Here is a 115,343-nt window from a genome sequence, read left to right as displayed (position 1 = left end):
GCGGCATTAGCCCGTTCACCGTTATTAAGCGGGAGTGAAAAGATCCCATTATCCTTTAGCGCTGGTTTAGTATTCGTGTGCGGTGAGCAGACAGATACTTCAGTTTTACTTACGCTTGCTGACAACGCGCTGTACGATGCAAAACGTAGCGGACGCAGTAAAACAGTGGTCGCCAGCGCTTTTTATAAATAAATACGCAAAGATGAAGGAATGTCATTCATTAGATGAAAAAATACCCGACAGGCCGCACCATTTTTTATCCTACGGTAAGTTTGGCTTAATCAGTGATACTGTGTTGTATTAAGTGAAAACACCCCATAACGAATGGATAAATATTTTCCTTAATATAAACATTGGGCACACTTTGAGTTTACCTTACGGTCGAATATTCTCGTCATAACCAAATATTAGGTTTTTAATGAGAAAAGTCAGTTGCTAATGTCGTGTGATTCATGCAACGTAATCACCTGTTTATCAAAGCATCCTGCCGTACATTAAAAAGGCACAATAAATGCGTGGATATAGGCGGACATGAATCATAGCGTGCGTCGCAAGATGCTCAGAGTCGTCGGGATCATCATAGGAGTCATCCTGCCGGTGATGCTGTCGCTATGGTTTGCACATATCCGAGCAGTAAATGAAACTGCCTTCCAGCTCCGCTCTTTTGCCCACCTGGCGTTAAATAAAACTGAAGTGGTTATCCAGCAAGTGGATAGCGTTCGCACCGCGGCGGAAAAATTTCACGGTCAGATATGCTCGCAGGAGCATCGCAAAGCGATGCTGGATATTGTGCGCAGCAGTTTGTATGTTGCCGATCTCATTTATGCGCATGGCGACCAATTTTTATGCTCCAGCGTTATTGCCCCCGCGCAATCGTATGCTATTGCGCCCGCAGAGTATAAACGCTCGCCTGACATTGCTATTTATTATTACCGCAATACCCCCTTTTATGCCGGTTATAAAATGGTCTATATGCAGCGCGGTAATTACGTTGCAGTGATCAACCCTCTTTCTTATAGCGATGTCGCCTCGGAAGATGACGCGCTGGCGTACGGCGTCTACGACACCGTAAGCGAATTATTTTTCTCCCTCAGTAAAAGTGCGCATCTGGAGACGCTGAAGAAGCTGATCCACAGCCAGGCATCAACCTTCCAGCAGGACGGGCGTTTTTACACCATCGCGCATTCGGATAAACGTCCAATTGCTATCATCGTGTCGACCTCTAATGCGCACTATTTTCAGGCGCTGTACCATCAGGTGATGCTGCTGCTACCGCTGGGGCTAATTTGCAGTGTGATCCTTTGTTTAGTGTGGTCACGAACACGACAAGAATTTAACTCGCCCCGCCGTATGCTCCACCGCGCGTTAACCAAACGCCAGCTCCGACTCCACTATCAACCGATTATCGATATTAAAAATGGCGCCTGCGTCGGCGCTGAGGCGTTGTTACGTTGGCCGGGTTTTAATGGTCAGGTGATGAGCCCGGCAGAATTTATTCCGCTGGCGGAAAAAGAGGGGATGATCGAACGCATAACGGATTATGTCGTCGATGAAGTGTTTAGCGATCTCGGCGACTTCCTGGCGGTGGTGCCGCATCTTTATATTTCGATTAACTTATCGGCTGCGGATTTTCACTCTTCACGCCTTATTTCGTTGATTTCCAATAAGATAAGAGAACACTCGGTACGCGCGGAGCAGATTAAGATCGAAGTGACGGAGCGCGGGTTTATTGATGTGCCAAAAACCACGCCGGTGATTCAGGCGTTTCGTCAGGCGGGCTATGAAGTGGCCATTGATGATTTTGGTACCGGCTATTCCAACCTGCACAACCTCTATTCGTTGAATGTCGATATCCTGAAAATCGACAAATCCTTTATCGACACGCTGACCACCAACAGCACCAGTCATTTGATTGCTGAACATATTATCGAGATGGCGCAGAGCCTGCGTCTGAAGATCATTGCCGAAGGCGTGGAGACGGCAGAGCAGGTGAGCTGGCTGCTGAAGCGAGGTGTGCAGTTCTGCCAGGGCTGGCACTTTGCCAGAGCGTTGCCGCCTGAGGACTTTAAACTCTGGGTGCGGCATCCGCCCTCATTAAAATGATGGCGGGCCGCGTATTCCATCAGAAGAACAGTTTTGCCTCCAGCATTGCCGACGTTTCCCGGTCGCTTTTATTCCCGGCCTGCACACCTACGCTGCCGCGCAGTGAGAAATTCTGCGTAAACTGACCTTCTACTCCCGTTTTAATTTCGGCCGCATTGCGGCTGTCCGTCAGATCAACCTGCGTGCCATCAAGAGATGCGCCGAACTGCCGGGTGTTATGTAGCCAGTTCACTTCGGCGAAGGGCTGGAAGGTGCGGTGCAGACTATTATCCAGCGTGAGGTGGCCGTACAGTCGCACGCCAGCGCGTGCCTGCACGTTGTTGCTCCCCCTGTTTTCGACAGCGGTGCCGTTGGCCTCGGTAAGCGAATCCGCCTTGACGCCCATCCAGGTCAGTTGCGCCTTTGGCTGAAGATAGAGGCCGTTATTTCGGCTGCCCACCAGTTGCCAGCTATAGCCGGATTCAACCGCCGCCGTGAAGCCGCGGGATTTCCAGGTCTCGGTTTCCAGCGTATCGCCGGAAAGGGTGTTATCGAACCAGTTGTACTGCGCCCAGCTATCTATATATGCACCTTCGCGCGTGTCGTTATTCTGCAGCCACGTTGCATAAATACCTGCGCTGTAACCGCTGATCATGCTGCTTGCGTGGTTACCGTTATAGCGGTTTTGCGCGTGACTCTTCTCCCTCGCGTAGCCTGCCATAATGCCCAGTTGGTAACGTTCTTTATCCGTGTTCCACTGGGCAATGTTACCCCCCAACTGCGCAACATAGCGGTTGCTGCGGATATCCAATTGGTTGCCTGGCGTGAACTGGCCGCTATAACCGCCGGTATTACGTAACCACAGGCTGGAGGCCGTTTCCTCACCGTTCGTCTGACGGTTTTGCAGGTGCGTAGTAAACAGGCTGTTGGCCGCCGCCAGGTTGGCGCCATACAGACCCGCTTCCGGGCGTATCGCGCTATTTCCCTGTGCCGGAAGTGCGCTGGTCAGATACCAGTAGGTTGCTGTCTGGTCTTTAGTGTTTTGCAGGGTGTAATCGTATGCGCCAGCGACTATACGATTGCCCTGACGGAACTCGCCGTCAGCTTTCCCGACCACGGCAATCAGCCCACTACCTTCTATCGCGCTGGCGCGCCTGCCGCCCAGGTGATTTACCTGTACGCGCGTACTTCCGCTGACATCGCCCGCGATAACCATCTGGCCCGTGGCGGCGGGATCGCTGCTCTGTGTGGCATTAAAGACGAGTGTACTGCCGTTGGTTCCTTCGTAATTGCCTTTAATAATCAGTGTGTTGATCTCTTTTTCTTTACCAGTAGATAATGTTCCGGCATTTTTCAGGCTGCCCTCAATAACTGCATCGCCATTTACAATAATATTGGCGTTATTGATGACGGCTTTGGTGGGGGCATTCATCAGTAGCGTGGCGTTATCAAGCACGATTGCGCCTCGATTTATATTAACCTGCTCAAAACCTCCGGAGGTTTGTTTATCTTTCAGCGTCCATATGGCGTCACCCTCTTTTTCCAGATAATTAATACCGGTGATCGCATTGCTATTGCTGGCATTAATATTGCCCGTATTTAAAAAGCGTGATAACGAAATAGAGGAGTCACCGTTACCGCTCAACACTAGTCTGTTATTTCTGACGGTGTTATTTTTACTGTCATAAGCGTCATCAATGTTGACCGTGCCGTCAATCCGCCAGCCTTTCTCAAGCGTCAGCGTAAATGATTGCTGACCATCCACACCGATAGCAAAATAACCGGCATCCGTTGCTGAAATAAGCCCGGAGTTCATGATGTCAACATCACTATTCTCCGTAGAAAAAAAGAGGGTTTTTCTGGCGCCGGAAATTTCACCGGTATTAATGACATTTATTTTATTTGCGCTGATGGGGTAAAAGTGCAGAACGCCATAATTATCTGAATGCATTGTGCCGTTGTTGATGATATTCAGATCGCCGCCCCGCGCAGAGTGCAGCAGGATGAGGTCATTGTCCGTGGTGAGCATCTTCCCTTTGTTGATTAAGCTGAAGGAAGTCGCTTCGCCTAACGAGGCGGAAAACAAAGAATTCATCACTAAAGTGCCGTTGTTTTCAATGTGCAGGGTAGCGTTTTTCTGCGGCGTGAACAGGAATAATCCCCCCTCGCTGTAAAACTCACCGTTATTCACTAACGAGAGTGAACCACTATAATCTGCACTGAAAAGAACATCAGTTAAATGAATTATTGAGTTGTTTTTTATTGAAATATCCGCATCTTCTTTTTCTGCCAGAATAACATCCGGGCCGATGTTGGTTATTTCATCGAGTGTAAAGTCAATGTGTTTATTATCATTAGCCGAATCAGGCGCGTTAATGCTTTTAATTCGGCTTTTTTCCGGTGGTGTGTAGGCCGTTATCGCTATTGTACTGGTGGCCCATAGTGCAGTAATAACGGCAATAAATACTTTATTGAAAGCATGATGGAGAAGCATATTCATTCCATTGAAAAAATGTATCGAACTTACAGACGTACAGCCCTGTGAATATTTAATGAGGTTCGTCGGCAGAGATAACTGACGTGCTTTATAATGGATTTTCTATTTTATAAGGGTGAAAGACAATCTGTGGTCAGTTAATTCGGAATTTTAATTCCGACCCTGCGCGAAAAGCGGCATTATTCCGCTGAAACAACAATCCGGAAAAATAGTCACTGCATTGAACGCGAATCAGAGAGGAGACAATTTTATCGCTGGTGAGGGAGGATACGGCGGTAAAACCTGGGCGGGCAGTGAAGATTTACCACACCTGCTCGCCCTGAAAGCTGCGTTGATGGTTGTCAGGCCTGGTGCCGGTAATCGCTGGGGGTGCGATCGAATTCACGGCGAAACACCCGCGAAAATGTCTGCTGTGAGACGTAACCTAAATCCATCGCAATATCAAAAATAGGGCGTTGCGTGGTGCGCAGCGCTTCGGCTGCCAGCAGTAATCGGCGCTGGCGAATATAGTCGCCCAGCGTTTGATGCATCACGGTACGGAACATTCTCTGTAGATACCACTTTGAATAACCTGACTTTCTGGCGACTACATCAATGTTCATTGGTTGGTCGATATGTTCATCAATCCATTCGATAAGTGCCTGAATAATTTGCTGATGGGACATAAAGCTTCCTCATTTCCCGATTCGTCGTTTTGTCTGGGAGCGAGTATAATTCCTCAAGTTAACTTGAGGTAAAGAGGTTTTATGGAAAAGAGAATGCCACGCATTAAAGCACTGCTCAGCCCCGGAGAAGTGGCGAAACGTAGCGGGGTGGCCGTCTCTGCGCTGCACTTTTATGAGAGCAAAGGGCTTATTAAAAGCCTGCGCAATAGCGGCAATCAGCGGCGGTATACCCGCGATGTGCTGCGCTATGTGGCGATCATCAAGATTGCCCAGCGCATTGGTATTCCGCTGGCGACCATCGGCGAAGCGTTCGGGGTTTTGCCGGAGGGGCACACCCTGAGCAAAAAAGAGTGGAAGCAGTTGTCGTCGCAATGGCGGGAAGAACTGGACCGGCGTATTCATACGCTGGTTGCTCTGCGTGATGAGCTGGATGGCTGCATCGGCTGCGGCTGTTTGTCGCGCAGTGAATGTCCGTTGCGTAACCCAGGCGATCAGTTGGGGCAGCAGGGCACCGGCGCGCGCTTGCTGGAAGATGATTGAAATGCATAAAAAACTAAAGCGCCCGTTGGGGCGCTTTAGTCGTTTTCCGGTCTTTGTCTTTCGCTCTATCCCGTTCTGTACAGGAGGGTTTCCCCCGACATCAGCCCCCCTCAGGTATGTTGGAGGTTCCGGATTGTGCTGATACTTTTAGTGTAGTTTCCTTATGCAAAATTGCTACTTTTTTGCTCAATTTTTTTCAGGAAATTTCATCCGCCGTTCCGCTGATTTTCTATAGTTAATGCGTCAATCCGCACAGGAGTAAACCATGCTTACGGTGCATCACCTGAACCAATCGCGCTCGCAGCGCATTCTCTGGGCTTTGGAAGAGCTGGGCGTGCCGTACCAGATCGTCCGTTATCAGCGTGAAAAAACCATGCTGGCACCCGAATCGTTAAAAAAAATCCATCCGTTGGGCAAATCGCCGGTGGTGGAAGATAACGGGCTTATCATCGCTGAGTCCGGTGCGATTCTTGAATATTTGCAGGAAACCTACGATCCCGAACACCGGTTTGCGCCGCAAACGGGAAAAAGCAAACAGGATTATCGCTTCTGGCTGCATTACGCCGAAGGTTCGCTGATGCCGCTACTATTGGTGAAACTGATAATGACACGCCTTGGCAAACCGCCTGTGCCGTTTGGCGTGCGCAGCGTCGGTAAGCTGCTGGCGAGTGGTGTGGAGAAAACCTTTCTCAACCGACAACTGGAAACCCACGCACGTTTTATTGAAGCGGAACTGGCGCAGCATAGCTGGTTTACCGGCAATCAACTCAGCATGGCGGATATACAGATGAGTTTCCCCGTATTCGCGCTGCTGGCGCGTGGTGGCGTGGATGATTTACCCAATTTACGGGCGTGGAAAAAGCGGGTGGAAATGCGTCCGGCCTGGCAGCGGGCGATTGTCCAGGGCGGGCCGGTTGATTTCCCCGACGGCTAAGAATGTTCGTAATATGTTGCAAAGTTGCGCACCGACGATAACGTTTGCGCATCGTCCGCCTGGATCTTCGCCGCTATAAGCAAAATTTAGCAAAAAGCGGCAAAGTTCAGTTGAAAAGCGCCATATAAACGCTGGATAATCGTTTGCCTTTTTTTGACCACCCGTTGTATGCGCGGAGTTAAACGTTTGCTTTTTTGTGGCCCCTTACCACAACGCAGCACAGGGAGATGATGTTTAACCGGCAGTGGACTGTCCACCACGCAATACAATGCACAATAAAATTCTCAGGGGATGTTTTCTATGTCTACGCCTTCTGCGCGTACCAATGGTTCGCTTGACGCACTGTTTAAAATTTCTGCCCGCGGCAGTACCGTTCGTCAGGAAATCGTTGCCGGTTTAACCACGTTCCTCGCGATGGTCTATTCGGTGATCGTGGTGCCTGGCATGCTGGGTAAAGCAGGTTTCCCGCCTGCCGCAGTTTTCGTCGCCACCTGTCTGGTCGCCGGTGTTGGCTCCATTGTGATGGGGTTGTGGGCGAATCTGCCGCTGGCCATCGGCTGCGCTATCTCTCTGACCGCGTTCACCGCTTTCAGCCTGGTGCTGGGTCAGCACATCAGCGTGCCTGTCGCGCTTGGCGCGGTGTTCCTGATGGGCGTGCTGTTCACCATTATCTCCGCGACCGGCATCCGTAGCTGGATCCTGCGCAACCTGCCACATGGCGTTGCGCACGGCACCGGCATCGGTATCGGCCTGTTCCTGCTGCTGATTGCCGCAAACGGCGTTGGTCTGGTGATCAAAAACCCGCTGGACGGTCTGCCGGTTACGCTGGGCCACTTCGCCAGCTTCCCGGTGATCATGTCGCTGATCGGCCTGGCGGTGATTATCGGTCTGGAAAAATTGAAAGTGCCGGGCGGCATCCTGCTGACCATCATCGGCGTTTCCATCGTTGGCCTGATTTTCGATCCGAGCGTGCACTTCTCCGGTATTTTAGCCATGCCATCGCTGAGCGATGACAAAGGCAACTCGCTGATCGGCAGCCTGGATATCGTGGGTGCGCTGAACCCGGTGGTGTTGCCGAGCGTGCTGGCGCTGGTGATGACGGCGGTGTTTGACGCCACCGGTACTATCCGTGCGGTAGCGGGCCAGGCTAATCTGCTGGATAAAGACGGCCAGATCATCGATGGCGGCAAAGCGCTGACCACCGACTCACTGAGCAGCGTCTTCTCCGGTCTGGTTGGCGCGGCGCCGGCTGCGGTGTATATCGAATCGGCGGCAGGTACGGCGGCTGGCGGTAAAACCGGTCTGACAGCAATTACCGTCGGCGTGCTGTTTCTGTTGATCCTGTTTCTCTCTCCGCTCTCTTATCTGGTTCCGGCGTATGCCACCGCGCCAGCGCTGATGTACGTAGGTTTGCTGATGCTGAGCAACGTGGCGAAAATTGATTTTGCTGACTTCGTGGATGCGATGTCCGGCCTGATCACCGCTGTGTTCATCGTGCTGACCTGTAACATCGTTACCGGCATCATGATCGGTTTCGCCTCGCTGGTGATTGGCCGTGTAGTTTCCGGTGAGTGGCGCAAGCTGAACATCGGGACTATCGTGATTGCGGTTGCACTGGTTGCTTTCTATGCAGGCGGCTGGGCAATCTGAACCATAAACGGTTACATAATGGGCGACTCCGGTCGCCCATTTTTTTTGCCCACAGCCCGGTTTCTTTGCGTTAAGCTGAATGCTCTGGCCTCAAGGTCTGAGACCGCTATAACAAAACATCGCAAACAGGGAACGCATGGAAATATTTTTTACCATTCTTATCATGACGCTCGTGGTATCGCTCTCGGGCGTCGTCACGCGTGTACTACCTTTTCAAATCCCGCTGCCGTTGATGCAAATTGCCATCGGCGCACTGCTGGCCTTTCCCACATTTGGCCTGCATGTCGAGTTCGATCCCGAACTGTTTCTGGTGCTGTTTATCCCGCCGCTGCTGTTCGCTGACGGCTGGAAAACACCGACGCGCGAGTTTCTCGAACATGGCCGCGAAATCTTCGGCCTTGCGCTGGCGCTGGTGGTGGTCACCGTGGTTGGGATCGGCTTCTTAATCTACTGGCTGGTGCCAGGCATTCCGCTGGTGCCCGCTTTCGCGCTGGCGGCGGTGCTGTCGCCAACCGATGCGGTGGCGCTCTCCGGCATTGTCGGTGAAGGGCGCATTCCGAAAAAAATCATGGGTATTTTGCAGGGCGAAGCGTTGATGAACGACGCTTCCGGCCTGGTGTCACTGAAATTCGCCGTCGCCGTGGCGATGGGCACGATGGTTTTTACCGTCGGCGGCGCTACGGTCGAGTTTATGAAAGTGGCGATTGGCGGCCTGCTGGCGGGCTTTGTGGTGAGCTGGCTGTACGGCCGTTCGCTGCGTTTTCTCAGCCGCTGGGGCGGCGATGAACCGGCCACGCAAATCGTGTTGCTGTTCCTGCTGCCGTTTGCTTCTTATCTGATTGCGGAACATATCGGCGTCTCCGGCATCCTGGCCGCCGTTGCGGCGGGGATGACAATTACCCGTTCCGGCGTTATGCGCACCGCACCACTGGCGATGCGTCTGCGCGCTAACAGCACCTGGGCGATGCTGGAATTTGTCTTTAACGGCATGGTGTTCCTGCTGTTAGGCCTGCAATTGCCGGGGATCCTGGAATCCTCGCTGGTGGCGGCGGAAGCCGATCCGAATGTCGAAACCTGGATGCTGTTCACCGATATCGTGCTGATTTATGCCGCGCTGATGCTGGTGCGTTTCGGCTGGCTGTGGACGATGAAGAGGTTCAGCCTGCGTTTCTTACATAAAAAGCCGATGGAATTTGCCTCCTGGAGCGATCGCGAGCTGCTGATCGCCACCTTCGCCGGGGTTCGCGGGGCTATCACGCTGGCCGGTGTACTCTCCATTCCGTTGCTGCTGCCTGGCGGCGATGTCTTCCCGGCGCGTTACGAACTGGTGTTCCTTTCCGCCGGGGTGATCCTCTTCTCGCTGTTCGTTGGCGTCATCGCGCTGCCGTCGCTGTTGCAACATATTGAAGTGCGCGACCACGCTCAGCAGCACAAAGAAGAGCGGATGGCACGGGCGGCGACTGCCGATGTGGCGATTGTCGCGATCCAGAAAATGGAAGAGCGCCTGGCGGCGGATGCCGAAGAGAATATCGATAACCAGTTGCTGACGGAGGTCAGCTCGCGGGTGATTGGTAATCTGCGACGCCGCGCGGATGGGCGCAATAACATCGAAAGCTCATTGCAGGAAGAGAATCTGGAGCGCCGTTTCCGTCTGGCGGCGCTGCGCTCTGAACGCGCCGAGCTTTACCACCTGCGCGCCACCCGGCAGATCAGCAACGAGACGCTGCAAAAACTGCTGCACGACCTCGATTTGCTGGAAGCGTTGCTGCTGGAAAATAAATAATTACCTTCCGGGGCGGGCTTTCCCGCTCCTTTCCCCGCGCCATAAAAATCTAAAATTCTGGTGACATCCGGGCATGCTCTGTGCAGGATGAGGTTTTTCATTTCAGGGAATTACCATGAGTGCAAAAACGGCATCGCTAGAAGGCCGGATCCGACAGCACTGGGATCAACTCTCCAGCCACGAGCAGCGGCTGGCAGATGTACTGCTTGCCGCTCCTGGACAACTGGCGATGAATACCGCCACCGAGCTGGCGCAAAGCGCAGGCGTTTCCAAAGCCACCACCACCCGTTTTTTCCGCCATCTTGGTTATGAGAGTTATGAAGCAGCACGCCGCCAGGCGCGCGAAATGCAAAGCAGCGGATCGCCGCTCTACCTGCAAGCCGCGCCAGGCGCATCGCCGATGGACAGCGTAATGCAGCAGCACCTGGAAAAAGAGATCGCTAACCTGGTGAACAGCTACCGCACGCTGGATAGCGCGCAGTTGCAGGAGGCGATTGCCGCCATTGCCCATGCGCGTCGCGTGGTGGTGATGGGCTGGCGGCACAGCCAGACTATTGCGCAATTGATCTATCGCGACCTGGTGCATGTGCACTCCGATGTGCGATTGTTGCCGCGGCCTGGCGATTCGCTGGCTGAACATCTGGCGGCGCTCGGCCCACAGGATGTGGCGATCTGCGTTGGCCTGCGGCGGCGGATGCCTGCGCTGGATGCCGCCATGAGCGCGCTGGCGGAACGGCAAGTGCCGATGCTTTACCTGGCGGATGTGCTCTCCGGCAAACCGGCGCGCCATGCGCAATGGGTGGTTCGCTGCCACACCGATGGCAGTATGCTATTTGACAGCACCGTCGCCCTCTCCGGCGTGTGCAATCTGCTGTGTTCGCTGGTGGCCCGCCAGATGGGCAAAAGCGGCAACGATCACCTTGCGCAGGTTGAAGCGCTGCATCAATCCCTTGACGAACTCGAATAACGCCCCATTCTGGCGCAGGTTGCGCCAGATTTTTCCCCAAAAGAGTGCCTGTCGCCTTACCCTGGCTGGTGTAGCGCCGTCTTTTAAGAAACAATAGAAATTAAAATAAAAATTAAAGAAACAAATGTTTCTTTATGATTTCATGAAGAAAAGATGTTTCTTGTGGTGACGGTTTAAGCAGTAGTGAAAAAACTGGCACAAAAAGTGCTCATCAGAAAAAGACATTTCACCAACACCAGGGAAACACCACAATGAAAAAAACAGCACTGCTGATCGCCGCTCTTCTTTCCGTGGGCACACTGGCGCAGGCACAGGCCGATACGCTGTCCGACATCAAGAGCAGCGGCAAAATGACGGTCGGCATCGACCCCACCTTTCCACCGTATGAATACACCGACGATAAAGGCGAGATCACCGGGTATAGCGTGGCGATCATGCAGTCGTTCGCCAAAGATCTCGGTGTAAAACTGGAGTTTCAGAAAACCGCATTCAGCGGCATTTTGCCGGGGCTGATTTCCGGGGCGTTCAATGCCGAAGGCTCCACGCTTAATGTGACGGCCGAACGTGCCAAAAAAGTGCTTTTTACCGTGCCTTACAGCAAAACGGTGAACGGCGTTCTGGTGCGTGAGGATGAAGCGAAAGCCCTGAGCGGCAAGCCGCTGAGCCCGGAAAGTCTCTCTGGCCTGCGCGGCGCGGTGAAAACTGCCAGCGTGCCGGAGCAACTGCTTAAAGGCTTTAATAGCGAGCTGAAAAAAGCCGGGAAAAAACCGATCACCATCATCAGCGTCGATTCCCTCGATCAGACTGTCAGCACGCTGATGACCAAACGCGCCGATTTCGTCTATGACGATATTTCAGTGCTGGCACCCGTGGCGAAAAAGTATGCCGGTAAAGTCGCGCAGGTGGGCGAAGTCGGGCCATCGCAATGGATGGCGTGGGCGACGCGCAAAGAGGACAGCAGCCTGAACAAAGCCATCAGCGACCACATTCTGGCGATGCAGAAAAGCGGTCAGTTGGCCCAACTGCAACAGCAGTATCTCGGCACCACCTTTACCGTTCCGGCCAGTGATTTCATTCCTCAGGAGTAATTATGTGCCAATCCCACCTGACGGTTCCGGCGGGCCACGGCAAAACCTTCCGTGTGCGTAAAGGGCAGTTTATTACCGTTATCGACAGTGAAGGGCAGCAGGCCGCCGATTTTGTGGCGGTCAATGCTGACAATCTGAACGAGAAGTTATCGCCGGTGCATACCCGTCAGCAGTTGCGCTCGCTCTTTTTTGCACCGGGCGATGCGCTGTGGTCGAGTGAAAACCGCCCGCTGCTGCGCATCGTTGCCGACACGATTGGCATTCACGACGCCAACGTACCGGCCTGCGATCGGACGCGGTTTAGCGTTGATTTCGGTGTCGAAGGGCACCGCAACTGCGTGGATAACCTGCTTGAAGGGATGAAAGCGCACGGCGTGACGTACTTTACGTTGCCGGAGCCGTTCAACCTGTTTCAGAACGGCCCGGTTACCGCCGACGGGCGTATGGAAGTGACCGATCCGCACAGTAAAGCCGGGGATTACATCACTTTCGAAGCCCTGTGCGATCTGATTTGCGCCGTCTCATCCTGCCCGCAGGACATCATTCCTGGCAACGGGTTACAGGTGACGCCGATTGATATCCGCATCAGCGACCACTTCCCCACAGAGGAGACGCACCATGTTGTTAATGCGTGAGGAATTCGTGGAAAACGCGGTGCGCCCGCTGGCGGCGCCGGTGGATGTAGCCGCCGGAAGCGTCGGATCGATTCGCGTGCTGCGCGGCCAGTTATTGCGCATCACGGCAATGGGCGATGGCGCAGTGGCGTCGCTGTTTGGCTTTAGTGTGGAGGATCCGGCGGTCTGGCTCTCGGTGCACCACACGCGTGTATTCAGCAACAGCTACCTGCTCGGTTCTGGTATGCGTATGGTCACTAACCGCCGTCGCCCGATGATGGTGTTAGGTAAAGATCGCGTGAAACGCCACGACCTGCTGCTACCGGCATCGACCCGCGCGTTTCTGGCGGAAAAGGGCTATGACGGCGAAGGGTGTATCGAAGCCGTCAGCGCAGAACTGGCGCGACGGGGGATGAACGTGCCAAAACTGCCCGATCCCATCAACCTGTTTATGCATGTCCGCTTAACGCGCGACGGCCGCATTGTGCCGGAAACCAATCTCACGCAGGCAGGCGACAGCATTACCTGCCGGGTGGTGATGGATACGCAGTTTATTGTCTCCGCCTGCAATACCGGCATTGAGGGGAATGATAAACCCGCGCCGCTGCGGTTGTCGGTGGCGGAAAACCTGACCGGCTTTGGCCCGGAGTAATTAATGGGGCTGGAGCAACAGGTACTGACCGCGTTGCCGGAGTTAGGGCGCGGGTTGCTGATGACCCTGCTGTTAACGGTGCTGGCGTCGCTGGTGAGCGTGGTGATGGGGCAACTCGGCTGCTTCCTGCAACTGCGCCGGGCCTGGATCTGGCGAACCTTCGGCCGCTTGTATGTCAGCCTGATGCGCGGGACGCCCGCGATTGTGCAACTGTTTGTGGTGTTTTTTACCCTGCCGAAACTGGGGCTTGGCGGGCAGCCGTTGCTGGCGGCGGTGCTGGCGATCGGTTTAAACAGCGGCGCGTATGTTGCTGAAATCCTGCGCGTTAACCGAAGCCTGGTCACGCCCGGGCAACTGGAAGCAGCGCGGACGCTGGGGCTGAGCCGCCTGCTCACCTGGTGGTATGTCATTAACCCGCAGGTGCTGCGCGCCAGTCTGCCGATGCTGGTGAATGAGTTCACCATTCTGCTGAAAACCACGCCGCTGGCCTCGGTGGTGGCGCTGACGGAGCTGACGTTTGCCGGGCAGATCGTCATCGCGCGTACCTATGAAGCCACGCAGGTACTGTTGCTGGTGGCGGCGGGATATCTGTTGATTGCGCTGCCGCTGACCACTCTTGCGCGGCGGCTGGAAGCGAAACGGAGGCCGGCATGATGGACTGGCAGGCCATTATTGATGCGCTTCCCTCGCTGGGTGAAGGGATGGCGGCAACATTGCAACTCTGCGCGATGGCGGCGATCTGTTCGTTGCTGTGGGGAGCGTTAATGGCGGCGGCGTTAATGCGAGCGTCACGCTTCTGGCAGTGGTTATTGTGGGTGTACAGCAACATCACGCTGGCGCTTCCGCTGCTGGTGGTGATTTATCTGCTCTATTTTGTGCTGCCGGAGTATGGCATCACGCTCTCATCGCCGGTTGTCGGCGTGCTGGCGTTAACGCTCTATTACGCGCCCTATATTGCGCAGGTGATCCGCGCGGCCATTGAGGCGTTGCCCAAAGGGCAGTGGGAAGCCTGCCGGGTTCTCGGACTCAGCCGCCGCGAGCAGTTGCGCGATGTGGTGCTGCCGCAAACCCTGCCGCAGATGCTGTCGCCGCTGGTTGGTCTGATGATCGGCCTGATTAAAGACTCGGCCCTGCTGTCGATTGTCTCGGTACAGGAGTTTATGTACGCCGCCAAACAGGCGATATCGGAAACCTATGCGCCGCTGGAGATCTACCTGACGGTCGCGCTCTGTTACTGGCTGCTGAACAGTCTGCTTGACTGGCTGGCGCGCCATTTTGAATCCCGTATGACGCGCTATCGTCGCGGCATGCAACATGAATAAACCAGGAGAGAATCATGTCTGCTGAATTGCAGCACCGTGAGGTGGTTACGGTTCCGGCACGTTATGGCAAAGCCGTGCGCTTAAATAAAGGGGAAGCGGTGCAGGTGATCAATCTGCACGGTACGCAGGTGGTGGATTGCTGGGCCTATAACGCCAGCGATGTCAGCGAATATATGTGTATGGAAGCGACAAGAGTATGGAATCAGCGCCTCAATCCGCGCGTGGGCGACAGCTTTATCACTGACCAGCGCCACCCGATTCTGACGCTGGTGGCGGACACTTCACCGGGCGTACACGACACATTTATGGCCGCCTGCGATGCCCGCCGTTATGAACTGTTAGGCTGCACCGAGCCGCATCGTAACTGCCATGACAATCTGCACGAAGGGATGGCGGAACTGGGCGTGATGCTGCCCCATGGCAATCTCGCATCCTTCAATATTTTCATGAATATCCAGGTGCAGCCGGATGGCATTACCCTGAAGACGCTGCCGGTCGTGACGAAGCCAGGGGATTACATCATTCTGCGCGCGGAGATGGATTGCTATGTGGCATTTTCGGCCTGCCCGCAGGATATCGTCAGCATTCAGGGGCAGGGAGATAACACCCCGCGCGATGTGGAAGTGCGTATTCTGACGGCAGGATTTCCGCAGGTGAATCTGCAAGGGCCGTGGGTGCCGGGCAACGCCGCCTGAGTTACGCTTTCCCCGTGGGCAATGATGGAGCGTCCGACTCAAGCCAGAACCCTTCACAACAGCTTAACCACGCCTGCGCACTGTGGGAAAGATAGACGCCTTCGCGCCAAATCATCCCCAGTTGCCAGCGTAAATCGCTCTGCAAAGGAAGCCAGCGCAGGGTTTGTTTATCCAGCCGCTGGCAGATCGGTTCCGGCAGAATGGCTATGCCGACGCCCGCCTGCACCATCGCTGCCAGAAAATCCCACTGCCCGCTCCGCACAGCGATGCGCGGCTTCACGCCGTGCTGATTAAAGAGCTGCATCAGCTGGCGGCTGAGGGCAAAATCTTCGTTGTAGATAAGCAAAGGGTGCTCGCCTAACTCTTCCGGCGCGACCGCTTCGTGTTTCAGCCAGTTGCCGGAGCGAGGTACCAGCACACACATTGGGTAGCTGAACAGTGGCATTGTCGCTAAGCCGCTGTCATCTTCAACCGGCAGCGCGGTCATCGCCAGATCCAGCTCGCTATTGCTTACCGCATGCTGCACCGTCAGACCGCCAAATTCGGCAATTTTCAGCTCGACGCCGGGATAACGCTGGCGAAACAAGCTGATCGGCCCGGCCATCAGCATGCCCACCATTGGCGGAATGCCGAGGCGCAACAGGCCTTTGTTCAGATGATTGATATCGCCAAGCTCCGTTTCCAGTTGCCGGAATTCGGCGAGGATCGCCATGCCGCGTTCAAACACCACGCGGCCGGTATCGGTCAGCAGTAATTTGCGACCATCGCGAATCAACAACGTGCAGTTGAGTTCATCCTCAAGATTTTTCAGCATCTTGCTGATGGTCGGTTGGGTGACGAACAGGCGCTCCGCCGCGCGGGTGAAACTTTGCTGGCGTACCACCTCGACAAAATAGCGCAGCGTTCTGATGTCCATAATGATTCCCTGGAACTCTGTATGCGATGAGTTTAATTCATTTCGGCAATGGAAGTGCGCTCTCTGTAACGGCGTCTCACTGAATTTATTGGAAAACGAGTATAAGGGCGCTTACCGGTTCTGATGGTACTGTATGTCGGGTTAGTTATACCCCTCCGTTTTCATGACATAACGCGGCCAGATATCAGGATCGTGGCCTGGGATAATCTCTGCATTGTGCATTTCTGTTAACGCCCTGAGTTTGGCGACCGAACGTGCCGCTTCACTGGCGGAAGTCATCAAACCGGGCAGGGCTTTCTCGTAAAAATGGTCGAGTGTGTAAGCGGCGTCTATCGCAAGAGTAAATGCCCTTCCGCTGGGAAGTGAGACGATGAAGGACTGATGCCCTGGCGTATGACCGGGTGTGAAAAAGGACTGTAAAACACCATCGCCGTACAGGTCAAAACCGTCCGTTGCCAGACCTTTCAGGAAGTGCCATTTCAACCCTTCACGATCAAAATCTTTCCGACAATACGCGCCGGCCGCAAACCAGTCCGGCGAAAAGGCATAGTCATACTCCTGACGTTGCACAATATGCGTAGCCGCAGGAAAGCGACCAATCGCCCCTGTATGATCAGAGTGGAGGTGGGAGAGTAAAACATAACGCACGGATTCCGGTGATATGCCCAGATTCGTCAGTTGACTGGCGCAACCCTGATCGGCATCCATGATGGGTTTATAGTGTTCAACGGCATTTCCCCAGTAGCCATGAGGATTGTTCAACCCTTCGACAGCCAGGCCACCGTCAATAACGGTATTGCCCTGCGGATGTGTCAGTAAAAACCAGGGGACGGGAATGACGTAGCTGTCACCCTTGCCCTGATTCATCCTGATGTCATGATATTGGCAACGCTGGTACCCCGACTGCAGCATATAAAGTTTTATTTCTGACATTGATCTCTACCTGTGGAATTCAATGAATTTATGCCTCTGTCACTTCATGAACAGCGACAGGAAATGTATTGTCCGCGACGTCACGAACATCAGGTAGAGATGGCCAGCCACTATCATTTATCGGTTTTACCAATATAATCTCTGCATGGATCTCCTTGCGGCAATGCGCATTTTTATTCGGGTGGTCGAGCGGGGAAATATGTCTGCCGCCGCCCGCGATCTCGGCATCGGACAACCGGCGGTCAGTGAACGGATAGAGCGTCTGGAAGCTCATCTTGGTACGCGCCTGTTGCGACGTCACACGCGTCGAATGTCCCTCACCAGTTCCGGCACTCTGTTTTATGAACGCAGTAAAAATGCTGTCGCTGCGGCAGAACATGCACTGGCAATCGTCAATCCCACAAATTCGCTTAACGGAACGCTGCGTATCGCCGCGCCCTATGGGGCCGGAGAAGCGTTGCTGATGCCAGCCCTGATAAAACTTCAGGCTGAACATCCCGATCTGCAAATAGAGCTGATACTTAATGATCTTGTGACGGATCCGGTTACGGAAGGCGTTGATATTTCATTGCGTCTGGGGGAGATGGGGGAAGGGTATTATATTGCCCGTCAGTTAGGCTGCGTGGGGCGTTTACTGGTCGCCTCTCCCGCTTATCTCCATCGCCATGGCACGCCGGGTTCGCCCGCTGAACTTGTCCGGCATGCCTTTGCACGCGTAGCGGGCTTGTTTATGAACAATCATGTTGCCCTGATAGCTCCTGACAAATCATTACTCAGTGTGCCCGTGAAGATAACATTCAGTGCCAGCCACTGGCGGCCATTGCATACTCTTCTTCTGGCAGGGAGTGCCATCGGCGTATTGCAATCTCCCGTTTGCAGGCAAGATATTGCGCAGGGGAATCTTGTGCCTGTTTTACCCGACTACGTCGTTCCGCCGTTCAATGCCTGTTTGCTTTATCCGCCAGCAAACGTCATTTCGGCTGAAACCCGAATATGTGCAGCTTTCCTTGAAAACGAACTTCGCGCCAGCCTCGCAGATTTAGCCGCTCATGAACAAAAATAAGCGCCTGTGGCTAAAAAGAAACCATTTCATATTCTACTGTCGCCCCGTGCAGGCATACATAAAATCACCATCACGGCTAATTGTTTAGCGGTGAGCTCCTGCGATTGTTTGTTTTGCGCTCTGCTGCATTAACCATGTTCTCACTTTCACTATGGCAGGTCGCATGAGCGCTTCAGGGGGATAAATGAGCCAATATGCCTGTCCGGTATTCAGTGTGTTCATGAAGGGTGAAACCACTTCACCTGATAAAATGTTTTCCTGAACGAACCCCCGTCGCATCAGCGCCATGCCTCTTCCGGCCAGCATGGCAAGCCAGGCCCCGCTGCCATCGGTGTAAAGCGGCCCCTTACGGGGATCCACATGGCTGACGCCCGCTTCAGCGAGCCAGCGGCCCCAGTCCTCACGGTGCATATCATGCAGAAGCGTTACACGACTGAGCGCTGAAAGCGCAGGTGGTTCGCCCAACAGCCTCGCCACAGTCGGTGTGCATACCACGATATAGTCGTCATCAATCAGTTTTTCACTGACGGCGTCCTCACAGCGGCCATCGCCATGTCGGACTGCCATATCAATACCCTCTGTAATGAAGGACTGAATGCGGGAAGTGGCACTGATACGCAGATCAATTTCCGGGCAGTCGCGCTCAAAATCAGGAAGCCGCGGAAGCAACCAGTGCGTGGCAAAGCCTGTCGTGCACGCCAGTGTTATGGTATTTCCCTGCATCTCTTGCACGAGAGATTTGGTGGCTTCGCGCATCAGGCTAAACGCCGAATTTATCGAAGAATAGTAGGACTCACCGGCGGCTGTGAGCACCAGTCCGCGTCCTTTGCGCAGAAAGAGCGCAAGTCCGAGTTGCCGTTCGAGTTCCCTGATGTGCAGGCTGATAGCCCCAGGCGTGACGTGCAATTCCTGGCCGGCACGGGTCATGCTGAGATGCCTGGCAACGGATTCAAACGCCCTCAGGGCGTTAAGGGAAGGGAGATGGTCACGCATCATTGAGTTTTCCTGAAAACCGACCTGAAATTAAATCGTTTTTCCTGCCGCGACGTCAACGTTATTAATATGCGCCACGGGAGTCGTGACTCAGGGTATGTACCTACATTTCCTGTTGCAGAAACCGGACATGCAGAGCTCAGAACCTGACGTCCTGCGCCACTACAAATATTAGTGGTCTTATAGTTTAACTCGCCTGTTGACCCAAAGTTAACTTGAGCTTTTATGATGCCAGCCACGAGCTAATAAGGAGTTATTCTGGGTATGAAAGATATTGATGTGGGATTCACACATGTTGCATTTATGGTCAGGGATTTGGACAAAAGTATTGCTTTCTATCGCCGCTATGCCGGTATGGAAGTTATACATATGCGCGAACCCGGCGTCCCGGATGCCCGCAAGGTTGCGTGGTTAAGCGATCATACGCGCCCATTTGCGCTGGTGCTGGTACAGGCGGATAACATCACTGATACACCGCTGGGTAATTTTGGTCACCTTGGCGTTGCCTGCGCAACTCGCGAAGAAATTGATCGTAAAACCGCTATGGCAATCGCTGACGGTGTATTAAGGAAAGCACCGGAATATCTGGGTGATCCGGTCGGCTATTATGTTTTTTTTGCAGACCCTGACGGGAATACCTTAGAACTTTCATTCGGGCAACGTGTCGGGCTTGAAGCAATACGGGCTTTCCGTTAGCTTGGCGTTTAATTACGGATATGCGTGCGAGGTACATTTTCAATGTATCGACATCATTGTTTAACGTTGCCGAATAAGTTCCAGCCAATAAATAACAGTCGATAAGGGAGAAAATATGGCACTGGCGTTGCCGCTACAAACTCAACAATTATTATTACGCAAGTTGAAACCAACCGATCTACCGCAGCTTGCACGCTACCGCGACAAGCCTGACGTCGCCCGTTTCCAGAGCTGGGAGCATTATACTTTGCAGGATGCTGAGAAATTATACGCACAGCAGCATTCGCTGGCGTTCAACAGCGATGAAACCTGGTATCAGCTTGCTGTTGAACGGCGGGAAGATGGGGTACTAATAGGGGACATCGGTATCCATTTTTTTGATGAGGGAAGACAGGCTGAACTGGGCATGACCTTTGATGTGGGGTATCAGAAGCAGGGATATGCCAGCGAGGCAATGCGTGCCCTCATCGCGGTGCTTTTTAATGCTTTTGCAAAGCACCGGCTTACTGCTGTTGTTGACACCCGTAATACACGTGCCGTGAATTTACTGGAAAAACTTGGTTTCCGCCGCGAAGCACATTATCGGCAGAATATTTTTTTTAAAGGAGAGTGGGGGGATGAGTATCTTTATGCGCTGCTGAATAGCGACTATTGCAGGGATTGTTCTTTTGAAAAGAAATAAAGTTCATTTTAAGTAACGTCCAGACTTCACCGGAAAACAATGAAAAATAATATAGCTGTGATTGCCTCATTAATTTCTATTCTCTGCGCCCAAAATGCATTCTCCAAAGACTTATGTACACTGATCGTTGCGGCCGAATCAGGAAAAGTCATTTTGCAGGAGGGTCAGGAATGCAATAAACAAGTGACCCCCGCTTCAACGTTTAAAATAGCGATAAGCCTGATGGGGTTTGATGCCGGAGTATTAAAAAACGAAAGTGAACCTGCCTGGGACTACAAAGCAGGATACCCGGACTGGGGCGGTGACAACTGGAAGAAAAAAATCGATCCAACCGCGTGGTTAAAATATTCTGTTTTCTGGTATTCACAACAGGTTGTGGGAAAGCTCGGGCAACAGACCTTTGAACGCTATGTGAGGGCTTTTGATTACGGCAATAAAGATGTTTCTGCCGTTGATGTCAGCGCACCGGGTCAAAAGGGCGTATGGGTGATGTCATCATTACAGGTATCGCCTGTTCAGCAAATCGCCTTTTTAAGGAAAGTGGTCAACCGTCAGTTGCCATTGAAGAGTATTGCGTACGAAATGACGGATAACATCACCCGGTATGATGTCAGCCCTGAGGGCTGGATTATTCACGGCAAGACGGGTACAGGTTCGCCGGGACAGGACAATAAATACGATCCAAATAATGCCTATGGCTGGTATGTCGGCTGGGCAACAAAAGGAACCCAAAAAATCGTTTTCGCTAAACTGATTCAGGATGAACAGGCGCTTTCGCCCAATGCTGGCATACGGGCTCGCGATCAACTTATTCACCAAATCTCTGCGGTCATGAAGCCGTAATTGGTAAGGCAGGAGGTAACAGCCACGCGTTCAGTAGCATCCAGGTTGCACGAATACACTGGATGATTCCCTTGGCGAGGTTGATCATGTTAGTAATGCCTCTGTCGGTTATTAGAATACCAGGGTGCTTCCGCTGTTCGCTTATAGCAACTCTGTACTGGCCCACTTCGTGCCGGGAATAGACATTTCTAATATAAGAAATTAATCAATGGGGCTGCCCCCTTTATTCGGGCACCTTTAATGAAAAAGGCCCCGTCAGGGGCCCGGTATTTTTTAAAGATATACGCGTTGCGCTGCTTCAGAAGCGATATTGCAGACCGGCTGTAACGGTATAGTTATTGTTAGAAATGCCGGCAGCATCTCCGCCAATAGATGCTGATTCGCCACTGTTGGTATCAATAATTTGCGTACCGCCTTTGCCTTCTTCAAAACGGCTATAGGCGAATTCAGCAAAAACTTTGGCCTGCGGTGTGACGTAATATCCGGCATCAATTGATGCACCGTAATAGCGTGAACTTGACGTTTTCTCACGGAAAGTCAAGTCGCGCATATAGTGCTCGTCGTTATCATGAGCACGGACCCAATCACTGAATTTAAACAGCGCGTTAAATTCAAAGTCATTAATACGATACTGGCCAGCAAGGCCAATGTATGGCATAGAGAAACGCTGGCTATAACCAATACCACGTTCACCGGCCGGGAAATTCCCGATATTTGTCCCGTTATCGTAATTGTAAGAACCACCGGTAGCGGTCCAGCTGAAACGCGTTTCCTGATAACCTGCCGTTACACCCGCTTTATAGTTCTCGCCCTGGAATATCCAGCCTTTGACATTGAGATCGTATTCATTGGCATAATTAACATGCGTAGCTGGATGGGATGAGTGGTCTGTCCATGCGGATTGCTTGTCGTTCAACCAGTCATAATCATCCATATGACCGGAGCCAGATGCCATAGATGTCCAGCCGCGGGCGTTCAGTGTCAGAAACGAGTATGCATCCCAGGAAATATCGCCTTTCAGAATGGCGACATTTTTGAGTTTCCAGTCGAGTTGGCTGATTTTACGCCCAGTGACTTCGTCGTAAACCATCTCATGGGATTTCCCGCTCAGCATCCCACCCGAGGCTGAAACCGTTAAACTCTCCGGGGAAAAATCCGGCGTAAATTGCGCCGGTCCTGCATAAACTGCTCCTGAAAACGCGGCCATCATCATCACTGCAACACTACTTTTTTTCATTTTTATATCCCTAAGGCAAATTTAATCAATAAGTTGCGAGTGAATATTAAAAGTCATACAAATAACAATCAACTGCCAGTTTTGGTAATTTTTTGCAACCTTATGTCATGAGCAAGGAACCGGCTGGATTCAATCTGCAAGCAGACGAAGTGCCGCACACCGACCGTTTTTTGCCGAAGGAGACGCTGCTGGCACTATTTCTTCTTGTTAAGCATCGACTTCAAATCGGCAAACGGATTATAGGTTGCTGCACCGACATCATTTTGTGCATCTTCCCCCGCCACAACGGTGGCGCCGTACTGATCCGCTTCCGTGTATTTTGAGTGTTCGTGGTCATGGCAATACAGACACAATAGCTCCCAGTTGCTGCCATCTTCCGGGTTATTGGTATGGTCATGATCGATATGGTGAACCGTCAATTCACGCAGGTTTGAATAAACAAACTCCCGCGAACAGCGTCCACACACCCACGGGTAGATTTTTAGTGCTTTCTCACGGTAGCCGCTTTCCAGCCGCGCGTAGTTTTTTGGGATCAAAGCCATTGCCGATGCCGCCTGTTACAAAGAGATAGTTTGATAATATCCCATAATAGAACAGAAAGAGATGGAGCATCATTGTTTTGCCGCACATGCGCTGACGGGAAAAAGAACATGGGCCGACTCAGGCTCGAAGCCTCTGTTCAGGATGTCCCCGGGATAGTATTCGCTGCCCTATACTGGCTCTTTCCGGTAAATTCCCTTAATTACCGCCATGTTATCGCGTTAAACACGATGACCTGTTTACATCCGCGTGCTGTTCATCAGGATAAAAGGTCTACGCCAAAAGCCTGATTTCTTTTCTTATTGATGCTGTTACTTTTAAAACTGTTATTTGCTTGATGAACCGGTTGGTTATACAGCGTAAATCGGCGTGTTCCGCTTATTTCCTCTTAATAAACCGATTTGCTGTGCAAATAAAAAATCACTAACACCCTTGATGTCTAAAACGTTCGTATTACAACCCTAATGACAGAAACGCATTATGTTGCGGGAGTGTCATTGCCATGAGGAGATAAAGATATGTCATCTGTTTATTATCGTGGGGATAAACGGGAGCTTGCCGAAATCCAGAAAACGGGATTCCAGCCACAAATAGTGTCGTGCAGAGGGCGAACGCCAGGCCAGGCGATTGCCTATATTCAAAAGATTATTAAAGACAATAATTATAAGAGTCTTGCGGATATTGGCGGTTATATTATCAGTAATGCAAAAGGCGATTCCGTCTCCGCCTCATGTATTCTCGATGGCGCCTCCTATGGTACTTATAAATATAAAATCACCGTTCCGGCTAATGCGCTGTATTTTGAATTTAAAACCGATGGCAGTGTGGGCGCGCAGCTGGAAAATCAGGGGAGTATGTCCGGGCGCAAACCGTACTATATTTTAACGGATGTTAACCCGGATTTAAGTCAATACGTTATTGTAGGAACAAGAACCGTCACGCAGGAAGCCACATTTTTTACGGATATACCCAGCGACTGGATCTCGTTAATAACAGAATAGATTTTCATCCGATTTATAATTGATACGTACAATGTTTTTTCAGGATTAAAAACCTGAACGTTATCTTCTATTGTTGCATTGCCGCTGGCTGCCTCGACAGCGGCATGCTTTGTTTTTCGGGGGAAGGCCGAATTCCGGCGCTTTTATGGATGTGTCGGCGCAACCTGGATTGCGGGTGGCGTCGGCGGAACCAATATGATCCCCGGCCATGGCTGACCGGGGCAGGGGGATTAATGTGCGCGACCCTGTTCGATACCAATACCGGTCTGCGAGCGAATAAACTGCGCGCGGAACTGCTCGCGTTCCAGCTTGCCCGCTTCGGTGTTATCGGTAGCGGAGAAGATCCAGATGCCGATAAACGCGACAGCAATCGAGAACAGCGCCGGATACTCATACGGGAAGACCGCGGTGGCGTGGCCGAGGATCTGTACCCAAATGGTCGGGCCGAGGATCATCAAAATCACCGCCGTCAGCAGGCCAAGCCATCCGCCGATCATCGCACCGCGCGTGGTCAGTTTCGACCAGTACATCGAGAGCAGAATAATCGGGAAGTTGCAGCTTGCGGCAATGGAGAAGGCCAGACCGACCATAAAGGCGATGTTCTGCTTCTCAAACAGAATGCCCAACAAAATGGCGACCACGCCGAGCACCAGCACGGTGATTTTGGATACCTTCAGTTCCTGGCGCTCGGTCGCGCCTTTACGGAACACGTTGGCGTAGAGATCGTGCGAGACCGCCGACGCGCCCGCCAGCGTCAGCCCGGCGACCACTGCCAGAATGGTGGCGAACGCCACGGCGGAAATAAAGCCGAGGAACAGGTTGCCGCCAACCGCATCGGCAAGGTGAACCGCTGCCATATTGTTACCGCCAATCAGCGTGCCCGCCGCATCTTTAAACGCCGGATTCGCGCCGACCAGCATGATCGCGCCAAAGCCGATGATAAAGGTCAGAATGTAGAAGTAACCCATAAAACCGGTGGCGTAGAACACGCTTTTACGGGCTTCCCGCGCATCGCTGACGGTGAAGAAACGCATCAGGATATGCGGCAAACCGGCGGTGCCGAACATCAGGCCCAGGCCTAACGACAGGGCGGAGATCGGATCTTTCACCAGCCCGCCAGGGCTCATGATTGCCGCGCCTTTCGGATGCACCGCCATCGCTTCGGTGAACAGGTTATTGAAGCTGAAACCGACGTGTTTCATCACCATAAAGGCCATAAAACTTGCGCCAAACAGCAGCAATACCGCTTTGATAATTTGTACCCAGGTGGTGGCGAGCATGCCGCCGAACAGCACATACAGCACCATCAGCACGCCAACCAGTACCACGGCGACGTGATAGTTCAGGCCGAACAGCAGCTCGATAAGCTTCCCGGCACCCACCATCTGCGCAATCAGATACAGCGCGACCACCACCAGCGAACCGCAGGCGGAAAGGGTGCGAATCGGCCCCTGTTTCAGGCGGTACGAGGCCACGTCGGCGAAGGTATAGCGCCCAAGGTTGCGCAGCCGTTCGGCGATCAAAAACAGGATAATCGGCCAGCCGACAAGGAAGCCCAGCGAGTAAATCAGCCCGTCATAGCCGGAGGTGTACACCAGCGCGGAAATCCCGAGGAAGGAGGCCGCCGACATAAAGTCACCGGCAATCGCCAGCCCGTTCTGAAAACCGGTAATATTGCCGCCCGCGGTGTAGTAATCGTTACGCGAACGCACGCGTTTCGACGCCCAGTAAGTGATGTACAGGGTGAGCGCCACGAAAATCACAAACATGATAATCGCCTGCCAGTTGGTTGGCTGGCGTTGTACCTCGCCGGTAATGGCATCGGCGGCGTGCGCCGTGAAAGGAAGTGTGGCGGCCAGCGCCGTCAGGACTCGTTTCATGATGCTTTTACCTCGCTTAGCACGGCTTTGGTCAGACGATCAAACTCACCGTTTGCCCGCCAGACGTAGACGCCGGTCAGCACAAACGAAATCACAATCACGCCAATCCCAATCGGGATGCCGCGCGTCACGCTGGTGCCTTCGTGCAGCGGCGTACCGAGCCAGTGCGGCGCAAAAGCGATAAGCAGAATAAAGCCGACGTAGATAATCAGCATGATGATGGAAAGGGAAAAGGCAAACCGTTGCCGTCTTTCAACTAACTCCCTGAAATGCGCACTGTTTTCTATCTGTTGATAAATGTTATTCATCACAGAATTCTCCAGAGGTCTCCCCGTAGTCTTTCGCGCCGCAGGTTCGTTGGCCGCACATGCCCACCCCAGTCACACAGTTATCTATGCGCCTGGGGATGTGTGCGTTTGCCGCCTTCCTGCAACACGAAATCCATTGGGAACTGTAGGGTGAGGTGATTGTTTCCTCTCCTTATAAGGAGAGCGTTATGGTTTTGTTTGTCAGCCGGATAGTGGCTGACGCCTTATCCGGCAGGGTGTTACGATTCTTAAGACGGCATGGTAATGGCCTGTTTCTCTTCGAGCAGTTTTTCCACGACGCCAGGATCGGCGAGCGTCGAGGTATCGCCGAAGTTACTGGTATCGCCCGCCGCGATTTTGCGCAGGATGCGGCGCATGATTTTGCCGGAGCGTGTTTTCGGCAGCGAATCTGTCCAGTGCAGTACATCCGGCGTTGCCAGCGGGCCAATCTCTTTACGCACCCAGTTACGCACTTCGGTGTAGAGTTCCGGCGATGGTTCTTCACCGTGGTTCAGCGTGACATAGGCATAAATCGCCTGGCCTTTGATGTTGTGCGGAATACCCACTACGGCGGCTTCGGCGATTTTCGGATGCGAAACCAGCGCCGATTCAATCTCAGCGGTACCCAGGCGGTGCCCGGAAACGTTCAGCACATCGTCCACGCGGCCGGTGATCCAGTAATAGCCCTCTTCGTCACGACGCGCGCCGTCGCCGCTGAAGTAGCAGTTTTTGAAGGTGGAGAAGTAGGTCTGTTCAAAACGCTCGTGATCGCCAAACAGCGTACGCGCCTGGCCTGGCCAGGAATCGGTGATCACCAGGTTACCTTCGGTCGCGCCCGCAAGCACATTCCCTTCGTTATCCACCAGCGCCGGTTGCACGCCAAAGAACGGATGGGTTGCCGAACCGGCTTTCAGGCGCGTTGCGCCGGGCAGCGGGGTGATCATAAAACCGCCGGTTTCCGTCTGCCACCAGGTGTCCATAACCGGGCATTTACCGTTGCCGATCTTCGACCAGTACCACTCCCACGCTTCCGGGTTAATGGGCTCGCCTACTGAACCGAGAATACGCAGCGAAGAGCGGTCAGTGCCCTCGATGGCTTTGTCGCCTTCTGCCATCAGTGCGCGGATCGCCGTCGGTGCGGTGTAGAGAATATTGACCTGGTGTTTATCCACCACCTGGCTCATGCGCGCCGGGGTTGGCCAGTTCGGCACGCCTTCAAACATCAGCGTGATGGCACCGCAGGCCAGCGGCCCGTAGAGCAAATAGCTGTGGCCGGTCACCCAGCCGACATCGGCTGTACACCAGTAAACATCGCCCGGATGATAATCAAAGACATATTTAAAGGTCGTCGCGGCATAAACCAGATAACCGCCGGTGGTGTGCAGCACGCCTTTCGGTTTGCCGGTTGAACCGGAGGTATAGAGGATAAAGAGCGGATCTTCCGCGCCAACTTCCACCGGCTGATGCTGGTCGCTGGCTTTTTCGGTCAGCTCGTTCCACCACAGATCGCGGCCGGCGTTCCAGTCGATTTTGCCGCCGGTACGTTTCAGAACCACGACATGCTCAACGCTGTTAACGTTCGGGTTTTTCAGCGCGTCATCAACATTTTTCTTCAGCGGAATATTACGACCGGCGCGAACACCTTCGTCGGCGGTGATCACCAGCCGGGAACTGGAATCAATAATGCGTCCGGCTACCGCTTCCGGCGAGAAGCCGCCGAAAATCACCGAATGCACCGCGCCGATACGGGCGCAGGCGAGCATCGCGACTGCCGCTTCCGGCACCATCGGCATGTAAATCGCGACAACATCACCTTTCTTAATCCCGAGATCGACCAGCACATTGGCAAACTGGCATACGCTGCGGTGCAGCTCGCGATAGGTGATTTTTTTACTCTGGCTGGCGTCATCGCCTTCCCAGATAATGGCCGTCTGGTCGCCGCGTTCGGCAAGGTGGCGGTCAAGGCAGTTGGCGGCCAGGTTTAATGTGCCGTCTTCATACCATTTAATCGAAATATTGCCGGGTGCGAAGGAGGTGTTTTTCACCGTTTTATACGGCGTGATCCAGTCGAGGATCTTTCCCTGCTCGCCCCAGAATGTGTCAGGGTCGGTGATGGATTGCTGATATTTGGCTTCATACTGCTCCGGATTGATCAGGCAACGTTCCGCAATATTGGCGGGAATATCGTGTTTATGTATTTGGCTCATGGCAATTGCTCTCCTTGTAAGATGTTAATAATATGTCACAAGAACGTTAATTGTAGGGCCTTTACAAGCTTTGTTTACTATTTGAGCGATAGATCACGCATTGATGAGATTCAGTAAAAAAGCAGCAAAATAAATGCGCTGGTGTAATGCAGAAATGAAAAATAGCGGCAGGAAGAAGAAAAATGACTCATAACAGCAGGTTATGGAATGTGACGGTTCGATTACACTTAATAGCGTTGCAGAATAATGCGCTATGGCAACCTGCTGAAAATACATTGCGGAACCAATAGCGTCGTAATTATTTTTAGCAGGTACTATTCACTGAGTTAATGACAAATAGCAGACGAAATTTCCGGTATGAAGCGACCCCTGCGACATTTCTAATGATTAAAAAATACGCAAATGAACAAATTTTGCGGAATAATTTCCTGACGGAAATATTGGAATTCAGCAGATTGAAATTTTTTGTATAACAAATACTTATTATTAATAACTGAAATAAAAGACGGCTTTTAGCTAAAAAATCAGTCAAACCCCCTCCCGGTATAGGGTTGCGCGTTACACCCTGCAAATGATACTGATAATGCGCGTTAAAAAACCCCGCAATACCGTGCGACGTTAATCATACCCTTTCAGTATGTGTCGTTCCCGAGCATGGAATGGCGCTTCATTGAGGAAGTCTGTAGTTATGAAAAACATGAAAATCAGCCTGGCCTGGCAGATTCTGCTAGCCCTTGTGCTGGGTATTCTTCTGGGTAGTTACCTGCATTATCACAGCGACAGCCGCGAATGGCTGATTGCGAATCTCCTGTCTCCTGCGGGCGATATCTTTATTCATCTGATCAAAATGATCGTGGTGCCGATTGTTATCTCGACGCTGATTGTCGGGATTGCTGGTGTGGGCGACGCGAAACAGCTTGGCCGTATTGGCGCGAAAACCATCATCTATTTCGAAGTGATCACTACGGTTGCGATCGTGCTCGGTATTACGCTGGCGAATGTGTTCCAGCCGGGGGCGGGAATCGATATGTCGCAGCTGGCCACGGTGGATATTTCGAAATACCAAAGCACCACCGCGGATGTGCAAAGCCACGCCCACGGCCTGATGGGGACGATTCTGTCGCTGGTGCCGACCAATATCATCGCGTCGATGGCGAAGGGCGATATGCTGCCGATCATCTTCTTCTCGGTGCTGTTTGGCCTGGGGCTGTCATCGCTGCCGGCATCGCACCGCGAGCCGCTGGTGACCGTGTTCCGTTCTATTTCCGAAACCATGTTTAAAGTCACCCATATGGTGATGCGCTATGCGCCGGTCGGCGTGTTCGCGCTGATCTCGGTAACGGTGGCGAACTTCGGTTTTGCCTCGCTGTGGCCGCTGGCGAAGCTGGTGATTCTGGTTTACTTCGCGATCCTGTTCTTCGCGCTGGTGGTGCTGGGCATTGTGGCGCGCATCTGCGGGCTGAGCATCTGGATCCTGATCCGCATCCTGAAAGATGAGCTGATTCTGGCCTACTCAACCGCCAGTTCAGAGAGCGTGCTGCCGCGTATTATCGAAAAAATGGAAGCCTACGGCGCGCCTGCTTCCATTACCAGCTTCGTGGTGCCGACCGGTTACTCCTTTAACCTCGACGGTTCAACGCTGTACCAGAGTATTGCCGCCATCTTTATTGCGCAGTTGTACGGTATCGATCTGTCGCTGTGGCAGGAGATTATCCTCGTGCTGACGCTGATGGTGACCTCAAAAGGCATCGCGGGCGTTCCGGGCGTCTCCTTCGTGGTATTGCTGGCGACGCTGGGCAGCGTCGGTATTCCGCTGGAAGGGCTGGCCTTTATCGCCGGTGTTGACCGTATCCTCGATATGGCGCGTACCGCGCTGAACGTGGTGGGGAATGCGCTGGCGGTGCTGGTCATTGCCAAGTGGGAACACAAATTCGACCGCAAAAAAGCGCTGGCCTACGAGCGCGAAATGCTGGGCAAATTTGATAAAACAGCCGGTCAGTAAACTGCTCAATCCCTCCTTCACGGAGGGATTTTTTTATCCCTTTACCGTGTGGCTTTTGCCCATCATCGCCAGAAAACCCGCCACCACCGGCACCAGCGATCCCCACAGCACCGCATTCCAGCCGAAGGCATTAAGTAGTGCGCCGGAGGAGAAAGAGCCGACAATCATCACGCCAAAGACAATAAAGTCATTCAGTGACTGGACGCGGGTTTTCTCTTCCGGGCGGTGAAACTCAATGATCTTCGCCGAAGCGCCGGTAAAACCAAAGTTCCAGCCGATGCCAAGCAGGATCAGCGACAGCCAGTAATGCAGGATGTCAGTACCGAGCAGACCGGCGAGCACGGAGAGGGCGGTGATCAATAATCCCGCAGCGCCAATGCGGCTGGCGCCAAAGCGCTGAATCAGTTTGCCGGTAAAAAAGCCCGGCCCGTACATCGCAATCACATGCCACTGAATGCCCAGATTCGCTGCCTGCTGAGAAAGGCCGTGCTGATGCATCGACAGCGGCGCGGCAGTCATCAGGAAGTTCATCACCATATAGGCCACCGCGCCGCCAAACACGGTGCGACGAAAGCCCGGCAGGCGGGCTATTTCATGAAGTGGGCGGCCGCCGTGCTGCGCGTGAGCGACAACGGCAGGGGATTTGACGCCGAGCAGTACCGTTGCGGCAAGCGCCGCGACCGCTGCCTGCGCGAGAAAGGTAACGGCAAAAGTATGCTCCGGCAAGGCATTCATGGTGCCGGTGACCAGCATCGGGCCAAGTACGCCCGCTACGACGCCGCCGCCCATCACCAGCGATAACGCGCGCGCCCGTCGTTCGCTGCCCACGCCATCGGTGGCAGCAAAGCGAAACGAGAGCGCAACAGCCGCGTACGCGCCGCCGAAAAAAGCCGCCAGGCAGAACAGGGAAAAGGAACCGAGCACGACCGCTAGCGAGGCCAGCAGCCCGGTCAACACGCCTGCGCCAGTGCCGGTCATAAAGGCAGCCCGTCTGCCCCGACGGCGAGCCAGCGCGCCAAACGGCAGAATGCAGGCCGCCATCCCCAGAACAAAAACTGTGACGGGCAGTGTTGCCAGCGTGCTGCTCGGCGCGAGGGTATTACCGACTATCGCGCCGGTGGCGTAAAAGACGACCGAGTTAGCGCCAGCCAGCGCCTGTGCTGTCGCGAGACGCGCAATGTTGTGGTTCTGCTGGCTGACCGGTAATTCTGCTTCCGTGGAGTTCAACACCTGCGCTCTCATTATCAGGGGATTCTGTTGATGACATTACACTACCGGGCGGTTTGCCACACCTGTCAGACGTTACGCCCCATCGTGACACCGCCGCGTGAGCCTCCCGGCATCAGGATGCATTTACGGAGGGTTTATTGCTGATGGCATCAGGCGCGATGTTCATATGTTTCAGTACCGGGCCGATGATTTTGCCGAAAATCGGCGCCGCGACCGAGCCACCAAAGTGATCGCCCACTGTCGGATGGTTAACCATCACCACCAGCGCCACTTCCGGGTGGCTGGCCGGGGCAACGCCTGCGGTGTAGTTGACGTAGCCGCCATCGTACTTCCCGTCGGTACCCATTTTTTCCGCCGTACCGGTTTTGGTGGCAAGCTGATAGCCCGGTACCGCCGCGCGTAAACCTGAGCCGCCGGGTAAAACATCGCTTTCCATCATATACACGACGGTTTTCGCGGTGGCCGGATTCGCCACTCTGACGCCCATCACCGGCGGCGTGACTTTGGTGATGGAAAGAGGGCGATAGATACCGAACGAGCCCAGCGTCGCATATTCCCGTGCGATCTGCAGCGGCGTTACGCGCAGGCCGTAGCCAAAAGAGAACGTTGCGCGTTCAATATCGGCCCAGCGCTGGCGGTGTAAGGGAAAGTAACCCACACTCTCGCCCGTTAAGCCCAGCCCGGTAGGTTTGCCGAGGCCAAACGCCTGGTAGGTATTCACCAGCGCCTGAGCAGGCATGGCAAGCGCAATGTGGGACGCGCCCGTATCGCTCGATTTCTGCAAAATGCCGGTTATCGTCAGGCGCGGCCAGTGCCCGACATCCCGTATCAAATGCCCGTTGACGACGTAAGGCGAGGTATCAAGAACCGAGTTCGGCTGGATTAAATGGCGCTCCAGCCCTTCGAGAACCACCAGCGGCTTCACGGTTGAACCCGGTTCATAGCTATCGTTAATGGCCGTGTTGCGCATTTGCATCGTGGTGGCGCTTTCGTAATTGTTGGGATTAAACGAAGGGTAAGACGCCATTCCCAGAATCTCGCCGGTGTCGATTTTCACCAGCACAGCCGCACCTGAATCCGCCTTGTTGAGCAGCACGCCATCACGTAATGCGCTGTAAAGTGTGTATTGATCGAACTTGTCGATGCTGAGCTGAACGGTTGGCGGTTGCTGCGGCGGTTCGTAATTGACCACGGAAATCAGGTGGCCATCACCGTCCTGGCGGTACTCTTCCTGGCCCGGTTTGCCTTCAAGAATGGTGTTATAACTTTTTTCCAGCCCATTCAGCCCCGTGTTATCAGCGCCCACGATGCCTAAAAGCGGCGCGGCAGCTTCTCCCATAGGATAAAAGCGGCTGTCGTCATATTCGGTCGTGATCCCTTTCAGATGCAGCGCGGCAATATCTTTGGCGATACCGAGTTCGATTTTTCGGCCCAGGTAGAGGAAGTGCTTCGTGGGATTCGCCGTAAGCTGCGCCCGCAGGGCTTGCGGGCTGACATTGAGCGCTGCGGCGAGGTAAGCCCACTTCGGGCTGGTAAAATCAGGATTCGCCTCGAGAATGCGTTTCGGATCGGCAATGATGTCGCGCGAAGGCACACTCAGGGCTAGCGCCTGGCCATCACGATCCACCAGCGTGCCGCGGTTGGTCGGTAGCGTAATGGTGCGTAATGAACGCTGATCGGCTTCATGCTCCAGCATCGGGTGATTGAGCAGTTGCAGGTCGGCAACGCGGGCCAGCAGGAGCGCCAAAAACACCAGAATCACAAGAGAAAGCAGGTGATACCTGTTCAGGTTAAATGAGGAACTGGGGTGATCTTCTCTACGGTGTTTTTTAACAGGGGGCATGGGGTTTCGCGGCAATCATCAATGAGCACATTTACCTGTTAGTTATAGGTAAACATGCCAGCAGATGACAGAAGAACTGTGTTTCAGTTCGTTAATAATGATGATTTTTCAGGAAGTTGATTGCGGCGCTGTCCACTCGTGGCGTGACTAACGGAAGATAAATAAAAAAGCGGAGTGAAGATCACTCCGCTTTGACTTCGACAAACGCGGCTATCAGCCCATCGCGCTTTCGCGCAGCCGGGTTTTCAGCTTGTTATATTCGTCGATCACATACTGCTCGGCGGCGCGCTGATCGGCGATCGGCTCGATGCGCACGGCGCAGTACTTGTACTCCGGCGTTTTGGTTATCGGGCTTAAGTTCTCCGTCACCAGCTCGTTACAGGCGCCAATCCACCACTGGTAGGTCATATACACCGCACCTTTGTTCGGGCGTTCGCTGACCTGCGCACGGGTGATGATTTTGCCTTTACGCGAGTTAACCCACACCAGCGCTTCATCCTCAATGCCCAGCCTTGCGGCGTCGGCGGCGTTGATTTGCGCATAGCCTGGTTCATCCGCCAGCGCGGCCAGCGCCGCACAGTTGCCGGTCATTGAACGGCAAGAGTAGTGGCCCACTTCACGCACGGTGGAGAGCACCATCGGATACTCGTCGGTGAGTTTATCCATCGGCGCGACCCAGTCGCAGGTGAAGAATTTCGCCAGCCCGTTCGGCGTGTCGAACTTCTCTTTAAAGAGATAAGAGGTGCCCTGATCGGCCTCCGACGTATCGCGACACGGCCACTGGATGTAGCCCAGCTCACCCATTTTTTCGTAGGTGGCGCCGTAGAAATCGGGGCATAAATGACGCAACTCGTCCCAGATCTCCTGCGTGTTGTTGTAATGCATCGGATAACCCATACGGGTGGCGATTTCACTGATGATTTGCCAGTCCGTTTTCAGATCCCACTTTGGTTCAACCGCTTTGAAGAAGCGCTGGAAACCGCGATCTGCTGCGGTATAAACGCCTTCGTGCTCGCCCCAGGAGGTGGAAGGCAGGATGACATCCGCCGCGGCTGCGGTTTTGGTCATGAAAATATCCTGCACAATCACCAGTTCAAGCCCTTCAAATGCCTTACGAACTGCCGACAGTTCGGCATCCGTTTGCAGCGGATCTTCACCCATAATGTACGCGGCGCGCACTTCGCCATGCTCAACGCGATGCGGTAGTTCGCTAATGCGATAACCGGTATGCGCTGGCAGGCTTTCCACGCCCCACGCTTTGGCGAATTTCTCGCGGTGCGCCTCTTCTTTCACATACTGATAGCCGGGGTAGGTATCCGGCAGCGCGCCCATATCGCACGCGCCCTGCACGTTGTTCTGACCGCGTACCGGGTTGACCCCAACATGCGGTTTACCCAGGTTGCCGGTCAGCATGGCAAGACTGGTGAGCGAACGTACCGTTTCCACGCCCTGATAGAACTGGGTCACGCCCATGCCCCACAGAATGGCTGCAGTTTTCGCCCCGGCGTACATACGGGCGGCCTGGCGGATCTCCTGCGCGCTGACGCCAGTGATCTCCTCGACCGATTCCGGAGTGTAGCCCTCGACAATCTTCCGGTACTCTTCAAACCCTTCCGTCCGGTTGGCGACAAACGCCTGGTCGTAGAGGTTCTCTTCAATGATCACATGGCCCATGGCGTTAAGCAGGGCGATGTTGGATCCGTTTTTCAGTGCGACGTGCATGTCGGCAATGCGCGCGGTTTCAATTTTGCGCGGATCGCAGACGATGATTTTCGCCCCATTCTGTTTCGCCCGAATCACATGATTGGCGACGATAGGGTGAGAATCCGCCGGGTTGTACCCAAAGATAAACACTAAATCCGTGTTATCGATTTCATTAATGGCATTACTCATCGCGCCATTGCCGACCGATTGGTGCAGACCTGCAACCGAAGGGCCGTGTCAGACACGAGCGCAGCAGTCGACGTTATTGGTACCAATAACGGCGCGCGCGAATTTTTGCATTATGTAGTTGGTTTCATTACCCGTACCACGGGAAGAACCAGTGGTCTGAATGGCATCCGGGCCGTACTTCTCTTTAATGGCGCGTAAACGGCTGGCGACATAATCGAGCGCTTCATCCCAGGAGACCGACTCCAGTTTTCCGCCGCGCTGGCGACGGATCATCGGGCTTTTAAGCCGGGGCGTCAGGATCTGGGTATCGTTGATAAAATCCCAGCCGTAATAACCTTTCAGGCAGAGAGTGCCCTGATTGGTTTTGCCCTGTGCGGCTTCCGCCCGAACGATTTTGCCGTTATCGACCACCAGATGGATTTTGCATCCCGAGGCGCAATACGGGCAAACCGTGACGACTTTTTTCATCACTTTCGCTCCAGTTAACAGTGTCGCCCCCACTATGCATCTTCTATGCCATAACAATATTGGGGGTATTTACCGATGTTACGCCGGAAATTTGCGCAAAATACTGACGAAAAACAGGCCATCGTCAAAAGTGACGTGACGAAGAGCGAGGGGGATGTGACCACGGTTAAAAATTCGGCATTTAGTCGCTGCATTTATAAATGACCGCCAACAGAATGGATCAGACTTACCCAAACGGGCCTGGCGGAAGCGGACAATGAAACCTGCAATTCTGGTGGTGGATGACGATAGCGCGGTGTGCGAACTGTTGAAAGAGGTGCTGAGCGAGCATGTCTTTACGGTTTACGTCTGCCATAACGGGCGGGATGCGCTGACGCTCAGCGCGCAGCATGCGGATATCGCGCTGGTGCTGCTCGATATGATGCTGCCGGATATCAACGGCCTGCGGGTGTTGCAGCAGTTGCAAAAACAGCGTCCGTCGCTGCCGGTGGTGATGCTTACCGGGCTTGGTAGCGAGTCGGATGTGGTGGTCGGCCTGGAGATGGGCGCGGACGACTATATCGGCAAACCGTTTAACGCCCGCGTGCTGGTGGCGCGCGTCAACGCGGTACTGCGGCGCAGCGGCGTGCTGGCGGCAGAAATCCCAATGGAAAAGCAGCCCGGTTTTACCTTTAATGGCTGGCATCTTGACCCTGAGCGCTGCGAGCTGTTTAACCCGCAGCATCAGGTGGTTGGCCTGACGCAAGGCGAGTACAGCTTGTTGCTGGCGCTGGTGCAAAATGCGCGTCGGGTGCTGAACCGCGAACAGTTGCTGACCTTAACGCACAGCGAAAGCGTGGAAGTGTTTGATCGCACCATTGATGTGTTGATCATGCGCTTACGCCGCAAAATCGAAGCTAATCCCCACCAACCGGCGCTAATAAAAACCTTGCGCGGCCTCGGCTATGTCTTTGCCGCCGACGTTGCGCACAGCGATAAAGCGGCGTAGCCGTCATCCGGCCAAATGCCAGACAATCAACAGGTTATCTGGCGCTGGCTATATCGTCTCTTGTTCCGGCAAACTCCTACAGCGAATCTCCAATCTCCTGCTGCAATGCCTCCAGCGTCTTCGCGCCGTCGATCGCATTGGCGCACAGCAGGCTGGCGCGTGCGCAGGCATGTGCCAGTTGAATGCTCTTTTGCAGCGGCCAGGCTTCGTGGCAGCCGTATAAAAAACCGGCGCAAAAAGCATCGCCCGCGCCGACACTGCCGATAATCTCCGACTGGCTTAACGTGCGCGACGGGATCCACGCCCCGGCCTGATCTGCCGCTTCGCCCCATGCGCCTTCCGGGCAGTGGATCACTACCCGCTGGCGCACACCGGCGGCCAGCAGTTGCGCGGCGGCGGCGGCGATATGCTCAATATGCGGTTCATCGGTTGCGGTGCGCATGGGCAGCCCGCTAAACTCCCCGGCTTCCAGCTCGTTAATCACCAGAAAATCAAGATGCTTCAGGCACGGCAGCACCAGCGGCTGGTAACGTGGATCGCCCTTGCGTGACACCAAATCCAGCGAGGTGAGAAAACCTTGCTCGTGCATCTGCGCCAGCAGCCGCGCGCTGCGTGTTCCGTACTCTTCGTCCGGCAAATCGAGGCTATCAAGTAGCAAGAGATAGCCGAGATGGAAAATCTTCATGCTGCCGTCCAGCTGCTCAAACGCCGGTAAATCCAGCAGACGGTTCGCGCCGGGCGAGTGGAAAAAGGTGCGCTGCCCGGAGGGATCGGTCATCACCTGCGACATTGAGGTGGGCGCAGAAGGGGTGCGCTGCACCGCCTGGCGATTGACGTGGTACTGATCCAGCATCGCCATAATGTAATCGCCATCGCTGTCTTCGCCCACTAATCCCACCGCCTGCAACGGCATGCCCACGTGCAGCTTTGCCAGCGTCAGCAGCACATTCAGAGGCGCGCCGCCCGTTGAGCGCTCGCTCTGGGTGATCTCCGCCAGCCAGCCGCGTTCCGGCCACTGCACGATCTGGTGAACATGATCGACCAGCATATTGCCGGCGGCGATAACGCCGTTGCGCGCCATCAGAGTTGCCCCGCGCTGCCGAAAATGCGCATCTGTGTGGCAACGGTATCGGTGATGGCTTCTTCGACGCTCAGCAGGAGCTGGGCGAACTCATCGTACAATGGCTGGCGATCTGCCATGCGCTGCTCAATGGCACCGAGCGCGGCCTGTGACATGCCGGTGTAGAAATTGATTTTATGGATACCCAGCGAAATGGCGCGGCGGAAATCCGCATCGCTGATACCGGAACCGCCGTGCAGCACCAGCGGCAGCCCGGTCTGCTGGCGAATGGCATCCAGGCGCTCAAAATCCAGCTTCGGTTCGCCTTTGTATTTGCCGTGGGCATTGCCGATAGCCACCGCCAGCGTGTCGATGCCGGTACGGTCAACAAAATCCCGCGCCCGCGCCGGGTCGGTAAAACAGGCTTCGTCGGCATGGCCATACAGCGCGCCGCCTTCATCGCCGCCAACCGCGCCCAGCTCCGCTTCCACCGAAACGCCGACCGCATGGCACATCTTCACCACTTCCCGCGTCTGGCGAATATTTTCTTCATACTCCAGCACGGAACCGTCAAACATCACCGAGCTAAAACCGAGGCGCAGCGCGCGCACGACCGATTCAAAATGCAGCCCGTGATCGAGGTTCAGCACCACCGGAATGTCGTGGCGCGCGGCTTCGAACTTCACCGCTTCGACCAGCGATTCCAGCGAGACATATTTAAAATGGACTTCGGCGATGTTGATGATAAAGGGCGAGCGCTCCTGCTTTGCCGCGGCAAACAGCGCGCGTAAAAAGTGCGAGTCGAGCACGTTAAACGCGCCCAGCGCATAGTGATGTTCACGGGCGTGCGTTAGACCTTCAGCGAGCGAAATCAAAGGCATAGCTTCCTCCTTTAGCCGAGAAACAGATGATATTCGTTACACAGCGCCAGCAGTGCCGGTTCGTCTTCCTGAATAGCGTTAAAGCGATCAACGGGGTACAGGAAGTGGTTGTCGTGGTCATCGTCATTCACCGACGACACTTCACCAACCAGCACATCGCCAAAGCCCGGTTCGCCCCAGAAGCTGTGATATAGCCCCGGCGACAGGCAAATACTTTCCCCTGGTGAGAGGCGCAACTGGCTGCCTGCCGCATGAGTCTGGATACAGCCATCAATGACCACGGTAACGTCGGAGGCAATCGTCTCTTCATGTGCGCCGGCGTTCCACAGCTCAATAATCAGATTACCGCCGCCGCGATTAATGATGTCCTCGCGCTTGCGCCAGTGAAAATGCATCGGCGTAAGCTGACCATCACGCACGTGCATAATCTTTTCCGCATAACATTTTTCATACGGCGTGCCGTTGGGCGAGCCGTTACGCAGAGTGAACAGCGTCAATCCCTGGGTAAAGAAATCGTCGCCGCCAAATGCAGTGACATCCCATCCCAGTTTCAGATCGAACACTTCACGCCACGCCGCACGATCGAGCTGTTGCCATTTGGTTGGCGGGAAGCTGGCGAAAGGCGGCAAATGGACATCGTGCATTGAGAAAAACTGCCGCGTGTGGCCGAGAATTTCATTAATGGCGGAGCGTTTCATTTCACCTCCAGAGAAGATCCCCCGCCGGAAAAAGCGGGGGAAAACCCTATTTCACCGTCCAGCCTTTGTAGCTGCCGACGTTCTGTTTATCGATCATCGTCACCGGGATCAGCACCGGCGCGGTTGGCGCGGGCTTGCCTTGCAGAATGTCGTAGCCGATCTCCACCGCGCGGGCGGCCATCACTTGCGGATCCTGCGCCGGAGTGGCGACAAACAGCGAGTTTTTGCGTTTCAGCGCCTCTTCGCCATCCGGGCTGCCATCGACGCCTACAATAAAGAACTCGTGACGCTGTGCCTGTTTGGCGGCCAGATCGGCACCGATCGCTGTCGGATCGTTAATCGCAAAGACACCGTCGATTTTCGGGTTGGCGGCAAGCAGCGAGGTCATCACTTCCAGCCCGCCTTCGCGGCTGCCTTTCGCGTTCTGGTTATCAGAGAGCACTTTGATATCCGGGTGGCGCTTAAACTCGGTCTGGCAGCCTTCGACACGGTTTTGCACCGCAGAGACCGGCGGTCCGTTGATGATCACCACATTGCCTTTGCCTTTCAGGCGGTCGGTAATGTACTTACAGGCCATTTCCCCTGCCTGGGTGTTATCGGAGGTGATAGTGGCGTCGGCACCTTCTGCCGCCACGTCAACCGCCACCACCACAATCCCGGCCTCTTTTGCCCGTTTCACCGCCGGGCCGATGCCTTTGGAATCCGCGGCGTTGAGGATGATCATGTCCACTTTGGCGGCAATAAAGTTATCGATCTGCGCGACCTGCTGGCCCAGATCGTAACCGCTGGAGACCAGCGTCACTTTGACGTTATCGCCCGCCAGTTTGCGCGCTTCCAGCTCCGCGCCTTTGGTGATCTGCACGAAGAAGGGGTTCGCCAGATCGCCCACCGTAACGCCAATGGACTTCAGATCTTTGGCCTGCGCAAACGGCGCGCTGGTCAGCAGAGCAGCGGCGCAGAGCGCCGTGACAAGAGGTTTAAGACGCATGCTGTAATCCTCACTTATGTTGCTGTTTTGTAGGGTATTGTTATGCTGCCTGATGATGCCGGGTACGGTATTTGTCGATCAGCACCGCTATGATGATCACCGCCCCTTTGATCACCAATTGCCAGAAGTAGGAGACGCCCATTAGCGTCATGCCATTGTTAAGGGTGGCGATAATCAGCGCGCCAACCAGCGTGCCGGTGATGGTGCCGATTCCGCCGACAAAACTGGTGCCGCCAAGGATCACCGCGGCGATGGCGTCCAGCTCATAGCCGGTGCCGAGGTTGCCGTTGGCGCTGTACAGCCGCGAGGCGCTCATCACGCCGCCAAGGCCGGAGAGCAAGCCGCTCATGCCGTAGACGAACAGCAGCACCAGCCACACTTTGATGCCGGTCAGGCGCGCTGCCTGCATATTGCCGCCCACCGCGTAGATATGAACGCCCAGCGTCGTGCGGCGCAGGATAAACCAGCACAGTACAATCACCGCCAGCGCAATCACCACCAGCCACGGCACCGGGCCAAGATAGTTATTGCCGACCCACTCAAAACTGATATCGGAGTTAATCACCGTGGTGCCGTCTGCCAGCAGATAGGCCACCCCGCGCAGCGCGGTATACGTACCGAGGGTGACAATGAATGGCGGCAAACCAGCAAATGCCACCAGCGCGCCATTAAACAGGCCGAGCACCAGGCCGAGCATCAGCGCCGCCGGGACGGAGAGCAGGGCCAGTTCGGGCATCAGCGAAACCACCATCGCCGCGACCGCCGTGGTGCCGAGAATCGAACCCACAGAGAGATCGATACCGCCGGTCAGAATGATGAAAGTCATGCCCGCCGCCAGCACAATGTTGATCGACGCCTGGCGGGTAATATTCAGCAGGTTGCTTTCGGTAAAAAAGTTTGGCGCGATAAAACCAAAAACCGCGACGATCAGGATGAGAATCGGCAAAATGCCGACAGTTTGCATCAGATCGCCCATCAACATCTTTTTGGCGGAAGGGCTTTTCGCTGCGTTCTCTTTAGCATCAGTCATGGTGTACCGCCTGGTGGTGGGATTCGTTAACGCCGGTGGCCAGCGTCATAATGTTTTCCTGAGTAATCTCATGTTGTTGCAGCTCGCCGACGATGCTGCCTTCGCGCATCACATAAACACGATCGCTCATGCCGACCACTTCCGGCAGCTCGCTGGAGATCATCAGGATCGCCACGCCTTGGCGCGCCATCTGGTTCATGATCCGGTAGATCTCGCTTTTGGCTCCGACATCCACGCCGCGCGTTGGCTCATCAAGGATCAGAATGCGCGGGCCGATCGCCACCCAGCGAGAGATCAAGAGCTTTTGCTGGTTGCCGCCTGATAAGCCGCCCGCCCGCACCTGCGCGTGCGGTACGCGAATATTTAATAACTTGATGGCGTCATCGGAGATCGACTGCGCTTTTTTGCGATCGAGCATTCCCCACGCCGCGTCGCGCTCCAGCGTTGCCATGGTGATGTTTTCCTGCGCCGCCAGCTCCAGAAACAGGCCTTGCTCTTTGCGGTTCTCCGTCAGAAAACCGATGCCTAAATCGATGGCGGCGCGCGGCGAGTGGATCACCACTGGTTCACCGTCCACTTCGATCATGCCGCCAGTGGCTTTGCGTACGCCGAAGATCAGCTGCGCCAGTTCGGATCGTCCGGCACCGACCAGCCCGGCAAGGCCGACGATCTCCCCGGCACGCACCTGCAAGCTGACTGGCTGGATTTTCTCGCCGTCTGTCAGGTGTTGAACGCTCAGACGCGGGTTGCCAAGTGGGATATCGCGCTCTTTGTTAAACAGGTCGCTCAATGGCCGCCCGACCATCATGCGCACCAGTTCAGAGGCATTGAGTTTGTCGCGCGTCAGGCTGCCGACATACTGGCCGTCGCGCAGGACGCTGACGCGATCGGAGAGTTCATACACTTCCGCCATGCGATGGCTGATGTAGATAATCGCCATCCCTTCATCGCGCAGGCGCAGGATCAGTTCGAACAGACGATGCGTTTCGCGTGAGGAGAGGGCGGCGGTGGGTTCATCCATCACCAGAATGCGGCTGTTGCGGTGTAAAGCGCGGGCGATCTCCACCTGCTGCTGCTCGGCGATCGTCAGCTTCATCACCCGATCGGTGGCGGTGAAATTCGCGCCAAGGCGATCAATCACCGCCTGCGCCTGTGTCACCATCTCTTTGCGCTGCACCAGCCCGCCGCGGGCGATTTCACTGCCAAGAAAGATGTTTTCCGCCACGGTCAGGTTCGGCGCTAACTGCATCTCCTGGTAAATCAGTGTGATACCGGCAGCGAGCGCATCTTTGGGGCTTTTGATGGCGTAAGGCTGGCCGTCAATCAGGATCTCGCCGCTGGTGGCGCTATACGCCCCGGCGAGAATCTTCATCAGCGTGCTTTTCCCCGCGCCGTTTTCCCCCATCAGCGCATGGATCTCGCCGGGCCAGACCGTCAGATCGACCCCTTTGAGGGCGTAAAATTTGCCAAAAGCTTTGGCAATGTTGCGCATCTCCAGTACGGGCGTGTTGCTCATCAGCGGGCTTCCTTGGAGGAACGATATCCGCACTTCATCACACGTTAGTAAATGCACAATGTCAGGTTCTGTTCATATTTGTCATAGTTACCTGGAGAAACCGTTTCCTGCCGTCCTGCGGCAGGATCAACATTGCACCGGAGCCACTATGTCGTATCGCGCGAACCCGTTTTTCACCAGCGCTCGCGGGCGTCTGCTGTTCTTCAATTTACTGGTGGTGGCGGTAACTTTAATGGTCTGCGGCGTGGCAGTGCTGGGATTTCGCCACGCCAGCCAGATTCAGGAACTGGCGCAGCAGCAGACGCTGGACGACATGACCGGCAGCATGAATCTGGCGCGCGATACCGCCAGCGTCGCCACGGCGGCTGTGCGGTTGTCGCAGGTGGTCGGAGCGCTGGAGTATCAGGGCGAAGCCGAACGCCTGAAAGCGACGCAGAGCGCGCTGCAACACTCGCTCAGCCAGCTTGCCCACGCGCCGCTGGCGCAGCAGGAACCGCAACTGGTGGCGCAGATCACCCGCCGCAGCCACGAATTGCAGCAAAGCGTCACCGTGATGCTGCAACGCGGACAACAGCGGCATCTGGAGCGTAATGCGCTGCTCAGTTCGCTGTACCAGAACCAAAGTTATTTGCGCCATTTACAGGTGATCACCGCCCGGGAAGCGAGCAACATCCCGGATAACCGCCTGCTCGCCGAGATGGACCGGCTGATCATCGCCGCCATTCAGACGCCGTCTCCCCGGCCGACAATCAAACAGATCTCCTACATCATGGGGCAATTGCCGCTGCGCGCCGCCAGCCCGACGGTGGATTTTATCCTGCCGGATTTCAGCGCCGAGCTGCGCAAGCTGGGGCCGCTGTCGCTCCGGCTGGAAGAGAGCGATCTGGCGATTAGCTGGTCGATGTTTCATATCAAAGCGCTGGTGGCGCTGCTCAACAGCGACATCAACCAGTACGTTGCGCAGGTCGCGCAGGCGTCGGAACTGCGCACGGCGCAAAGCCACCAGGAGATGCGCTCGATCATTCTGTTTATCAGCGTTTTCGCCCTGCTGGCGCTGGTGATCACCGGCTTTGCCGGATGGTATATCTACCGCAATCTGGGCTCGAATCTGACGGCCATTTCGCGCGCCATGTCGCGGCTGGCGCGTGGCGAGCAGGACGTGTCGGTTCCGGCGCTGCAACGGCGCGATGAGCTGGGCGAACTGGCGCGTGCGTTTAACGTGTTTGCCCGTAATACTGCTTCGCTGGAACACACCTCTAAGTTGTTGAAAGAGAAAAGCACACAGCTGGAAACCACTTTCCACGCGATGCGCGATGGTTTTGCGCTGTTCGATAACCGGGGTTGCCTGGTGGTGTGGAATCCGCAATATCCGTTGCTGCTGGGGCTGACGGCAGAGGCATTGCAGCGCGGCCAGCACTATCAGAGCCTGTTACAACAGGTGAGCGATCTCCCCGGTCACGTACAGGAGAATCTGGCTCGCCCGCTGCCCAAACCGCAGGAATTACGGCTGGCGGACAATCGTACCATTGAGCTGCGTTTTAGCCCGGTACCGGGGCGCGGCATGGTTAACGTGGTGCTGGATCGCACGGAGCGTAAAGGGCTGGAAGAGGCGTTGCTGCACAGTCAGAAGATGAAAGCAGTCGGCCAATTGACCGGCGGGCTGGCGCACGATTTCAATAACCTGCTGGCGGTGATTATTGGCAGCCTTGAACTGGTGACGCCCGGCTCGCCGGATGCGCCGCGTATCTCGCGGGCGCTGAAAGCCGCTGAGCGCGGCGCGTTACTGACCCAGCGGCTGCTGGCCTTTTCCCGCAAGCAGTCGTTGCATCCTCATGCCGTGGAGATGCAACCGCTGCTGGAGAATCTCGGCGAGCTTATGCGCCATTCGTTACCCGGCACACTGGCGCTGGAGATCGAAGCGCAAAGCCCGGCATGGCCCGCGTGGATCGATGTTGGACAACTGGAAAATGCCATCATCAATCTGGTGATGAATGCCCGCGATGCGATGGAGGGCGAGAGCGGCACCATTAAAATCCGCACCTGGAACCAGCGCGTCACCCGCAGTGACGGACGCCGCCAGGATATGGTGGCACTGGAGGTGATCGATCGCGGCTGCGGTATGTCTCAGGAGGTCAAAGCACAGGTGTTCGAACCCTTCTTCACCACCAAACAGACCGGCAGCGGCAGCGGGCTGGGCCTGTCGATGGTATATGGCTTTGTTCGCCAGTCCGGCGGGCGGGTAGAGATTGAGAGCGCGCCGGGGCAGGGCACCACCGTGCGTCTGCAACTACCGCGCGCAACGGTGCAGGCGGTGGAAAGCCGCGAACCGGATGCCGCGCAGGCGCGCGATAGCAGCGACACGCTGATTCTGGTGCTGGAAGATGAGGCCGATGTGCGCCAGACATTGTGCGAACAGTTGCACGAGCTGGGCTATCTGACGCTGGAAGCGGAAACCGGTGAGCAGGCGTTGCAGCTACTGGCCGCTTCGACGGAGATTGGCGCATTGGTCAGTGATTTAATGCTACCGGGCGCGCTCAGCGGCGCGGAAGTGATTCACCTGGCGCGCCAGCAGAATCCGCATCTGCCGATGCTGCTCATCAGCGGCCAGGATCTGCGCCCGGCGCACAACCCTGCGCTGCCGGACGTGGAACTGCTGCGTAAACCCTTTACCCGTGCAGAGCTTGCGCAGGCGCTGCGACGGATTGCGGCGTAAAACGGTTGCGGGCCAGTGTCGCCGCGCCCTGCGCGCCGTTAAACGCTGATGATGAGGCCGCCAGAAAACGCACCGCTTCCCACGGCAACGGTTTGCGCAGCCAGGTGCGGATCGCCGCGATCAACGCTTCACGCGGAAATGCGGACATATCCATGACGCCGCCGCCGAGGATCACTGCATCGGGATCGAACAGGTTAATGCTGGTGGCGATGGCGCGCGCGGCGTGATCCAGCAGATCGACGACAAAAGGCTCCTGTGCTGCATGGATAAACAGATCGCCAAGCTCGTAATCCCGCGGCTGCTGTTCATACCAGCGGCGCAGCGCAAGGCCAGAACACACCGTTTCCAGACAACCCGCATTGCCGCAGCCGCAGCGCAGTTGCCTGTCTCCCTGCGGAATATGCCCCAGTTCGCCCGCCACGCCGTGCGCGCCTGTCCACGGTGCACCGTTCAGCCAGATGGCGAAACCCATGCCGGTGCCGAGATAGGCCGCCAACACCTGCTGCTGCGTGAGGTTATGCTCCTGCACGTCAAAAGAGAGTTGCAGATTCACATCACGGGAAAACTCCACCGGGCAGCCCAGCGCATTTTCCAGTTGCCTGGCCAGCCCGCTCAGTTCACCAGGTGCCAGCGGTAAGTTGGGCGTGGAGATAATGGTGCGTTTATCTTTGCCGACCAGCGCAGGAAAGCCCATTACCAGCCCGTAACAGCGGGCATTACGTGCGTCAAGCTGCGCCTGGATAAGCGCAGTAATGCCGTTTACCACGCCGTGCGCAATGACCTCCGCGGTGCGCTGCTTTTCACAATGCAGCACCTCGCCTGCGGCGGTTTGCAGGCAGAAGCGAATATGGGTCGCGCCCATATCAACGCCTGCTACCAGTTGATTATGCGGTTCGTGCATGAGGCAGTACCTCGTTTTTGGCCGCCAGAATCTGTTCGGTCATTACCGTCCAGGCGTCATCGATGTTTTCCGCATGGTTGAATAACCCGGAGGTGCCGACGATAAAGACATCCGCGCCTGCGGCCATCAAACGCTGATAAGTGGCCTGGTTGCAGGAGCCGTCGATTTCGATTTCATAACTCAGCCCTTCGCGCTCGCGCCAGGCTTTCAGCTCGGCGACTTTGTCGAGCATTTCCGGAATGAACGGCTGCCCGGCAAAGCCAGGATCGACCGTCATCACCGTCACTTTGTCCGCCTTATGAATATAGTATTTCATCGTTTCGACGGAGGTTTCCGGGTTGAGGATCAGCCCGACTTTCATGCCGTGGCGGCGGATCTCATCGATCAGGCGAAACGCCTGGCCGTTGATCGTTTCCGGGTGCAGGGTGATAAAGTCTGCGCCTGCGCGCGCCAGTTGGCCGATATAATCCTGCGGGCGCGTCACCATCAGATGGCAATCCAGCGGTTTGCTGGCCAGCTTCTTCACCTGGCTGACAAAGAATGGCGACAGCGTCAGGTTCGGCACAAAGTGGCCGTCCATAATGTCGATATGGAAATAGTCCGCGTGGCTGTCGATAAACTCGATCTGTTCTTTAAACTTGAGCAGATCCATACACATCAGGGAGGGGGAGATTTTCATCATTCATTCCTTACTTGCTGATAAGCCGGTCAAGCGCAACAGCGGCAATAATCAGCCCGCCCATTACCACCAGCTGGTAATACGTTTGAACTTGCAGGATATTCAGGCCGTTATTGATGGTGCCGATAATCAACCCGCCAATCACGACCGAGAAAATACGCCCCTTACCGCCGAAGAAGCTGGTGCCGCCGATAATGGCGCTGGCGATGGCGTAGGTTTCAAACCCCATTCCCGCCAGCGGCTCCGCCGCACCGAGACGCGCGGTGGAGACCACGCCCGCCAGCCCGGCGCAAACACCGGAGATAATGAACACCACCAGCACGTGAAACTTCACATCGATACCGGAGTAGAAGGCGGAGTTTTTATTGCCGCCCAGCGCGTAAATATTGCGCCCCAGCCGCATGCGCGTAGTGAGGAACCAGAGCAGCAGCGCCACCAGCAGCGAGAAGATCACCGGCACCGGAATGCCTGCCACGCTGGCGGCAAAGAAATTCACAAAGTCGAAGGAGAAGCCATACACCGAGTTGGCGTCGGAAATAACCAGCGTAATGCCGCGAAAAATCGCGTTGGTTCCAAGGGTAATAATGAACGGGTGCAGGCCGGTCCAGTTGACCAGGCAGCCGTTAATCGCCCCCAGCACGCCGCCCACCAACACGCCGCCGATCAATGCCGCCAGCACGGGATCGACGCCCGCCAGCATCAGTTTGGCGGTTACCATGCCGGAGAGAGCAAGGATCGCACCGACGGAGAGATCAATCCCGGCGATCAGAATGGCAAAGAACTCACCCATGCCGATCAACACCGTTACCGAACTCTGAACAAAAATCTGCGTGATGTTGTTGGTGTTGAGGAAGTATTCCGGCGACATCGTGCCGAAGATGGCGACGATGATCGCGAGGATAAAAAAGGTGCCGTATTTATCCCAGAACAGCGCGAAGTTGAAGGGCTTTTTCTCGCTCATTTCGCTTTTTACTCGTGTGGTAATGCCCATGCCATAATCTCCTCTTCGCTCATGTCGTCGCGATTGGTCAGGATTTGCGTCAGCCGCCCTTCGCAGAACACGGCGATGCGGTCGCAGACGGCAATAATTTCGGGAAGCTCGGATGACACCATCAGGATGACTTTTCCGTCATCCGATAGCTGGCGCATCACTTTGTAGATCTCGGCCTTCGCGCCGACGTCGATACCGCGGGTCGGTTCATCGAAAATGATCACCTCGGGTTCGCAGCACAGCCATTTGGAGATCAGTACTTTCTGTTGGTTACCGCCGGAAAGCTCGGTGATGCTCTGCTCCACCGAGTGGCACTTCAGCGCCAGCAGCTCGCGCTGCGCTTCAGCAATCCGTCGCTCTTCGTGTTCGTTAAACAGCCCCATTGCGCCTTTGTAACCGCCGTGCTTGAGGCTTTTGCTGAGCGCTATGTTTTGCGCAATCGAGAAGTTAGGGAAGAAGCCGTTGTCGCGGCGGCTTTCGGTGATATATGCCATGCCTTTTTTCAGCGCATCCAGCGGTGAGCGTGGGGAAATCGCGTGACCATTGAGGCGAATTTCACCGCGGCTGCGCTTATCGACGCCGAACAGGCAGTTCATCAGTTCGGTGCGGCCGGAGCCGACCAGCCCGGCGAAACCGAGGATCTCGCCGCGGTTCACGCTAAAAGAGATATCACGGACTTTTTTCTTGTCGCGACTGGTGACGTTTTTCACCTCAAATACCGTATCGCGCTCGATATTGCCGGTGCTCTCTTTCATCGCGTTAAAGCGGTTTTGCAGTTCGCGTCCGACCATCAGCCGCACGATGTCGTCATTGGTGACGTCGCTGACCATGCCGCTGCAGACGCTGCTGCCGTCTTTCATCACCGTATAGCGATCGCAGATCCGGCGAATTTCCGCCAGCTTATGCGAGATATAAACAATGGCGGTGCCTTCTTTACGCAGCTGATTCATGATCAGGAAAAGATAATCCACCTCTTTATTCGTCAGCGAAGAGGTGGGCTCATCCATAATAATGACTTTGGCATCCAGCATTAATGTTTTGGCAATTTCCAGCATCTGCTTGTGGCTAATCGATAAATTCGCCACTTTGGTATCGAGATCGACTTTTAAGCCGACGCGCAATAACATCATTGCCGCCCGTACGCGCATTTCTCGCCAGTCGATAATATTGACGCCGCATACCTTTTTGGTGATATGGCGGCCAATATATAAATTCTCCAGCACGGTTAATTCATCAATAACGCTGAGTTCCTGATAAATAATGCCAATACCAAGTTGTGCCGCCAGTTTATGATCAAGTTTGTCGTAATTAACGTTATTAATGGTGATGGTGCCTTTGGTCGGGTCGTGAATCCCCGAGAGAATTTTCATTAACGTTGATTTACCGGCACCATTCTCTCCTAATAACGCATGAATTTCATAAGGATAAATAGTTAAATCAACGGACTTTAATGCGTGGACCGGGCCAAAGGATTTGCCGATACCCGCCATTGAGATATATGGCGTGACCATAAGTAACCTCTTTGCACACTCTTCAGGCCGGATGCGCGCAAAGCGTCATCCGGCGTTGATGGCTTACTTAGTGACCAGAATTGAATCGACCAGCTTGAATTCCGGGGCTTTATCCAGCGGAATAACTTTGCCGGTTTTTGCCGCATCAACCATCATTTTCAGACCCGAAGCGCCAATATTCGCCGGGTTTTGCGCGACGGTGGCGGTCATCTGCCCGGCTTCCACCATTTTGCGCGCTTCCGGAATGCCGTCGGTGCCGACGACCAGCACTTTGCCGGTTTTACCGGCGTTCGCCACCGCCTGGGCAACGCCCATCGCCATGGTGTCATTGGCGCAGTAGAAGGCTTTCAGGTTCGGGTTGCGTTGCAGCACGTTGGTAGCGACGTCCAGCGCCTTAATGCGATCCCAGTCGGCGGGCTGGCTGGCGACCAGCTTGATTTGGCTGGCTTTCTTAAACGCTTCGCTGGCGCCGTTGCGGCGCGCTTCACCCGAGGCGTTGCCTGCTTTACCTTCTATAATCGCCACTTCGCCGCCTTGTGCGCCAAGCTGTTCAATGATAAAGCTTGCGCCTTTTGCGCCGACTGCAACGTTATCGGTGGTAATAAAACCTTCGACATTCCCGCCGGCTTTTTTCAGGTTATCCATATCGATTTTTTCATCGAGGTTCACCAGATAAATGCCTTTTTTCCAGGCGCGGGCGACCGGCATCACCAGGTTAACGGAAGAGAGTGGGGCAAAGGCGATGCCTTTATAATTTTTATTGCTCAGATCTTCGAATAATTGTAATTGCGACTGAAAATCACCTTCCGACGGCGAGGCAAAAATATCCACACTGACACCCAGTGTTTTCGCTTCGTCTTCGATACCTTTTTTCATATCCACCCAGAACGGGTTGGATAATGTTTTTAAGACGACGGCGTATTCGGCAGCGGCAAATACGCTGGTGCTCATCATCAGGCCGATAGCAGCTCCGCTGAATAATTTCAGATATTTATTCATAGTGGTCTTCTCATTGTAGGGTAATTTTACTCATCCCGTTGCGGCGGGATGAGTATTTGTTTTTACTTCAATGCGCCCGGTGAGAAAAAATCAACGATGGCACCGGTTTTTTGCATATTCTGTGTGGCCAGTTCAATGTTCTGTTGTGCAACCGAAACAAAAAAAGCATCAAGTAGTGTTAATTGTAATATTCGTGCTGAAGCATTTCGCCCTAATAAAGGGGTCTCTGGTGCTGGCGAGCAAATAATAAAGTCGGCCATTTTGGCAATCGGCGAATGGTAGCTGTGAGTAATACAAATAATTTTTGCCCCATTTTTTTTCGCCAGCTCAACGGCCGCTTTTAAATCACTGGTGCGTCCGGAATGCGACACCACCAGTACGACATCGCCCTCTTTAAGCAGCGATGCGGACATCATCATAATGTGCGCGTCCTGGTAAGCGTGGCAGCGAACCCCGATGCGCAACATCTTATGTTCAATATCGGCGCAGATGGCGTTAGAGCCGCCAACGCCGTAGAGATCGCGCTGTTTGGCCTGATAGAAGAAGCGCGCCGCGCGGTGGATTTCATCCACGTTAACGATCGACTGGCCTTCCATAATGGTGCGCAGCGTAATATTGAACACTTTGTTCACCACATCCTGCGGCGCTTCGTCAAACGACAGCTCAGCGGGCAGCACCTGCTGCGAGTGAGAGAAGTACTCCACCAGTGCGCTGCGCAGATTGCGGAAACCGCTAAAACCCAGCAGTTTCGACACTTTCACGATCATGGCTTCCGACACCGTCAGCATCTCCGCTACATCTTTAATCGCGGAGGCATCGCTGATATTGCCCGGTGTTAATAGCCAATCCACGATGCGGCTTTCGTTTTCCGTCATCCCTTCCTGCTTCATGCGCAGGTAAGGGGCGAGGCCGATGCCGTTGGGAAGACCGTGGTCGAATTCTGTCTGACTCATCGCTTTCTCTTGTCCTTGAAATGAAGACGACACTATATCACCACATCCGGAACCATAAATATGTCGGCAACTTCACAGAATTAATTAATTCATAAAGTTTTGTGTGTTGTGAAGTTTTCTGTAATGTTTTGGTTGGTGCGCTCATCAGTTTTGTTTTAAAAACAATAAATTATATTGATTTATGAAATGTGGTACGTCTGAGGTGTAGGGGTTTTCATGCACATAAGGCTATTGATTTGTGAATTCATGCCGTGTAGAACAGGCGCTGTTCCCGGTGGTTTTGCGGTTTTATTCAGCAGTTAACCGGTCAAAAATCACAAAACTCACCGGGTTCGTAAAGTTTGCACACTAACCAGGCGGATATATGAAGAAGATTGCGTTCGGCTGCGATCATGTCGGGTTTATCCTGAAGGCGGATATCCTGGCGCATCTGTCAGCAAAAGGTATTGAAATCATTGATAAAGGCACATGGTCGACGACACGCACCGATTATCCCCGCTTCGCCAGCGAGGTAGCACAATCGGTACTGAATGGCGAGGCAGACGGCGGTATTTTGATTTGCGGTACCGGCGTTGGCATCTCTATCACCGCCAATAAATTCCCCGGTATTCGTGCGGTGGTGTGTAGCGAACCTTACTCCGCACAGCTTTCGCGCCAGCATAACGACACCAATGTACTGGCGTTCGGTTCGCGCGTTATCGGGCTGGAACTGGCGAAAATGATTGTCGATAACTGGCTGGGCGCCGAGTTTGAAGGCGGTCGCCATCAGCTACGCGTGGATGCGATTGCGCAAATTGAGAAGCAGCCACCTTCCGCCCGTAATTGAGATTCCTCCGCTACCCGCTAAGGCAGCCTCTGCACTAACGTACAGCCAGTCCCCCCTTTGAGACTGGCTTTATGAAACGTTACGCGACCGCGCTGTTATTCGGCGCTCTTTCACTCAGTAGTCAGATGGCGCACGCCGATATTATCGACGACGCTATTGGCAATATTCAGCGGGCAATCGGCGACGCGTACAGCTCTGACGGCAGTCGCGACGATGAAAGCAGCCGCCGCAGCGACGAGCAGTACCGGAATTATGACAACCGCTACCGGCAGCTTGAAGACAGGCGACGCCAGCTTGATGAGCGCCAGCGTCAGCTCGATCGGGAGCGACGCCAGCTGGATGACGAAGAACGCAGGCTGGAAGAGGATGATGATCGCTAACGCGCCAGCACCGGCACGCGCAAACCCAGGCGTTCCGGAACGATATCCTCAAGCAGCGTGATTAGTTGCGGGTCCATAAAATGGTATTGATCAGGAATATCAAGCACATAAACAGGTTTATGCTGCACCAGGCGGCTAAAGTCGGCAAGGATGCTGTTTTTGTGTTTTTCTTCCATCACACAGATGACGTCTGCCCAGGAGAGAATGGCGGGCGAGACAGTTTTTCTCGCATGGCGTTGTGTGCCAGCAGAGCGAGCATTTACCCCGGGGTAGCGACGGAACACCTGCTCAGCGGTCGGGCTGCGCCATTGGTTGCGGCTACAAATAAAAAGCACATTCATGGCAAGTCATACTCTGTAAGCCGCGATGTGCTAATTATTTATTGGTCACACGCGGGTATTTAAGACCCGGTTGCGTTATCCACAACCCTATCAGTGCGAGTCTGTACGCTTTATCCTTCAAACGACCTCTTTACAGGCTGCGTCTGCTTAACCCATGCCGGTAAGCAACGGGACGAATATATCCATATTGTGCGGTCTAATCCAGTACAATCCGCATGCCATCAAAACCCGCCTCAAACCCCGTCGGCAGTGCGTTATTCATCAACCAGACGTCAAAGCGATGCCCGATATGGGTTAGCACGACGCGCGGGCAGCCAATCACCTCATTCAGGGCGATAACGGTGCGCAGATCGTTATGATTTTTCGGCGTCTCTGCGCAGGGCGGTTCACTGCAATCAATGATTACCACCTGCGGGCGATTATTGAGTAAAAACTTAAGCGTCTTATCCGGCAGACCGGCAGTATCCGAAAGCCAGGCGACCCGGCTGTGCGCCGATTCCAGCAAATAACCAAAGGTGAGTTTCGAGTGCTTCAGCGGCAACGGCATGACCTGCAATCCTTGCAGATCGAACACCACAAACGGTTCAACGGTATGGCTGAAATCAAGCAGACCGGGATGTTTAAACAGATCGTCGCAGCCCTGTTCATCCGGCGGGCCGTAAACCGGGATTTTCGCGCCTAAGCCCCAGCGCAGCGGAAACAGCCCCTGCACATGATCCATATGGTAATGCGTCAACAGAATCTGCTGAAACTGACCCGCCGGGAAACGTTCCATTAAATCGGTAAGCCCGGCATCCAGCAGTGTCACCGCGTCGTTAAACTGCACCACGCCGCTGCAAGGCTGGCGACGATATTGCGACTGCTGGCGCGCACGTAAGCAGGCTGCGCAATCGCAACCGAATACCGGAACCAGTTGTGCACCGCCGGTGCCGGTCAGAGTGAGAGTCAGGCTCATAGCGCCTCGCTTTAACGGTTGAGTTAACGTAAACGGCGCGTGCTGCATGCGCCGGCAGCATTACGCACTTTTCCCTTGTTGCGCGCGTATCAACGAGATCAATCCTTCCACTGACTGTAGCAGACTCCCGTCGTTGTTCAGCGTCAGACAGTCACCCGCCGAGTAACGGGCCGCGCGTTCCAGCCGCGCGGTAATTTCCACGCTGCTTTCACGTCCGCGTTTTTCCAGCCGCTGGCGCAAAATCTCCGGTGATACCTGCACATACACTGGCATCAGCACCTCGCCGTATTGCGTCTGCGCCTGCGGCAGATGACCGCGCGAACCGTTGACCACCACATCAAACCCCGCCTGCAACCAGAGATCGACCTCCACGCCGATACCGTAGTAGAGATCGTTGGCGTGCCAGCTCAGGGTAAACAGATGCTGCTCGTCGCGGGTAAAAAACTCCTTTTCGCTTAGCTCGATATGGTTCTCGCTGCCGGAACTTGCCGGGCGCGTGATATAGCGGTGCGCCACCAGCAACTGGGGATGCTCGCGGCTGCGTAGCGCGGCCAGCAGCGTATCTTTTCCGGCACCGGATGGCCCCATCAACCAGATCAGTCTGCCCATCAGAACACCCGTTTCCCCTCGCGCCAGACGTGATCGACGCGGACGTGGTCGCCTTTATTGTGCACCAGCACCAGATCGGCTCGTTTTCCTTCGCCGAGCGTTCCGCGATCGTCAAGCTTGAGCGCCTGTGCCGGATTTTTCGTTACCAACTGAATAGCGCGCGGCAGGGTGAAATCATTCTGCTCATCCGCCGCAACGCGGAAGGCGGCATCCAGCAGGCTGGCGGGATAATAATCCGATGAGAGAATGTCCAGCATGCCGAGCTGCGCCAGTTTATGCGCCGCCACATTGCCGGAGTGCGAGCCGCCGCGCACGATATTCGGCGCACCCATCAGCACGCTCAGGCCGTGCTCGCGCGAGGCTTCGGCGGCGGCAAAGGTGGTGGGGAATTCTGCGATCACGCTGCCTAACTGGTGGGATTCCACCACATGTTCGCGCGTGGCGTCATCATGGCTGGCCAGCGGCAGGTTACGCGCCCGGCAGAGCGCGGCAATTGCCATCCGGTTAGGCTGCGACCATTCGGCGGCCAGCGCCAGTTGCTCCTGTTCAAACGCATCCATTTGTTCGTTGGTCAGGTGATATTTACCCTGATAGTAATCGCGATACTTTTCGTAGCTGGCGTACTGGCGCTGGCCTGGGGAGTGATCCATCAGCGATACCAGCGTCACCGGCTCGCGGCCGACCAGCTTTTCAAACAGCGGCAGAGTGGTGTGGTGCGGCAGTTCGCAGCGTAAATGCAGGCGATGTTCCGCGCGATTTAGCCCGCGTTTTTGCGAATCTTCCACCGCGTTGATCATCTTCTCCAGATTCTCCAGCCGATCGCCGCCGTCGCGCACATCGCCAATGGCGACCGCATCCAGCACTGTAGTGATGCCGTTGGCGACCATCAGCGCGTCGTGGCTGCTCATTGCGGAGTGGGCGGGCCAGTCCACTTTCGGGCGCGGGGTGAAGAATTTGTCGAGGTTGTCCGTATGCAGTTCGATAAGCCCCGGCAGCAACCAGCCGCCGTCACCATCATGAGCGCCTGGCTGGCGGCTTTGGGTTTCGGCGAAGGCGCGGATCACGCCGTCGCGCACTTCCAGCGAACCGTCGACCACTTCGTCTTCAAGGATCAGTTTTACATTGTTGATAATCATGCGGAGATTCCCATCGGAAACAGACGGTCGGCGACGCTTTCGCGCACGGCCTCGTCATGGAATATGCCGACAATCGCTGCGCCGCGCGCTTTGGCCTGCGCGATCAGTTCAACGACGGCGGCGCTGTTTTTCGCATCCAGCGAGGCGGTCGGTTCATCAAGCAGTAGAATCGGGTAGTCAACAATAAAGCCGCGGGCGATGTTGACGCGCTGCTGCTCGCCGCCGGAGAACGTTGCCGGTGCAAGGTGCCACAAGCGTTCCGGCACATTCAGCCGCGTCAGCAACTGGCTGGCTTTGCCGATGCAGACATCGCGGGAAAGCCCCAGCTCCAGCAGCGGTTGCATTACCACGTCCAGCGCGCTGACGCGTGGAATGACGCGTAAAAACTGGCTGACCCAGCCGATGGTATGACGACGCACGTCCAGTACTTTTCGCGCCGGAGCTTGCACCAAATCGACCCATTCATCGCCATGTTTGACATGAATATGCCCGGCGTCCGGCAAATAGTTGGCATACAGCGAGCGCAGCAGCGTCGATTTTCCACTGCCGGAGTGGCCGTGCAGCACCACGCATTCCCCGGCGTTCACCTCCAGCGAGGTGTCGCGCAGCACCGGCAGTCGTACGCCGTTCTGATGGTGCAGCACAAAGGTTTTGCTGACATTTTCCACACGCAAAACAGACATCGCAGACTCCTTAATTTTGCAAGACCGAGGAAACCAGCAACTGGGTATAGGGGTGATGTGGATCGTCGAGCACGCGATCGGTTAACCCACTTTCCACCACCTGGCCCTGTTTCATAACCAGCAGACGGTTTGCCAGCAGGCGTGCGACGCCCAAATCATGGGTCACCATCACCACGGCAAGGTTCATCTCCACCACCAGGCTGCGCAGCAGATCCAGCAAACGTGCCTGAACCGACACATCCAGCCCGCCGGTGGGTTCATCCATAAACACCAGTTTTGGCTGCGTCACGAGATTGCGGGCAATTTGCAGTCGCTGCTGCATCCCGCCGGAAAAGGTGGTAGGCAAATCGTCAATGCGTGACGGTGGGATCTCGACATCCGTCAGCCACTGTTGCGCGCAGGCGCGGATATCACCGTAATGCCGCGCGCCGGTCGCCATCAGCCGCTCGCCGATATTGCCCCCGGCGGAGACCTGGCGGCGCAGGCCATCCAGCGGATGCTGGTGTACCACGCCCCATTCGGTTCGCAGCAGACGGCGACGCTCGGCTTCGCTGATGGCGTACAGATCGCGGTCGTTATAGATAACCTGCCCCTGCTGTGGCGCCAGCCGTGCTGAAATGGCATTCAGCAGGGTGGTTTTACCGGAACCGGATTCGCCGACAATGCCCAGCACTTCACCCGGCCACAGATCGAACGAGACGTCCTGAAACCCTTTGCCTGGCGCGTAGAGATGGGAGAGTTGATTCACCGAAAGCAGCGGTTGGGTCATTTGCGTAAAGCCTCGCTCTGTTGGCGGCAGTAGTCGGTATCGGAGCAGACGAACATGCGCGTGCCGGTATCATCCAGCACCACTTCATCCAGATAGCTGTGGGTGGAACCGCAAATGGCGCACGGTTGATCCCACTTTTGCGGTGCAAAGGGGTAATCCTCAAAGTCGAGGCTCTCGACCTGGGTATACGGTGGAACGGCGTAAATGCGTTTTTCACGCCCGGCACCGAACAGTTGCAGCGCGGGCATGAAGTGCATTTTCGGGTTATCAAACGCCGGGATTGGCGACGGGTCCATCACATAGCGGCCATTCACTTTCACCGGCCAGGCGTAGCGGGTGGTGAAGTTGCCGAAGCGGGCAATGTCTTCATATAGCTTCACCTGCATCACGCCATACTCTTCTAGCGCGTGCATGGTGCGGGTTTCGGTTTCGCGCGGTTCAATAAAGCGCAGCGGCTCCGGGATCGGCACCTGGTAAATCAGGATCTGATCTTCAACCAGCGGCGTTTCAGGAATGCGGTGGCGAGTCTGAATCAGCGTCGCGTCGGCGGTGCGTTCGGTGGTTTCCACGCCGGTAACACGGGTGAAGAACTGGCGGATTGAGACGGCGTTGGTGGTGTCATCCGCGCCCTGATCGATCACTTTCAGCACATCGTCTTCGCCAATGACGCTGGCGGTTAACTGAATACCGCCGGTACCCCAGCCGTAGGGCATCGGCATTTCGCGCCCGCCAAACGGCACCTGGTAACCGGGAATGGCAACCGCTTTTAGCAGCGCCCGGCGGATCATGCGTTTGGTTTGCTCATCAAGAAAAGCAAAGTTGTAACCGGTCAGCGCGTTAGCCACGGGAGCTCTCCTGTTGCAGCTGTCTGAGCAAGTCCAGTTCGGCCTGGAAATCGACGTAGTGGGGAAGTTTGAGGTGCGAGACAAAACCCGCCGCCTCGACGTTATCAGCATGCGCCAGCACAAACTCTTCATCCTGCGCCGGGCTTTTTATCATTTCGCCGTAGTCGGCGGCTTGCAGGGCGCGATCCATCAGCGCCATCGCCATCGCTTTGCGTTCGCCCATGCCGAACACCAGCCCGTAGCCACGGGTAAAGTGCGGCGCGTCCTCTTGCGGGGCGATAAAACCGTTGACCATTTCACATTCGGTGATCAGCAATTCGCCGACATTTACTGCAAACCCCAGCTCTTCGGGCACTATTTCCACGTCGATATAACCGCTGCGGATCTCCCCGGCGAAGGGGTGATTGCGCCCGTAACCGCGCTGGGTGGAGTAGGCCAGCGCCAGCAGATAGCCTTCGTCGCCGCGCGCCAGTTGTTGCAGACGTGCAGAGCGGGAGCAAGGGTAAACCGGCGGCTGGCGGGTGATATCGTCCGGCACGGCGCCGCTCTCCTGTTCAGCTTTCGCCAGCCCCTCTTGTTCCAGAAGCGCAAAGACGTGCGGCGTGGTTTCCGGCTGTACTTCGCGTTTCGGCAATGAGGTCGTTTCGCCCTCGGCCAGCAGCGCAAAATCGAGTAAACGATGGGTGTAATCGTAAGTCGGGCCAAGCAACTGGCCGCCGGGAATGTCTTTGTACACCGCCGAAATCCGGCGCTCTAAACGCATCTTCGCACTGTCAATGGGTTCGCTGACGGCCAGGCGTGGTAGCGTTGTACGGTAGGCGCGCAGCAGAAAGATGGCTTCGACGTTATCGCCGCTTGCCTGTTTCAGCGCCAGCGCCGCCAGTTCCCGATCGGCAATACCGCCTTCGGTCATCACCCGATCGACGGCCAGATGCATCTGTTCAGCAATTTGCGCAACGCTCAGCTCCGCAAGCTCGCTGTCGCCGCGACGCTTATGTTCTTGTAGCGCGTGGGCTGCGGCTATCGCCTTTTCGCCCCCCTTGACAGCAACGTACATCAGAACACCTCCACCAGTGTGGTTCGTGGTATCGCCAGCGCGCGTTCTCCACAGGTCAAGATCACATCGATGCCTGTGGGGAACGAGTGCGGACGGTCGGTAAATTCGTCGGTGATGCACTCCGGCAGCAGCGGCGCAATCATGCGCTCCTCCAGAATGCCGGGGCCAGTCAGGCGCAGCATGCGGCCGCCGCTCAGTGACGGCAGTTGTAAAATCAAGGTGGCGCTGGTTTCCGGGCTGATATCCGTGCCGCAGGGCAGGGCGCTGAGCTGTTCGGCGCTCAGGGTGTGATCGGCGACGGCAAACAGCGACTGCTGCGGCTGGTCAACCAGCGGCGCATTGGTGTGAAAACGCAGGTTCTGGCGTACCAGATCGTTGTCGACGGCAGCTGAGAGCCAGATCGGCGTGTCGTTATCGGCCAGCGTCAGTAATACGCTGGTGGATGCCGGGTTAAGCGGCGACCAGCCATGTTTCAGATGTGGCAACGAGACGATGACGCCCGGCTCGCTCATGGCTTTTAACAGACGGCGAAAACAGTGTTGAGCATCGTGAACCGCCGATGCGAAAGCGGGTTGTAAGGTCATGCGTTATCTCCGCGAACCAGGGTGAAAAAGTCGACCCGGCTGGCGTTGACTTCTGCCAGACGCGCTGCAATGCGCGCGGCGCGGTCCGCTTCCAGCGGGGTTATCAGGGTTTCCATCAGCGTCTGGAAATGGGTTGGCTCCTGCAATAACGCGTCGCACACGGCGCAGCGTTCGGCATGGCCTTTGTCGCGCCCGAGCACCCAGCTAAAGCCGATCTGGCCGCTGCTCAGGCGCACGACGGCGCGGGTCAGCGTGGTGTCGCCGGGGAAGAAGCGATCGCCGGTGCCGCCCATGCGCGCCTGCACCTGCACCAGCCCGGTTTGCGGCTCGCGGACATGCTCATAGTCGGGCGCCAGGCCCAGCGTACGCATCCGCGCCCGCAGCATCTCCGGGGTGGACTGGGCAAGCGCTGCCATCCAGCGTTGACGAGTAGGCGTATCAAAGTGCATCTCAGTGCTCCATGGTGAATTCGATCATGTCGGCGCGGGTCAGGCTGACGGAGTACTCCGTCGCGTTGACGTCGCCTTCGCGATGGTTAAGGGTGCGCACGCAGAGCAGAGGCGCCATATTGGGAATCTCCAGCCAGCGGCTCTCTTTCACCTGCGCACGACGCGCGCTAATGCGCGTCTGGGTACGTTTCAGGCTGATCCCCGCGCGTTCACGCAAAAAGTCATGCAGCGAACCGTGGTCGAACTGTTGCAGCAGCGGCCACAGCGTGAGATCGGCGAAGTAGTGATCAATAAGACAGAGGGCGACGCCATTCACCCGGCGGCGGGTGCGTAAATGCACCACGTTGTCGCCTTCGCTGATGCCTAACGCATCGGCGATGTGCTCGGAGGCCGGACGCAGTACCGCCAGCAGGCGTTCGCTGGTGGGATGGCTGCCCTGATCGAGCAGGTTCTGGCTAAAGCGCGCCTGGGCATTGAGCGGGTAATCAAACGGGCGCATCAGCACCAGCACGCCGATGCCCTGGCGGCGCTGCACCCAGCCTTTCTCCACCAGTTGATCGATGGCGCGGCGTAAAGTGTGGCGATTCACCTCAAAGCGTGCGGCCAGTTGCTGTTCCGCTGGCAGCCAGTCGCCGCAGCGATAGTTATTTCGCAACTCCTGCTCCAGCCTGGCGGCAATCTCCTGATAGCGTGTGGGATAGCTGGTCGGATGTCTGGACAAGTGCATGGTCATCTGAACCTCACGGGTAAAAAACGGCTGCCTTATGGCAGTCATCACAGCGTGAGTCCATGCTGGCGGATTAATGTTTCATTTGGGTTATGCAATCGTTGCTGAGAGATGAAGAGTGATCTGCAACGGGCAAAAAAAGGGAGCCGCTGACGGCTCCCGTTGGGGAATGTGCTGTGAATCAGGTTTGCGGTGGTTTGGCGACGTTGACCATCCACGGGATGCCGAATTTATCTGTCACCATGCCAAAACCCTGCGCCCAGAAGGTTTCCTGCCAGGGCATCGTGATATGGCCTTCGGCGGCAAGAGTGTCAAACCAGGCTTTACCCTGCGCAACATCCTGGGTGGCGAGGCTTAAGGTAAAACCGGCGTACGCCGCAGCGCCTTGTTTGCCGTCGCTCATCATGATCTCACTACCGGCGATGTGCAGGCTGGCGTGAGCAATATCGCTTTCGGCAAACGCGTACCCGGCGGCACAGCCGTCATCATTCGCTTCCGGGGGATTGGGCATTTCGCCGAAGGTGATTTTATAGAGTAATTCAGCCTGTAAAGCCTGCTGGTAGAACTGAATGGCGTCGTTGCACTGGCCTGAAAAAGAGATGTAGGGACTGAGCGGCATAATCATTACCTCTGGTAACGAAATCTGCCATTGAGTGTAGCGGGGGAAAGTGAAAGAAAGCCAGGCGGGAAGTATAAGTTTCCCGCCGAATCATCAGTTCTTTTTAACGAATTCTGATTTCAGTTTCATCGGGCCGAAACCGTCGATTTTACAATCGATATTATGATCGCCTTCGACCAGACGAATATTTTTAACTTTGGTGCCGATCTTCAACATTGAAGAACTGCCTTTTACTTTCAAATCTTTAATTACCGTTACGCTATCGCCGTCGGCCAGCAGATTGCCATTGGCATCCTTGACGATTAATTCATCGGCGTCGTGTGCCGGTTCAGCATTGTTCCACTCGTGAGCGCATTCCGGGCAAATGAACATGCCATTATCTTCATAGGTGTATTCGGAATTACATTTTGGGCAGTGGGGGAGTTGCATAGGGATTTCCTCAAAAGAACATACAACGCTGGCGGTGGCCAGCACAAAAGGCACAATGCCTGAAAGGCGGCAATTATACAGCAAAACCGCACAATTGCCGTTGTTATTATTTTCCAGGCGTGAGGATAAAAAAAGTCCAGGCGGTGACATAACCTGTCATTCGCTTAAGCGATGCTTATCGCAGAAAGGCCGGAAGCAAACTTCCTGAGATAATATTTAGAATATTTTATGGCGGAAATTGCCACCATTTAGTAATTCAGATATGGTGGCGTGTAGTATACGGTGCCATTAGATAACTAAACTGTCATGCCTACTGTGTCTGTCTCTGCGGCAGATAATTTCCTCTCAAAGCGGGTGGGTAAATAATGACGATATATCCTGTTTGTTCCTGAAAATGAGCTACGCTCTAACTCTCTGGTCTTTAAAAGCCGGAGGTGTGACGCTGCCATTTTTTGAGAGAAAAAATTATATTTTCCTGATTATCATCAGGTGTTTATCTTTTCGAAGATATTTTCCACACGTAATTATAAAAGCCGAAACTTCACTAATAAAACATTCCGGCTAAATAAAAGTAAGAAAATTTGCGTTAAGGAAAGACTTTTGTCATGCACACACAAACAATTTTTGAATTAAGCCAGGAAGCAGAAAGGTTGTTACAACTTTCACTGCATAATCTCCAGGCACTGAAAAAAATGCCGGCAGCGACGTTTGATGAGACGAACGCGGTCGGTAAGGCAGAAAATGCCAATGTGCTGCCTTTGCATTTCAGCGCTCGCGGCGTAGAGGCGCAACAGGCTACGCTGCATAACGAATTACGGAAAATCACCCGGCTGGAGATGGTGCTGGCGATCGTCGGTACCATGAAAGCCGGCAAATCCACTACGATTAATGCGATCGTGGGTACGGAAGTATTGCCCAACCGCAACCGGCCGATGACCGCGTTGCCGACGCTTATTCGCCATACGCCGGGTCAGAAAGAGCCGATCCTGCATTTCTCCCATGTCGGCCCGATTGACGCGCTTGCGCAACAACTGCAAACCCGGCTGTTCAACTATGACCGGGAAAAGTTGGCGCAGCAGCTTGAGATCGATAAAGACATGGCTGCGCTGCTGGATCGTATTGCGCAAGGCGATGCATTTGATAAGCACTATCTCGGTGCGCAACCTATTTTCCACTGTTTAAAAAGCCTCAACGACCTGGTGCGCCTGTCGAAAGCGCTGGATGTGGATTTTCCCTTCTCCGCCTATGCGGCGATTGAACATATCCCGGTGATTGAAGTGGAGTTTGTGCATCTGGCCGGGCTGGAGAACCAACTCGGCCAGCTCACGCTGCTGGATACCCCCGGGCCGAATGAAGCCGGGCAGCCGCATCTGCAAAAAATGCTCAACGAACAGCTGGCGCGGGCCTCCGCCGTGCTGGCGGTGATGGATTACACCCAGCTTAAATCTATCTCTGATGAAGAGGTACGCCGCGCGATTTCTGCAGTGGGGCGTTCGGTGCCGCTGTACGCGTTAGTGAATAAATTCGATCAGAAAGATCGTAACAGCGATGACGAAGAGCAGGTGCGGGCGCTGATTTCCGGAACACTAATGAAAGGCAATATCAACCCGACGCAGATCTTTCCGGTCTCTTCCATGTGGGGATATCTGGCTAACCGCGCGCGCCATGAGTTAAAACATCGCGGTCAGTTGCCGGATCCGCAGGAGCAGCGCTGGGTGCAGGATTTTGCCGAAGCGGCGCTGGGCCGCCGCTGGCGCACCGCCGATCTGGACGATATTGAGCATATTCATCACGCGGCAGAGCTGCTGTGGGAAGATTCGCTGTTTGAGAAACCGATCCGTAAGTTACTGCACGCTGCGCATGCCAATGCCTCGCTGTACGCGCTGCGTTCTGCATCGCATAAGCTGCTCAATTACACCCAGAGCGCGCGCGAATATCTCGATTTTCGCTATCAGGGGCTGACGGTGGCTTACGAGCAACTGGAGCAAAATATTACCCGGCTGGAAGAGGATATGGCGCTGCTGCGCACCAGCCAGGCGTCCGTCAGCGACGAGATCGAACATGAAGTCGAAGAGGCGCTGGCGGCAGCGGAGATCTTTATCCACGGCCAGCAGTTCGAAATTGTTGAGGCCATTGATGCCTGGTTCCACGATGGGCAGATGATGGAGGCGTTGGGCGACGGTAAGGCTGATTTGCGCCTTGATGAAGGTTATAACCCCGGTCAACTGGTGCTGGAAAACGAAGGCCAGGCGCAAATTGCGCTGAGCAAGATCCGTTCGGCCTGTGAAACTATTCTGCTGGCGGCGCAGGAGCGCATCAGCCGTGAACTGGCGCTGCGTTTTGATGAGCTGGAAAATACGCTGACGCGTTCGCTGAACGATGCCATGCGCCCGATTGAAACGCGTATTAAAGAAGAGCTTAACCATGCCGGTTTCCGCGCGCGTATCAGTTTCCCTGCGTTCCAGCCCAGTGCGCTCAATTTTAATACCCGTTCCCTGTTCACCAACGTGATCGCCCCGGAAGATACGCCTGCCGGGCAGGCACCGCGTTCCGGCAGTGTGCGGGAAACGGTGTCTCGCTGGTTAAATAACCCCGGTTGGGGTTGGGATGATTATGTCGCTACCCGCACCCGTTACGTGATTGATATTGCCGCGCTGCATAAAAAGCTGATCGGCCATGTGGCTCATTTTTGTGAACAAATTCGTAAAGCTTTGGCAGCGCAGGTCGATGTTTCTGTTACGGCTGGGATGGCAACATTTTTCGCCGAATTCTCGTTAAGTCTTGCGGGACTACAGGAAAGTTTGCGTGACAGCCTGGCGATACGTCAGCAAAACGAATCATCAGTGCAGATGTTGCGTCAGCATCTGCAACAGAGCATCAGGACGGCTAACTGGATCCATGAAGATGCCCGGCTGTTACGCGATGATATACAAACCTTATTCGCAGCAGAGCAGCCATGAAAAATCAACTTCTGGATGGCCCCGGACGGGTACTTGAGTGTATTCATCCAAAATTTATCGTTGATCTGGTGCAGGGCGCAGACGCTGCGCGCCAGTCGCCGGTTGTGCCTCAGCAGCAGTTATTTCGTGAACGCCTGACGCAAGAGATCATGGCGCAAACTCAACTGCGGCCGTGGGCGATGTCCGGCGTATTAAATGAAAACGACACCCTACGTTTAGGGCTGGCGGAGAAGCTGGCGAGCATGCTCGACCCCGGACATCTGGCACTCACGCGCATTACCCAGCGGCTTAGCGCATTGCAGCAGACGGAACGGCGTTCGGTAAATCCTGGCAGCGTACAACAGTATGAAGAGTTGTTGAGCCACTTCAGCCAGCGCGCCGCCTGGAAAGAGAAAGCGCTGACGCAACGTGGGCTGGCGGTACAGGCCGGACATCACAGCGAACAGGTTTTTGCCCACTGGCGCGCCGGAAACTACAACGGCTGGTCGATGGCCGGGCGCTGTTATGTGGCGCTGGAGGAGCTGCGCTGGGGCGCTTTTGGCGATGCCTGTCGTCTGGGCAACGAAGATGTGGCGCAAATGCTGAAAGATAATTTATGCGCCATGGCCGCCGATTTTCTGGCGCAGGGGATCAATGCCTCACCGGCGACCCGCCATTTTTATCATCAGTGGCTGGCAACGCCTTCCACGCCGGGGCTGATGGATTATAAGGATTTACTCGGCTGGCTTGGCGACTGGTGCGATGCCGAACGCCATCCTATTTGCTGGTCGGTCACGCAGAGCTGGCAGACCGTAGCCCTCGGCATGCCGCGTCTCTGTTCAGCATCACGTATCGCTACGGCGATGGTGGAAGAGATCTTCGGTGAGTAAAACGGTGTGCCCCGCAATTGTCTGGCCGGTCGGGCTGGTAATCGCAGGACATAGCGAACAGCAAAAAGCCCCGTCAGGGGCTTTTTTTATGCGCTATTAATGCCCGGTGGATTCGACCGGTTTCTCTGCACGGTCTGCGGCTTGCGCTGGATTGCCAAAGCGTTTGGCATACAGGGCGGTGATAATCGGCACCAGAATCGCCGTCACAATCACACTCGCGGCGACTAACGCCGTTGCGGAGGCGGCAACCGGTTCAAACGCCGGGTTGATCTGCGCAATAATCACCGGGTTCGCTACTGCCGCACCGGCGGCTGAAGAGGCTGCGACGCCTGCCGTACCGTTACCGCCACCGATCACGCGGTCGGCAATAATCAGCGGAATACCGGTGATGATGATGACCGCAACGCCGAGGAAAATGCCCAGCAGACCGGTCTGCATAATCACGCTCAGGTTGATGGTGTTACCCAGCGCGAAGCCGAAGAACGGAATCAGCACCGGCGTTGCTTTGCTGAAGAAAGCGCGCAGATCGTGATCGAGGTTACCCAGCGCAAAACCAATCAGGAACGGCAGAACCGCGCCAACGAAGTGGTGGGGTTCAAAGGAAGCGAGGCCGGCGGAACCGAGGATCACCATGGTCATCAGCGGGCCGGACTCCAGCGACATCAGAACGAAAGCGCCCGATTCTTCTTTGCTGCCGTACTGGTTCATCAGGCTGGCATACAGACCGCCGTTGGTCATATCCATGGCGGAAACCAGCGCCAGCACCGAAAGCCCGGCAAAGAAACCGGTCTGAATTCCGCTGTCCGGAATAAATGACGCGGCGATCATCGCCACGAGCCAGGCGACAGCGATTTTGGTCAGCACCAGCGTGCCGGATTTACGTAATACGGTGCCGGTTGCACGCAAATCAATGGAGGCGCCAATACAGAAAAACCAGACTGCAAGAATCGGCACCGTACCGCTAATCATGCCTTTGGTGAAAGAGCCGAAATAAGCCCCGGTATCCGGCGCCAGTGTATTCAGGATTGCCCCCAACAGCAGCGGAACCAGCATCATCCCGCCAGGGATACGTTCAATCGTGGCCTTGATTTTCATAGAGAATCCTCACTGCTCGTCATTATCATGAACGAGGAAAGCTAAAAATTAATACCTTTCGATTCAGGTGGTTAAATACTGTCGCTCGTTAAATATTCACTATCGACTTTCACGGAACGCCCTGGAATTGACTGACAATCCTTGCAAGACATTTCTTAGCGCCGCTTTTTATGGGCGTATCATGCTTTCTATGGAATATTGATTCAATAAGAATAAAACAATGTTTTAGTTATTCCGATCACATATTCTGTGTAAAGATTTGTTGGTGTTATTTCTGTTATTAGAGATGTAATTAGGTTGTGACGAAATATAGCGACTAGGACACTAGCAAAGTAATAATCACGACCGTGATAAAACATGGGTATTTAGCGTGGATATAAGCCGCGTTGTGCTGTGGAAAAAGGGTGTGCAGGGGATGAAAAGGAGGGGCTGAATATCGCTGGGTAAAACTGTGTGAATTTGATCACATTTTTAAACCCTGTTAGGGTAAATAAGTCATTCACTGCCCAGCAGGCGTCAACAGGTTCGGTTGTACGGCGGAAAACCGCCAGTGTAAGTAAACCTGCTACGCTTGAACAGGAAGGCTGAAAAGCTGTAAAAACGCCCGGCAGGGATAAGCGTCGGGCGGTTCAGGGCGCAAGCTAAAGAGGAAAACATGCATGTTAAAAAGGAAAAAAGTTAAACCCATTACATTGCGCGATGTGACCATCATTGACGATGCGAAATTGCGCAAAGCGATTACCGCCGCTTCACTCGGTAATGCGATGGAGTGGTTTGATTTCGGCGTCTACGGCTTTGTCGCCTACGCCCTTGGTAAGGTGTTCTTCCCCGATGCAAACCCCAGCGTACAGATGATTGCTGCGCTCGGGACATTCTCCGTTCCTTTCTTGATTCGCCCGCTGGGCGGTCTGTTCTTCGGTATGTTGGGCGATAAGTACGGGCGACAGAAAATCCTCGCTATCACCATTGTCATCATGTCGATCAGTACGTTCTGTATCGGGCTGATCCCCTCCTACGCCACGATAGGCATCTGGGCGCCGATTCTGCTGCTGCTGTGTAAGATGGCGCAGGGTTTCTCCGTCGGCGGCGAGTATACCGGCGCGTCGATCTTTGTTGCGGAGTACTCCCCGGACCGTAAGCGCGGTTTTATGGGAAGCTGGCTGGACTTTGGTTCGATTGCCGGTTTTGTGCTTGGCGCGGGCGTGGTCGTGCTGCTCTCCACCGTGGTGGGCGAGGAGAACTTCCTGGACTGGGGCTGGCGTGTTCCGTTCTTCCTGGCGCTGCCGCTCGGCCTTATTGGCCTCTATTTGCGCCACGCGCTGGAAGAGACCCCGGCGTTCCAGCAGCATGTCGATAAGCTGGAGCAGGGCGATCGTCAGGGGTTGCAAGAGGGGCCGAAAGTCTCGTTTAAAGAGATCGCCACCAAACACTGGCGCGCGCTGTTGACCTGTATTGGCCTGGTGATTTCCACCAACGTCACCTACTACATGCTGCTGACCTATATGCCGAGCTACCTGTCGCATAACCTGCACTACTCGGAAGATCACGGCGTGTTGATCATCATCGCGATCATGATTGGTATGCTGTTTGTCCAGCCGGTGATGGGGCTGCTGAGTGACCGCTTTGGCCGCCGCCCGTTCGTGCTGCTGGGCAGCGTGGCGCTGTTTGCTCTCGCCGTTCCGTGTTTTATTCTGATTAACAGCAATGTGATTGGCTTGATTTTCGCGGGCCTGCTGATGCTGGCGGTGATCCTCAACTGCTTTACCGGCGTGATGGCCTCTACGCTGCCCGCCATGTTCCCGACGCATATTCGCTACAGTGCGCTGGCGAGCGCCTTTAACATCTCGATTCTGATAGCCGGTCTGACGCCGACCCTGACGGCCTGGCTGGTAGAAAGCTCAGAGAATCTGTTAATGCCCGCTTACTACCTGATGATTGTGGCGGTGATTGGCCTGATTACCGGCCTGACGATGAAAGAGACCGCGAACCGCCCGCTGAAAGGCGCGACGCCCGCCGCATCGGATATTCAGGAAGCGAAAGAGATCCTGCGCGAGCATCACGACAATATCGAACAGAAAATCGAAGATATCGACGCGGAGATCGCCGAGTTGCAGGCGAAGCGCACGCGTCTGGTGGATCAACATCCGCGCATCAACGAGTAAGCATTACTGCTAAAAAAAGACCCGTAAGGGTCTTTTTTTAGCAGCATAAAGGCGCCGCTTAACAACCCGCCGCAATAAAATCGCCGTTCGCGCTGACCGGGATCACCGTCAGGAACAGCACCACGGCAAACAGCATCAGCGCCACGCCACTGGCAATTTTTAGCACGGGTACCAGCCAGCGCATCTGACTTGCGTCATCGCCAAAAAAGGTGGCTGTCCGGTTGCGCGCATAGCGCACGGCCAGCGACAGACCGAGGATTGACAGCGCGGTGCCAATCGCCATGGTCATCACTGCCGCAATCCCCCAGCTCACAATGCCGAGCGCGTTCGAGAACAGTAAAATCATGATTGCCCCGCTGCACGGCCTCGCGCCAATGGCGAGGATCACGCCGAGGCGGGTTTTCCAGTCGCCCTGCGTGCTGGCGCCGACGCCATGATGGCCGCAGCCGCAATCGGCATCATGTTGATGTAGCGGTGAAAACGCATTGAATTTCAGTGTGCGTGGCCGCAGGCTTTTCGCGGCATTCCACGCCACATACGCGCCGAAGCCGCCAATCATTACGGCGCTGACTTTCTCCACGTACCAGCGGCTTTCACTGAGATCGCCGGAGGCGAGGTTAAACCCGACCGCCAGCACGAAGACAAACAGAATGGCGCTGACGCCCTGCATCAGGCTGCCCAGCACCGGGATGACGCGCGCGGCGGTCTGGCTTTCGTTATTCGTGCTGAGGTAGGTTGTCACGATAAATTTGCCGTGGCCTGGCCCAACAGCATGCAGTACGCCGTAAAAAAATGCGCCGACCAGCAGCCATACTCCGCCGCTATATTGGTGGTTATTGAGCTGAAGCAGATACATGACCAGGTAACGGTGCAGGGTGATTTGCGTCGCCAGACACCATTGCAGAAATGCCGCCCAGTGGGTGTGTAGCGTGAACAAAGCCGCTACCGCTACCGCCAGCACGGCGAATGCGACCGGCCATCGCCAGTCGCGGGTCAGAATTTGCGTGGTCATAGAATTCAGGGGATTGGGGATGATTTCCGCAGTATAGGCGGCGAAGATATCCGCCTCCACCCTCACCGCACGTTTTACTTTTTAAGCAAGTGTGTATGCCAGCGCCCCAGCAGTAACACGCTAGTCAGCGAACCGAGCAGGGCGCAGAACATATCTGACTGCGTATCCCAGGGATCGCCCTGCGTTCCGAGAAACTCATCGGCGCCCTGGCCCATCGCCAGCGCCGCCCACCACTCGATCAGTTCATAGGTGGCGCTGATGGCCAGCGCGATGCAGCAGACAATAAAGTCGAGCATTTTGCCGCCGCGCACGTACTGCCCGCGCAGCAGGATCTCCCGCGCCGCAAGCGCAGGCACCAGCCCCTGAAAGAAGTGGCCGAGCTTATCGTACGGGTTGCGGCTCAGGCCGAATAAGTGCTGCACATCAAAACCAATGGGCACTTTGGCGTAGGTGTACATACCACCCACCATCAGGATGATGGCGTGGAAGAAAATCAGCACATAGAGCAGCGAAGTGAGCGGATAGCGCCGCCAGGTGGCGAGCAGCAGCGGCACCACGATCAGCACGGGAATCACTTCCATCAGCCAGGTGGTACGATCTTTGGCAGAGAGACCGGTATAGAGAAGGATCAACAGCAGCAGAAACGCTGCCGTGTTCAGCGCAGTGCGATTCACAGGCTTCATCAGCGAAATGTCCGTTTCGGTAAAAAGGTCACTATCGTCGGAAAACCGTTAGAAAACAATAAGACTCATCCTTCGCTAGGCGTTTCTATCCAGGCCTGCAAGGCGCTGGCGGTGTTCTCCAGCGTGGTTGCCCAGTCGTCAATGGCGGGCTGGCGGAACAGCCGCATGCCGGGATACCACGGTGAGTCGTCCCGTTGCATCAGCCAGCGCCAGTCCGGAATAAATGGCAGCAGCGTCCAGCAGGGGCGCTGCAACGCACCGGCCAGATGTACCGGCGAGGAGTCCACGGAGATCAGAAGATCCGCCAGCGACAGAATGGCCGCCGTGTCATCGAAATCCTCAATTTCGGCGCTGAGCGCTTCTGTACGCATCCCTTCCGGCGGTGTTTGCTGGCTGGCGTCGCCTTTCTGGATCAACAGAAAAGTGGCATCCGTACGGGCGAACGGCGCAAATTGCGCCAGTGACAGCGAGCGGCGGCAGTCATTGACGTGCGTCGGGCGACCGGCCCATACCAGCGCCACCCACGGGCGCGGTAACCCGGCAAGACGCGCCTGCCAGTGCGCCAGCCGTTGTGGATCGGCATGCAGATAACCCGTCGCGGCCGGTAAATCCGCCAGTTGAATATTTAACAAGCCAGGCAGATCCATCAGTTCGCAATAGGCGTCAAATGCCGGGGGCAGTTCGCCGCGGCCGAGCATCTGCTCATCGGGAAAGGCGCGGCGTATCAGCGCCAGCAACTGCGGATGTACATCCAGTACAATGCGCGCCAGGCTCTGGCGTTTTGCCTGTTGCACAAAGCGGATGAATTGCAGCGTATCGCCGAACCCTTGTTCATCGAAAATCAGTAGCGTTTTGCCGGGCAGCGGCTGGCCTTGCCAGCGCGGCGCTTGCTGCACCCGCCGCGACATGTCACGGGTATGCGGCATCTGATAGCGGTGGCGGTATTCACGCCAGCCGTTTGGCAGATCGCCGGTCAGCAGCAGGGTTTCGGCCAGATCAAAACGCGCTACCGCATCGCCGGGCAGATGATCAACCAGCATTTTCTGGATCGCCAGCGTCTCTTCCAGCTGGCCTTGCGCCCGCAACGCCAGCGCCAGCCGTTGCCAGATGGCCAGTGGCCCATTACCGCTGCTGACAAACGGGCGCAGCAGCGTTTCGGCGGCAAGATAGTGACCTTCATCAAGTAGCGGCTGAACCTGTTGCAGTATGCCGCTGAAGTCGGTCGGGGCGGCCTGGCGATTACGGCCCTGCAACTGCCGTAACTGCGCCTGTTTTTGCTGTGTTGCCGGGTGCTGCGGTGCCAGCCCCTGCAAACGTACCAGCGCCTGCTCTGCGGCCGTAAGATCGCCACGCGCAAGGTAAATGCTGACCAGCGTCATCCAGCCGCCGACCAGCCGGGACTCCTGTTGTAACGCGCGCTGGCAGTGGGCCAACGCCTGTTCCGTATTTCCGCTATCAAGCAGCAGCCCGGCAACGTTGTTATGGATTGACGGCTCATCCGGCGCGAGCGTCAGCGCGCGTTGATAATGGGCCAGCGCATCATCAACGCGGCCGAGACGACGCAAGGTGTTGGCCAGGTTCCCGTGTGCCTGCGCAGCGCCCGGCGTCAGCGCCACGACTTTTTCCAGGCACAGCACGCTCTCAACCAGTTTTTCTTGCTCCTGCAATAAAATGCCGAGGTTGTTCCAGCCGTTCACCAGCGTGGGATCGAGACTGATGGCTTTTCGCGCCCACTGTTCACCTTCGGCGCGCTCGCCCTTTTGCCGGTACATTTCCGCCAGATTGCTGGCGTAGAGCGCGGAGAATTGCGGGGCTGAACAGGCTTCACGCAGATGGGCGATGGCGCGATCAAGATGACCACAGGCGTGGGCGATAAGCCCGAGCAGATGCAGCGCATCCGGCTGGCCAGCGTGTTGTGCGAGGATCTGGCGGCAGTAGTGTTCGGCCTGCGGCGCTTGTCCCGCATTCCAGTGTTGCCACGCAAGGCGTAACGCTTCCTGCAATGTCATCTGTGTTGTCATAGAGAAACCATCAAAGCAAAAACGGGAGCCGCTGCGGCAGGTTAGGATTGTGCAGAATATATTTATCAGCACGGGCTGTAAGTCTGCGCTGATAGCGCTCGCCCGACCAATCGTATCTTACACATACTTTATCAGGGCTGACGATGCTGACATAACAGGCACAGAAGTGAAGCTCTGTTTTGATTGTGCCGATAGTATTACGAGAATCGACGGCGCCAGGCCTGCTGGTCGCACTTGTTTCAACGATTTTCATTGCCGCCTGATTGCACACCGTATAACCGACGTACGCTGATTAAGTGAAAAACGCATGATCAATATCTGTAAAAATTTGCGCCCCGGAATGCTGATAATGCTGGTTTTTCTGGCCTGCGGATGTGCCGATCGGGATGCGCGAATTTCTGCCAGCGCATTAGCGCAACGTGCAGGCATGAGCAGCGAAAATGTGCAAACAAGCCGCTTTTTGCTGCGGACTTTCAGTAAAACGACACCGTCAGCAAAGGTGTTGCGTGTCTATATCGAAGGAGATGGTTTTGCCTGGGTAAGCCGGACGCAGCCGTCAAGCGATCCCACGCCGCGCAACCCGGTCGGATTACAGCTGGCTGCGGCGGATCCTTCGCCTGATGTGCTCTATCTGGCGCGCCCCTGCCAGTATATTGGCCCACCGTTACCCGCAGAATGCACCGTGGAGTGGTGGACGGACAAACGCTTCGCGCCGCAAGTGATTGCCGCCATGGATGAAGCGCTGAGCCGCTTTGTCAGACGCATGCCGGGTGTGCAACTGGAACTGATTGGCTACTCCGGCGGCGCAACCATTGCGGCGCAACTGGCGGCACGTCGGCACGACGTACGATCGTTACGAACAGTGGCCGGGAACCTCGATGTGGCGATGGTGAATCAGATCCATCATGTTTCGGCCATGCCGGATGCCGCCAGCGCGATAGATGTCGCGCCGCAGCTTTCCGCGTTGCCGCAGATCCATTTCAGCGGCACCGAAGACAGCACGGTGCCACTGTCGGTGGCGCAGCGTTTCCAGCGGGCAACAGGGACGCGCTGTGCGCAGGTGATACAGATTCCAGGCATGCGCCACGGCAGTGACTGGGCTGCACAGTGGCCGGATTTGCTGACCAGGCTGCCAACGTGCCGCGATTGAGAAGTGTGTGAACAGTGGATACGCCAGCGAGCCTCAAAGCTTTCCGTTGCAGGCGCTCCACCCATCGTTACCGATGAGCCACAGACTTTGTCACAGGAGTTAATCAACACTCAGCAGTATGCTGGTCCCGCCATTTATCGGCTGTGCGTACCAGACGGCTTCCCGCACCAAAACGGCTTTACTGATGAGCCCGAGGGCGTAAAAGCGGTCGGCTATGGCCTGCTGGGCGCGTATCACCTTAAGATCCATCGGCCGTGGGCGATGGCTGCGGCGGGCCAGCGCCCGTTTGAGCGACGCTACGTTAATGCCCAGTTCCGCAGAGAGCATGCTGGCGGCCTCGTCACGGTGGCGATCGATAAACTGTCCGGTTTGCGCCAGCTCTTCCATCAACCGATGCATGATGTCGCCGTTGCGCGTGGCATAGTCGCGACGTGACAGATAAAACTGGTGGTTATGCACCCGACCTTCACCGCTGGCGACAACCCGCAACTCCGCAGCTCCTTCGGCCTCGCTCAGTAGCGGATCCCACATCATCCAGGCATCTACTGCCAGATAATCGCTGGCAGTGAGCGGGTATTTTGGCGGCGTGTAAACCACTTTGACGTCTTGCAGCCCCAGTCCGGCTTCTTCCAGTATCTGCAATAATAACCAGTGGACGTTTGATCCCTTATTGAGCGCAATACGCTTACCGCGTAAATCGCTAATAGAGGCGATCTCGCTTTGCTGCGGCACCACCATCGCGACGCTTTGAGGTGCCGGTGGCTCCCATGCTACATACACCAGTTCATTGTTACTGGCCTGCGCGAAGACCGGTGGTGCTTCGCCTGTGGTGCCGAAATCGATTTCATTGCAGGCGAGGGCGTGTAGCAATTGCGGCCCGGCCGGGAATTCGCTCCACAGCACGCTTACACCGAGGCTGGCAAAGGCAGTTTCCAGACACTGACGCGCCTTTAATATCCCCAGATTACCGAAACGCTGATAGCCAATCCGTAACTCACGATCCGCAGAGACGACTCTGGAGGACGGTCGGGATGAGGTTGTTCCCCGACGACGGCTTTTAATCACCCCGAGATTCGCCAACTGGGTGCGTAATGTATGGCGGCTAATCCCCAGTAACGCTGCCGCCTGACTTTGATTATCGTCGCAGCGCGCCATCGCGCCGCGAATCAGCGCTCCGGTGAAACGTTCCCATAGCGGTTCGCCGGGCTGATCGAACTGTTGTCGGATTAACTCATCCAGAGCATTGTCCGTCGCGGGCTGTGGGGCATCGTTCAGCGTGGTCAGGCGGAGCTGTGCGGGAGTAATTTCCTCCTCTTTACTCAGCAGAACGGCATTGTGCAGCGTATTTTCCAGTTCGCGGATGTTGCCGGGCCAGGAATAGTCCATCAGCTTCGCCAGAGTTTCCGGCGCCAGACGGCGGGTCGGACGTCCTAACCTGCGTGCGTAGAGTGTTAAGAAATGATTCGCCAGCAGCGGAATATCTTGCCGTCGCTGGCGCAAGGGCGGAAGCGGCACGATAGCGATATTGAGCCGGTAGTAGAGATCTTCACGAAAACGGCGCTCGCGGATAGCCTGCGCTAAATCGACGTGAGTCGCCGCGAGCACGCGCACGTTGACTTTCGTCGCTTTTCGCGAGCCGACGCGGGTGATTTCACGCTCCTGCAATACGCGCAACAGCTTAACCTGTAGGGGCAGGCTAAGTTCACCGATCTCATCGAGTAGCAGGGTGCCGCCTTCTGCCGCTTCAAACCAGCCGGGATGACCTTGCAGCGCTCCGGTAAAGGCACCTTTTTCATGTCCGAACAACTCTGCTTCCGCCAGGCTTTCGCTCAGTGCGCCGCAGTTAACGGCGAGAAAAGGCTGGTGACGACGCGCGCTATGGTGATGCAAATAACGGGCGACCACCTCTTTACCCGTACCGGTTTCGCCGACAATTAACACGGTGGCTTCGGTCGGGGCCAGTTTATCCAGCAGGCTCTGAAACGCTTTAGACGCCGGGTCGATCAGTACGGGCGTGGCGGATGGGGATTCAGGATTCAGCATGATGGACCTCCGGTTAATGACACGTTGAACTTATCGTTAGCCGGCGGCAGAAACCAGAGGGGTGCCTCGCCCCGCTGTTGCCAATGCAACAGGCTGTGCGCATCAACTGGCGCATTCGCAACAGCTCTCGCGGAAGATGATTTATTTAACTAATTGATTACTATGAATTAAATAATGGATAGCTTTTGGCATGATTATCGCTAACACCCATATAACAAAATTAAAACAACTCTTCGATAAATACCGAATATGGTTATATAGGAAATGGATAATGACGCAGAAAGCTGACGATAATATCAACGTGTTCTGGTTCTTACCGACCCATGGCGACGGGCGTTATCTGGGTACCACCGAGGGCGGACGTCCCGTTGATCTACCCTATCTGCAGCAGGTAGCGCTGGCGGCGGACAGCCTCGGCTATTACGGCGTGCTGATCCCAACCGGAAAAAGCTGTGAAGATTCCTGGCTGGTTGCCTCGGCGTTGGTTCCGTTGACCCGCCGTTTGCGCTATCTGGTCGCGGTTCGTCCCGGTTTGCAACCGCCGACGCTGGCAGCGCGTATGGCGGCAACTCTGGACCGCCTGTCGGAAGGGCGACTGCTAATTAACGTTGTGACTGGCGGCGATCCGGTGGAAAACAAAGGCGACGGTATCTTTCTGAGCCATAGCGAGCGTTATCAGGTGACCAGAGAGTTTCTCGACGTCTATACGCAACTGCTGCGGGGCGAAAAAGTGGACTACCAGGGCGAGCATATTCATGTTGAAGGGGCGGAAGTGTTGTTCCCCCCGGTGCAGGAGGACGGCCCGCCGCTCTATTTTGGCGGATCCTCCCCGGAGGCAATCGACGTTGCTGCCGGGCAAATCGACACCTATCTGACCTGGGGCGAGCCGCCGGAGCTGGTGGCTGAGAAGCTGTCTATCGTCCGCGAACGCGCCGCGGCTCGCGGCCGTACTCTGCAATACGGTATCCGTTTACATGTCATCGTTCGCGAAACGGAAGAGGAGGCCTGGGCTGCCGCTGACCGCCTGATCTCTCATCTTGATGATGATGTCATCGCCGAGGCGCAAAAGATTTTCGCCCGGATGGATTCCGCAGGCCAGGCGCGAATGAGCGCTCTGCACAAAGGCTCCCGCGACAACCTGCGCATTGCGCCGAACCTGTGGGCGGGGGTTGGCCTGGTCCGCGGTGGTGCGGGAACCGCCTTGGTGGGCAACCCGCAACAGGTTGCGGAGCGCATCCGTGAATATCAGACGCTGGGCATTACGAATTTTATTTTTTCCGGTTATCCGCATCTGGAAGAGGCGCACCGCTTCGCTGATTTGGTCATGCCGCTACTGCCGCTGGGTAACTCTGCCCAGTCTAAGGTACGCGGCGTCAATACCGGCCCGTTTGGCGAAACGATCGGTGGCGATAAACGTCCGGTTAAACAGGTCAGCGCCAGCTGAAGGGGGATTTATGCTTTATGTCTTCGTTAAGGCATCAGGCGATGAACACTGAGCCGCAGGTGATCATTGTCGGCGGCGGTTTTAGCGGCGCAGCCGTGGCCATCGAATTACTGCGCCTGGCACCTGAAGGCGTGCGGGTCATTTTGCTGGAGCCCCGCGCCGTCCCCGGCGCCGGGGTGGCTTATTCCACAACGGAACCGTCTCACCGTATAAACGTGCCCGCCGCGCGGATGCGGCTGGCTGATGAAGAAGAGGGCGCGTTTGACCGCTGGTACCGCAGGCAGGCAGCCTTCGCCGACGATCCGCAGGCATTGCGCGAGGAGGGGACGGTTTACCCGCAGCGTGCGCAGTTTGGGGTCTATGTTGCACAGCGTTTCGCCAACGCGGCGCGAAACAGCGGTGGACGGCTGACGCATTTACGCGAGCAGGCTCTGACCTTTGACGAACGGGGCGTGACAACCGATACCGGCCGCCTTCTGGAGGCCGATCTGCTGGTGCTGGCGATAAGCCATCCACCGCCGTCACTGCCGCGGCTGGTCGCTCCTTTTAGCGATCATCCCGCGTTGATTGCCAATCCCTGGCGGCCTGAGGTGCTGACGGCGATTGCGTCGAATGCGCGGGTGGCAGTGATGGGAACCGGGCTGACAATGGCGGATACCCTCGCAGCAATGACCCGGCTCGGACATCGGGGACCGGTAACGGCGTTCTCCCGCCGTGGGTTGCTCTCGCGGAGCAACCTTAGCGGAGAAAGCGAGGAGTGGCCGGGCGACTATCGGCAGGGAACACTGCGCCAGCGTTTACGGCGGATCCGGGAAGATATCTCCCGGGCGGCTGAACAGGGGTTGCCCTGGCAGGTCGTGCTGGATGCGGTGCGCAATCAGGGGCAGACCATCTGGCAAGGTTTAACCTTCGCCGATCGCCAGCGCTTCCTGCGTCATCTGCGCAGCTACTGGGATGTGCATCGTTATCGGATCGCGCCGCAGGCGGCTGATGTTCTTTCGCAACGTAGCAATGACGGTAGTCTGAAGGTGCTGGCCGCGAGACTGACGGCGCTGGATAGCGACACGGGAACGCTCACGCTGACGCTGAGTCCGCGGCGCGGGCAGCCCTGTACGCTGACCGTCGATCATCTGATCCTGACCACTGGACCCGCGCACAATGCCTTAACTGAAAGCCAACCATTGTTACAGGAATTGACGCGGCGTGGGCTGATTCGCGCGGATGCGCTGGGGTTAGGGCTGGATGTCGATGCCCGTTCCCACGCGATAGGACGAGAAGGGCAGTCGATGCCGAAAATCCTGGTTTGCGGTCCAGCGGCGAGGGGGCGTTTCGGTGAACTGATGGGGTTGCCGCAGGTGGCCGATCATGCTGCCGCCATTGCCGGAGAAACGCTGGCGACGCTGGGTTTCAGCCTGCCCGCCCGATGTCCCGTGTCCTGATTTTATTCCCTTTTTATCCTTTTAATTAATAAGCGTGCGCCAGTATCTGGACGCACCGTGGAGAGCGCTATGCCATCGCAACGAGAGATTCGCCTTAACGCGTTTGATATGAACTGTGTCGGTCACCAGTCGCCGGGCTTGTGGGCCCATCCGCGCGACCGTTCCTGGCAGTATAAAGATCTGGAATATTGGGTCGATCTGGCGCGCCTTCTGGAGCGCGGCAAATTTGACGGCTTGTTTATTGCCGATGTGCTTGGCGTTTACGATGTATTAAACGGGAATGGCGATGCGGCGATCCGTCAGGCGACGCAGGTGCCGGTAAACGATCCGCTGGCGCTGATAACCCCGATGGCGCTGGTGACGGAACACCTTGGCTTTGGTCTGACCGCATCGCTGTCATTTGAGCATCCCTATCCATTCGCCCGTCGGTTGTCTACGCTCGATCATCTGACCAAAGGCCGGGTGGGCTGGAATATTGTTACTTCGTATCTGGAAAGTGGCGCACGCAATATTGGGCATCAGGCGCAGACTGACCATGATGCGCGCTACGACTACGCCGATGAATACCTCGACGTTGTGTATAAGTTGCTGGAAGGTAGCTGGGAAGACGGCGCAGTTTTGCGCGATCGCGAACGGGGAATTTTTAGCGATCCGCAGAAAATCCATCCGATTAACCATCAGGGCAATTTTTTCTCCGTTCCGGGAATCCATCTGTGCGAGCCGTCGCCGCAACGCACGCCGGTGCTCTATCAGGCGGGGGCTTCCAGCCGCGGAAAACAGTTTGCCGCCACGCATGCCGAGTGCGTTTTTGTTGCCGCGCCGTCGAAAGTCCTGTTGAAGAAGACGGTCGCGGATATTCGTCGCCGCGCCGCGGAAGCCGGGCGCGATCCGCGCAGCATCCTGATTTTCAATCTGCAAACGGTGATCGTGGGCGAAACCGATCGCGAGGCGCAGGCCAAATGGCAGGAATACAAATCATACGTTAGCTATGAGGGCGCGCTGGCGCTGATCTCCGGCTGGACCGGCATTGACTTTGGTCAGTATCGGCCGGACCAGGTGCTGAAATACCTGCATACCAACGCCATCCAGTCGGCGGTAGAGGCGTTTTCCACCGCCGATCCGGAGCGTCAATGGACGGTAGAAGCGCTGGCTGACTGGGTGGGCATCGGCGGCTTTGGCCCGCTGCTCGTCGGCAGCGCGGAAACGGTGGCCGATGAACTGCAATCCTGGGTCGAGGAGACCGATGTTGATGGCTTCAATCTGGCCTATGCCGTTACGCATGAAACCTTCCGCGACGTGGTGGAGCTATTAATACCAGAGCTGCAAAAACGCGGCGTCTTTAAGCAGGATTACCGGGAAGGCACGCTGCGCGAAAAACTGTTTGGTGCCGGGCCACGTCTGACCGCGCCGCATCCGGGGGCAGAATACCGTCGCGGCGTGCGAAACGATGCCGGGGCGAAGGAGACGGCGGCATGATTGATATCGATAATCTGCATAAACGCTACCGCACGGCGGATGGCCGCGTCAGCGAGGTGCTGAAGGGTTTATCGCTCAGGGTACCCACCAGCTCCATCACCGCGGTGGTCGGACCGAGCGGTGCGGGGAAATCGACGCTGGCGCGCTGCATCAGCCTGCTGGAGCGCCCCGATAGCGGCAGCATCAAGGTTAACGGCAAAGACTTGTCATTACTGTCGGGGGAGGCGCTGCGGCGTGAACGGCGCGCGATCGGCACCGTTTTTCAATCCTCGGCGCTGCTGAATCGTAAAACGGCGTGGCAAAACATCGCAGTGCCGCTGGAGTATCTGGGCGTGGTGGAACGCGACATTAAGGCGCGGGTCGGTGAATTACTGGAGAGCGTAGGACTCAGTCACAAAGCGGAGGCTTATCCGTCTCAGCTTTCCGGCGGACAGCGTCAGCGTATTGGTATCGCTCGCGCGCTGGCATTACGTCCGTCGGTACTGCTGGCGGACGAGGCCACGTCTGGACTGGATCCTCAGGCGACCGCCACGGTACTGGGTTTGCTCCGACAGCTACGTGATGAGTACCGGCTGGCGATAGTCCTGATTACTCATGAAATGGATGCGGTACGCGCTGCGGCGGATGCGGTGGCGGAAATCCGCGATGGCGCGATAGTCCAGTACGGGCAGGTGAAAGAGCTGCTGGCCCGTCCGGATTCTCTGCTTGGCCAGCAGCTATTGCCGCTGTCGCCCGTCGCCGTTCACAGCGATCTGCTGCTGCGTCTGAGCTATCGCTGGGATGTGCCGGTGGCGACTGACTGGATCAGCCGTCTGAGCCAACAGTATGCGCTACAGATAGATTTACTCGGCGGCCATGTAGAAGTGATCAACGGTCAACTGGCGGGGCGTTTACAGGTCGGCGTCCGATTTCAGGGAGAACGGCTGTCGGTGGATCGAATGACCGCACTTTTAGCACAATTGGGCATTGCGGCGGAAATTCTTGCACATGCCCCCGAGCTACAGGAGGCGGTATGAAACCGACAGTGATAAGCCAGGATACGCCGTGGCATGAAATTCATACCTTGCTGTTGCCTGCTTATGGTGAAACTTGGCTGATGGTTGCCATTGTGATGCTGTTTGTGGTGACCCTTGGCGGTGTGGTGGGCGTGGTGTTATTCAACGCCTCGCCGCGGGGATTATTTCCACATTCTGCGCTTTACCAGGTGCTTAACTGGGGCGTCAACATGGGGCGCTCTCTGCCCTTTCTGGTGTTAATGGCGGCGATTATCCCGTTCACGTTCTGGCTTACGGGCACCACTATTGGCATTCCTGCCGCCGTGGTGCCGATGATAGCCGCCGGCGTGCCATTTTTTGGCCGTCTGGTGGAAAACGCTCTGGGCGAACTCCCAGCGGAGGTTACCGCGGTGGGGCTGGTGTGCGGCGGTTCGCGCTGGCAAATAATCCGCCACGCGCAACTCAGCGAGGCGCTGCCTGCTCTGGTGGCGGCGGTCACGCTTAACCTGGTGTCGATGATCGAGTATTCAGCGATTGCCGGCACTATCGGTGCGGGTGGGATCGGCTATCTGGCGGTAGTGTACGGCTATCAGCGTTTCGACAATCACATCATGATCGCCACCATTGTCGTGCTAATCGCCACAATTCAGATCATTCAATTCTTTGGCGACCGTCTGGTCAATACGCTTCGCCACACGCAGGGGATTTCTTCATGACAACAGAACAGTTTGAACTCCGTAAGGCCCGCCGTTGGCCATGGCTGGCGGCGCTGGCAGTCATTGCGGCGCTGGCTGTCGCATTCTGGTGGTGGCGCGGATACACGCAGGCACCGCAGGTCGTTTTCGGTACGACGTTAAAAATTCACTACGAACCGGCGATGGCGGGCGAGCAACGAATTATTGAGTACATCAATCAGCATATTGCGCCTGATTATGGCCTGAAGCTGGAGGCGGTGGGCGTACAGGACCCGGTACAGGCGGACAGAGCCGTGGCGGAGGGACAGTATGCCGGTACTATCTATCAACATCAGTGGTGGCTGAAGCAGGTGGTGGACGCCAACGGCTTTGCGCTTTCGACGACTGTGCCGGTTTTCCAGTGGGCTTTTGGGATCTATTCCGACCGTTATAAATCGGTGCAGGATTTGCCTGCCGGGGCGACCCTCGTCGTGCCGGATGATGGCGCCAACCAGGGGCAGGCATTGTGGTTGCTGCAAAGGATAGGGTTAATCTCACTCGATCCGGCGGTTGAGCCGCGCACGGCGAAACTGAAAAATATTGTCGGCAACCCGCATCAGTTCAATTTTAAAGAGCTGGATTTATTGACCATGCCGCGAGCGCTGAATTCGGTGGATGCCGCTATTGGTTATGTCTCGCAATTTGATGCCGGAAAAGTCCCGCGGGAAAAAGGCATATTATTTCCTCCCGCGCCTAAAACATTTGCCTCGCAATTAGTTATTGGGACTCCGTATTTATCGCAGGAGAATATTGTCAAATTAAAACAGGCTTTTTCCGATCCGCGTATTCAGACGTGGTTAAAAACCACTGACGATCCGCTGGTCAAAGACGTACTGGTTCCGGTCTCAGCAGACTAAGACATCATTGATGAAACGGTAATAACCGGACGAGGTTCGCTCGCCCGGCTATTGGCGTTATTGTTAATTAACTTATTGAATATATTGATAATTATATGCGTATTTATTGTTTTTAATATGCGAAAACCCGGCTTATAACCAGAGTCACCTGCACAACTATATAAGGTAAATAATATGAGCACGCTGTCTGTTGATAATGCTGGTGCCGTTTCGGCACCGGTGAGTAGCGTCGGGGATGTGGCGCGATTAATTAATTCTGGCAGGGAGCAAAGTAAATATGCGCGGATGATTGTATTCCTCGCGCTCGGTGGTGTATTTCTCGACGCTTATGATTTAACCACGCTCTCTTACGGTATTGATGATGTGGTGCGGGAATTTCAACTCTCGCCGCTTTTAACCGGCATTGTCACCTCGTCAATAATGGTCGGCACGATTATCGGTAATTTAATCGGCGGCTGGCTAACGGATAAATATGGCCGTTATTCGGTGTTTATGGCCGATATGCTATTTTTTGTGGTCTCGGCGATTGCGGCGGGGCTGGCGCCGAACGTCTGGGTATTAATTGGCGCGCGGTTTCTGATGGGGATTGGCGTCGGGATCGATCTGCCGGTCGCCATGTCGTATCTGGCCGAGTTTTCCCGCTTTGCCGGGAAAGGCAATAAGGCCGCGCGGCTCGCAGCCTGGTGCCCAATGTGGTACGCCGCTTCGACGGTCTGTTTTTTAATCATCTTTGGGCTCTATTTCCTGTTGCCAAAAGAGCATCTGGACTGGCTGTGGCGCGCATCGCTGCTGTTCGGCGCAGTTCCGGCGCTGCTGATTATTGCCGTGCGCAGCAAATTCATGAATGAATCGCCGTTGTGGGCGGCCAACCAGGGCGATCTGGCCTCGGCTGTGCGTATTCTGCGCGATTCTTACGGGATCAACGCTCACGAAGCACCGGTCGAACGTCCTGCTCCGCCACCCAAAGTGAGCTTTCGCGTGCTGTTTGAAAAACCGTATCGCGAGCGCACCATTGTCGCCGGGGTGATGAACGTTTGTATCTCATTTGAGTATACGGCGATCGCCTTTTTCCTGCCGTCCATTCTCGCCCAATTCCTTGGCGCTGGCGTGTTCGAAACCATCTCCGCCTCGCTGGGGCTCAATGCGCTGTTCGCTTTTACCGGTGGGCTGCTGGGCATGCACCTGGCATGGAAATACCCGTCGCGGCACGTCGCGATTGCCGGGTTCGCGCTGCAGTTTATCGCCCTGATCATCCTTGCGCTGGTGGGGCAGCCGCAGGCCGCGCTGGGCGTAGTACTGGCGATTGCGATGCTGGGGCTGTGGCTGTTTGCCGAGGGCTTTGGTCCCGGCGCGCAGTTGATGATCTATCCGGCGCTTTCATACCCAACCGCTATTCGCGCCACCGGGGTCGGCTTCAGCCGCGCGCTTTCCGGTATTGGCAGCGCGCTGGCGCTGTTTGTCCTGCCGTTGCTGCAGGCATCGCTTGGTACGCAAATGTTCTGGGTCGTATCGCTGGCCGCCATTATCCCGATTTTCTTCCTGCTCGCGGTACGCCATGAGCCTACCCAACATGACATTGACGACAGCCATCATTGAGGAACAGCTAATGACTTTACTCTCTACCGGCACCGACTATGAACAGCTTGCGGCGACCTTCCGACCGATTTTTGCCCGTATCGCGCAGGGAGCGGCGGTGCGCGAACAAAACCGCATCCTGCCCGATGAGCAGATCCGCTGGCTGAAAGAGGCCGGATTCGGCACGGTGCGTATTCCGCGGGAAAAGGGCGGCTGGGGCGCGTCGTTGCCGCAATTAATTGCGCTGCTTATTGAGCTGGCCCAGGCTGACTCCAACCTGCCACAGGCGCTGCGGGCGCATTTCGCCTTCGTTGAAGACCGACTCAATCAACCCGACTCGCCAGCGCGCGATCGCTGGTTCCGTCGCTTCCTCGACGGCGAGCTGGTGGGCAGCGGCTGGACCGAAATCGGCGCGGTCAAGCTGGGGGAGGTATTCACCCGCGTAACGCCCGTCGGAGGCGGCTGGCAACTGGACGGTGAGAAATTCTATAGCACCGGTACGCTGTTTGCCGACTGGATAGATGTCTTCGCCCGGCGCAGCGATAACCAGGGGGATGTGATTGCGCTGGTCAGTACCAGCCAGCCTAGCGTTGAACGCGAGGATGACTGGGACGGCTTCGGTCAGCGTCTGACCGGCAGCGGCACGACCCGCTTCAAACAGGCGCAGGTGGAGCAGGATCACGTCTATGACTTTGCACAGCGCTTTCGTTATCAGACCGCGTTTTATCAGCATATCCTGCTGGCGACGCTGGCGGGAATCGGCCTGGCGGTTGAGCGTGACGTCGCCACAGGCGTGAAAAAGCGAACCCGGATGTACAGCCACGGCAATGCCGCCGTACCGCGCGACGATGCTCAGGTACTCCAGGTGGTGGGACAAATCAGTAGCTGGAGTTGGGCAACGCGGGCGGCAGTATTGCAGGCGGCAGAATCGTTGCATCAGGCCTACCTTGTGCATGCCAGCGGCGACGAGGCGCTCATTGAACAGCGCAATCGTCTGGCTGAAGTCGAAGCGGCGCAGGCGCAGGTGATTGCCAGCGACTGGATCCCGCGTGCGGCTACTGAGCTGTTCAATGCCCTCGGCGCGTCGGATACGCGGGTGAGCAAGGCGCTTGATCGCCACTGGCGTAACGCGCGCACCGTGGCATCGCATAATCCGGTGATTTATAAGGCGCGAAATGTCGGTAACTGGTTGGTTAATGGCGAAGCGCCAACTTTTATCTGGCAGATTGGCGACGGCGAGAAATCGCAGGGCTGATAAATACGGCGACGGGGAGACCCGTCGCCGTAAGGTTACGGTTTATCCAGCGACCAGGTGGCGCTACGAACATCCACTTTCACCGGCAATAAACCGACACGGGTGAAGGTATCTGCCAGCGTCTGTTGTTCGTTATACACCGTCGGGGTCATCCGTTCAGCGCCATAGGGCAGACGGGCGAGGGTTTTCTGCCAGATGGCTTTATCCAGGCCGGTTGAGGTGGACAGGATCCCCGCCGCTTCATTCTGATGGCCATTGGCCCAGTTGCTTAAGGTACCCAGTTCATCGACAACCTGTTTTGCCGTATCCGGATAATTTTCAGCAAATTTGCGGCTTGCCAGATAGAAGGTATAGTGCGGAACCAGCCCTTCGGCATTGCTTACCTGACGTGCTTTGGCGTTGGTTTCGACTTCCGCCAGGTAGGGATCCCATATCACCCACGCGTCAATGGCTCCTTGCTGAAAAGCCGCGCGGGCGTCGGCGGGAGTAAGATAAACCGGGGTGATATCCTTATAGCTTAGCCCTGCTTTTTCCAGCGCCACCACCAGCAGATAGTTAACGTCGGAGCCTTTGTTAAGCCCTACGCGCTTACCTTTTAAGTCAGCCACGCTGCGAATTGCGGAATTCTCCGGCACGACAATCGCTTCCGTTTTCGGGTTAGCCGGAGAATGGGCCAGATATACCAGATCGGCTTTTGCGGCCTGGGCGAATGCGGGCGGTGCATCGCCGGTGGCGGCCAGATCGATACTGCCGACATTTAATCCTTCCAGCATTTGCGGCCCGGCGGGAAACTCCACCCACCGCACGGCAATCCCCTGTTTCTTAAATGATTCGTCGAGGCTACCGCGATATTTCAGCAGGGCGAAGATATTGGCTTTCTGATAACCGATATTCACTGTTTCCGGCGCTTTTGCCAGAGTGGAGGCGGACAGACCGAGAAATAGCATAAGTAAAGCAGGGCGTGAGCCTTTGAACATAATCGATTCTCCTGTAGCGATTTACCACAGGCTAACAAATTCTTTTTATAACCAATAAATAACAAAAATTTAATTTATATAGCTAAATAGCCAATGGTCGCGCATGAAGTTAAGGAAAGAATATCGCAGAGCAGAGGGGGGCAATCAGAGGCCCATATTCCATGCTAAAACCCAATGATTTATTGCGCAGGTTTTTATCGCCGTAAGAAATTCCCAGCAATACGTATTCCGTTCACTCAATGAAAGATATTCATAAAGAAGAGACGCGACTATCGATTCAAACGAAGTTTTTGCGTCATTCATTATTTGGCGTACAGCGCCGTATATAAAAAATATGCAATAGGCTAGCAAAATAAAATCGTAGCCCGCCGGAAATCGAAGTGTTACCACTCAGTAAAAGGCTGAATACTTTGACACACAAAGAGAAATACGATGCCACATTCTTCGATATCCCACATAACATCCGAAAAATTATCAGTAACCGCAGATCGGGGGCTTTCCGCGCTGGAAGACCGGGTAAAACAAGATCTGGAATGGCTGGCGCTGCCCGCTAAACGATGGCTGCCGAAACAACCTGACGAGCAGGGGCAGGACGTAGCGATCATTGGCGCAGGCATGGCAGGTCTGGCGGCGGCATTCGCACTGCGCCTGCAGGGTATTGACGCCGTGCTGTATGACAAAGCGCCTAAAGATTATGAAGGCCCCTGGGCAACTACCGCGCGTATGGAAACACTCCGCTCCCCTAAGCACCTGACCGGACCTGCACTGGACATTCCTTCACTGACTTTTCGTGCCTGGTATGAAGCACAATTTGGCCTTGAGGGCTGGGATGCGCTGGACAAGATTCCCCGTCTACAATGGGCACAGTATCTGCGCTGGTACCGCCAGGTGCTGGCGTTGGATGTGCGTAACGATCACATCCTGACCGATCTGAATCTGCAGGACCCGCAGCGTGTAGAACTGACCTTTTCGCACCACGGCGAGACCCATCGGGTGAACGCGCGCAAAGTGATCCTCGCCATCGGTATGGATGCGTTCGGCGGGCCTGCTATTCCGGATTTTGTGGCCGATGTGCCGAAGCAATTTTGGGCGCACTCGGAAGAAGCGGTTGATTTTGCCACCCTGGCCGGACGCAGGGTGGCAGTCGTTGGCGGTAGCGCCACGGCGATGGACGTTTCGGCCACGGCGCTGGAAGCCGGAGCCGCGGGGGTTGAACTGCTGATCCGTCGTCCTGATTTCCCCCGGGTGAATCTGTCAAAAGGGGCTGGCAACCCTGGTCTTGAAGCGGGCTATTTTAAACTGCCGGATGAGTGGAAATGGCGGCTGGCCCAGCATATGGCCACCGTCCAGACGCCGCCGCCGCAAGGCAGTACGCTGCGTGTGTCGCGTCATCCCAATGCCTGGTTCAATTTTAACGCCCCGGTTGAACGTATCGAAACCCGGGGAGAGGGCATTGTCATTCATACTCCACAGGGTGAAGTGCCGGTGGATTACCTGATCCTTGCCACCGGTTATGCCCTGGACTGGCACGCCCGCCCGGAATTTCATGCACTGGTGGACCAGGTCAAAACCTGGGGCGATGCCTGGCAGCCAACGGCGGATAAGCAGAACGCGCAGTTGGCGAGTTATCCCTATCTCGGAGCCGATTTTGCGTTTCAGGCGAAGCATAGTGGTGCCCCGTCTTCGCTGGCGCGTTTACACTGCTTCAGCTACCCGGCGCTGCTCAGCAATGGTTTTGTCGTTGGCCTTATTCCAGGCATCAGCCAGGGCGCGCGTACTCTGGCACAAAGCATTGCCGGGCAGCTTTATCATGAGGATCGCGAACACCATTATCAGGCCATTATCCATTACGATGATCCTGAACTGCTGGGCGATGAGTGGCAGCCTGCCGTGCCGTATGCCTGGCGCGAACGCTAAATTTTCTGTACAGCCACCGCCAGTGGCGCTGGTCACTGGCGGCACCAATGGTACGGCTATTGCGCAAGTCCAGGCGAGTCAGCCATTCGTGGGGGGCTGAAATAACATATTGATATCACTAGTAACATTTGATTATCTTGCGCGCTTTTTGCGCATAATCTAAGCCGTTTTAATTATTTGTCTGTGGGCAAAACGCGCGCAAAAAATAGAGCTCCTTCTCAAAACTGGAGCAATACTATGAGCGCAACCTCACGTATCAAAGCCCTGCTTGCCGGGGAACAGCTTGCCCGACCCGCGATTGCTGGTTGGTTCCATCTGCCGCTCGTCGATCGCGATCCCGAGGCTTTTATTCAGGAAACCATCCGTCTGACGGATGAAAACCAGTGGGATTTCGTCAAAGTGATGTCCAACGGCCACTATCTGGCCGAGGCCTACGGCGCGGATATTCAGTTCCCGGACGATCCCACTCAGTGGTCCGGCGTTTTCCGCCGCTACCCCATTACTGGTGTCCAGGAGCTGGCCACGCTTCCTGTTCTGGAGAGAGACAATTCCGTTTTGGCCAGAGAGATCGGCATCGTTCGGGGGCTGGTGGATCACTATCGGGGTAATGTCCCGGTCATCGCGACGCTCTTTACACCGCTCACCTGGCTGCAGGAGTTAACGCAGTCAACCCGGCCAGAGCCGATTCTGTCCTTTTTGCGACAGTATCCGGAGGCCGTGCGTCACGCGCTGGACGCCGTGTTGCAAACCAACCTCAATTTCCTTGATGCGCTGCTGGATGTGGGTATTGATGGCATCTTTCTCGCCACCCAGTTTGCCCGTAGCGATCTGCTGAGCGCAGAGGAATTTCACTCTTTCTGCCGTCCGTATGACGAAGCGCTGTTACATCACGTGAAAGACAAAACCTGGTTCAACATTCTGCACATCCATGGCGAGCACCATCTGCTTTTTGAGCCGTACCTGAATTACCCGGTGCAGGCGTTCAACTGGGAAAACGTGCCCCACGGTGTGCCCGACGAACAGCGTACACGCGTCGCGGATCTCCGCGCCCGCACCGACAAAGTGCTGATCGCCGGCATCGATCAGCACCAGGACTTTTATGTTGGTGGTGGTAACTGGGAGGCGGTGAAAGCGCGTCTGGAACAACGCTTAACGCAGTTGCGCGAGGAGAGTGGCGACTGGCGGATCATTTTTGCTCCCGGATGTGCCTTACCGCTCGATAGCGATCGTCGTTTATTCCGTTTGTTGGCGGAGATCACTCTTGCGCCGCCAGTAAGCTAATTTCCCTCTGGCTGTTACATTCTGCTGACAGTTTTGCGTACATTCATTAACTTTCGCGTGCTTTATAATTTATAAATAGAGGTGGAAATATCGAAGCATGTAGGCCGAAAAAATAAATTCCAGGTCAGGAATGATGCCCATTGCCGTCAGACTGTGATTAAACAACGAAGGAAATATTTTTTTTAACTTTGGATATGTTTTTTTGTTGTTTGTCTTTGCAGAGCAGGCGGAAATATAGTTCCTGTTAAGAGATAAATGCCGTCATTGTTCATCAAACAGAAGCACGTTTGTAGCGAAAATATAATGATGATTACGATTGAGAAAGTCAGTAAGAGTTTCACTGGCGAGAAAATATTAAAAGATGTCTCCCTTTCTATTGCTGCAGGAGAGATTATCTGCATTATTGGCCCGAGTGGTTCGGGAAAAACGACACTATTGCGCACGTTGAATTTTCTGGAGCCTGCCGACAGCGGACAAATAAAAATCGACGATGCCGTTGTCGATTGCGCCAAAGCCGGAAAAAAAGAGATTGAAAAAATACGTTCGAAAACGGCGATGGTTTTTCAGTCCTGGAATCTCTTTCACAATCTCACCGCTCTGCAAAATATCACTGAAGGACTGATTTATGCGCAAAAGCGCTCACGTCAGGAGGCTGTGGCAATAGCCGAAGGGCTGCTAAAGCAGGTCGGGCTGCTGCATAAAAAAGACCATTATCCGAACAGCCTTTCTGGCGGGCAGAAACAGCGCATTGGTATTGCCCGTGCGCTGGCGATTAACCCGGCCGTGCTGTTACTTGATGAGCCCACATCGGCCCTGGATCCGGAGAAAGTCGGCGAAGTTCTGTCGCTGATCCAGGAGATTGCCGCCAATGGGCAAACGATGATCATCGTCACTCATGAAATGGATTTTGCCCGCCAGGTGGCCTCCAGGGTGGTCTTTATGGAAAACGGCGAGATCGTTGAACAGGGGCCGCCGGAGCAGATTTTTGGCGCGGCGTTGCACAAACGGACACAGGCGTTTCTTGCCCGATTACGTTTCCACGCCTGAGGCTAACACCATGAATCCACAACCGTTATTAAGCCTTGATGATCTGCTGTTCATTGTACCGAAATTACTGGAAAACCTGTCGGTTACGCTGGGCATCACGCTTGCCTCTCTGTTGCTCGGTCTGGCGTTTGGCCTGCTGGCTGCCGTTTTGCAGTTTAGCCGCTCGTTGTTATTAAGGTTGCTGGCAAAAGCGTACACCGATGTACTGCGCGGTGCGCCGCTGGCCCTGTTAATCCTGCTTTTTTTCTTCGGTGGAAAGCTGATTCTCTCGGCACTGGAATTACCCGCCACGCTGATTAGTGATACCACCTTTGCCATATTGTCTATTTCCGTCGGCATTAGCCCTTATTTTGCAGAAATGATGCGATCAGCATGGAATGCTGTGGATATTGGACAGAAAGAAGCGCTACGCAGTCTGAATATTCCCTGGCACATTGGGATCCTGCACGTCATTTTTCCGCAAGGACTGATTATTGCCATACCTAATTTCGGTAATCTTTTAATCAATCTCGTTAAAATGACATCATTGGTTAACATTATTGGCATTGTCGATATCTTTGGTCGGGCACAGAAAATCTCGCAAAACAGTTACGGGGCAAAGCAGGTTGCGGCATTTATTAGCGTTATCCTTATTTACTGGTTGCTTAACATTATTATCTTTTATCTCACTAGCCGTATTGAGAAAAAGTATCAATATTTATTGGAGTAAAAGAAGAATATGTTTAGCATCGATTTTATCCGGGATAATTTCACCTTTATATTAAGCGCGCTACCGATAACGTTGCTGATCACCTTTTTATCGTTAATTTTTTCGACGTTATTAGGCGGCGTTCTGGCCTGGGTGAACATTCGCAATGTACCTTACGTGAAATATCTGGTCAGGGTGTTTATCTCTTTCGGGCGCTCTGTACCCATGCTGGTGATGCTCTATTTTGTCTTTTATGTCTGGCCGTGGATTGCCAGTGGGCTTTGGGGCGGGCCGCAGGACACGCCGTTCAGTTACAAGCTCTCCCCTCTGGTTGCGGCAGTGGCCTCCTTTTCTGTGGTGTTTAGCGCCTATTTCGCGGAGACGTTTCGTTCCGCGTGGAATGCCGTAGAAAAAGGACAAAGAGAAGCGGCATGGTCGATAGGGCTGACCGGTTTTACCCAGTTTCGCCGTATCATTTTTCCGCAAGCGGCGGTTTCCGCTTTACCCAACTACACCAGCGTCCTGATTGACCTGATCAAGGATACATCGCTGGTTTATACCATTACCGTGGTCGATGTGATGGCAAAAGCGAATATCGCGGCGGCGCGTGGTTTTCATTATGTAGAGGCCTATTGCATTGTCCTGATTATTTATATTGCGCTCTGTCTGGTGCTTACCCGGATATTGCGACATATCGAGGTGTATCTCAGTAACCGGTGGAAAAGCCATGCGCAAAAAGTGGTTCCACCTCACTCATTTTGGGGAAAGAAATATGTTCAAAAATAAGCTGTTGTTGGTTGGTTCGCTGCTGTTGGTAATGAATATGACGGTAGTGCAAGCGGCTGAAAAAAGCCCTGATGCAGAAACCGTTGAAGTGGTGGTGAATGCGAACGGGTTTCCGTTTAGCTTTGTAGACGATAATAATAATATTACCGGTTACGACGGTGAGTTATTAAAAATCATTGATCAGAAGCTCACCAATTATAAATTCCATTTTAATGCGGTCTCTCGTGATGCGATGATCGTCGGCCTGTCCACCGGTGCTTATACCCTGGCGGCCGATCATTTTTATCTGACAAAAGAGCGTGCGGCACAATATGCGTATTCCGGTCAGCCCTCGGGGATCAGCGACCTGCGTTTAATTGTACGTAACAATGAAAACGATATTCATACTCTGGGCGATCTGGCGAGCGGCAAGAAGAAGCTGGTGCCGATTCATACGTCCGATGCGCGCTACACCGTTATTGATAACTACAACAAGAAACATCCTGGCCAGCAAATTAATCTACAACCGAACGGCGAGCAGTCTGCGGCGGACATTTTCAAAGCTGTTGCTTCCGGAGAGTACGATGCGGCTATCTATCCGATTGGCGCATTACTGGCGTTAAACAAAGCCCTCCATCTGAATCTGAAAGCCTCCGAGTCTGTCGGTTTATTCCCTAACGTTTATTTATACAAAAAGAATGCTGACCCGAAACTGATCAAAGCCATCGACAACGAGCTTGCAGCCCTCAAAAAGGACGGCACGCTCGCTGCGTTATCCCGCAAGTGGTATGACGAAGATGTTTACGGTCTGCCGGGCGCGGAAAACGTCAAAGTGAACACCGACTGGGAATAATCGTTCAAGGGGAGTGCTGTCTGATGAGTACAAAACAGCCCGCTTCGGCGCACAATGCGCCGACCCTGGACGACGAGGTTACCCTGGCGCTGCGCGCTATCACTGAAAAACGCGCGGCCACGCTTGGCTATTTGCTTGATGAGTCCCGACAACGCAATCAGTCTGACGATTATGCGCGTGACGCTATCCGCCATTATGGCCGTGATATCGGGCGTTCCGTGCGCGCGAAGATGCGTCATGGTCACGACCTGCAGGAATTTGCCGCCGTATTTACCCGTGGGCTGGAATCGAAGGTTTACGAAATGGAGACCGTTTCGGCCAGTCCGTCAGAGTTTATTGTACTGTTCCATTATTGCCCTTATGTCAATTGCTGGCGTCAGCAGGGACGCGATGCCAGACAGATTGAGACGCTGTGTGATATCTGCATGGAGGGGGATCATGCGTTAACCGATGCGCTTGATGGCGTGCAGCTAGTGGTTGAGACGGCGCTGGCGCGGGGTGATGCTGCCTGCCGCCTGCGTTTCTATCAGTCTCAGGAGGCTTAATGACAACCTTAAAATGGGACCACGCCGTTCAGTTTGTGAACCAGCCGGACGAGGCGATTGCAACGTTTGCCGGGCAGAGGCTCAACGCAGTTGCCGGTGGACGTCACCCTGGCTGGGGAACCTGGAATGCGCTCAGCTATTTCGGACTGACCTACATCGAATTTCTCGCCATTTATGATCATGCTGAACTGGCTTCGGCGCAGGCCGATTTTTTGCTCTCCCATGATGCGGCGAAGCTCTTGCCCGAAAACCAGGTGCTGCACCGGATAGCGTTACGCACAGATGATATTGACCAGACGCATGCAGAGTTTCGCAGTAAGGGGTTACAGGTCTCGCCAATTGTCAACGGTCAACGCAACGACCCGCAAGGAAACGTTATTAGCTGGCGCATTTTTACCATCGGTGGGGATTTTAACGGTTTGCCGTATCCCTTTGTTCTGCAATGGGGGGAAGACGATAACACACGGCTAACGCGGCTACGCGCTCAGGGGCTCGACAGGCCGCATCCGGCAGGCGAGGTGACATTACAGAGCGCTATTTTTGACGTGCAAGACCCGCAGGCCGTGCGCGAGCACTGGCACGCGTTGTTCGGTTTTAATGAACTGCCTGAAGGTCTGGCTGCAGGACTACAGCGCTTTATCTTTCGGCAGGGGGAGGCCAATCGATTAGTCGAACTGGTCTTTAGCGCCTCTGACCCGTCGCTGAAAGGCCAACGTTTTCGCGTAGGTCGCGGTGAATATCGTTTTCAATAAGGAGTGGCCGCTCATGGCAAATGTACATTTTATTGGCGCCGGCCAAATGGCGGAAGCCATTATCCGCGCTTCGCTGGAAACGGGAAAGCTGCGCGCAGAAGAGATTTCGCTTGAGGATATTGATGCTGGCCGTATTGCACTGCTCACTGAACGTTATGGTCTGGTTCAGGAACGGCAGAGTGAACATGTGCTGCGTGAGGCATCGCTGGTAGTTCTGGGGATCCGCCCGCAGGATGATTTAGTGGGTGTGGCAGCGCGTATTCAGCCTCATCTTTCTGCCGGAACGACGGTGGTTTCCCTGATTGCGGGGGTGACGCTGCTCAAACTGGAAGCGGCGTTGGGAGCGGGAAAACCCATTGCCCGCGTTATCCCTAATACGCTTACCGACACCGGTTTTGGCTACAGCGGCGTGGTACTGAATGCGCAGGCGACCCCTGAACAGGTGGAGCCTTTTCTGACCGGCTTTGGCAAAGTGCTCTACCTGCCAGAACGGCTAATCGATATTTTCACCGGTTTTGGCGTCGCCGGGCCGAACTACATTTATTACTTTATCGAGTCGCTGACCGATGCAGGAGTGCTGGCAGGCTTGTCGCGTGCGCAGGCAAGCGAGGTAGTGCTGGAAAATCTGCAGGGGGCGGTAGAGATGTTGCGCCTGAGCCAGAAACATCCACGGCAGCTTCTGGATATCAACAACTCCCCGGCAGGGGTAGGGATTCATGGGTTATATGAACTTAATAACAGCGATTTCGCTGCAGGTCTGCAACGCAGTGTGCTGGCTGCAGTGAAACGTACCCGTGAGTTGGGTGAGGCACATTCTGAATAGGTGGCAGAATATGGATTGGCGGCACAGCCGGGATGGCATTTATCACCTGCTCCGCTTAATGACGACGGCTGTACTTCCCTGCCTTACGTTCGCAGTGTTGGGGCGAAAACATGCAATAGCCCGGTCACGGTGAAAGCACGTCCACTTCCTTCAGGCCACCATTGATGCGGAAAGCGACGCGTTGCGGATGATTAACCGAGACCAGATATTCAATTGGCTGATGCTGGCTATCGTATATCACACCACGATAGACCAGCGCCGGGCTCTCTGGCTTTGCCTGCAACAGTTGATGCTCCTCTTCGCTCATCGCCGCTGCCCGGATGGTCCCTTCATCGTAAACATCATGAATAGCGTAACGCTCAGCCAGCAGGCGATAAAGAGAGCCTTCTTTTTCTAACATATCAGCGCTCAAATCTGCGACACGGGCTTGAGGTAAATAACTGGTTTCAAGGCAGAAAGGGTATCCATCAGCCAGGCGCAGGCGTTTGATCATCACTAAAGGATCGCCCTCTTCAATGTGCAGCAACCGTGCAATGCGGGCGCTGGCTGCGGAAATATGAAAGTAGATCAACTGGCTGCTGGGTACTGCGCCATTCAATTCAAGAATTTTACTGATACCCAGCGCAGGTTGCAGAGGGCGTTCAATCGCCGTATCGACCAACCAGGTTCCCTGATTACCCCGTCTTTCCAGCACGCCTTCGTCAATCAATTCGGTGATGATTTTTCGCACTGTCACACGGCTGATCCCCAACAGCTCGCTTAACTCGCGCTCTGCGGGGATCTGGTCGCCGCTGTTGAAATCGGGTGAATTGAGTATTCCGAGTAATTTTTTGCGCGCGTCGAGATAGCTCCTGCGCGGCCTTCTGGTCTGTTTTACTGGGCTATTCATGGTCTATTTTGTTTCGGTTATGGAAAGCAAAAAATAGGAAATCAATCATTTGATTATACAAAACAAAAATCATTGATATCGGTATGGCGTGACACTCAGCATAACATACCACGGCAATTTTTTTGGTCATTATTCGCGAATTATTGTTGCTATATCCGCCAGATCGAGCGTATATCAATCTTCGTGGTATGTTTTTTGGTATTTTTAAATATTTGGGGAACAGCTATGAAAATTAAAAAAGCCATCGCCGGGCTTGCTTCAGCGATAGCAATGTTAGGCTGCATACACACGGCGGTGGCTGCGGATCAACTGCGTTTTGGTATCGACCCGACCTTCCCACCGTTTGAATCGAAAAATGCCAATGGTCAGCTCATCGGTTTCGATATCGACCTTGGTAATGCGATTTGCGCGGAAATGAAGGTGCAATGCTCCTGGGTACAGAACAGCTTCGACGGGCTTATTCCGGCACTCCAGGCAAAGAAATTTGATGCCATTCTTTCTTCTCTGTCGATCACTGATGAGCGTAAAAAAGCCATCTCTTTCAGTGACAAACTCTTCAATACTCCCGCATTCCTGGTTACCGCTAAAGGCAGTTCGCTCACCCCCACGGCGGCATCGCTGAAAGGTAAACGTATTGGCGTCCAGCAGGGTTCGGTTTTTGAAAGTTATGCCAACAAATACTGGCGCAACGCGGGCGTTGAGGTGGTTGCTTATCCGGATGCGGAATCGGTCTATGCCGATCTGATTAATGGCCGCCTTGATGGCACGCTCGATGATGCGGTGGTGATCACTGAAGCGCTGTTGAGCAAACCACAGGGCCAAAACTTCACGCTAATCCAGCCGCAGGTCAAAGATGATGAGATCTTTGGGCCTGGTACCGGGATCGGGTTACGGCAGGATGATAAAGATTTGCAGGCCCGTTTTAACAAGGCGATCGCCGCGATTCGCGCCAACGGAACCTATGATCGTTTAGCGAAAAAATACTTCAATTTCAATATTTACGGTGATTAACGCCATGCAGACCCAATCCATCATTACCTCCCTGATGAGCAGCCATTTTCAGGATAAGCCGCTGCGTCAGGTTTTCCTGGTCGCTTGCGGTGGCTCGCTGGTAGATATGTATCCTGCTCATTATTTTCTCAATGAGCAGAGTGAAAATCTGCGCTCATGGATGATGACTGCCAATGAATTTGTGCATGCCGCACCGCGCGCGTTAGGTGCCTCGTCACTTGTTATTGTCTGTTCGCATGGCGGCAACACACCGGAGTCTGTGGCTGCGGCTCAACTGGCAAAAAAACGTGGTGCTGCCACTATCACGCTTACGCACAATGCGGAAGCGGAACTGCTGCAATGGGCCGACCATAACCTGTTATATAAATGGGGTGATGATACGCTTGTCACCGAAAACCCGATGGCGCTGATCCTCAGCCTGTGCGTTGATATGCTGCATCAGGTGGAAGGCTTTGCCGAATGGCAGGCTTTCCAGCATGGTTTTGCGCAAATCGATACGGTGATCCGTCAGGCCCGCGCTAAGGTTGCAACCCGTTGCGCTGCGTTCGCAGAACGCTATCAGCATGAGTCCCTGTTCTATGTGCTTTCGAGTGGCGCCTCCTACGGTCATGCCTATGGATTCGCCATCTGCTCACTGATGGAAATGCAGCGTCTCGATGCCGCCTCTATTCACAGCGGAGAGTTCTTTCATGGCCCATTTGAAGTCACCGATAATCACGTACCCTTTATCCTCCTGATGAATGAAGGCCGCACGCGTGCTCTGGATCAGCGTGCGCAGGCGTTCCTGAATCGTTATAACGACAAAACAGAGGTTGTGGATGCCCGCGAGTTGGGCCTGAATGCGCTGCCTGCATCCGTGGTGGACTACTTTAACCCGGTGCTGTTTTACAGCATCATGTGCGACTACCGTGCGGCGCTGGCTGATATCCGCCAGCATCCGCTCTCAACCCGCCGCTATATGGGCGTGGTGGATTACTAAGGGCGGCGATCAATGAAAGTCATTGGTATAGGCGACAATGTTGTCGATAAATATGAGCACCGGCGTGTACGGTACCCAGGAGGCAACGCGCTCAATTTCAGCGTGTATGCGGCAATGCTGGATGCATCGGCTGCCTATCTGGGCATTTTTGGTAACGATGCGGCGGCCGACCATGTGATGCGTACGCTGGCAAAGTTCGGCATCGATACACGTCATTGCCGTCAGGTTGCGGGGGAAAATGGTTATGCGCGGCTGACGATTGAGCAGGGGGAACGGGTGTTTCTTGATTCGAACCTCGGCGGTGTGCGTCAGACGGAATCGATGGACTTCATTTTGCAAAAGATGGACTGGCTTAATGATTTCTCGCTGATCCACACCAGCAGCTACAGCTATATTGATGCGCAGCTACCTGCGCTGGCGACGTTATCCGGATGGCTTTCATATGATTTCTCAGATGACTTTGTCATTGCGCAGGCGCTGCCATTATGCCGCTGGCTCGACGCTGCATTTTTCTCCTGTGCGGAATGGTCGCTGGTAGAAACACGTGAACTTCTGGTGCAGGCGGTGCGGGCAGGCAGCGGTTTGGCGGTCGCGACGCGTGGCGAGCAAGGCGCACTCCTGTTCGACGGTAAAAACTGGTATCAGCAGGAGCCGGAAACGGTAACACCAGTGGATACATTAGGTGCGGGTGATGCATTTATCACTGCGTTTCTGCTCCATTTACGTCAGCACGGTAATATCGCCGCTGCACTGCAGGCTGCTGCGCATTTTGCAGCGAGAATTTGCCTGGTGGACGGCGCCTTCGGCGAAGGCGAAGCTTATTAACCCCGCAGGAATGTCTCAGCTTTTGAGTGGATTCCCCTTCGTTAATGGAAACCGCTCATTCTGCTGTTTTTGCAGCAAAAATGATGGTCTTGCTCAACGAGCAGTCTTGATGCCGACTTCGGTAAGTCTGGCGTTTCGTTAATATTATTTCTGATTGCCGGTCTGATGACAGAAGGCGCTGCTACTTATTATTGAAGTGTGTAAGTAACTGATTACTTGTGTGGGCTGGTTAATTAAAGAACAATAACCTTAATGGAAAGGTGGGTTTATCGCCGGAAATTTACTTCATTAAGGATAAAGCATGCTGATGGATCAGTCTGCATTCACCGGGAAAGGTTCCTTATCCCGTTACACGCTGGATATCAATCACAGCGCCGTCAGACCGGATGTCTTACGGTTCAGGGGAACAGAAGCACTGAGTCAACCCTTTTCATGGCGTATTGAATTCACCACGCCACAGGTTGTTCAGGGAGAGGACGTATTGCTGAAATACGCCAGTTTCCATATGCGGGGCTGCAAAGTGGTGCATGGCATCATTACCGGTCTTGAATGGCTCTCCACCAGTGCTGACCAGTCACATTACGCCGTTACTCTGGAATCACGCCTTGCTCTGCTCTCCCGCTCCCGTCGCTGCGCTATCTATCAGCACCTTTCTGTACCTGAAGTGGTGGCGCAGGTGTTGCGTTCTCACGGGCTGGAGGGGGCGGATTTTGCGTTTACGCTTTCCCGGCATTATCCGGTTCGTGAACTGATAACCCAGTGGCGTGAAACCGACCTGCAGTTTATTCAGCGCATTCTGTCTGACGTGGGCATCTGGTTCCGTCAGGAAATAAATGACGTTACAGAACTTGATGTTACGGTCTTCGGGGACAGCCAGCTCCACTATATCTTTAACGGTGCCCTGCCATACCATGAACCTTCTGGCCTGCATGATGGTGCGGAACACTGCTGCTGGGGCGTGCGCACATGGCATAACGTGGTGACGGAGAAAGTTTCGGCCCGTGATTACAATCCTCGTAAGGCACTGGATCCAATGGATGCTGCTGTCTCTGTGCGTTCCCCAGCCGTTACGACAGGCGAGCATTATCGTTATACGGAACCTTATCTTAACGCCGGAGATGACTCCGACCCGGAGCCTGAAACTGAAAGTGGAGCCTTTTATGCCCGTATTCGCCATGAGCGCGAACTGAATCAATCCGCTTACCTTCACCTGTTCAGCAACGCTTACTGGCTGAGTCCGGGGAGGGTGTTTGACCCTGTTGGTGCAAATCTGCACGACCTTAAAGACGGGGGTGATTATCGCCTTTACATCGTATCGCGGTTCTCGGGACACCCGCCTGTATGTGTCGGTGTGGGGAATGCCATATCGGGAAGAATACTGTTTCCGTCCTGCTGAAATTCCTCGTCCCGGGATTCACGGTACGATTCCGGGCCGGGTGGAAAGTCGTGACAAAAGCAATCCTTACGCGTACCTGGATGAAACCGGGCGTTACCGGGTACGGATGGACTTCAATCTGGAAGAGTGTGAACCGGGATTTGCTTATCCATGGCTGCGTATGATGAAGCCTTTTGCCGGAGATAAGTATGGCTGGCATATGCCTCTGACAGACGGTACGGAAGTGGGTGTGGCGTTCCTCAATGGCAACCCGGACCGCCCTTATATTGCGTCTGCCTTCTATGATTCAGAACACGCTGACATCGTTACCCGTGATAACCACAGCCAGAACATTCTGCGCACCGCTGGCGGGAATGAACTGCGGATGGAAGACCTGCGCGGTGAAGAGCATATTGCACTGACCACCCCGTATGGCACTTCACAGCTTAATCAGGGGCATATCACTGACGAACAGGGCAAACCGCGAGGCTCCGGCTTTGAATTGCGCACCGATGAATACGGTGTGATTCGGGTGGCAAAAGGGCTGTTCGTCACCGCAGAGGGCCAGGCCAAAGCGGCAGGTGATGCGCTGGATATGGAAACCGCTCTGCGGGAAATTGAAATCTGCCGGCATCAGTTACAGGCTCTGGCCGCAGCCGCGGCACAGGCGCAGGCGCTGGAAGCGGATATTGCCAGCCAGATTGCGATGTTTAATGAACGACTGAAGCCACTTTACGGAACGATTCATTTCCATGGTCCGGCAAGTTTGGCTTTCACCAGCGGTGAACATATGCAGCTTGCCGCAGCGGAAAATATCGCCATGAATGCGGGCGGTGATATCAGTATCGGCGCGATGGGTAATGTGGCTGCGCTGGCAGGCGATAAAATCGGTCTGTTTGCCCGTACAGGAACACTCAGCGTCATTGCCAGTGAAGGTCCGGTCCAGTTCCAGGCACAAGGCGGCAACATGCACCTGAGCGCAGAGCAAACGGTGAGAATAACTAGTCTGAGTGAAATCCTCTTTCAGGGTAAGAAGCGCATCACGCTGATTGGCGGCGGCAGCTACCTGAAGTTAGAGGAAGGAAAAATTGAATACGGTACAACGGGGACGTATATCCGCAAGGTTAAACACTCCGGGTTTAGCGCCCCTGTAGCCATGCCGCTTGACTTGCCCGCGATGGGGAACGCCCCCAAACAGTTTATTGCTGTTACCAGCGGGAAGGACTGCGAGGCAGAGAGTGCGCCTGTATTTAAATTTATGCCGGAGGAGCAAGAATAATGGCCAGGGAAGACCGTTACGTAACGATATTTCCGGAAGCGGATGTGACGCCCCGTAAATTTGATGGCCTGCTGGGCTGGTCAGCTGACTGGCGCTGCGTGGTTGACCCGCACGAAAAACCCCTGACGCTGGACAGCACCGTATCGCTCAACCCGTCTGCAACCGAGGTGAAGGTACAGTTTGGTGATTCGCTCAGTGAAATAGCGCAGGAGCATGGCTGCACCGTAAAAGAGCTGGTGAAGCTGAACCATCTCCGTAATCCGTCGCTTATTTTTCCGGGGCAGGTGCTGAAACTCCCCGTTCGTCAGTACCGCATGAGTCAGACGGAGATCGACACTCTGGCAGCACAAGCTGATACCTCCTGCACGCTCTCCTTTGCCTTTGAGGACCTGATAGAAAAACCGCTGCAAAGGTTTAAGGTCAGAATCGAGTCGGCGGCGGGCGATGTGCTTGAATCGGTGACGGATGAACTGGGCCGGATTCAGGATTACGTCATGGCGAAAGCGGAGGAGATCCGCGTATTTGTGAATGGCGCACACGGTATTAAGGAGGTGGCAAGATTTATACCGTCAGAAGGGAAGTGATATCAGACTGACCAGCCCGAAAGTACGGGTAAAGGGCGTGACTCAACCCATTAAAGACCGCGCAGGCCGTATTGATCTTGATAAACATCCTGTCAACACGGTGGTCAGTGGACGGGACAGCAAGGGCAATCCCGTTATTCAGATCAATCATACTTGTCCAAACCGGTATGATCTCCAGTTAGGGGCAAATCTGTGTTACTGGGATCAGATAATAGCCGCATCAGAACGCAGCGGGATTATTCCGCAGAGTATTGCCGCGGTTATTAATGCTGAATCTGCTCAGATTAAAGGTGTCTGGAATAAAGATTCAGTGGCAATAAGCCGGGAGAAAACAAAAGCCGCAAAGGCGTTAAAAGAGAAACAGGGCGAATCAGCCGAAGGCGTTGTGGTTTACGCCAGTTCCGCCGCAGGGATGACGCAGTTTTTAAATGCCACGTGGCTTGATGAAACCTTTCGCGAAGGGACTTATCTGAATGAGCAGGCAAGAGTTCGTGGCGTACTGGCAGATAAGCCAAAGCGGGATGCGCTGAACAATATTGAATATCACCCGAAAACCCACCAGCAAATCATCCTGCCGATGTTTGAGATATCACCTGATATATGGTGGACAAAAGAGCAGATTATCGATAACCGATTACTCAGGGGGGTAACGCCTTATCCTCCTCATGCAACAAAAGCGCTTCAGGCATGGCTTAATCTACGTTTTGAGCCGGAATTTATCATTATGGCGGCGGTGGATTACGGGCTATATAACCTCGCTAAGTTACAGGCAGCAGGCTACAACGTGGAAAGCCTGAACGATGCAGAAAAGGCGAAGATCTTTTATCTGACCCATCATCTGGGGCTTGGCGATGCAAAACGGTTTATCAGAAAAACCATTACAGAGGAAAATGCACATAAATTACTGGTGGCGCAGGTTGGGGCTAAAAAGGCTGCCAAATCAGTTAAAGGTTATGGGAGTTATGTTCAGGGTCATAGGGTGTGGTTATCAGATTACATTAATAACAATATCAATCTCCAAAATTTTTATTGTCCGAAAATAGAGTTCACAAAAAAACAGGCGTCAGGTGGTTTAGAAGTTGTAATAGAAAAAATAAAAGGAGACACTAAGTAATGGTTTTACGTTCTATAATTGCAGGACTGGTATGGATATCCTCCTCATCATATGCTTTTGAAAAATGCACTCAAAGGACAAATTGTGATAATACAACGTTAGGGAAATTAGAGTATATTTGGGGTCAAGAATCGAACGATAAAAAATCGCATGTTACACTCAATGGAAATAATATACTCACTGTGGATGGTAGCCAGATTGGTCGGGAGTCTAATGGAGATAGTTTCATTTTAGATAAAAATAACAATGTAAGCAGAATTATATTTATTTCCTCAATACTCCGCAATATATAAAAACTGACCCTAAATACGGAGATTTGTATCGATACAGAGCCTATAGGCTTTTTGATTTTTCAGGTAAAGAGGTTGTGATCTCAAACGAGTTTTACCCACCTGCGAATTATGATGCCCCTTTAAGATGGGTGTCGTGGGGGCAAAAAAACTCTGTGATTGCCTTTGATGATGGTTCCCGTTTCAAATATGAAAATGGTCGCGTGACGATGATTGATGATGGTTCCGGGACTGAGGGAAGTGAATGATTTATTGTCGGAGTTTTTATTTGGTGTTAGGTGTCCGATGGCGCTGAGAATAGCTCGTTATCCCCTAAGGTTAGGGGATATATATGGTGAGGCGATAAATTGAAAATGAATGATTATCGCAATGTAATAAAGGGAATCAGGCTTTATGTCAGGAATATGAATTGATGGTGGAAAAACTGCAAAGTGATTCTGTATCTGAATGGCGCAGGATTTCGGGCAGAGTCATAAAGGTGAAGATCTCTGATTTAGCATTATGCTGATTTTGGACCAGGGTCAAATATGGCCGGGGTCGCAAAAGTGCGTGGAATTAAAACGGGTGCGCTTACACCCGGGCCTGGACTAACGCCGTCAGGCGTTGAACAGCGAGCTTGTCGCGCTGGCCCCGAAGGGGTGAGCCGCTTGCGGCGAATAATCGAATGGAGTTCGATGGAGAGTCCGGAAGCAGAAAAGCAAAAACCCAGCCATAGGCTGGGTTCTTTAAATAGTGGTGCCCGGACTCGGAATCGAACCAAGGACACGGGGATTTTCAATCCCCGTGTTTATGGAAAGCAAGGGAGTAAGCATTCGTTCTCATCTGAATAACATAATTCAGGTGACCAAATGCATTCAAAAACGGAAGCTGTATCAATAGCTTTTACCGAACCAGGTGAAGCTAAGTCAACGCGTACTGGCAACATACCTCCATCTTTGGTAGCAAAACCCAAAATTATCCCAGTTGTGTCTACAAAAGGCGGCGAAGGGAAGTCTACCCAGTCAGCCAATCTGGCTGGCTTCCTGGCAGATGCGGGTATAAAAACACTTCTGCTGGACGGTGACCATGCTCAGCCAACGGCCAGCAGTATTTTCCCTCTGGAATACGAAGCACCTTGCGGTCTGTACGAACTGTTGATGCAGACGGCCGATCTCTCTGACCCCGATAATCTCATCTCCCGTACATCGATTGAAAACCTGGACGTCATTGTTTCCAACGATCCACGCAACTTTCTCCCCACTGCAATGCTGAATGCCGCTGATGGCCGGGTGCGCCTACGTAACGCGCTTTCGCATCCGCTTTTCAGCCAATATGGGGTGATTATTGTTGATTCACAGGGTTCCCGTTCAGTGATGTCAGAACTGATTATTCTGGCCTCAACGGGAACTATGGTCGGTGTCGCTAAACCTATTCTTCCTGATGTTCGCGAATTCATGCGCGGTACTGTCGCTCTGATGGAAGAACTCCTCCCATACAGTGCATTCGGCATTCAGCTTCCGGACACGAAATTACTCATTAACTGCATGGATTACGACAATCTGTCTGTTGAATCACTTGCTCAGGTTAAAACGATCGTTGAAGAAAAGCGCTACAGCATCCATGCAGATAAAATCCATATCGACTTGCTGAATACCTGTATCTATGACCTGACCATTTATGTCATGGGCCATGTAAAAGGCATTCCTGTTCACCGCCTTGAAAAAAATACCAGCCGAAAAAGCGATTCGGCATTTACCTCAATGTATCAGCTGGCGTGCGAGCTTTTCCCGGAATGGAAAGATAAGTTTGACGCGCTGGCTAACGCTGGCGAGGTGGAATGATGTCTCAGCAAAAGCAGAATCCCACTGTTCTCTTTTCACGTGATGCAGAGCAGTCTGTTCTTGGCGGTCTGATGCTGGATAACGAATGCTGGGACGAAGTTGCGTTGCTCGTCAGTATCGATGATTTCTACTACCACGTTCACCGCACGATTTTTCGTGAAATGACCCGTCTTATCAGCAGAGGCAAGCCAATTGACCTGATTACTCTGGCAGAGAGCATTGAGAGTCAGGGGACTAATGTCCTGGATCAGATGGGGGGTTTTGCGTACCTCGCCGAACTGTCCAAAAACACCCCCAGTGCTGCGAATATTCGTGCCTACTGCGAGATTGTGTCGAAGTACAGCCAGGCCCGGCAACTTGCCCGTATTGGTGCGGATATTACCGAAAACGTGCAAAAGCCCGGTGCTGATATCCCCGCGGTAATGGAAGAGGCCGAACAAAAAATCACTCGCCTGGCAGAGCGTGCAGAACCGGAACAGGCACACACACTTATTGACGGTATGGACAGGTTGCTGACCGAACTTGAACGTCGGTGCAATACACCGGATGGTATTACCGGCGCAGCGACCGGGTTTAAAGAGTTTGATGACCTGACCAGTGGGCTGCAGGCAGGTGATCTGGTGTTGGTCGCCGCCCGACCATCAATGGGGAAAACAGCATTTCTTATCAGTCTGCTGCTTAACCACATGATGAAAGCGCCTGATTCCAGAGGACAATTCTACAGCCTGGAGCAGCCGGAAGAGCAGATTCTTATGCGCATGGTGTCCTCGTTGAGCAGTCTGGAACTCCAGCGCCTGAAGAGCGGCCTGATGGATGATGAAGACTGGGCCCGGGTGTCTGAGGCATACAAGATTTGTACTGAGGATTTTAATGCGCGCCTGGTTATAGATGATACCAGTGGCCTGACTCCTCAGATGCTGCGTATTCGTGCCCGTCGTAATGCGCGCCGTTATGGTGCGCCTTCAATTATTGGCCTCGATTACCTGCAGCTCATGCGCTCCCCTGAACAGGAAAACCGTACCCAGGAAATCGCTGAAATCTCCCGGTCTCTTAAGGCATTAGCGAAAGAAATGGCCTGCCCGGTAGTGGCGCTTTCTCAGCTCAATCGATCGCTTGAGAGCCGACAGGATAAACGCCCCAATAACGGTGATTTACGTGATTCCGGTGCGCTGGAACAGGATGCTGACGTCATCGTCTTTATTTATCGCGATGAGGTCTATCACGAAAACACCGAGGATAAAGGGATTGCTGAAATCATTATCAGTAAACAGCGCCAGGGACCCACGGGGACGATCCGCCTGCAGTATGAAGGTTGTTTTACCCGTTTTTCTGACATCGCGGGCCGACCGGGGAGGAGCGCATGAGCAACGTCCGTAATCTTAATCTTGGCGCGGCCATGCTGCAGCGCGGCAAAACCCCGGCTCAGGGTGATGCGGTTCCCGCCGCAGTCCCCCTGCCAGTCAGCGAGATGGCAATGGTCCTCACTCTTGACCAACTGCGCCCTAATCCGGACAACCCCCGCAAGAGCCGTAACCCACATTTCGATGAAATCAAGGCTTCCATCAGGGCCTGTGGGTTGGTCCAGGTACCGAAAGTGACACGCGATCCGGACGGCGAAGACGTTTACATTTTCAGCGACGGGGGTAACACCCGGTATCAGATCCTCTGCGAACTGTGGCAGGAGACTGGTGATGAGCGTTTCTATCGCGTTCACACTATTTTTAAACCCTGGCCAGGACGGTTGAAATGTCTGGTCGGGCACCTGGCAGAAAACGAAGTCAGAGGAGACCTGAGTTACATAGATAAAGCGTTTGGTGTACACAGTGCCAGAGCCATTCAGGAAGAGCTGATGGGACGTCCAGTGACTCTGCGAGAACTATCCGATCTTTTAAACCTTGAAGGCTATCCCATTGACTATTCAACCATCAGTAGGATGGAGGATACCATAAAATATCTCTGGCCCTGCATCCCGAACTTGCTCAACAGTGGTCTGGCACGTCTGCAGGTGCTGTCACTGCTGCGCATTCGTTCCCAGGCAGGAAAGGTCTGGTCGCAGTTCGCACATGAGTCCTCCCCGCAGTGTTCGTTCGATCAGGTCTTTGAGGCGAGTTGCCAGGGGTTTGACGATCCTGACAGTTATGCATATGAGACATTCCGTGATGAGTTTATCGGTCAGCTGGTTAAGGCGCTGCCACATCCCAGCCTGAACTATGACCGCTGGATGATTGAACTGGACCCCCGCGAGCAGAAACGCCGTGAGCAGTTTGGTGAGCCGCCTCCGCTGCCCGTACTGACGCCACCACAGGAAAAAGCGGCAGGTCGTGAACCCCCGGAGCCGCAGGTGACTGTCCTGCCTCCGGATACTGCATCTGAAACGCCGGTCACGGGACTGCGCAGCGGCACGCTGACCACACCCGGACGCCCGGAGCCAGCACCGGAACTGCCCGCAGATGCTGAATTGCCTGTGAACGCACTGATGACCGCCGGCAGTGAACCACGTCGTGAAGTACAGAATGATCTGTTTGGCGGACGGCCGGTCATTTCTGGCGAAACGGCTGACCCTGACAGCATTTCTCTCCCTGATTTCAGCCCGGACACACTGATGTCAGCATTTGGCGAGGAGAATGCGTCCCCGGCTGCGTCCGTCAGTTCGGTCGCCTTTGCCGCAACCGGACTTGAGCCCGTCAGTGATATCTGGCACATCCCGGCCCTCCAGGATGATATTGAGCACCTGCAGGATATGGCTTACCGGCTTGTCTTCGAGATTGCTGAGGCGATGGGCTGCGCGGACAATGTGCGGGAGGATAAAAACCCTCAATCAGCAGGCTTTGCCGTCTCCGAAACCGGCAGCGAATTTGTCCTCTTCCTGGCGGGCCTGTCCGGCTCGCTCCCCAACAGGCAGTTCAATATGTTTATGTTCTGCCTGAATTTCTTCGGTTCTCAGTCACCGGCTGACATGGCCGTATTCGACGATATCACGGTCGTGAAAACAATGCGCCTTATCCGCGTTATCCGCCGTCTGCGTGAGCTGCAGCGACTCGCTGCGAAAGGAGGGGAAAATGTCTGATGATCTGAATGATGAAATGGCCCAGGCCAGTACAGCTCTGTTCATCCAGCACGGCATCGATGCCATCCGGGCAAAGGTAAACTCTGCAACACCGTCAAAAGCGTTCTGCGAATGCTGCGGTGCGGCTATTCCGGTTGCCCGTCAGCTTGCGGTTCCGGGCGTGGAGCTCTGTGCCGGTTGTCAGGAGGTTAAAGAGATGAAAAACCGTCACCGGGCTGACGGTGGCAGGGGGATGCGCCATGTCGGATAACGCAAAAATCACTGCCCGTATCCGGCGCCTGATGGCGCTGGGCACCCGCAACAGCAACCCGCATGAAGCCGCGCGTGCGGTTGCGCTGGCTCAGCGTCTGATGCAACGTCACGGTCTGACGCCGGACATGCTTTCCCTCAGTGACGTCAGTGAGTCAGTCTGTTTCAGCCTTACCAGTGATGCAGAAAAGGTGCCGGCCTGGCTGAGCTCGCTGGCAACCGTGGTCTGTATGGCCACGGGCTGCCGTTGCTGGTTTGGCTGGCATATTCATGTCAGTCCACAGGGCGTGAGCAGCGTGCGCCGTTCACTGCACTTTTATGGATTCAGCGAACGACCGGAGGTGGCGCTCTACATCTATACCGTTCTCCAGCGGCAGCTGCGTGCTGCCACAGACGTTCACATGGCTGGATACCGTAATCGGCGCATTCTTCTGCGCACGCGCCGTCGCCGGGCAGACCAGTTCCGTGAGGGCTGGGTATCCGGCGTCTGGCAGGTGTTGCAGTCCTTTTCACCCTCCGGGGAAGAGAACGCCGTACTGCAGCGCTGGCTGGCTCAGCGTCATGCCGGCGAGCCGCTGGAAGATATGGCGGTCCGGTCTGCAGGCAAATGCCGGGGTGACAGAACGGCCCGGGTGGCCGGTTTTTTCGCAGGTCGCGATACCGACCTCCATCATGGTCTCAGTGGCGCACAGGCTTCCCGGCAGATAACAGCGGGAGGGCATGCACATGACTGACGTTCTTTTATGGAGTGCCTGCCTGTTGGGCTGGCTTTTTGATGTTCTGCTCATCGCTGACCGGGCGATATCAGGAGGTGGCCTGTGAGCCAGCATAATCTTTCTCAGGCCACCACGGCCATTCTGTCCTCACTGCTGATGGACGTCAAAAACGGCAATATCCGCCGCTGTGAGTCACTGGGTATGTCGGTCGAGGAAATCCGTGCGCTGAGTCATCTGAGCCTTGATGAACTGCATTACCTCAGCCAGTCACATGTTTCCGTTCTCGATGTCACCCTGAACCATGAAAACTTCTGGCTGATGCTGAATCAGGCCCGCAATGAGCAGAAGCGCTTCATGATGATTGACCGCGCACTGGAGCTCGGCGGTTCGATGGAGCTGATTGACCGGTATTTTGGTCTGTCTCCTTCGGAGGTGAGTGCCCGCCGCCGTCTGATGGGCATTGAATCCCGGCAGGGCCGAACCCAGGCCCTGACAGAGCCACAGGACGCCGCGCTCTGGGCCGAGTGGAAAGCGGCAGGGTTGTCATCACCGGACTCCCATCAGGCGCTGGAGGCGATGATGCTGGCGGCCGAGCAACTGGGTCTTTCACTGACGGCCGTATGGAGCCGGGTCTGCCAGTGGTGTCGGGAGGCGAATGCCGCAGGCCGCCGGGCTGAAATACCTGTGCGTAAGGAGGCGTGATGGAGATGGGTGATTTCTCCCCCCGGCAGCAGGTGTCACCGGCAGTACGCCGCCGCGCGCAGCAGCTGTTCCGCGCTGCCTGCGGTGGACAGAAGGTGTTCCGCCGGCTGACCATGAACGGCTACCTCAAGATAGATGTGGGGCCGTGCTGGCGCATCCTGAGCAAGGATGGCGGCCGGCAGTGGTGGCTGATGGACCATGAGACCTACAACCGTGAAATACGCCGGTAACGGACTGCCGCTGACGACCACACAGTGCCGGGTTTACCCCGGCACTGTGCTGTCTCAGGCTGAAGAGGAGAGCATAAAATGACCATTCCTGCCGACAGCATTGTGGCGCACACGCTCGCCAGAATGCAGCAGAACCTTGAGCGGCGCACCGATACCGGCGATGTCAGCCAGGAGCGCAGCGGGCTGCTGTTCATGGGCAACGTGCACGATGCGTTCCCGCGCAGGCTGTTTCTGGATACACGCCTTTCACCGCTGGATAAAACCGCCTGGGTGATGATAAGACTTTACGCACAGCAGAATGAGGGAGCCATCTTCCCGACTTACGATGAGCTGCAGGTTCAGCTTGCCTCCGCGCATTCAGAGAAGGCATCGAGGGATACGGTCAGCCGCGTCCTGCTGATGCTGCGCCTGACCGGCTGGCTAAGCCTGTGTAAACGGGTACGCGATGACCGCGGGCGTGTGCGGGGCAACATTTACGCGCAGCATGACGAGCCGCTGGGTTACCGTGACGCCGAAACCTTCGATCCGGGCTGGCTTAAGCTGGTTGAAGAGAGTTGCCTTAGCCGTAATAAAGCGGTCCGCATGACCGCGCTGGCCGTGGTGAATGACATACTTCAGGACCCCGGAATGCGTCACCGTCACAGTCGCCTGGCCCTTATCGAAAGTCGCCTGAGCGCGCCGTCCACACCCAGGCAGATGGTCAGTCATCGCCGGGCAGTGAACCGGAGTCCGGAATCCGGACTCAGTCAAAAAAGCACCAAAAACATCCCGGAATCACTGAGTCCGGAAAACGGACTCAGTACCCCGTCAGTGGATAAAACACAGAGTCCGGAATCAGGACTCAGTCTGAAATCAACGACTTACACCGGAGTCCGGAATCCGGACTGTAACGTACGTTCTTTCACACAGAGTGTGAATAAAAAAACGTACGTACCGGGCGGGGAACATTTTCTGCCTGACGATTTTGTGAACGGACTGAACAGCGATGACCGGCAGATGCTGACCAAACAGATGGCCTCACTGCCTGAGGCGGTGGCAAAGATGCTGGCTGACATGCTGCGTGAGCAACTGCGGCTTGGCAGGCTGAATAACCCGGTGGGCTGGCTGTTCACGATGCTGCGGCGTGCCCGGAGCGGTGAGCTGAACCTGCCGGAAGCAGCAGCACCTGCCCCTGCCGGTTCCGGCAGCAACAATCCACCGACAACCGGTACGCGTGCTGTACCGGCGGCGATCATCCCCGTGCAGCCTGCCAGACGGCCTTCCCGCGATGAGGTTAGTGCGATGATCAAGAGCATACGACAGAATGTTGGCAGATAAATCAATGGTTAAAATTTGAGCTTGTTGCCACTGGCAACAAGTATGTTTTTTGAGCGATTCATGACAGGCATGCTAAAAGTGGTCCTTAGCTTTGATTAAAAAATGACCTTGTTGCCAGTGGCAACAAGATTAAAAAACGTACAAAGGATAATTTCCTGTCGCTGATTATGAGTTTCACATTGTTGGTCATGCGTGTGATTCAGGACTATGCGAGCTCTTCTTAACTGAATACAGGTGACGACAACGATGGCAGATAAACAGGTAACAAAGACAGGCTCGCTTCAGTCAGAAATGACAATTGCGCTCCATACCAATTATGCAATTGGTTTGTGGCTGGGTCGCAAACGGGAGAAACAGGAAGACAATACTCCTGTTAAACACGGCATCATCGGGATGCCTCAGTTCTTCGTGCGTGCAACACTGATTAACCAGGACTCCCTGAATAATAATCCGTGGGCAGATGAAGCCATGTACCGTCTGGAGGAAAAGCTGAGATCTGCAACTGAGACGATGACCGGGCTTATTAAGCAACTGGATGAAGAGATGAGTATGCTTCCAACAGGTATTACGCTGACAGAAGTTACTTCGGTCGAACCACTCGATATTCATGTGTTTACGCGTACTCCTCTGGGATACCGGTGTGTGTTTCTGCTGGTCGGGTTTGACCAGTTTGCCAAGAAGGTTCTTCAGGCGTCACATTACGGACTGATTACCCGTAATGGACGGGATAATTATCTCAGTGAAGGTGGGCGACTTCTGCGTCAGATTTACGGGACGGTTCTTTCTTACCGCAGGGTGGATGCGACACGCCTGGACGCAGCAGAGAATAATGAAGTCTGGCAGAAAGCCTGTCAGGAGGCGGGTGAGCCCGATCGTGCCGTGCTGCTCGGAGAAAAACGTTCAGCATTTTCCCCTCCAGTTAATGAAGCGAGCGTGAACCTGCTGCGCCTGCGTTATCAGACAGTCTGAGTCGCCGGAGGCTGGTCATGCGGCTATATATCTGTGAAAAACCCTCGCAGGGACGCGATCTGGCCGGGGTTCTCGGTGCCACCCGGCGCGGTGACGGCTTTCTGACCGGCAGCGGAGTCACCGTCACCTGGGCAGTGGGGCACCTGCTGGAAACCGCACCGCCCGAGGCGTACGGTCAGCAATTCGGTAAACCGTGGTCACTTTCGGCACTGCCGATCCTGCCTGCCCCCTGGCAGGTTGTGGTCAAAAAAGAGACGCAGGATCAGTTCAAAGTCATCGAACGGCTGTTGCGGCAGGTTGACGATGTGGTTATTGCCACTGATGCAGATCGGGAGGGGGAGGTCATTGCGCGTGAGCTGCTGGAATACTGCCGCTGGGAAGGTCCGGTGCAGCGGCTCTGGCTGTCTGCGCTGGATGAACTCAGTATCCGCGCGGCGCTTCAGGACCTGCGTCCCGGTCAGGCCACGCTCGGGATGTATCACGCCGGACTGGGTCGTGCCCGGGCCGACTGGCTGATAGGTATGAACCTCTCCCGTCTTTATACCCTGCGCGCAGCGGAGGCCGGTTTTGATGGCGTGGTCTCCGTGGGGCGTGTTCAGACGCCAACGCTGGCGCTGGTTGTCCGCCGGGACCGGGAAATCGCAGCATTTGTGCCGAAGCCGTTCTGGCAGGTTAAAGCGCTTATTTCCGCCGGTGGCCTCACCTTTCCGGCGCAGTGGGTGCCGGCGAAGGTGTATACCGACGAGGAAAAGCGCTGTGTTCACCAGAACATCGCGCAGCAGGTGGCACAGCTCTGCCGGCAGGCAGGTCACGCCGTGGTGACAGAAAGCGACACAAAGCGGGAAAAAGCTGCCGCGCCGCTGGCTTTTTCGCAGGGCACCCTGCAGCAGGCCTGTGGCAGGCTGTGGGATATGTCCCCGCAGCAGGTGCTTGACACTGCCCAGAGCCTGTATGAAAAGCACAAGGCCACGACCTACCCCCGAACCGACTGCGGTTACCTGCCGGAATCCATGCGGGAGGAGATTTCCGGTGTGCTCGATGCCATCGGCCGTACCGACCCGGAATGTGCGCCGGTGCTGGCTCGCCTCGACAGAACATTTGTCTCGCGCATCTGGAACGACAAAAAAATTACGGCACACCACGGCATTATCCCCACCCGCAATGCGTTTCAGCTGTCCGCGCTGACGGAGACCGAGCGTAACGTCTATATGCTCATCCGCCGTAACTATCTGGCCCAGTTCCTCCCCCTGCATGAGTCCGATTTCACACGGCTGCAGTTCGACATTGGCGGGCAGCTGTTCCGTGCCACCGGGCGAACGGAGGTGATAAAGGGCTGGAAGGTTCTGTTTGAGAACGCTGGTGATAATGAAGTTGATGACGGCGATGAAGCAGACGTTGCCCTGCCGCCGCTGGCGCAGAATGACCGCTGCGCGGTGACGGGGGCTGAGGTGGTGCAACTGATGACCCGTCCGCCGGCGCACTATACCTTTGCCACACTGATTGGCGCCATGATGAACGCGGCAGCATTTGTCACCGACGTCGCGCTGCGTAAGGTGCTGAAAGACAATGCGGGACTGGGCACCGAAGCCACCCGCGCCGGCATCGTTGAGCAGCTGCTGAACCGTCACTTTATAGTGCGTAAAGGCAGTAAAATCATGGCGACTGAACTGGGCGCCGATGTGATTGATGCCCTGCCGCCGCAGCTGACCGAACCAGGCATGACGGCACTCTGGGAGCAGGCACTGGATGAGGTCGCCGCCGGTCGTATGTCACTTGATGACTTCCTTCAGCGACAGGCAGGCTGGACGCGTAACCTGGTCAGCCAGGGGACACAGCAGCAGGTGCGTATCCGGATTCCGCCCACGCCCGCCTGCCCGCTCTGCGGGGGAAAAACCCGTCTGCGCAGGGGAGAGAAAGGGGAATTCTGGAGCTGTCAGCACTATCCGGAATGCAAAGGTGTCATCAACA

Annotated in this window: 105 protein-coding genes and 1 pseudogene (2 of these 106 running past the window's edge); 60 read left to right on the top strand and 46 right to left on the bottom strand. The window is 54.9% G+C overall.

All coding sequences use genetic code 11. The annotated features are described in order from the left end of the window. Together Y71_RS25980 and Y71_RS25975 are read left to right on the top strand one after the other, a co-directional pair. A protein-coding gene (locus Y71_RS25980; RefSeq protein ID WP_035887087.1) for a GGDEF domain-containing protein crosses the window boundary here: on the top strand, positions 1-192 show its 3' end. It extends 1,215 nt beyond the left edge of the window; only the last 192 of its 1,407 coding nucleotides appear in the window; its start codon lies beyond the left edge, outside the window; its stop codon occupies positions 190-192. Between the two features lie 339 nt (positions 193-531). Next, positions 532-2,103 carry an EAL domain-containing protein gene (locus tag Y71_RS25975; RefSeq protein WP_007372467.1) on the top strand — a complete coding sequence of 524 codons (1,572 nt, stop codon included), beginning with the start codon at positions 532-534 and terminating at the stop codon, positions 2,101-2,103. Between the two features lie 19 nt (positions 2,104-2,122). On the opposite strand, the gene Y71_RS25970 is transcribed toward Y71_RS25975, so the two are convergent. Beyond that, positions 2,123-4,576 (bottom strand): autotransporter outer membrane beta-barrel domain-containing protein, encoded by a 2,454-nt coding sequence (locus Y71_RS25970; protein WP_007372468.1) that lies wholly within the window; start codon positions 4,574-4,576, stop codon positions 2,123-2,125. 344 nt (positions 4,577-4,920) lie between these two features. Beyond that, positions 4,921-5,244: a superoxide response transcriptional regulator SoxS gene (soxS, locus tag Y71_RS25965; protein WP_007372469.1), complete on the bottom strand. Its 324-nt coding sequence runs from the start codon at positions 5,242-5,244 to the stop codon at positions 4,921-4,923. 81 nt (positions 5,245-5,325) lie between these two features. Here soxS and soxR point away from each other — a divergent pair, with 81 nt between their 5' ends. The 11 genes from soxR (at position 5,326) to Y71_RS25905 (ending at position 15,489) form a co-directional block, all read left to right on the top strand. Then, entirely contained in the window at positions 5,326-5,784 is a 459-nt protein-coding gene (soxR, locus tag Y71_RS25960) for a redox-sensitive transcriptional activator SoxR (protein WP_035886898.1), read from the top strand. A gap of 265 nt (positions 5,785-6,049) precedes the next feature. Continuing rightward, the gene (locus Y71_RS25955; protein ID WP_007372471.1) at positions 6,050-6,718 is read left to right on the top strand and encodes a glutathione S-transferase family protein; all 669 of its coding nucleotides are present in this window, start codon (positions 6,050-6,052) and stop codon (positions 6,716-6,718) included. Positions 6,719-7,018: 300 nt separating this feature from the next. Then, positions 7,019-8,368, top strand: a complete 1,350-nt coding sequence (ghxP, locus tag Y71_RS25945; protein ID WP_007372473.1) for a guanine/hypoxanthine transporter GhxP — start codon at positions 7,019-7,021, stop codon at positions 8,366-8,368. 136 nt (positions 8,369-8,504) lie between these two features. Further along, a complete protein-coding gene (locus tag Y71_RS25940) occupies positions 8,505-10,151 on the top strand; it encodes a Na+/H+ antiporter (protein ID WP_007372474.1) in 1,647 nt (548 codons plus the stop codon). 115 nt (positions 10,152-10,266) lie between these two features. Then, positions 10,267-11,118, top strand: coding sequence for a MurR/RpiR family transcriptional regulator (locus Y71_RS25935; protein WP_007372475.1), 852 nt, complete (start codon positions 10,267-10,269; stop codon positions 11,116-11,118). Positions 11,119-11,369: 251 nt separating this feature from the next. Then, positions 11,370-12,206, top strand: a complete 837-nt coding sequence (locus Y71_RS25930; RefSeq protein ID WP_007372476.1) for a transporter substrate-binding domain-containing protein — start codon at positions 11,370-11,372, stop codon at positions 12,204-12,206. Between the two features lie 2 nt (positions 12,207-12,208). Continuing rightward, on the top strand, positions 12,209-12,841 hold the full coding sequence (locus Y71_RS25925; RefSeq protein ID WP_007372477.1) for a DUF1989 domain-containing protein: 633 nt from the start codon (positions 12,209-12,211) through the stop codon (positions 12,839-12,841). Next, complete coding sequence (locus Y71_RS25920) at positions 12,825-13,472, top strand: urea carboxylase-associated family protein (protein ID WP_035886900.1); 648 nt, start codon at positions 12,825-12,827, stop codon at positions 13,470-13,472. The genes Y71_RS25925 and Y71_RS25920 overlap by 17 nt, the downstream gene beginning before the upstream one ends. 3 nt (positions 13,473-13,475) lie before the next feature. Further along, entirely contained in the window at positions 13,476-14,126 is a 651-nt protein-coding gene (locus Y71_RS25915) for an amino acid ABC transporter permease (RefSeq protein WP_007372479.1), read from the top strand. Beyond that, positions 14,126-14,794, top strand: a complete 669-nt coding sequence (locus Y71_RS25910; protein ID WP_007372480.1) for an amino acid ABC transporter permease — start codon at positions 14,126-14,128, stop codon at positions 14,792-14,794. The genes Y71_RS25915 and Y71_RS25910 overlap by 1 nt, the downstream gene beginning before the upstream one ends. A 14-nt stretch (positions 14,795-14,808) precedes the next feature. Beyond that, complete coding sequence (locus Y71_RS25905) at positions 14,809-15,489, top strand: DUF1989 domain-containing protein (RefSeq protein WP_007372481.1); 681 nt, start codon at positions 14,809-14,811, stop codon at positions 15,487-15,489. A 1-nt stretch (position 15,490) separates the two neighbouring features. Here Y71_RS25905 and Y71_RS25900 read toward each other — a convergent pair whose 3' ends face one another. Together Y71_RS25900 and attM are read right to left on the bottom strand one after the other, a co-directional pair. Then, positions 15,491-16,405: a LysR family transcriptional regulator gene (locus Y71_RS25900; RefSeq protein ID WP_007372482.1), complete on the bottom strand. Its 915-nt coding sequence runs from the start codon at positions 16,403-16,405 to the stop codon at positions 15,491-15,493. 141 nt (positions 16,406-16,546) lie between these two features. Then, positions 16,547-17,338 carry an AttM family quorum-quenching N-acyl homoserine lactonase gene (gene attM, locus Y71_RS25895; RefSeq protein WP_035942760.1) on the bottom strand — a complete coding sequence of 264 codons (792 nt, stop codon included), beginning with the start codon at positions 17,336-17,338 and terminating at the stop codon, positions 16,547-16,549. A 163-nt stretch (positions 17,339-17,501) separates the two neighbouring features. Between attM and Y71_RS25890 the strand changes: the two genes are divergently transcribed. Further along, positions 17,502-18,401 carry a LysR family transcriptional regulator gene (locus Y71_RS25890; RefSeq protein ID WP_035886901.1) on the top strand — a complete coding sequence of 300 codons (900 nt, stop codon included), beginning with the start codon at positions 17,502-17,504 and terminating at the stop codon, positions 18,399-18,401. Positions 18,402-18,485: 84 nt separating this feature from the next. Here the strand turns inward: Y71_RS25890 and Y71_RS25885 are convergent, their stop codons facing one another. Further along, positions 18,486-19,397, bottom strand: a complete 912-nt coding sequence (locus Y71_RS25885) for a LysR substrate-binding domain-containing protein (protein ID WP_007372485.1) — start codon at positions 19,395-19,397, stop codon at positions 18,486-18,488. A 261-nt stretch (positions 19,398-19,658) separates the two neighbouring features. Between Y71_RS25885 and Y71_RS25880 the strand changes: the two genes are divergently transcribed. The 3 genes from Y71_RS25880 (at position 19,659) to blaOXA (ending at position 21,615) form a co-directional block, all read left to right on the top strand. Next, the gene (locus Y71_RS25880; protein WP_007372486.1) at positions 19,659-20,090 is read left to right on the top strand and encodes a VOC family protein; all 432 of its coding nucleotides are present in this window, start codon (positions 19,659-19,661) and stop codon (positions 20,088-20,090) included. 121 nt (positions 20,091-20,211) lie between these two features. Next, positions 20,212-20,772 (top strand): GNAT family N-acetyltransferase, encoded by a 561-nt coding sequence (locus Y71_RS25875; RefSeq protein WP_035887096.1) that lies wholly within the window; start codon positions 20,212-20,214, stop codon positions 20,770-20,772. Between the two features lie 39 nt (positions 20,773-20,811). Beyond that, positions 20,812-21,615 carry a class D beta-lactamase gene (blaOXA, locus tag Y71_RS25870; protein WP_007372488.1) on the top strand — a complete coding sequence of 268 codons (804 nt, stop codon included), beginning with the start codon at positions 20,812-20,814 and terminating at the stop codon, positions 21,613-21,615. Between the two features lie 298 nt (positions 21,616-21,913). On the opposite strand, the gene Y71_RS25865 is transcribed toward blaOXA, so the two are convergent. Continuing rightward, entirely contained in the window at positions 21,914-22,852 is a 939-nt protein-coding gene (locus Y71_RS25865; protein ID WP_007372489.1) for an omptin family outer membrane protease, read from the bottom strand. A gap of 194 nt (positions 22,853-23,046) precedes the next feature. Then, on the bottom strand, positions 23,047-23,394 hold the full coding sequence (yajD, locus tag Y71_RS25860) for an HNH nuclease YajD (protein ID WP_007372490.1): 348 nt from the start codon (positions 23,392-23,394) through the stop codon (positions 23,047-23,049). Between the two features lie 516 nt (positions 23,395-23,910). Here yajD and Y71_RS25855 point away from each other — a divergent pair. Next, positions 23,911-24,393, top strand: a complete 483-nt coding sequence (locus tag Y71_RS25855) for a hypothetical protein (RefSeq protein WP_007372491.1) — start codon at positions 23,911-23,913, stop codon at positions 24,391-24,393. 230 nt (positions 24,394-24,623) lie between these two features. On the opposite strand, the gene actP is transcribed toward Y71_RS25855, so the two are convergent. The 3 genes from actP to acs all read right to left on the bottom strand — a co-directional run bounded on the left by actP (position 24,624) and on the right by acs (position 28,788). After that, positions 24,624-26,273, bottom strand: coding sequence for a cation/acetate symporter ActP (gene actP, locus Y71_RS25850; protein WP_007372492.1), 1,650 nt, complete (start codon positions 26,271-26,273; stop codon positions 24,624-24,626). Next, entirely contained in the window at positions 26,270-26,584 is a 315-nt protein-coding gene (locus tag Y71_RS25845; RefSeq protein WP_172825161.1) for a DUF485 domain-containing protein, read from the bottom strand. The genes actP and Y71_RS25845 overlap by 4 nt, the downstream gene beginning before the upstream one ends. A 245-nt stretch (positions 26,585-26,829) precedes the next feature. Further along, a complete protein-coding gene (gene acs, locus Y71_RS25840) occupies positions 26,830-28,788 on the bottom strand; it encodes an acetate--CoA ligase (protein WP_007372494.1) in 1,959 nt (652 codons plus the stop codon). 688 nt (positions 28,789-29,476) lie between these two features. Between acs and gltP the strand changes: the two genes are divergently transcribed. After that, positions 29,477-30,790: a glutamate/aspartate:proton symporter GltP gene (gltP, locus tag Y71_RS25835; RefSeq protein WP_007372496.1), complete on the top strand. Its 1,314-nt coding sequence runs from the start codon at positions 29,477-29,479 to the stop codon at positions 30,788-30,790. A 33-nt stretch (positions 30,791-30,823) separates the two neighbouring features. Here gltP and Y71_RS25830 read toward each other — a convergent pair whose 3' ends face one another. The 3 genes from Y71_RS25830 to fdhF all read right to left on the bottom strand — a co-directional run bounded on the left by Y71_RS25830 (position 30,824) and on the right by fdhF (position 36,224). After that, positions 30,824-32,032, bottom strand: a complete 1,209-nt coding sequence (locus Y71_RS25830; RefSeq protein ID WP_035886914.1) for an MFS transporter — start codon at positions 32,030-32,032, stop codon at positions 30,824-30,826. Positions 32,033-32,132: 100 nt separating this feature from the next. After that, the gene (locus tag Y71_RS25825) at positions 32,133-33,863 is read right to left on the bottom strand and encodes a penicillin-binding transpeptidase domain-containing protein (RefSeq protein ID WP_035942765.1); all 1,731 of its coding nucleotides are present in this window, start codon (positions 33,861-33,863) and stop codon (positions 32,133-32,135) included. A gap of 213 nt (positions 33,864-34,076) precedes the next feature. Then, positions 34,077-36,224 (bottom strand): formate dehydrogenase subunit alpha, encoded by a 2,148-nt coding sequence (fdhF, locus tag Y71_RS25820; RefSeq protein ID WP_079517076.1) that lies wholly within the window; start codon positions 36,222-36,224, stop codon positions 34,077-34,079. Positions 36,225-36,480: 256 nt separating this feature from the next. Here fdhF and Y71_RS25815 point away from each other — a divergent pair, with 256 nt between their 5' ends. Further along, entirely contained in the window at positions 36,481-37,212 is a 732-nt protein-coding gene (locus Y71_RS25815; protein ID WP_007372502.1) for a response regulator, read from the top strand. A 76-nt stretch (positions 37,213-37,288) separates the two neighbouring features. Here the strand turns inward: Y71_RS25815 and Y71_RS25810 are convergent, their stop codons facing one another. Genes Y71_RS25810 through Y71_RS25785 form a run of 6 tightly spaced genes read right to left on the bottom strand, consistent with a single transcriptional unit; the run spans position 37,289 to position 43,385 of the window. After that, positions 37,289-38,293 carry a carbohydrate kinase family protein gene (locus Y71_RS25810; protein WP_007372503.1) on the bottom strand — a complete coding sequence of 335 codons (1,005 nt, stop codon included), beginning with the start codon at positions 38,291-38,293 and terminating at the stop codon, positions 37,289-37,291. Further along, the gene (locus Y71_RS25805) at positions 38,293-39,153 is read right to left on the bottom strand and encodes a ketose 1,6-bisphosphate aldolase (RefSeq protein ID WP_007372504.1); all 861 of its coding nucleotides are present in this window, start codon (positions 39,151-39,153) and stop codon (positions 38,293-38,295) included. Before Y71_RS25805 ends, Y71_RS25810 begins: the two co-directional genes overlap by 1 nt. 11 nt (positions 39,154-39,164) lie before the next feature. Beyond that, positions 39,165-39,851: a D-lyxose/D-mannose isomerase gene (locus tag Y71_RS25800; RefSeq protein WP_007372505.1), complete on the bottom strand. Its 687-nt coding sequence runs from the start codon at positions 39,849-39,851 to the stop codon at positions 39,165-39,167. Between the two features lie 46 nt (positions 39,852-39,897). Next, on the bottom strand, positions 39,898-40,839 hold the full coding sequence (locus Y71_RS25795) for an ABC transporter substrate-binding protein (RefSeq protein WP_007372506.1): 942 nt from the start codon (positions 40,837-40,839) through the stop codon (positions 39,898-39,900). Between the two features lie 40 nt (positions 40,840-40,879). Continuing rightward, positions 40,880-41,869 (bottom strand): ABC transporter permease subunit, encoded by a 990-nt coding sequence (locus Y71_RS25790; RefSeq protein ID WP_007372507.1) that lies wholly within the window; start codon positions 41,867-41,869, stop codon positions 40,880-40,882. Next, on the bottom strand, positions 41,862-43,385 hold the full coding sequence (locus tag Y71_RS25785) for a sugar ABC transporter ATP-binding protein (protein ID WP_007372508.1): 1,524 nt from the start codon (positions 43,383-43,385) through the stop codon (positions 41,862-41,864). Before Y71_RS25785 ends, Y71_RS25790 begins: the two co-directional genes overlap by 8 nt. A gap of 148 nt (positions 43,386-43,533) precedes the next feature. On the opposite strand from Y71_RS25785, the gene Y71_RS25780 reads away from it, so the two are divergent. Then, on the top strand, positions 43,534-46,098 hold the full coding sequence (locus Y71_RS25780; RefSeq protein ID WP_007372509.1) for an ATP-binding protein: 2,565 nt from the start codon (positions 43,534-43,536) through the stop codon (positions 46,096-46,098). On the opposite strand, the gene alsK is transcribed toward Y71_RS25780, so the two are convergent. The 6 genes from alsK to Y71_RS25750 all read right to left on the bottom strand — a co-directional run bounded on the left by alsK (position 46,052) and on the right by Y71_RS25750 (position 52,132). Next, entirely contained in the window at positions 46,052-46,999 is a 948-nt protein-coding gene (gene alsK, locus Y71_RS25775; protein ID WP_007372510.1) for an allose kinase, read from the bottom strand. The genes Y71_RS25780 and alsK overlap by 47 nt on opposite strands. Further along, entirely contained in the window at positions 46,983-47,678 is a 696-nt protein-coding gene (gene alsE, locus Y71_RS25770; protein ID WP_007372511.1) for a D-allulose 6-phosphate 3-epimerase, read from the bottom strand. The genes alsK and alsE overlap by 17 nt, the downstream gene beginning before the upstream one ends. A gap of 10 nt (positions 47,679-47,688) precedes the next feature. Beyond that, positions 47,689-48,669, bottom strand: coding sequence for a D-allose ABC transporter permease (gene alsC / locus Y71_RS25765; protein WP_007372512.1), 981 nt, complete (start codon positions 48,667-48,669; stop codon positions 47,689-47,691). Continuing rightward, positions 48,648-50,180 (bottom strand): D-allose ABC transporter ATP-binding protein AlsA, encoded by a 1,533-nt coding sequence (alsA, locus tag Y71_RS25760; protein WP_007372513.1) that lies wholly within the window; start codon positions 50,178-50,180, stop codon positions 48,648-48,650. The genes alsC and alsA overlap by 22 nt, the downstream gene beginning before the upstream one ends. Positions 50,181-50,243: 63 nt before the next feature. After that, on the bottom strand, positions 50,244-51,179 hold the full coding sequence (alsB, locus tag Y71_RS25755; RefSeq protein WP_007372514.1) for a D-allose transporter substrate-binding protein: 936 nt from the start codon (positions 51,177-51,179) through the stop codon (positions 50,244-50,246). A 62-nt stretch (positions 51,180-51,241) separates the two neighbouring features. Continuing rightward, positions 51,242-52,132 carry a MurR/RpiR family transcriptional regulator gene (locus tag Y71_RS25750; RefSeq protein WP_007372515.1) on the bottom strand — a complete coding sequence of 297 codons (891 nt, stop codon included), beginning with the start codon at positions 52,130-52,132 and terminating at the stop codon, positions 51,242-51,244. A gap of 364 nt (positions 52,133-52,496) precedes the next feature. Here Y71_RS25750 and rpiB point away from each other — a divergent pair, with 364 nt between their 5' ends. Together rpiB and yjdP are read left to right on the top strand one after the other, a co-directional pair. Next, a complete protein-coding gene (gene rpiB, locus Y71_RS25745; protein WP_007372516.1) occupies positions 52,497-52,958 on the top strand; it encodes a bifunctional allose-6-phosphate isomerase/ribose-5-phosphate isomerase RpiB in 462 nt (153 codons plus the stop codon). A gap of 71 nt (positions 52,959-53,029) precedes the next feature. Next, on the top strand, positions 53,030-53,338 hold the full coding sequence (gene yjdP / locus Y71_RS25740) for a DDRRRQL repeat protein YjdP (RefSeq protein ID WP_007372517.1): 309 nt from the start codon (positions 53,030-53,032) through the stop codon (positions 53,336-53,338). On the opposite strand, the gene Y71_RS25735 is transcribed toward yjdP, so the two are convergent. From Y71_RS25735 to Y71_RS25675, 13 genes are all read right to left on the bottom strand, one after another. Further along, positions 53,335-53,679, bottom strand: coding sequence for a low molecular weight protein tyrosine phosphatase family protein (locus tag Y71_RS25735; protein ID WP_007372518.1), 345 nt, complete (start codon positions 53,677-53,679; stop codon positions 53,335-53,337). The genes yjdP and Y71_RS25735 overlap by 4 nt on opposite strands. 196 nt (positions 53,680-53,875) lie before the next feature. Beyond that, a complete protein-coding gene (phnP, locus tag Y71_RS25730) occupies positions 53,876-54,634 on the bottom strand; it encodes a phosphonate metabolism protein PhnP (RefSeq protein ID WP_007372519.1) in 759 nt (252 codons plus the stop codon). A 60-nt stretch (positions 54,635-54,694) separates the two neighbouring features. Next, complete coding sequence (gene phnN, locus Y71_RS25725; RefSeq protein ID WP_227136898.1) at positions 54,695-55,246, bottom strand: ribose 1,5-bisphosphokinase; 552 nt, start codon at positions 55,244-55,246, stop codon at positions 54,695-54,697. Next, a complete protein-coding gene (gene phnM / locus Y71_RS25720; protein ID WP_007372521.1) occupies positions 55,243-56,379 on the bottom strand; it encodes an alpha-D-ribose 1-methylphosphonate 5-triphosphate diphosphatase in 1,137 nt (378 codons plus the stop codon). The genes phnN and phnM overlap by 4 nt, the downstream gene beginning before the upstream one ends. Then, positions 56,376-57,062: a phosphonate C-P lyase system protein PhnL gene (phnL, locus tag Y71_RS25715; RefSeq protein WP_035886928.1), complete on the bottom strand. Its 687-nt coding sequence runs from the start codon at positions 57,060-57,062 to the stop codon at positions 56,376-56,378. Before phnL ends, phnM begins: the two co-directional genes overlap by 4 nt. 10 nt (positions 57,063-57,072) lie before the next feature. Beyond that, the gene (gene phnK / locus Y71_RS25710) at positions 57,073-57,831 is read right to left on the bottom strand and encodes a phosphonate C-P lyase system protein PhnK (RefSeq protein ID WP_007372523.1); all 759 of its coding nucleotides are present in this window, start codon (positions 57,829-57,831) and stop codon (positions 57,073-57,075) included. After that, entirely contained in the window at positions 57,828-58,676 is an 849-nt protein-coding gene (locus tag Y71_RS25705) for an alpha-D-ribose 1-methylphosphonate 5-phosphate C-P-lyase PhnJ (protein WP_007372524.1), read from the bottom strand. Before Y71_RS25705 ends, phnK begins: the two co-directional genes overlap by 4 nt. Then, complete coding sequence (locus Y71_RS25700) at positions 58,669-59,733, bottom strand: carbon-phosphorus lyase complex subunit (RefSeq protein WP_007372525.1); 1,065 nt, start codon at positions 59,731-59,733, stop codon at positions 58,669-58,671. The genes Y71_RS25705 and Y71_RS25700 overlap by 8 nt, the downstream gene beginning before the upstream one ends. Further along, on the bottom strand, positions 59,733-60,317 hold the full coding sequence (gene phnH, locus Y71_RS25695; RefSeq protein WP_007372526.1) for a phosphonate C-P lyase system protein PhnH: 585 nt from the start codon (positions 60,315-60,317) through the stop codon (positions 59,733-59,735). The genes Y71_RS25700 and phnH overlap by 1 nt, the downstream gene beginning before the upstream one ends. Then, complete coding sequence (phnG, locus tag Y71_RS25690; protein WP_007372527.1) at positions 60,314-60,766, bottom strand: phosphonate C-P lyase system protein PhnG; 453 nt, start codon at positions 60,764-60,766, stop codon at positions 60,314-60,316. The genes phnH and phnG overlap by 4 nt, the downstream gene beginning before the upstream one ends. 1 nt (position 60,767) lies before the next feature. Continuing rightward, positions 60,768-61,493: a phosphonate metabolism transcriptional regulator PhnF gene (gene phnF, locus Y71_RS25685; protein ID WP_007372528.1), complete on the bottom strand. Its 726-nt coding sequence runs from the start codon at positions 61,491-61,493 to the stop codon at positions 60,768-60,770. Positions 61,494-61,674: 181 nt separating this feature from the next. Then, positions 61,675-62,112: a VOC family metalloprotein YjdN gene (yjdN, locus tag Y71_RS25680; RefSeq protein WP_007372529.1), complete on the bottom strand. Its 438-nt coding sequence runs from the start codon at positions 62,110-62,112 to the stop codon at positions 61,675-61,677. A 93-nt stretch (positions 62,113-62,205) separates the two neighbouring features. After that, the gene (locus Y71_RS25675) at positions 62,206-62,541 is read right to left on the bottom strand and encodes a zinc ribbon domain-containing protein YjdM (RefSeq protein WP_007372530.1); all 336 of its coding nucleotides are present in this window, start codon (positions 62,539-62,541) and stop codon (positions 62,206-62,208) included. 605 nt (positions 62,542-63,146) lie between these two features. Between Y71_RS25675 and crfC the strand changes: the two genes are divergently transcribed. Next, positions 63,147-65,501 carry a clamp-binding protein CrfC gene (crfC, locus tag Y71_RS25670; protein WP_007372531.1) on the top strand — a complete coding sequence of 785 codons (2,355 nt, stop codon included), beginning with the start codon at positions 63,147-63,149 and terminating at the stop codon, positions 65,499-65,501. Beyond that, the gene (locus Y71_RS25665; protein ID WP_007372532.1) at positions 65,498-66,370 is read left to right on the top strand and encodes a diguanylate cyclase regulator RdcB family protein; all 873 of its coding nucleotides are present in this window, start codon (positions 65,498-65,500) and stop codon (positions 66,368-66,370) included. The genes crfC and Y71_RS25665 overlap by 4 nt, the downstream gene beginning before the upstream one ends. A 96-nt stretch (positions 66,371-66,466) precedes the next feature. Here Y71_RS25665 and kdgT read toward each other — a convergent pair whose 3' ends face one another. Continuing rightward, positions 66,467-67,465 (bottom strand): 2-keto-3-deoxygluconate transporter, encoded by a 999-nt coding sequence (gene kdgT, locus Y71_RS25660; protein ID WP_007372533.1) that lies wholly within the window; start codon positions 67,463-67,465, stop codon positions 66,467-66,469. A gap of 659 nt (positions 67,466-68,124) precedes the next feature. On the opposite strand from kdgT, the gene proP reads away from it, so the two are divergent. After that, positions 68,125-69,627 carry a glycine betaine/L-proline transporter ProP gene (gene proP / locus Y71_RS25655; protein ID WP_007372535.1) on the top strand — a complete coding sequence of 501 codons (1,503 nt, stop codon included), beginning with the start codon at positions 68,125-68,127 and terminating at the stop codon, positions 69,625-69,627. 58 nt (positions 69,628-69,685) lie between these two features. On the opposite strand, the gene Y71_RS25650 is transcribed toward proP, so the two are convergent. From Y71_RS25650 to Y71_RS30245, 4 genes are all read right to left on the bottom strand, one after another. Beyond that, positions 69,686-70,639, bottom strand: coding sequence for a nickel/cobalt transporter (locus Y71_RS25650; protein WP_007372536.1), 954 nt, complete (start codon positions 70,637-70,639; stop codon positions 69,686-69,688). A 74-nt stretch (positions 70,640-70,713) separates the two neighbouring features. Further along, positions 70,714-71,322: a DUF2238 domain-containing protein gene (locus tag Y71_RS25645; protein ID WP_071532026.1), complete on the bottom strand. Its 609-nt coding sequence runs from the start codon at positions 71,320-71,322 to the stop codon at positions 70,714-70,716. A 65-nt stretch (positions 71,323-71,387) separates the two neighbouring features. Then, entirely contained in the window at positions 71,388-73,343 is a 1,956-nt protein-coding gene (locus Y71_RS25640) for a tetratricopeptide repeat protein (protein WP_007372538.1), read from the bottom strand. A gap of 10 nt (positions 73,344-73,353) precedes the next feature. Further along, on the bottom strand, positions 73,354-73,596 hold the full coding sequence (locus Y71_RS30245; RefSeq protein WP_144134048.1) for a hypothetical protein: 243 nt from the start codon (positions 73,594-73,596) through the stop codon (positions 73,354-73,356). A gap of 96 nt (positions 73,597-73,692) precedes the next feature. Between Y71_RS30245 and Y71_RS25635 the strand changes: the two genes are divergently transcribed. Beyond that, positions 73,693-74,493: an alpha/beta fold hydrolase gene (locus Y71_RS25635; protein ID WP_233218423.1), complete on the top strand. Its 801-nt coding sequence runs from the start codon at positions 73,693-73,695 to the stop codon at positions 74,491-74,493. 99 nt (positions 74,494-74,592) lie between these two features. Here Y71_RS25635 and Y71_RS25630 read toward each other — a convergent pair whose 3' ends face one another. Continuing rightward, positions 74,593-76,536, bottom strand: a complete 1,944-nt coding sequence (locus Y71_RS25630; protein ID WP_007372540.1) for a sigma-54-dependent Fis family transcriptional regulator — start codon at positions 76,534-76,536, stop codon at positions 74,593-74,595. A gap of 271 nt (positions 76,537-76,807) precedes the next feature. Between Y71_RS25630 and ssuD the strand changes: the two genes are divergently transcribed. The 8 genes from ssuD (at position 76,808) to Y71_RS25590 (ending at position 86,311) form a co-directional block, all read left to right on the top strand. Continuing rightward, the gene (gene ssuD, locus Y71_RS25625) at positions 76,808-77,980 is read left to right on the top strand and encodes an FMNH2-dependent alkanesulfonate monooxygenase (protein WP_007372541.1); all 1,173 of its coding nucleotides are present in this window, start codon (positions 76,808-76,810) and stop codon (positions 77,978-77,980) included. Positions 77,981-78,021: 41 nt separating this feature from the next. Further along, positions 78,022-79,419, top strand: a complete 1,398-nt coding sequence (locus Y71_RS25620; protein ID WP_007372542.1) for an FAD/NAD(P)-binding protein — start codon at positions 78,022-78,024, stop codon at positions 79,417-79,419. Between the two features lie 69 nt (positions 79,420-79,488). After that, the gene (locus tag Y71_RS25615) at positions 79,489-80,895 is read left to right on the top strand and encodes an LLM class flavin-dependent oxidoreductase (RefSeq protein ID WP_007372543.1); all 1,407 of its coding nucleotides are present in this window, start codon (positions 79,489-79,491) and stop codon (positions 80,893-80,895) included. Beyond that, positions 80,892-81,911: a methionine ABC transporter ATP-binding protein gene (locus Y71_RS25610; RefSeq protein WP_007372544.1), complete on the top strand. Its 1,020-nt coding sequence runs from the start codon at positions 80,892-80,894 to the stop codon at positions 81,909-81,911. Before Y71_RS25615 ends, Y71_RS25610 begins: the two co-directional genes overlap by 4 nt. Further along, positions 81,908-82,606, top strand: coding sequence for a methionine ABC transporter permease (locus Y71_RS25605; RefSeq protein ID WP_007372545.1), 699 nt, complete (start codon positions 81,908-81,910; stop codon positions 82,604-82,606). The genes Y71_RS25610 and Y71_RS25605 overlap by 4 nt, the downstream gene beginning before the upstream one ends. Continuing rightward, the gene (locus Y71_RS25600) at positions 82,603-83,481 is read left to right on the top strand and encodes a MetQ/NlpA family ABC transporter substrate-binding protein (protein WP_007372546.1); all 879 of its coding nucleotides are present in this window, start codon (positions 82,603-82,605) and stop codon (positions 83,479-83,481) included. Before Y71_RS25605 ends, Y71_RS25600 begins: the two co-directional genes overlap by 4 nt. A 174-nt stretch (positions 83,482-83,655) precedes the next feature. Continuing rightward, entirely contained in the window at positions 83,656-85,077 is a 1,422-nt protein-coding gene (locus Y71_RS25595) for an MFS transporter (protein ID WP_007372547.1), read from the top strand. A 10-nt stretch (positions 85,078-85,087) separates the two neighbouring features. Then, entirely contained in the window at positions 85,088-86,311 is a 1,224-nt protein-coding gene (locus Y71_RS25590; RefSeq protein WP_007372548.1) for an acyl-CoA dehydrogenase family protein, read from the top strand. A 35-nt stretch (positions 86,312-86,346) separates the two neighbouring features. Here the strand turns inward: Y71_RS25590 and Y71_RS25585 are convergent, their stop codons facing one another. Further along, positions 86,347-87,288, bottom strand: coding sequence for a sulfonate ABC transporter substrate-binding protein (locus Y71_RS25585; RefSeq protein WP_007372549.1), 942 nt, complete (start codon positions 87,286-87,288; stop codon positions 86,347-86,349). A 432-nt stretch (positions 87,289-87,720) separates the two neighbouring features. On the opposite strand from Y71_RS25585, the gene Y71_RS25580 reads away from it, so the two are divergent. The 9 genes from Y71_RS25580 to Y71_RS25540 all read left to right on the top strand — a co-directional run bounded on the left by Y71_RS25580 (position 87,721) and on the right by Y71_RS25540 (position 95,959). Next, positions 87,721-89,205: an FAD-dependent oxidoreductase gene (locus Y71_RS25580; RefSeq protein ID WP_007372550.1), complete on the top strand. Its 1,485-nt coding sequence runs from the start codon at positions 87,721-87,723 to the stop codon at positions 89,203-89,205. 237 nt (positions 89,206-89,442) lie between these two features. Beyond that, the gene (locus Y71_RS25575) at positions 89,443-90,486 is read left to right on the top strand and encodes a uroporphyrinogen decarboxylase family protein (protein WP_007372551.1); all 1,044 of its coding nucleotides are present in this window, start codon (positions 89,443-89,445) and stop codon (positions 90,484-90,486) included. Positions 90,487-90,792: 306 nt separating this feature from the next. Further along, positions 90,793-91,533 carry an amino acid ABC transporter ATP-binding protein gene (locus Y71_RS25570; RefSeq protein ID WP_035943482.1) on the top strand — a complete coding sequence of 247 codons (741 nt, stop codon included), beginning with the start codon at positions 90,793-90,795 and terminating at the stop codon, positions 91,531-91,533. 10 nt (positions 91,534-91,543) lie between these two features. After that, positions 91,544-92,242 (top strand): ABC transporter permease subunit, encoded by a 699-nt coding sequence (locus tag Y71_RS25565; protein ID WP_007372553.1) that lies wholly within the window; start codon positions 91,544-91,546, stop codon positions 92,240-92,242. 9 nt (positions 92,243-92,251) lie between these two features. Then, positions 92,252-93,007 carry an amino acid ABC transporter permease gene (locus tag Y71_RS25560; protein ID WP_035886943.1) on the top strand — a complete coding sequence of 252 codons (756 nt, stop codon included), beginning with the start codon at positions 92,252-92,254 and terminating at the stop codon, positions 93,005-93,007. Further along, positions 92,994-93,839: a transporter substrate-binding domain-containing protein gene (locus Y71_RS25555; protein WP_007372556.1), complete on the top strand. Its 846-nt coding sequence runs from the start codon at positions 92,994-92,996 to the stop codon at positions 93,837-93,839. Before Y71_RS25560 ends, Y71_RS25555 begins: the two co-directional genes overlap by 14 nt. Before the next feature lie 23 nt (positions 93,840-93,862). Then, positions 93,863-94,384 carry an L-2-amino-thiazoline-4-carboxylic acid hydrolase gene (locus tag Y71_RS25550; protein ID WP_007372557.1) on the top strand — a complete coding sequence of 174 codons (522 nt, stop codon included), beginning with the start codon at positions 93,863-93,865 and terminating at the stop codon, positions 94,382-94,384. Beyond that, positions 94,384-95,136 (top strand): VOC family protein, encoded by a 753-nt coding sequence (locus Y71_RS25545; RefSeq protein ID WP_007372558.1) that lies wholly within the window; start codon positions 94,384-94,386, stop codon positions 95,134-95,136. The genes Y71_RS25550 and Y71_RS25545 overlap by 1 nt, the downstream gene beginning before the upstream one ends. 13 nt (positions 95,137-95,149) lie before the next feature. Further along, the gene (locus tag Y71_RS25540) at positions 95,150-95,959 is read left to right on the top strand and encodes a pyrroline-5-carboxylate reductase family protein (protein ID WP_007372559.1); all 810 of its coding nucleotides are present in this window, start codon (positions 95,150-95,152) and stop codon (positions 95,957-95,959) included. A gap of 124 nt (positions 95,960-96,083) precedes the next feature. Here the strand turns inward: Y71_RS25540 and Y71_RS25535 are convergent, their stop codons facing one another. Continuing rightward, complete coding sequence (locus Y71_RS25535; protein ID WP_079518345.1) at positions 96,084-96,776, bottom strand: GntR family transcriptional regulator; 693 nt, start codon at positions 96,774-96,776, stop codon at positions 96,084-96,086. 297 nt (positions 96,777-97,073) lie between these two features. On the opposite strand from Y71_RS25535, the gene Y71_RS25530 reads away from it, so the two are divergent. The 16 genes and pseudogenes from Y71_RS25530 to Y71_RS25455 form a co-directional block, all read left to right on the top strand. After that, the gene (locus Y71_RS25530) at positions 97,074-97,859 is read left to right on the top strand and encodes an ABC transporter substrate-binding protein (protein WP_007372562.1); all 786 of its coding nucleotides are present in this window, start codon (positions 97,074-97,076) and stop codon (positions 97,857-97,859) included. A gap of 4 nt (positions 97,860-97,863) precedes the next feature. Further along, positions 97,864-98,838 (top strand): SIS domain-containing protein, encoded by a 975-nt coding sequence (locus Y71_RS25525; RefSeq protein ID WP_007372563.1) that lies wholly within the window; start codon positions 97,864-97,866, stop codon positions 98,836-98,838. Positions 98,839-98,850: 12 nt separating this feature from the next. After that, the gene (locus Y71_RS25520; protein WP_007372564.1) at positions 98,851-99,663 is read left to right on the top strand and encodes a PfkB family carbohydrate kinase; all 813 of its coding nucleotides are present in this window, start codon (positions 98,851-98,853) and stop codon (positions 99,661-99,663) included. Between the two features lie 307 nt (positions 99,664-99,970). Then, positions 99,971-102,317 (top strand): annotated as a pseudogene (locus Y71_RS25515) (type VI secretion system Vgr family protein). After that, positions 102,317-102,901: a LysM peptidoglycan-binding domain-containing protein gene (locus tag Y71_RS30850; protein WP_007372567.1), complete on the top strand. Its 585-nt coding sequence runs from the start codon at positions 102,317-102,319 to the stop codon at positions 102,899-102,901. Before Y71_RS25515 ends, Y71_RS30850 begins: the two are co-directional and overlap by 1 nt. Before the next feature lie 37 nt (positions 102,902-102,938). Continuing rightward, complete coding sequence (locus tag Y71_RS30845; RefSeq protein ID WP_007372568.1) at positions 102,939-104,015, top strand: hypothetical protein; 1,077 nt, start codon at positions 102,939-102,941, stop codon at positions 104,013-104,015. A 1,138-nt stretch (positions 104,016-105,153) separates the two neighbouring features. Next, positions 105,154-106,125: a ParA family protein gene (locus Y71_RS25500; RefSeq protein ID WP_080470412.1), complete on the top strand. Its 972-nt coding sequence runs from the start codon at positions 105,154-105,156 to the stop codon at positions 106,123-106,125. After that, the gene (dnaB-PI, locus tag Y71_RS25495) at positions 106,125-107,489 is read left to right on the top strand and encodes an SPI-7-type island replicative DNA helicase (RefSeq protein ID WP_007372571.1); all 1,365 of its coding nucleotides are present in this window, start codon (positions 106,125-106,127) and stop codon (positions 107,487-107,489) included. Before Y71_RS25500 ends, dnaB-PI begins: the two co-directional genes overlap by 1 nt. Continuing rightward, entirely contained in the window at positions 107,486-109,192 is a 1,707-nt protein-coding gene (locus tag Y71_RS25490) for a ParB family protein (RefSeq protein WP_007372572.1), read from the top strand. Before dnaB-PI ends, Y71_RS25490 begins: the two co-directional genes overlap by 4 nt. Then, a complete protein-coding gene (locus Y71_RS25485; RefSeq protein ID WP_007372573.1) occupies positions 109,185-109,442 on the top strand; it encodes a TraR/DksA C4-type zinc finger protein in 258 nt (85 codons plus the stop codon). The genes Y71_RS25490 and Y71_RS25485 overlap by 8 nt, the downstream gene beginning before the upstream one ends. Continuing rightward, on the top strand, positions 109,432-110,175 hold the full coding sequence (locus Y71_RS25480; RefSeq protein ID WP_007372574.1) for a DUF2786 domain-containing protein: 744 nt from the start codon (positions 109,432-109,434) through the stop codon (positions 110,173-110,175). Before Y71_RS25485 ends, Y71_RS25480 begins: the two co-directional genes overlap by 11 nt. An 84-nt stretch (positions 110,176-110,259) precedes the next feature. Further along, positions 110,260-110,859 carry a DUF2857 domain-containing protein gene (locus tag Y71_RS25475; RefSeq protein WP_007372575.1) on the top strand — a complete coding sequence of 200 codons (600 nt, stop codon included), beginning with the start codon at positions 110,260-110,262 and terminating at the stop codon, positions 110,857-110,859. Then, entirely contained in the window at positions 110,859-111,089 is a 231-nt protein-coding gene (locus tag Y71_RS25470; protein WP_007372576.1) for a ParE family toxin-like protein, read from the top strand. Before Y71_RS25475 ends, Y71_RS25470 begins: the two co-directional genes overlap by 1 nt. Before the next feature lie 78 nt (positions 111,090-111,167). Further along, positions 111,168-112,406, top strand: coding sequence for an STY4528 family pathogenicity island replication protein (locus Y71_RS25465; RefSeq protein WP_007372578.1), 1,239 nt, complete (start codon positions 111,168-111,170; stop codon positions 112,404-112,406). 246 nt (positions 112,407-112,652) lie between these two features. Then, a complete protein-coding gene (locus Y71_RS25460) occupies positions 112,653-113,375 on the top strand; it encodes a PFL_4669 family integrating conjugative element protein (protein ID WP_007372579.1) in 723 nt (240 codons plus the stop codon). Between the two features lie 17 nt (positions 113,376-113,392). After that, positions 113,393-115,343, top strand: partial view of a DNA topoisomerase III gene (locus Y71_RS25455; protein WP_007372580.1) — the 5' portion only. 62 nt of this gene lie beyond the right edge of the window; only the first 1,951 of its 2,013 coding nucleotides appear in the window; it begins with the start codon at positions 113,393-113,395; its stop codon lies beyond the right edge, outside the window.

Source organism: Kosakonia radicincitans DSM 16656 (genome assembly GCF_000280495.2).
GTDB lineage: Bacteria > Pseudomonadota > Gammaproteobacteria > Enterobacterales > Enterobacteriaceae > Kosakonia > Kosakonia radicincitans.
The sequence above is the reverse complement of the archived record's forward strand: the minus strand, read 5'-3'. Positions and strand labels throughout refer to the sequence as shown.

What these genes read in the sequence shown, in the direction of transcription:
- Y71_RS25975 (WP_007372467.1), top strand. Translation starts at nt 532, where the DNA reads ATGAATCATAGCGTGCGTCGCAAGATGCTCAGAGTCGTCGGGATCATC.
- Y71_RS25970 (WP_007372468.1), bottom strand. Translation starts at nt 4,576, where the DNA reads ATGCTTCTCCATCATGCTTTCAATAAAGTATTTATTGCCGTTATTACT.
- soxS (WP_007372469.1), bottom strand. Translation starts at nt 5,244, where the DNA reads ATGTCCCATCAGCAAATTATTCAGGCACTTATCGAATGGATTGATGAA.
- soxR (WP_035886898.1), top strand. Translation starts at nt 5,326, where the DNA reads ATGGAAAAGAGAATGCCACGCATTAAAGCACTGCTCAGCCCCGGAGAA.
- Y71_RS25955 (WP_007372471.1), top strand. Translation starts at nt 6,050, where the DNA reads ATGCTTACGGTGCATCACCTGAACCAATCGCGCTCGCAGCGCATTCTC.
- ghxP (WP_007372473.1), top strand. Translation starts at nt 7,019, where the DNA reads ATGTCTACGCCTTCTGCGCGTACCAATGGTTCGCTTGACGCACTGTTT.
- Y71_RS25940 (WP_007372474.1), top strand. Translation starts at nt 8,505, where the DNA reads ATGGAAATATTTTTTACCATTCTTATCATGACGCTCGTGGTATCGCTC.
- Y71_RS25935 (WP_007372475.1), top strand. Translation starts at nt 10,267, where the DNA reads ATGAGTGCAAAAACGGCATCGCTAGAAGGCCGGATCCGACAGCACTGG.
- Y71_RS25930 (WP_007372476.1), top strand. Translation starts at nt 11,370, where the DNA reads ATGAAAAAAACAGCACTGCTGATCGCCGCTCTTCTTTCCGTGGGCACA.
- Y71_RS25925 (WP_007372477.1), top strand. Translation starts at nt 12,209, where the DNA reads ATGTGCCAATCCCACCTGACGGTTCCGGCGGGCCACGGCAAAACCTTC.
- Y71_RS25920 (WP_035886900.1), top strand. Translation starts at nt 12,825, where the DNA reads ATGTTGTTAATGCGTGAGGAATTCGTGGAAAACGCGGTGCGCCCGCTG.
- Y71_RS25915 (WP_007372479.1), top strand. Translation starts at nt 13,476, where the DNA reads ATGGGGCTGGAGCAACAGGTACTGACCGCGTTGCCGGAGTTAGGGCGC.
- Y71_RS25910 (WP_007372480.1), top strand. Translation starts at nt 14,126, where the DNA reads ATGGACTGGCAGGCCATTATTGATGCGCTTCCCTCGCTGGGTGAAGGG.
- Y71_RS25905 (WP_007372481.1), top strand. Translation starts at nt 14,809, where the DNA reads ATGTCTGCTGAATTGCAGCACCGTGAGGTGGTTACGGTTCCGGCACGT.
- Y71_RS25900 (WP_007372482.1), bottom strand. Translation starts at nt 16,405, where the DNA reads ATGGACATCAGAACGCTGCGCTATTTTGTCGAGGTGGTACGCCAGCAA.
- attM (WP_035942760.1), bottom strand. Translation starts at nt 17,338, where the DNA reads ATGTCAGAAATAAAACTTTATATGCTGCAGTCGGGGTACCAGCGTTGC.
- Y71_RS25890 (WP_035886901.1), top strand. Translation starts at nt 17,502, where the DNA reads ATGCGCATTTTTATTCGGGTGGTCGAGCGGGGAAATATGTCTGCCGCC.
- Y71_RS25885 (WP_007372485.1), bottom strand. Translation starts at nt 19,397, where the DNA reads ATGATGCGTGACCATCTCCCTTCCCTTAACGCCCTGAGGGCGTTTGAA.
- Y71_RS25880 (WP_007372486.1), top strand. Translation starts at nt 19,659, where the DNA reads ATGAAAGATATTGATGTGGGATTCACACATGTTGCATTTATGGTCAGG.
- blaOXA (WP_007372488.1), top strand. Translation starts at nt 20,812, where the DNA reads ATGAAAAATAATATAGCTGTGATTGCCTCATTAATTTCTATTCTCTGC.
- Y71_RS25865 (WP_007372489.1), bottom strand. Translation starts at nt 22,852, where the DNA reads ATGAAAAAAAGTAGTGTTGCAGTGATGATGATGGCCGCGTTTTCAGGA.
- yajD (WP_007372490.1), bottom strand. Translation starts at nt 23,394, where the DNA reads ATGGCTTTGATCCCAAAAAACTACGCGCGGCTGGAAAGCGGCTACCGT.
- Y71_RS25855 (WP_007372491.1), top strand. Translation starts at nt 23,911, where the DNA reads ATGTCATCTGTTTATTATCGTGGGGATAAACGGGAGCTTGCCGAAATC.
- actP (WP_007372492.1), bottom strand. Translation starts at nt 26,273, where the DNA reads ATGAAACGAGTCCTGACGGCGCTGGCCGCCACACTTCCTTTCACGGCG.
- acs (WP_007372494.1), bottom strand. Translation starts at nt 28,788, where the DNA reads ATGAGCCAAATACATAAACACGATATTCCCGCCAATATTGCGGAACGT.
- gltP (WP_007372496.1), top strand. Translation starts at nt 29,477, where the DNA reads ATGAAAAACATGAAAATCAGCCTGGCCTGGCAGATTCTGCTAGCCCTT.
- Y71_RS25830 (WP_035886914.1), bottom strand. Translation starts at nt 32,032, where the DNA reads ATGAGAGCGCAGGTGTTGAACTCCACGGAAGCAGAATTACCGGTCAGC.
- Y71_RS25825 (WP_035942765.1), bottom strand. Translation starts at nt 33,863, where the DNA reads ATGCCCCCTGTTAAAAAACACCGTAGAGAAGATCACCCCAGTTCCTCA.
- Y71_RS25815 (WP_007372502.1), top strand. Translation starts at nt 36,481, where the DNA reads ATGAAACCTGCAATTCTGGTGGTGGATGACGATAGCGCGGTGTGCGAA.
- Y71_RS25810 (WP_007372503.1), bottom strand. Translation starts at nt 38,293, where the DNA reads ATGGCGCGCAACGGCGTTATCGCCGCCGGCAATATGCTGGTCGATCAT.
- Y71_RS25805 (WP_007372504.1), bottom strand. Translation starts at nt 39,153, where the DNA reads ATGCCTTTGATTTCGCTCGCTGAAGGTCTAACGCACGCCCGTGAACAT.
- Y71_RS25800 (WP_007372505.1), bottom strand. Translation starts at nt 39,851, where the DNA reads ATGAAACGCTCCGCCATTAATGAAATTCTCGGCCACACGCGGCAGTTT.
- Y71_RS25795 (WP_007372506.1), bottom strand. Translation starts at nt 40,839, where the DNA reads ATGCGTCTTAAACCTCTTGTCACGGCGCTCTGCGCCGCTGCTCTGCTG.
- Y71_RS25790 (WP_007372507.1), bottom strand. Translation starts at nt 41,869, where the DNA reads ATGACTGATGCTAAAGAGAACGCAGCGAAAAGCCCTTCCGCCAAAAAG.
- Y71_RS25785 (WP_007372508.1), bottom strand. Translation starts at nt 43,385, where the DNA reads ATGAGCAACACGCCCGTACTGGAGATGCGCAACATTGCCAAAGCTTTT.
- Y71_RS25780 (WP_007372509.1), top strand. Translation starts at nt 43,534, where the DNA reads ATGTCGTATCGCGCGAACCCGTTTTTCACCAGCGCTCGCGGGCGTCTG.
- alsK (WP_007372510.1), bottom strand. Translation starts at nt 46,999, where the DNA reads ATGCACGAACCGCATAATCAACTGGTAGCAGGCGTTGATATGGGCGCG.
- alsE (WP_007372511.1), bottom strand. Translation starts at nt 47,678, where the DNA reads ATGAAAATCTCCCCCTCCCTGATGTGTATGGATCTGCTCAAGTTTAAA.
- alsC (WP_007372512.1), bottom strand. Translation starts at nt 48,669, where the DNA reads ATGGGCATTACCACACGAGTAAAAAGCGAAATGAGCGAGAAAAAGCCC.
- alsA (WP_007372513.1), bottom strand. Translation starts at nt 50,180, where the DNA reads ATGGTCACGCCATATATCTCAATGGCGGGTATCGGCAAATCCTTTGGC.
- alsB (WP_007372514.1), bottom strand. Translation starts at nt 51,179, where the DNA reads ATGAATAAATATCTGAAATTATTCAGCGGAGCTGCTATCGGCCTGATG.
- Y71_RS25750 (WP_007372515.1), bottom strand. Translation starts at nt 52,132, where the DNA reads ATGAGTCAGACAGAATTCGACCACGGTCTTCCCAACGGCATCGGCCTC.
- rpiB (WP_007372516.1), top strand. Translation starts at nt 52,497, where the DNA reads ATGAAGAAGATTGCGTTCGGCTGCGATCATGTCGGGTTTATCCTGAAG.
- yjdP (WP_007372517.1), top strand. Translation starts at nt 53,030, where the DNA reads ATGAAACGTTACGCGACCGCGCTGTTATTCGGCGCTCTTTCACTCAGT.
- Y71_RS25735 (WP_007372518.1), bottom strand. Translation starts at nt 53,679, where the DNA reads ATGAATGTGCTTTTTATTTGTAGCCGCAACCAATGGCGCAGCCCGACC.
- phnP (WP_007372519.1), bottom strand. Translation starts at nt 54,634, where the DNA reads ATGAGCCTGACTCTCACTCTGACCGGCACCGGCGGTGCACAACTGGTT.
- phnM (WP_007372521.1), bottom strand. Translation starts at nt 56,379, where the DNA reads ATGATTATCAACAATGTAAAACTGATCCTTGAAGACGAAGTGGTCGAC.
- phnL (WP_035886928.1), bottom strand. Translation starts at nt 57,062, where the DNA reads ATGTCTGTTTTGCGTGTGGAAAATGTCAGCAAAACCTTTGTGCTGCAC.
- phnK (WP_007372523.1), bottom strand. Translation starts at nt 57,831, where the DNA reads ATGACCCAACCGCTGCTTTCGGTGAATCAACTCTCCCATCTCTACGCG.
- Y71_RS25700 (WP_007372525.1), bottom strand. Translation starts at nt 59,733, where the DNA reads ATGTACGTTGCTGTCAAGGGGGGCGAAAAGGCGATAGCCGCAGCCCAC.
- phnH (WP_007372526.1), bottom strand. Translation starts at nt 60,317, where the DNA reads ATGACCTTACAACCCGCTTTCGCATCGGCGGTTCACGATGCTCAACAC.
- phnG (WP_007372527.1), bottom strand. Translation starts at nt 60,766, where the DNA reads ATGCACTTTGATACGCCTACTCGTCAACGCTGGATGGCAGCGCTTGCC.
- phnF (WP_007372528.1), bottom strand. Translation starts at nt 61,493, where the DNA reads ATGCACTTGTCCAGACATCCGACCAGCTATCCCACACGCTATCAGGAG.
- yjdN (WP_007372529.1), bottom strand. Translation starts at nt 62,112, where the DNA reads ATGCCGCTCAGTCCCTACATCTCTTTTTCAGGCCAGTGCAACGACGCC.
- Y71_RS25675 (WP_007372530.1), bottom strand. Translation starts at nt 62,541, where the DNA reads ATGCAACTCCCCCACTGCCCAAAATGTAATTCCGAATACACCTATGAA.
- crfC (WP_007372531.1), top strand. Translation starts at nt 63,147, where the DNA reads ATGCACACACAAACAATTTTTGAATTAAGCCAGGAAGCAGAAAGGTTG.
- Y71_RS25665 (WP_007372532.1), top strand. Translation starts at nt 65,498, where the DNA reads ATGAAAAATCAACTTCTGGATGGCCCCGGACGGGTACTTGAGTGTATT.
- kdgT (WP_007372533.1), bottom strand. Translation starts at nt 67,465, where the DNA reads ATGAAAATCAAGGCCACGATTGAACGTATCCCTGGCGGGATGATGCTG.
- proP (WP_007372535.1), top strand. Translation starts at nt 68,125, where the DNA reads ATGTTAAAAAGGAAAAAAGTTAAACCCATTACATTGCGCGATGTGACC.
- Y71_RS25650 (WP_007372536.1), bottom strand. Translation starts at nt 70,639, where the DNA reads ATGACCACGCAAATTCTGACCCGCGACTGGCGATGGCCGGTCGCATTC.
- Y71_RS25645 (WP_071532026.1), bottom strand. Translation starts at nt 71,322, where the DNA reads ATGAAGCCTGTGAATCGCACTGCGCTGAACACGGCAGCGTTTCTGCTG.
- Y71_RS25640 (WP_007372538.1), bottom strand. Translation starts at nt 73,343, where the DNA reads ATGACAACACAGATGACATTGCAGGAAGCGTTACGCCTTGCGTGGCAA.
- Y71_RS30245 (WP_144134048.1), bottom strand. Translation starts at nt 73,596, where the DNA reads ATGAAAATCGTTGAAACAAGTGCGACCAGCAGGCCTGGCGCCGTCGAT.
- Y71_RS25635 (WP_233218423.1), top strand. Translation starts at nt 73,693, where the DNA reads ATGCTGGTTTTTCTGGCCTGCGGATGTGCCGATCGGGATGCGCGAATT.
- Y71_RS25630 (WP_007372540.1), bottom strand. Translation starts at nt 76,536, where the DNA reads ATGCTGAATCCTGAATCCCCATCCGCCACGCCCGTACTGATCGACCCG.
- ssuD (WP_007372541.1), top strand. Translation starts at nt 76,808, where the DNA reads ATGACGCAGAAAGCTGACGATAATATCAACGTGTTCTGGTTCTTACCG.
- Y71_RS25620 (WP_007372542.1), top strand. Translation starts at nt 78,022, where the DNA reads ATGAACACTGAGCCGCAGGTGATCATTGTCGGCGGCGGTTTTAGCGGC.
- Y71_RS25615 (WP_007372543.1), top strand. Translation starts at nt 79,489, where the DNA reads ATGCCATCGCAACGAGAGATTCGCCTTAACGCGTTTGATATGAACTGT.
- Y71_RS25610 (WP_007372544.1), top strand. Translation starts at nt 80,892, where the DNA reads ATGATTGATATCGATAATCTGCATAAACGCTACCGCACGGCGGATGGC.
- Y71_RS25605 (WP_007372545.1), top strand. Translation starts at nt 81,908, where the DNA reads ATGAAACCGACAGTGATAAGCCAGGATACGCCGTGGCATGAAATTCAT.
- Y71_RS25600 (WP_007372546.1), top strand. Translation starts at nt 82,603, where the DNA reads ATGACAACAGAACAGTTTGAACTCCGTAAGGCCCGCCGTTGGCCATGG.
- Y71_RS25595 (WP_007372547.1), top strand. Translation starts at nt 83,656, where the DNA reads ATGAGCACGCTGTCTGTTGATAATGCTGGTGCCGTTTCGGCACCGGTG.
- Y71_RS25590 (WP_007372548.1), top strand. Translation starts at nt 85,088, where the DNA reads ATGACTTTACTCTCTACCGGCACCGACTATGAACAGCTTGCGGCGACC.
- Y71_RS25585 (WP_007372549.1), bottom strand. Translation starts at nt 87,288, where the DNA reads ATGTTCAAAGGCTCACGCCCTGCTTTACTTATGCTATTTCTCGGTCTG.
- Y71_RS25580 (WP_007372550.1), top strand. Translation starts at nt 87,721, where the DNA reads ATGCCACATTCTTCGATATCCCACATAACATCCGAAAAATTATCAGTA.
- Y71_RS25575 (WP_007372551.1), top strand. Translation starts at nt 89,443, where the DNA reads ATGAGCGCAACCTCACGTATCAAAGCCCTGCTTGCCGGGGAACAGCTT.
- Y71_RS25570 (WP_035943482.1), top strand. Translation starts at nt 90,793, where the DNA reads ATGATTACGATTGAGAAAGTCAGTAAGAGTTTCACTGGCGAGAAAATA.
- Y71_RS25565 (WP_007372553.1), top strand. Translation starts at nt 91,544, where the DNA reads ATGAATCCACAACCGTTATTAAGCCTTGATGATCTGCTGTTCATTGTA.
- Y71_RS25560 (WP_035886943.1), top strand. Translation starts at nt 92,252, where the DNA reads ATGTTTAGCATCGATTTTATCCGGGATAATTTCACCTTTATATTAAGC.
- Y71_RS25555 (WP_007372556.1), top strand. Translation starts at nt 92,994, where the DNA reads ATGTTCAAAAATAAGCTGTTGTTGGTTGGTTCGCTGCTGTTGGTAATG.
- Y71_RS25550 (WP_007372557.1), top strand. Translation starts at nt 93,863, where the DNA reads ATGAGTACAAAACAGCCCGCTTCGGCGCACAATGCGCCGACCCTGGAC.
- Y71_RS25545 (WP_007372558.1), top strand. Translation starts at nt 94,384, where the DNA reads ATGACAACCTTAAAATGGGACCACGCCGTTCAGTTTGTGAACCAGCCG.
- Y71_RS25540 (WP_007372559.1), top strand. Translation starts at nt 95,150, where the DNA reads ATGGCAAATGTACATTTTATTGGCGCCGGCCAAATGGCGGAAGCCATT.
- Y71_RS25530 (WP_007372562.1), top strand. Translation starts at nt 97,074, where the DNA reads ATGAAAATTAAAAAAGCCATCGCCGGGCTTGCTTCAGCGATAGCAATG.
- Y71_RS25525 (WP_007372563.1), top strand. Translation starts at nt 97,864, where the DNA reads ATGCAGACCCAATCCATCATTACCTCCCTGATGAGCAGCCATTTTCAG.
- Y71_RS25520 (WP_007372564.1), top strand. Translation starts at nt 98,851, where the DNA reads ATGAAAGTCATTGGTATAGGCGACAATGTTGTCGATAAATATGAGCAC.
- Y71_RS30850 (WP_007372567.1), top strand. Translation starts at nt 102,317, where the DNA reads ATGGCCAGGGAAGACCGTTACGTAACGATATTTCCGGAAGCGGATGTG.
- Y71_RS25500 (WP_080470412.1), top strand. Translation starts at nt 105,154, where the DNA reads ATGCATTCAAAAACGGAAGCTGTATCAATAGCTTTTACCGAACCAGGT.
- dnaB-PI (WP_007372571.1), top strand. Translation starts at nt 106,125, where the DNA reads ATGTCTCAGCAAAAGCAGAATCCCACTGTTCTCTTTTCACGTGATGCA.
- Y71_RS25490 (WP_007372572.1), top strand. Translation starts at nt 107,486, where the DNA reads ATGAGCAACGTCCGTAATCTTAATCTTGGCGCGGCCATGCTGCAGCGC.
- Y71_RS25485 (WP_007372573.1), top strand. Translation starts at nt 109,185, where the DNA reads ATGTCTGATGATCTGAATGATGAAATGGCCCAGGCCAGTACAGCTCTG.
- Y71_RS25480 (WP_007372574.1), top strand. Translation starts at nt 109,432, where the DNA reads ATGTCGGATAACGCAAAAATCACTGCCCGTATCCGGCGCCTGATGGCG.
- Y71_RS25470 (WP_007372576.1), top strand. Translation starts at nt 110,859, where the DNA reads ATGGAGATGGGTGATTTCTCCCCCCGGCAGCAGGTGTCACCGGCAGTA.
- Y71_RS25465 (WP_007372578.1), top strand. Translation starts at nt 111,168, where the DNA reads ATGACCATTCCTGCCGACAGCATTGTGGCGCACACGCTCGCCAGAATG.
- Y71_RS25460 (WP_007372579.1), top strand. Translation starts at nt 112,653, where the DNA reads ATGGCAGATAAACAGGTAACAAAGACAGGCTCGCTTCAGTCAGAAATG.